General features: G+C 43.7%; 127 protein-coding genes, 1 tRNA gene, 1 pseudogene and 1 riboswitch (2 of these 130 running past the window's edge). Of the genes and pseudogenes, 50 read left to right on the top strand and 79 right to left on the bottom strand.

Annotated elements, in window-relative coordinates; translation table 11 throughout:
* From ICE88_RS05235 to ICE88_RS05180, 12 genes are all read right to left on the bottom strand, one after another.
* On the bottom strand, positions 1-11 hold the 5' end (the start) of the coding sequence (locus ICE88_RS05235; RefSeq protein WP_255535313.1) for an ABC transporter ATP-binding protein/permease. It extends 1804 nt beyond the left edge of the window; only the first 11 of its 1815 coding nucleotides appear in the window; it begins with the start codon at positions 9-11; its stop codon lies beyond the left edge, outside the window.
* Positions 12-42: 31 nt separating this feature from the next.
* Positions 43-1257 (bottom strand): phosphatidylserine/phosphatidylglycerophosphate/cardiolipin synthase family protein, encoded by a 1215-nt coding sequence (locus ICE88_RS05230; protein ID WP_216250183.1) that lies wholly within the window; start codon positions 1255-1257, stop codon positions 43-45.
* A 9-nt stretch (positions 1258-1266) separates the two neighbouring features.
* The gene (gene nudB / locus ICE88_RS05225) at positions 1267-1707 is read right to left on the bottom strand and encodes a dihydroneopterin triphosphate diphosphatase (protein ID WP_216250181.1); all 441 of its coding nucleotides are present in this window, start codon (positions 1705-1707) and stop codon (positions 1267-1269) included.
* Positions 1704-3503, bottom strand: coding sequence for an aspartate--tRNA ligase (gene aspS / locus ICE88_RS05220; protein WP_216250178.1), 1800 nt, complete (start codon positions 3501-3503; stop codon positions 1704-1706). Before aspS ends, nudB begins: the two co-directional genes overlap by 4 nt.
* An 8-nt stretch (positions 3504-3511) precedes the next feature.
* On the bottom strand, positions 3512-4147 hold the full coding sequence (locus tag ICE88_RS05215) for a DUF502 domain-containing protein (RefSeq protein ID WP_216250175.1): 636 nt from the start codon (positions 4145-4147) through the stop codon (positions 3512-3514).
* Positions 4148-4167: 20 nt separating this feature from the next.
* Positions 4168-5745 carry a ubiquinone biosynthesis regulatory protein kinase UbiB gene (ubiB, locus tag ICE88_RS05210; protein WP_216250172.1) on the bottom strand — a complete coding sequence of 526 codons (1578 nt, stop codon included), beginning with the start codon at positions 5743-5745 and terminating at the stop codon, positions 4168-4170.
* Positions 5742-6287, bottom strand: coding sequence for an SCP2 domain-containing protein (locus ICE88_RS05205; RefSeq protein WP_255535312.1), 546 nt, complete (start codon positions 6285-6287; stop codon positions 5742-5744). Before ICE88_RS05205 ends, ubiB begins: the two co-directional genes overlap by 4 nt.
* A gap of 34 nt (positions 6288-6321) precedes the next feature.
* Positions 6322-7233, bottom strand: a complete 912-nt coding sequence (locus ICE88_RS05200) for a Tim44 domain-containing protein (protein ID WP_216250170.1) — start codon at positions 7231-7233, stop codon at positions 6322-6324.
* Between the two features lie 28 nt (positions 7234-7261).
* Positions 7262-8005, bottom strand: coding sequence for a bifunctional demethylmenaquinone methyltransferase/2-methoxy-6-polyprenyl-1,4-benzoquinol methylase UbiE (gene ubiE, locus ICE88_RS05195; protein WP_216250167.1), 744 nt, complete (start codon positions 8003-8005; stop codon positions 7262-7264).
* Between the two features lie 6 nt (positions 8006-8011).
* Positions 8012-8416, bottom strand: coding sequence for a gamma-butyrobetaine hydroxylase-like domain-containing protein (locus tag ICE88_RS05190; protein WP_216250164.1), 405 nt, complete (start codon positions 8414-8416; stop codon positions 8012-8014).
* A gap of 2 nt (positions 8417-8418) precedes the next feature.
* On the bottom strand, positions 8419-12252 hold the full coding sequence (locus ICE88_RS05185; RefSeq protein WP_216250162.1) for an FAD/FMN-binding oxidoreductase: 3834 nt from the start codon (positions 12250-12252) through the stop codon (positions 8419-8421).
* A gap of 98 nt (positions 12253-12350) precedes the next feature.
* A complete protein-coding gene (locus ICE88_RS05180) occupies positions 12351-12854 on the bottom strand; it encodes a YqaA family protein (RefSeq protein ID WP_216250159.1) in 504 nt (167 codons plus the stop codon).
* Between the two features lie 40 nt (positions 12855-12894).
* On the opposite strand from ICE88_RS05180, the gene ilvA reads away from it, so the two are divergent.
* The 3 genes from ilvA to queF are packed head-to-tail and all read left to right on the top strand — an operon-like array spanning position 12895 to position 16167.
* On the top strand, positions 12895-14415 hold the full coding sequence (ilvA, locus tag ICE88_RS05175) for a threonine ammonia-lyase, biosynthetic (RefSeq protein WP_216250156.1): 1521 nt from the start codon (positions 12895-12897) through the stop codon (positions 14413-14415).
* Positions 14416-14417: 2 nt separating this feature from the next.
* On the top strand, positions 14418-15329 hold the full coding sequence (locus tag ICE88_RS05170; RefSeq protein ID WP_215290395.1) for a 5'-nucleotidase: 912 nt from the start codon (positions 14418-14420) through the stop codon (positions 15327-15329).
* Between the two features lie 4 nt (positions 15330-15333).
* On the top strand, positions 15334-16167 hold the full coding sequence (queF, locus tag ICE88_RS05165; RefSeq protein WP_216250154.1) for an NADPH-dependent 7-cyano-7-deazaguanine reductase QueF: 834 nt from the start codon (positions 15334-15336) through the stop codon (positions 16165-16167).
* Here the strand turns inward: queF and ssb are convergent, their stop codons facing one another.
* Complete coding sequence (gene ssb / locus ICE88_RS05160; protein WP_089514798.1) at positions 16168-16623, bottom strand: single-stranded DNA-binding protein; 456 nt, start codon at positions 16621-16623, stop codon at positions 16168-16170.
* 44 nt (positions 16624-16667) lie between these two features.
* Positions 16668-17834 carry an MFS transporter gene (locus ICE88_RS05155; RefSeq protein WP_216250150.1) on the bottom strand — a complete coding sequence of 389 codons (1167 nt, stop codon included), beginning with the start codon at positions 17832-17834 and terminating at the stop codon, positions 16668-16670.
* A gap of 39 nt (positions 17835-17873) precedes the next feature.
* Here ICE88_RS05155 and uvrA point away from each other — a divergent pair, with 39 nt between their 5' ends.
* From uvrA to rapZ, 11 genes are read left to right on the top strand one after another with little or no spacing between them, the layout of a single operon-like run.
* Positions 17874-20729 (top strand): excinuclease ABC subunit UvrA, encoded by a 2856-nt coding sequence (uvrA, locus tag ICE88_RS05150; RefSeq protein WP_216250146.1) that lies wholly within the window; start codon positions 17874-17876, stop codon positions 20727-20729.
* 23 nt (positions 20730-20752) lie between these two features.
* The gene (locus ICE88_RS05145; protein WP_216250142.1) at positions 20753-21754 is read left to right on the top strand and encodes an SIS domain-containing protein; all 1002 of its coding nucleotides are present in this window, start codon (positions 20753-20755) and stop codon (positions 21752-21754) included.
* Position 21755: 1 nt separating this feature from the next.
* A complete protein-coding gene (locus ICE88_RS05140; RefSeq protein WP_216250139.1) occupies positions 21756-22325 on the top strand; it encodes an HAD family hydrolase in 570 nt (189 codons plus the stop codon).
* A gap of 11 nt (positions 22326-22336) precedes the next feature.
* On the top strand, positions 22337-22939 hold the full coding sequence (gene lptC, locus ICE88_RS05135; protein ID WP_255535223.1) for an LPS export ABC transporter periplasmic protein LptC: 603 nt from the start codon (positions 22337-22339) through the stop codon (positions 22937-22939).
* 41 nt (positions 22940-22980) lie between these two features.
* A complete protein-coding gene (gene lptA / locus ICE88_RS05130; protein ID WP_216250131.1) occupies positions 22981-23484 on the top strand; it encodes a lipopolysaccharide transport periplasmic protein LptA in 504 nt (167 codons plus the stop codon).
* Positions 23484-24233, top strand: a complete 750-nt coding sequence (lptB, locus tag ICE88_RS05125) for an LPS export ABC transporter ATP-binding protein (RefSeq protein WP_216250129.1) — start codon at positions 23484-23486, stop codon at positions 24231-24233. The genes lptA and lptB overlap by 1 nt, the downstream gene beginning before the upstream one ends.
* A 55-nt stretch (positions 24234-24288) precedes the next feature.
* Entirely contained in the window at positions 24289-25665 is a 1377-nt protein-coding gene (gene rpoN, locus ICE88_RS05120; RefSeq protein ID WP_216250127.1) for an RNA polymerase factor sigma-54, read from the top strand.
* A gap of 10 nt (positions 25666-25675) precedes the next feature.
* Positions 25676-26002, top strand: coding sequence for a ribosome hibernation-promoting factor, HPF/YfiA family (hpf, locus tag ICE88_RS05115; protein WP_216250126.1), 327 nt, complete (start codon positions 25676-25678; stop codon positions 26000-26002).
* Positions 26003-26040: 38 nt separating this feature from the next.
* The gene (locus tag ICE88_RS05110; protein ID WP_216250125.1) at positions 26041-26493 is read left to right on the top strand and encodes a PTS sugar transporter subunit IIA; all 453 of its coding nucleotides are present in this window, start codon (positions 26041-26043) and stop codon (positions 26491-26493) included.
* Between the two features lie 4 nt (positions 26494-26497).
* Complete coding sequence (gene hprK / locus ICE88_RS05105; protein WP_216250124.1) at positions 26498-27481, top strand: HPr(Ser) kinase/phosphatase; 984 nt, start codon at positions 26498-26500, stop codon at positions 27479-27481.
* 1 nt (position 27482) lies between these two features.
* Positions 27483-28388, top strand: coding sequence for an RNase adapter RapZ (gene rapZ, locus ICE88_RS05100; RefSeq protein ID WP_216250123.1), 906 nt, complete (start codon positions 27483-27485; stop codon positions 28386-28388).
* On the opposite strand, the gene mutY is transcribed toward rapZ, so the two are convergent.
* The gene (gene mutY, locus ICE88_RS05095) at positions 28333-29376 is read right to left on the bottom strand and encodes an A/G-specific adenine glycosylase (RefSeq protein WP_216250121.1); all 1044 of its coding nucleotides are present in this window, start codon (positions 29374-29376) and stop codon (positions 28333-28335) included. The two genes, rapZ and mutY, sit on opposite strands and share 56 nt — an antisense overlap.
* Entirely contained in the window at positions 29376-30212 is an 837-nt protein-coding gene (gene mutM, locus ICE88_RS05090) for a bifunctional DNA-formamidopyrimidine glycosylase/DNA-(apurinic or apyrimidinic site) lyase (RefSeq protein WP_216250119.1), read from the bottom strand. Before mutM ends, mutY begins: the two co-directional genes overlap by 1 nt.
* A 131-nt stretch (positions 30213-30343) precedes the next feature.
* Here mutM and ICE88_RS05085 point away from each other — a divergent pair, with 131 nt between their 5' ends.
* The 6 genes from ICE88_RS05085 (at position 30344) to pth (ending at position 35072) form a co-directional block, all read left to right on the top strand.
* Positions 30344-31702 carry an outer membrane lipoprotein LolB gene (locus ICE88_RS05085; RefSeq protein ID WP_216250115.1) on the top strand — a complete coding sequence of 453 codons (1359 nt, stop codon included), beginning with the start codon at positions 30344-30346 and terminating at the stop codon, positions 31700-31702.
* On the top strand, positions 31683-32555 hold the full coding sequence (gene ispE / locus ICE88_RS05080; protein WP_370624431.1) for a 4-(cytidine 5'-diphospho)-2-C-methyl-D-erythritol kinase: 873 nt from the start codon (positions 31683-31685) through the stop codon (positions 32553-32555). Before ICE88_RS05085 ends, ispE begins: the two co-directional genes overlap by 20 nt.
* 13 nt (positions 32556-32568) lie before the next feature.
* Positions 32569-32645, top strand: a tRNA-Gln gene (locus ICE88_RS05075).
* Between the two features lie 59 nt (positions 32646-32704).
* On the top strand, positions 32705-33661 hold the full coding sequence (locus ICE88_RS05070) for a ribose-phosphate pyrophosphokinase (protein ID WP_216251878.1): 957 nt from the start codon (positions 32705-32707) through the stop codon (positions 33659-33661).
* A gap of 100 nt (positions 33662-33761) precedes the next feature.
* Positions 33762-34409, top strand: a complete 648-nt coding sequence (locus ICE88_RS05065; RefSeq protein ID WP_216250114.1) for a 50S ribosomal protein L25/general stress protein Ctc — start codon at positions 33762-33764, stop codon at positions 34407-34409.
* 72 nt (positions 34410-34481) lie between these two features.
* The gene (gene pth / locus ICE88_RS05060) at positions 34482-35072 is read left to right on the top strand and encodes an aminoacyl-tRNA hydrolase (RefSeq protein ID WP_216250113.1); all 591 of its coding nucleotides are present in this window, start codon (positions 34482-34484) and stop codon (positions 35070-35072) included.
* Here the strand turns inward: pth and ICE88_RS05055 are convergent, their stop codons facing one another.
* Genes ICE88_RS05055 through ICE88_RS05035 form a run of 5 tightly spaced genes read right to left on the bottom strand, consistent with a single transcriptional unit; the run spans position 35073 to position 39174 of the window.
* Positions 35073-35327, bottom strand: a complete 255-nt coding sequence (locus ICE88_RS05055; RefSeq protein WP_216250112.1) for a YfhL family 4Fe-4S dicluster ferredoxin — start codon at positions 35325-35327, stop codon at positions 35073-35075.
* A gap of 22 nt (positions 35328-35349) precedes the next feature.
* On the bottom strand, positions 35350-35823 hold the full coding sequence (gene coaD, locus ICE88_RS05050; protein ID WP_216250110.1) for a pantetheine-phosphate adenylyltransferase: 474 nt from the start codon (positions 35821-35823) through the stop codon (positions 35350-35352).
* A 24-nt stretch (positions 35824-35847) separates the two neighbouring features.
* On the bottom strand, positions 35848-36447 hold the full coding sequence (gene rsmD / locus ICE88_RS05045; protein ID WP_216250109.1) for a 16S rRNA (guanine(966)-N(2))-methyltransferase RsmD: 600 nt from the start codon (positions 36445-36447) through the stop codon (positions 35848-35850).
* Positions 36444-37763 carry a pitrilysin family protein gene (locus tag ICE88_RS05040; RefSeq protein ID WP_216250108.1) on the bottom strand — a complete coding sequence of 440 codons (1320 nt, stop codon included), beginning with the start codon at positions 37761-37763 and terminating at the stop codon, positions 36444-36446. Before ICE88_RS05040 ends, rsmD begins: the two co-directional genes overlap by 4 nt.
* Before the next feature lies 1 nt (position 37764).
* Positions 37765-39174, bottom strand: a complete 1410-nt coding sequence (locus ICE88_RS05035; RefSeq protein WP_216250106.1) for a pitrilysin family protein — start codon at positions 39172-39174, stop codon at positions 37765-37767.
* A 21-nt stretch (positions 39175-39195) separates the two neighbouring features.
* On the opposite strand from ICE88_RS05035, the gene ftsY reads away from it, so the two are divergent.
* Together ftsY and rpoH are read left to right on the top strand one after the other, a co-directional pair.
* A complete protein-coding gene (gene ftsY / locus ICE88_RS05030) occupies positions 39196-40089 on the top strand; it encodes a signal recognition particle-docking protein FtsY (RefSeq protein WP_216250104.1) in 894 nt (297 codons plus the stop codon).
* 71 nt (positions 40090-40160) lie between these two features.
* Positions 40161-41021, top strand: coding sequence for an RNA polymerase sigma factor RpoH (gene rpoH / locus ICE88_RS05025; RefSeq protein WP_255535220.1), 861 nt, complete (start codon positions 40161-40163; stop codon positions 41019-41021).
* 37 nt (positions 41022-41058) lie between these two features.
* On the opposite strand, the gene ICE88_RS05020 is transcribed toward rpoH, so the two are convergent.
* From ICE88_RS05020 to ICE88_RS05000, 5 genes are read right to left on the bottom strand one after another with little or no spacing between them, the layout of a single operon-like run.
* The gene (locus tag ICE88_RS05020) at positions 41059-41667 is read right to left on the bottom strand and encodes an SCO family protein (protein ID WP_216250102.1); all 609 of its coding nucleotides are present in this window, start codon (positions 41665-41667) and stop codon (positions 41059-41061) included.
* Positions 41664-42545 carry a heme o synthase gene (cyoE, locus tag ICE88_RS05015; RefSeq protein ID WP_216250100.1) on the bottom strand — a complete coding sequence of 294 codons (882 nt, stop codon included), beginning with the start codon at positions 42543-42545 and terminating at the stop codon, positions 41664-41666. The genes ICE88_RS05020 and cyoE overlap by 4 nt, the downstream gene beginning before the upstream one ends.
* Complete coding sequence (locus ICE88_RS05010) at positions 42542-43651, bottom strand: heme A synthase (RefSeq protein ID WP_216250098.1); 1110 nt, start codon at positions 43649-43651, stop codon at positions 42542-42544. The genes cyoE and ICE88_RS05010 overlap by 4 nt, the downstream gene beginning before the upstream one ends.
* Positions 43651-44313, bottom strand: a complete 663-nt coding sequence (locus ICE88_RS05005) for a hypothetical protein (RefSeq protein ID WP_216250095.1) — start codon at positions 44311-44313, stop codon at positions 43651-43653. Before ICE88_RS05005 ends, ICE88_RS05010 begins: the two co-directional genes overlap by 1 nt.
* Positions 44306-45058, bottom strand: a complete 753-nt coding sequence (locus tag ICE88_RS05000) for an SURF1 family protein (RefSeq protein WP_216250084.1) — start codon at positions 45056-45058, stop codon at positions 44306-44308. The genes ICE88_RS05005 and ICE88_RS05000 overlap by 8 nt, the downstream gene beginning before the upstream one ends.
* A gap of 24 nt (positions 45059-45082) precedes the next feature.
* Here ICE88_RS05000 and ICE88_RS04995 point away from each other — a divergent pair, with 24 nt between their 5' ends.
* On the top strand, positions 45083-45292 hold the full coding sequence (locus ICE88_RS04995) for a twin transmembrane helix small protein (protein WP_216250082.1): 210 nt from the start codon (positions 45083-45085) through the stop codon (positions 45290-45292).
* Positions 45293-45420: 128 nt separating this feature from the next.
* On the opposite strand, the gene ICE88_RS04990 is transcribed toward ICE88_RS04995, so the two are convergent.
* From ICE88_RS04990 to ICE88_RS04960, 7 genes are all read right to left on the bottom strand, one after another.
* A complete protein-coding gene (locus tag ICE88_RS04990) occupies positions 45421-46281 on the bottom strand; it encodes a cytochrome c oxidase subunit 3 (protein WP_216250079.1) in 861 nt (286 codons plus the stop codon).
* Positions 46282-46299: 18 nt separating this feature from the next.
* Positions 46300-46509, bottom strand: coding sequence for a DUF2970 domain-containing protein (locus ICE88_RS04985; RefSeq protein ID WP_215290429.1), 210 nt, complete (start codon positions 46507-46509; stop codon positions 46300-46302).
* A gap of 1 nt (position 46510) precedes the next feature.
* The gene (locus ICE88_RS04980) at positions 46511-47104 is read right to left on the bottom strand and encodes a cytochrome c oxidase assembly protein (protein WP_216250076.1); all 594 of its coding nucleotides are present in this window, start codon (positions 47102-47104) and stop codon (positions 46511-46513) included.
* Between the two features lie 2 nt (positions 47105-47106).
* Positions 47107-47232, bottom strand: coding sequence for a cytochrome oxidase small assembly protein (locus tag ICE88_RS04975; RefSeq protein ID WP_216250075.1), 126 nt, complete (start codon positions 47230-47232; stop codon positions 47107-47109).
* Positions 47233-47252: 20 nt separating this feature from the next.
* A complete protein-coding gene (gene ctaD / locus ICE88_RS04970) occupies positions 47253-48842 on the bottom strand; it encodes a cytochrome c oxidase subunit I (RefSeq protein WP_216250072.1) in 1590 nt (529 codons plus the stop codon).
* 28 nt (positions 48843-48870) lie between these two features.
* Positions 48871-50025: a cytochrome c oxidase subunit II gene (coxB, locus tag ICE88_RS04965; protein ID WP_370624430.1), complete on the bottom strand. Its 1155-nt coding sequence runs from the start codon at positions 50023-50025 to the stop codon at positions 48871-48873.
* 168 nt (positions 50026-50193) lie between these two features.
* Positions 50194-50994 carry a hypothetical protein gene (locus ICE88_RS04960; protein WP_216250070.1) on the bottom strand — a complete coding sequence of 267 codons (801 nt, stop codon included), beginning with the start codon at positions 50992-50994 and terminating at the stop codon, positions 50194-50196.
* Between ICE88_RS04960 and ICE88_RS08640 the strand changes: the two are divergent.
* Positions 50891-51127, top strand: a pseudogene (locus tag ICE88_RS08640) (hypothetical protein); the annotation flags it as partial. The gene ICE88_RS04960 and the pseudogene ICE88_RS08640 sit on opposite strands and share 104 nt — an antisense overlap.
* Here ICE88_RS08640 and ICE88_RS08545 read toward each other — a convergent pair.
* Complete coding sequence (locus ICE88_RS08545) at positions 51093-51329, bottom strand: hypothetical protein (RefSeq protein WP_216250068.1); 237 nt, start codon at positions 51327-51329, stop codon at positions 51093-51095. The pseudogene ICE88_RS08640 and the gene ICE88_RS08545 sit on opposite strands and share 35 nt — an antisense overlap.
* Before the next feature lie 47 nt (positions 51330-51376).
* Between ICE88_RS08545 and ICE88_RS08540 the strand changes: the two genes are divergently transcribed.
* Together ICE88_RS08540 and trmL are read left to right on the top strand one after the other, a co-directional pair.
* Positions 51377-51727 carry a ComF family protein gene (locus ICE88_RS08540; RefSeq protein ID WP_216250066.1) on the top strand — a complete coding sequence of 117 codons (351 nt, stop codon included), beginning with the start codon at positions 51377-51379 and terminating at the stop codon, positions 51725-51727.
* Positions 51721-52191 (top strand): tRNA (uridine(34)/cytosine(34)/5-carboxymethylaminomethyluridine(34)-2'-O)-methyltransferase TrmL, encoded by a 471-nt coding sequence (trmL, locus tag ICE88_RS04945; RefSeq protein ID WP_216250064.1) that lies wholly within the window; start codon positions 51721-51723, stop codon positions 52189-52191. Before ICE88_RS08540 ends, trmL begins: the two co-directional genes overlap by 7 nt.
* Positions 52192-52195: 4 nt before the next feature.
* Here the strand turns inward: trmL and ICE88_RS04940 are convergent, their stop codons facing one another.
* Genes ICE88_RS04940 through ICE88_RS04925 form a run of 4 tightly spaced genes read right to left on the bottom strand, consistent with a single transcriptional unit; the run spans position 52196 to position 54408 of the window.
* A complete protein-coding gene (locus ICE88_RS04940; RefSeq protein ID WP_216250062.1) occupies positions 52196-53224 on the bottom strand; it encodes an NAD(P)H-dependent glycerol-3-phosphate dehydrogenase in 1029 nt (342 codons plus the stop codon).
* A complete protein-coding gene (gene secB, locus ICE88_RS04935; RefSeq protein WP_216250059.1) occupies positions 53224-53715 on the bottom strand; it encodes a protein-export chaperone SecB in 492 nt (163 codons plus the stop codon). Before secB ends, ICE88_RS04940 begins: the two co-directional genes overlap by 1 nt.
* Positions 53716-53727: 12 nt before the next feature.
* Entirely contained in the window at positions 53728-53985 is a 258-nt protein-coding gene (gene grxC / locus ICE88_RS04930; RefSeq protein ID WP_216250056.1) for a glutaredoxin 3, read from the bottom strand.
* 3 nt (positions 53986-53988) lie between these two features.
* A complete protein-coding gene (locus ICE88_RS04925) occupies positions 53989-54408 on the bottom strand; it encodes a rhodanese-like domain-containing protein (protein ID WP_216250053.1) in 420 nt (139 codons plus the stop codon).
* 22 nt (positions 54409-54430) lie between these two features.
* On the opposite strand from ICE88_RS04925, the gene gpmA reads away from it, so the two are divergent.
* The 3 genes from gpmA to ICE88_RS04910 are packed head-to-tail and all read left to right on the top strand — an operon-like array spanning position 54431 to position 57325.
* On the top strand, positions 54431-55123 hold the full coding sequence (gpmA, locus tag ICE88_RS04920; protein ID WP_216250050.1) for a 2,3-diphosphoglycerate-dependent phosphoglycerate mutase: 693 nt from the start codon (positions 54431-54433) through the stop codon (positions 55121-55123).
* 3 nt (positions 55124-55126) lie between these two features.
* Complete coding sequence (locus ICE88_RS04915; protein ID WP_216250048.1) at positions 55127-56563, top strand: S41 family peptidase; 1437 nt, start codon at positions 55127-55129, stop codon at positions 56561-56563.
* Between the two features lie 12 nt (positions 56564-56575).
* On the top strand, positions 56576-57325 hold the full coding sequence (locus ICE88_RS04910; protein WP_216250045.1) for a HesA/MoeB/ThiF family protein: 750 nt from the start codon (positions 56576-56578) through the stop codon (positions 57323-57325).
* A 34-nt stretch (positions 57326-57359) separates the two neighbouring features.
* On the opposite strand, the gene ptsP is transcribed toward ICE88_RS04910, so the two are convergent.
* From ptsP to ICE88_RS04870, 8 genes are all read right to left on the bottom strand, one after another.
* Positions 57360-59117, bottom strand: coding sequence for a phosphoenolpyruvate--protein phosphotransferase (gene ptsP, locus ICE88_RS04905; RefSeq protein WP_216251872.1), 1758 nt, complete (start codon positions 59115-59117; stop codon positions 57360-57362).
* 1 nt (position 59118) lies between these two features.
* Positions 59119-59388 (bottom strand): HPr family phosphocarrier protein, encoded by a 270-nt coding sequence (locus tag ICE88_RS04900; RefSeq protein WP_216250043.1) that lies wholly within the window; start codon positions 59386-59388, stop codon positions 59119-59121.
* Positions 59389-59390: 2 nt separating this feature from the next.
* A complete protein-coding gene (locus ICE88_RS04895) occupies positions 59391-59831 on the bottom strand; it encodes a PTS sugar transporter subunit IIA (RefSeq protein WP_216250042.1) in 441 nt (146 codons plus the stop codon).
* Positions 59831-60775: a glutathione synthase gene (gene gshB, locus ICE88_RS04890; RefSeq protein WP_216250040.1), complete on the bottom strand. Its 945-nt coding sequence runs from the start codon at positions 60773-60775 to the stop codon at positions 59831-59833. The genes ICE88_RS04895 and gshB overlap by 1 nt, the downstream gene beginning before the upstream one ends.
* 4 nt (positions 60776-60779) lie before the next feature.
* Positions 60780-62072, bottom strand: a complete 1293-nt coding sequence (gshA, locus tag ICE88_RS04885) for a glutamate--cysteine ligase (protein ID WP_215290447.1) — start codon at positions 62070-62072, stop codon at positions 60780-60782.
* 129 nt (positions 62073-62201) lie between these two features.
* The gene (locus tag ICE88_RS04880) at positions 62202-63689 is read right to left on the bottom strand and encodes an ammonium transporter (protein WP_216250037.1); all 1488 of its coding nucleotides are present in this window, start codon (positions 63687-63689) and stop codon (positions 62202-62204) included.
* A 14-nt stretch (positions 63690-63703) separates the two neighbouring features.
* Entirely contained in the window at positions 63704-64042 is a 339-nt protein-coding gene (locus tag ICE88_RS04875; RefSeq protein WP_089514849.1) for a P-II family nitrogen regulator, read from the bottom strand.
* A 24-nt stretch (positions 64043-64066) separates the two neighbouring features.
* The gene (locus tag ICE88_RS04870; protein WP_216250035.1) at positions 64067-64846 is read right to left on the bottom strand and encodes a TorF family putative porin; all 780 of its coding nucleotides are present in this window, start codon (positions 64844-64846) and stop codon (positions 64067-64069) included.
* A gap of 251 nt (positions 64847-65097) precedes the next feature.
* Here ICE88_RS04870 and ICE88_RS04865 point away from each other — a divergent pair, with 251 nt between their 5' ends.
* A complete protein-coding gene (locus tag ICE88_RS04865) occupies positions 65098-65349 on the top strand; it encodes an accessory factor UbiK family protein (protein WP_245835558.1) in 252 nt (83 codons plus the stop codon).
* Positions 65350-65353: 4 nt separating this feature from the next.
* Here the strand turns inward: ICE88_RS04865 and ICE88_RS04860 are convergent, their stop codons facing one another.
* Positions 65354-66619, bottom strand: a complete 1266-nt coding sequence (locus ICE88_RS04860; protein WP_216250032.1) for an MFS transporter — start codon at positions 66617-66619, stop codon at positions 65354-65356.
* Positions 66620-66625: 6 nt separating this feature from the next.
* Positions 66626-67210, bottom strand: coding sequence for a hypothetical protein (locus tag ICE88_RS04855; RefSeq protein WP_216250030.1), 585 nt, complete (start codon positions 67208-67210; stop codon positions 66626-66628).
* 59 nt (positions 67211-67269) lie between these two features.
* On the opposite strand from ICE88_RS04855, the gene ICE88_RS04850 reads away from it, so the two are divergent.
* Positions 67270-67770 (top strand): TlpA disulfide reductase family protein, encoded by a 501-nt coding sequence (locus tag ICE88_RS04850; protein ID WP_255535218.1) that lies wholly within the window; start codon positions 67270-67272, stop codon positions 67768-67770.
* A gap of 61 nt (positions 67771-67831) precedes the next feature.
* Here the strand turns inward: ICE88_RS04850 and lipA are convergent, their stop codons facing one another.
* From lipA to ICE88_RS04820, 6 genes are read right to left on the bottom strand one after another with little or no spacing between them, the layout of a single operon-like run.
* Positions 67832-68785, bottom strand: coding sequence for a lipoyl synthase (gene lipA / locus ICE88_RS04845; protein WP_216250027.1), 954 nt, complete (start codon positions 68783-68785; stop codon positions 67832-67834).
* On the bottom strand, positions 68782-69429 hold the full coding sequence (gene lipB, locus ICE88_RS04840; RefSeq protein WP_216250026.1) for a lipoyl(octanoyl) transferase LipB: 648 nt from the start codon (positions 69427-69429) through the stop codon (positions 68782-68784). Before lipB ends, lipA begins: the two co-directional genes overlap by 4 nt.
* 3 nt (positions 69430-69432) lie before the next feature.
* Positions 69433-69705, bottom strand: coding sequence for a DUF493 family protein (locus ICE88_RS04835; RefSeq protein WP_216250025.1), 273 nt, complete (start codon positions 69703-69705; stop codon positions 69433-69435).
* Positions 69706-69707: 2 nt separating this feature from the next.
* Positions 69708-70427 (bottom strand): CocE/NonD family hydrolase, encoded by a 720-nt coding sequence (locus tag ICE88_RS04830; RefSeq protein WP_216250023.1) that lies wholly within the window; start codon positions 70425-70427, stop codon positions 69708-69710.
* On the bottom strand, positions 70428-70739 hold the full coding sequence (locus tag ICE88_RS04825) for a ferredoxin (RefSeq protein ID WP_216250021.1): 312 nt from the start codon (positions 70737-70739) through the stop codon (positions 70428-70430). It abuts the gene before it with no gap.
* Positions 70740-70747: 8 nt separating this feature from the next.
* A complete protein-coding gene (locus ICE88_RS04820; RefSeq protein WP_216250020.1) occupies positions 70748-71836 on the bottom strand; it encodes a VanZ family protein in 1089 nt (362 codons plus the stop codon).
* Positions 71837-71862: 26 nt separating this feature from the next.
* On the opposite strand from ICE88_RS04820, the gene ICE88_RS04815 reads away from it, so the two are divergent.
* Genes ICE88_RS04815 through ICE88_RS04805 form a run of 3 tightly spaced genes read left to right on the top strand, consistent with a single transcriptional unit; the run spans position 71863 to position 73681 of the window.
* Positions 71863-72645 (top strand): biotin--[acetyl-CoA-carboxylase] ligase, encoded by a 783-nt coding sequence (locus ICE88_RS04815; RefSeq protein WP_216250017.1) that lies wholly within the window; start codon positions 71863-71865, stop codon positions 72643-72645.
* Positions 72642-73430: a type III pantothenate kinase gene (locus tag ICE88_RS04810; RefSeq protein ID WP_216250015.1), complete on the top strand. Its 789-nt coding sequence runs from the start codon at positions 72642-72644 to the stop codon at positions 73428-73430. Before ICE88_RS04815 ends, ICE88_RS04810 begins: the two co-directional genes overlap by 4 nt.
* Positions 73430-73681 carry a hypothetical protein gene (locus ICE88_RS04805; RefSeq protein WP_216250013.1) on the top strand — a complete coding sequence of 84 codons (252 nt, stop codon included), beginning with the start codon at positions 73430-73432 and terminating at the stop codon, positions 73679-73681. Before ICE88_RS04810 ends, ICE88_RS04805 begins: the two co-directional genes overlap by 1 nt.
* On the opposite strand, the gene rfaE2 is transcribed toward ICE88_RS04805, so the two are convergent.
* From rfaE2 to ICE88_RS04790, 3 genes are read right to left on the bottom strand one after another with little or no spacing between them, the layout of a single operon-like run.
* The gene (gene rfaE2, locus ICE88_RS04800; RefSeq protein ID WP_216250010.1) at positions 73646-74149 is read right to left on the bottom strand and encodes a D-glycero-beta-D-manno-heptose 1-phosphate adenylyltransferase; all 504 of its coding nucleotides are present in this window, start codon (positions 74147-74149) and stop codon (positions 73646-73648) included. The two genes, ICE88_RS04805 and rfaE2, sit on opposite strands and share 36 nt — an antisense overlap.
* A 20-nt stretch (positions 74150-74169) precedes the next feature.
* A complete protein-coding gene (locus ICE88_RS04795; RefSeq protein ID WP_216250008.1) occupies positions 74170-75696 on the bottom strand; it encodes a cryptochrome/photolyase family protein in 1527 nt (508 codons plus the stop codon).
* Between the two features lies 1 nt (position 75697).
* Complete coding sequence (locus ICE88_RS04790; protein ID WP_216250006.1) at positions 75698-76663, bottom strand: MerR family transcriptional regulator; 966 nt, start codon at positions 76661-76663, stop codon at positions 75698-75700.
* Between the two features lie 305 nt (positions 76664-76968).
* Here ICE88_RS04790 and ICE88_RS04785 point away from each other — a divergent pair, with 305 nt between their 5' ends.
* The 7 genes from ICE88_RS04785 (at position 76969) to ICE88_RS04755 (ending at position 82935) form a co-directional block, all read left to right on the top strand.
* The gene (locus tag ICE88_RS04785; protein ID WP_255535310.1) at positions 76969-77493 is read left to right on the top strand and encodes a glutathione peroxidase; all 525 of its coding nucleotides are present in this window, start codon (positions 76969-76971) and stop codon (positions 77491-77493) included.
* On the top strand, positions 77493-78296 hold the full coding sequence (folE2, locus tag ICE88_RS04780) for a GTP cyclohydrolase FolE2 (RefSeq protein ID WP_216250002.1): 804 nt from the start codon (positions 77493-77495) through the stop codon (positions 78294-78296). The genes ICE88_RS04785 and folE2 overlap by 1 nt, the downstream gene beginning before the upstream one ends.
* Positions 78297-78406: 110 nt before the next feature.
* Positions 78407-79738, top strand: coding sequence for an NAD(P)/FAD-dependent oxidoreductase (locus ICE88_RS04775; RefSeq protein WP_216250001.1), 1332 nt, complete (start codon positions 78407-78409; stop codon positions 79736-79738).
* Positions 79735-80508, top strand: coding sequence for a DUF1365 domain-containing protein (locus ICE88_RS04770; RefSeq protein ID WP_216249999.1), 774 nt, complete (start codon positions 79735-79737; stop codon positions 80506-80508). Before ICE88_RS04775 ends, ICE88_RS04770 begins: the two co-directional genes overlap by 4 nt.
* Positions 80505-81737: a cyclopropane-fatty-acyl-phospholipid synthase family protein gene (locus ICE88_RS04765; protein ID WP_216249995.1), complete on the top strand. Its 1233-nt coding sequence runs from the start codon at positions 80505-80507 to the stop codon at positions 81735-81737. Before ICE88_RS04770 ends, ICE88_RS04765 begins: the two co-directional genes overlap by 4 nt.
* A complete protein-coding gene (locus ICE88_RS04760) occupies positions 81727-82506 on the top strand; it encodes an SDR family oxidoreductase (RefSeq protein ID WP_216249994.1) in 780 nt (259 codons plus the stop codon). Before ICE88_RS04765 ends, ICE88_RS04760 begins: the two co-directional genes overlap by 11 nt.
* Positions 82507-82935 (top strand): nuclear transport factor 2 family protein, encoded by a 429-nt coding sequence (locus ICE88_RS04755; protein WP_216249991.1) that lies wholly within the window; start codon positions 82507-82509, stop codon positions 82933-82935.
* 39 nt (positions 82936-82974) lie between these two features.
* Here ICE88_RS04755 and ICE88_RS04750 read toward each other — a convergent pair whose 3' ends face one another.
* From ICE88_RS04750 to argS, 3 genes are read right to left on the bottom strand one after another with little or no spacing between them, the layout of a single operon-like run.
* The gene (locus tag ICE88_RS04750) at positions 82975-83631 is read right to left on the bottom strand and encodes a thiol:disulfide interchange protein DsbA/DsbL (RefSeq protein WP_216249988.1); all 657 of its coding nucleotides are present in this window, start codon (positions 83629-83631) and stop codon (positions 82975-82977) included.
* A gap of 7 nt (positions 83632-83638) precedes the next feature.
* Entirely contained in the window at positions 83639-84202 is a 564-nt protein-coding gene (locus tag ICE88_RS04745; protein ID WP_216249986.1) for an SPOR domain-containing protein, read from the bottom strand.
* Positions 84203-84214: 12 nt separating this feature from the next.
* Positions 84215-85975 carry an arginine--tRNA ligase gene (argS, locus tag ICE88_RS04740; protein ID WP_216249983.1) on the bottom strand — a complete coding sequence of 587 codons (1761 nt, stop codon included), beginning with the start codon at positions 85973-85975 and terminating at the stop codon, positions 84215-84217.
* 44 nt (positions 85976-86019) lie between these two features.
* Between argS and ICE88_RS04735 the strand changes: the two genes are divergently transcribed.
* Positions 86020-86349 carry a DUF1840 domain-containing protein gene (locus tag ICE88_RS04735; protein ID WP_216249980.1) on the top strand — a complete coding sequence of 110 codons (330 nt, stop codon included), beginning with the start codon at positions 86020-86022 and terminating at the stop codon, positions 86347-86349.
* On the opposite strand, the gene metH is transcribed toward ICE88_RS04735, so the two are convergent.
* Positions 86318-89032 (bottom strand): methionine synthase, encoded by a 2715-nt coding sequence (gene metH, locus ICE88_RS04730; RefSeq protein WP_216249978.1) that lies wholly within the window; start codon positions 89030-89032, stop codon positions 86318-86320. The genes ICE88_RS04735 and metH overlap by 32 nt on opposite strands.
* Positions 89032-90069: a homocysteine S-methyltransferase family protein gene (locus ICE88_RS04725; RefSeq protein WP_216249974.1), complete on the bottom strand. Its 1038-nt coding sequence runs from the start codon at positions 90067-90069 to the stop codon at positions 89032-89034. Before ICE88_RS04725 ends, metH begins: the two co-directional genes overlap by 1 nt.
* A 113-nt stretch (positions 90070-90182) precedes the next feature.
* On the opposite strand from ICE88_RS04725, the gene ICE88_RS04720 reads away from it, so the two are divergent.
* The gene (locus ICE88_RS04720) at positions 90183-90644 is read left to right on the top strand and encodes a PhaM family polyhydroxyalkanoate granule multifunctional regulatory protein (protein WP_216249972.1); all 462 of its coding nucleotides are present in this window, start codon (positions 90183-90185) and stop codon (positions 90642-90644) included.
* Here the strand turns inward: ICE88_RS04720 and ICE88_RS04715 are convergent.
* The gene (locus ICE88_RS04715) at positions 90568-91626 is read right to left on the bottom strand and encodes an MBL fold metallo-hydrolase (RefSeq protein WP_216249969.1); all 1059 of its coding nucleotides are present in this window, start codon (positions 91624-91626) and stop codon (positions 90568-90570) included. The two genes, ICE88_RS04720 and ICE88_RS04715, sit on opposite strands and share 77 nt — an antisense overlap.
* Positions 91627-91732: 106 nt before the next feature.
* Between ICE88_RS04715 and can the strand changes: the two genes are divergently transcribed.
* A complete protein-coding gene (can, locus tag ICE88_RS04710) occupies positions 91733-92407 on the top strand; it encodes a carbonate dehydratase (protein ID WP_216249966.1) in 675 nt (224 codons plus the stop codon).
* On the top strand, positions 92400-92594 hold the full coding sequence (locus ICE88_RS04705; RefSeq protein ID WP_370624429.1) for a DUF1289 domain-containing protein: 195 nt from the start codon (positions 92400-92402) through the stop codon (positions 92592-92594). Before can ends, ICE88_RS04705 begins: the two co-directional genes overlap by 8 nt.
* A 100-nt stretch (positions 92595-92694) precedes the next feature.
* Here the strand turns inward: ICE88_RS04705 and ICE88_RS04700 are convergent, their stop codons facing one another.
* The 4 genes from ICE88_RS04700 to glmU all read right to left on the bottom strand — a co-directional run bounded on the left by ICE88_RS04700 (position 92695) and on the right by glmU (position 97526).
* Entirely contained in the window at positions 92695-93678 is a 984-nt protein-coding gene (locus ICE88_RS04700; protein ID WP_216249963.1) for a tripartite tricarboxylate transporter substrate-binding protein, read from the bottom strand.
* Between the two features lie 192 nt (positions 93679-93870).
* Positions 93871-94299 carry a PIN domain-containing protein gene (locus ICE88_RS04695; protein ID WP_216249960.1) on the bottom strand — a complete coding sequence of 143 codons (429 nt, stop codon included), beginning with the start codon at positions 94297-94299 and terminating at the stop codon, positions 93871-93873.
* The gene (gene glmS / locus ICE88_RS04690) at positions 94296-96116 is read right to left on the bottom strand and encodes a glutamine--fructose-6-phosphate transaminase (isomerizing) (protein ID WP_216249958.1); all 1821 of its coding nucleotides are present in this window, start codon (positions 96114-96116) and stop codon (positions 94296-94298) included. The genes ICE88_RS04695 and glmS overlap by 4 nt, the downstream gene beginning before the upstream one ends.
* A gap of 42 nt (positions 96117-96158) precedes the next feature.
* Positions 96159-97526 carry a bifunctional UDP-N-acetylglucosamine diphosphorylase/glucosamine-1-phosphate N-acetyltransferase GlmU gene (gene glmU / locus ICE88_RS04685; protein WP_216249955.1) on the bottom strand — a complete coding sequence of 456 codons (1368 nt, stop codon included), beginning with the start codon at positions 97524-97526 and terminating at the stop codon, positions 96159-96161.
* A gap of 13 nt (positions 97527-97539) precedes the next feature.
* Here glmU and ICE88_RS04680 point away from each other — a divergent pair, with 13 nt between their 5' ends.
* Entirely contained in the window at positions 97540-98457 is a 918-nt protein-coding gene (locus ICE88_RS04680) for a DUF6279 family lipoprotein (protein WP_216249952.1), read from the top strand.
* Here the strand turns inward: ICE88_RS04680 and ttcA are convergent.
* From ttcA to ICE88_RS04665, 3 genes are read right to left on the bottom strand one after another with little or no spacing between them, the layout of a single operon-like run.
* Positions 98405-99256, bottom strand: coding sequence for a tRNA 2-thiocytidine(32) synthetase TtcA (gene ttcA / locus ICE88_RS04675; RefSeq protein WP_216249949.1), 852 nt, complete (start codon positions 99254-99256; stop codon positions 98405-98407). The genes ICE88_RS04680 and ttcA overlap by 53 nt on opposite strands.
* Positions 99253-99645 carry a dihydroneopterin aldolase gene (locus ICE88_RS04670; RefSeq protein WP_215290483.1) on the bottom strand — a complete coding sequence of 131 codons (393 nt, stop codon included), beginning with the start codon at positions 99643-99645 and terminating at the stop codon, positions 99253-99255. Before ICE88_RS04670 ends, ttcA begins: the two co-directional genes overlap by 4 nt.
* Positions 99646-99648: 3 nt before the next feature.
* Complete coding sequence (locus ICE88_RS04665; protein WP_370624452.1) at positions 99649-100476, bottom strand: SDR family oxidoreductase; 828 nt, start codon at positions 100474-100476, stop codon at positions 99649-99651.
* On the opposite strand from ICE88_RS04665, the gene ICE88_RS04660 reads away from it, so the two are divergent.
* Positions 100475-101662 (top strand): class I SAM-dependent methyltransferase, encoded by a 1188-nt coding sequence (locus ICE88_RS04660; protein ID WP_216249941.1) that lies wholly within the window; start codon positions 100475-100477, stop codon positions 101660-101662. The two genes, ICE88_RS04665 and ICE88_RS04660, sit on opposite strands and share 2 nt — an antisense overlap.
* A 26-nt stretch (positions 101663-101688) precedes the next feature.
* Here the strand turns inward: ICE88_RS04660 and ICE88_RS08635 are convergent, their stop codons facing one another.
* Genes ICE88_RS08635 through ICE88_RS04645 form a run of 3 tightly spaced genes read right to left on the bottom strand, consistent with a single transcriptional unit; the run spans position 101689 to position 105652 of the window.
* A complete protein-coding gene (locus ICE88_RS08635; protein ID WP_216249939.1) occupies positions 101689-102789 on the bottom strand; it encodes a polynucleotide adenylyltransferase in 1101 nt (366 codons plus the stop codon).
* Positions 102786-103703 carry a complex I NDUFA9 subunit family protein gene (locus ICE88_RS04650; protein ID WP_255535216.1) on the bottom strand — a complete coding sequence of 306 codons (918 nt, stop codon included), beginning with the start codon at positions 103701-103703 and terminating at the stop codon, positions 102786-102788. The genes ICE88_RS08635 and ICE88_RS04650 overlap by 4 nt, the downstream gene beginning before the upstream one ends.
* On the bottom strand, positions 103700-105652 hold the full coding sequence (locus tag ICE88_RS04645; protein ID WP_216249936.1) for a lytic transglycosylase domain-containing protein: 1953 nt from the start codon (positions 105650-105652) through the stop codon (positions 103700-103702). Before ICE88_RS04645 ends, ICE88_RS04650 begins: the two co-directional genes overlap by 4 nt.
* Before the next feature lie 41 nt (positions 105653-105693).
* Between ICE88_RS04645 and ICE88_RS04640 the strand changes: the two genes are divergently transcribed.
* Positions 105694-106260 carry a 5-formyltetrahydrofolate cyclo-ligase gene (locus tag ICE88_RS04640; RefSeq protein ID WP_216249934.1) on the top strand — a complete coding sequence of 189 codons (567 nt, stop codon included), beginning with the start codon at positions 105694-105696 and terminating at the stop codon, positions 106258-106260.
* Positions 106261-106267: 7 nt separating this feature from the next.
* Here ICE88_RS04640 and metF read toward each other — a convergent pair whose 3' ends face one another.
* The 3 genes from metF to metK form a co-directional block, all read right to left on the bottom strand.
* Positions 106268-107110 carry a methylenetetrahydrofolate reductase [NAD(P)H] gene (metF, locus tag ICE88_RS04635; protein WP_216249931.1) on the bottom strand — a complete coding sequence of 281 codons (843 nt, stop codon included), beginning with the start codon at positions 107108-107110 and terminating at the stop codon, positions 106268-106270.
* Positions 107111-107124: 14 nt separating this feature from the next.
* A complete protein-coding gene (gene ahcY / locus ICE88_RS04630; RefSeq protein ID WP_216249929.1) occupies positions 107125-108564 on the bottom strand; it encodes an adenosylhomocysteinase in 1440 nt (479 codons plus the stop codon).
* Positions 108565-108634: 70 nt separating this feature from the next.
* Positions 108635-108733, bottom strand: a riboswitch (S-adenosyl-L-homocysteine riboswitch).
* Positions 108734-108742: 9 nt separating this feature from the next.
* Positions 108743-109909 carry a methionine adenosyltransferase gene (gene metK, locus ICE88_RS04625; protein ID WP_216249926.1) on the bottom strand — a complete coding sequence of 389 codons (1167 nt, stop codon included), beginning with the start codon at positions 109907-109909 and terminating at the stop codon, positions 108743-108745.
* A gap of 165 nt (positions 109910-110074) precedes the next feature.
* On the opposite strand from metK, the gene dapF reads away from it, so the two are divergent.
* Positions 110075-110950 carry a diaminopimelate epimerase gene (gene dapF / locus ICE88_RS04620; protein ID WP_255535215.1) on the top strand — a complete coding sequence of 292 codons (876 nt, stop codon included), beginning with the start codon at positions 110075-110077 and terminating at the stop codon, positions 110948-110950.
* A 27-nt stretch (positions 110951-110977) separates the two neighbouring features.
* Here dapF and pyrE read toward each other — a convergent pair whose 3' ends face one another.
* On the bottom strand, positions 110978-111649 hold the full coding sequence (gene pyrE / locus ICE88_RS04615) for an orotate phosphoribosyltransferase (protein ID WP_216249923.1): 672 nt from the start codon (positions 111647-111649) through the stop codon (positions 110978-110980).
* Positions 111650-111656: 7 nt separating this feature from the next.
* On the opposite strand from pyrE, the gene ICE88_RS04610 reads away from it, so the two are divergent.
* Positions 111657-112436: an exodeoxyribonuclease III gene (locus tag ICE88_RS04610; RefSeq protein ID WP_216249919.1), complete on the top strand. Its 780-nt coding sequence runs from the start codon at positions 111657-111659 to the stop codon at positions 112434-112436.
* Between the two features lie 3 nt (positions 112437-112439).
* On the opposite strand, the gene ICE88_RS04605 is transcribed toward ICE88_RS04610, so the two are convergent.
* Together ICE88_RS04605 and ICE88_RS04600 are read right to left on the bottom strand one after the other, a co-directional pair.
* Positions 112440-113318 (bottom strand): M48 family metallopeptidase, encoded by an 879-nt coding sequence (locus ICE88_RS04605; protein ID WP_370624451.1) that lies wholly within the window; start codon positions 113316-113318, stop codon positions 112440-112442.
* A protein-coding gene (locus ICE88_RS04600) for an AmpG family muropeptide MFS transporter (RefSeq protein ID WP_216249916.1) crosses the window boundary here: on the bottom strand, positions 113311-113914 show its end. The gene runs 656 nt beyond the window's last position; the window shows 604 of its 1260 coding nt (coding positions 657-1260); the start codon falls outside the window, past its right edge; it ends in the stop codon at positions 113311-113313. The genes ICE88_RS04605 and ICE88_RS04600 overlap by 8 nt, the downstream gene beginning before the upstream one ends.

Below are 113914 nucleotides of genomic sequence, written 5' to 3'. Positions count from 1 at the left end.
TGGGATTGCATATGTCTCATGGTTTATTTTTCATTGTCATCATTAATCGCCTAAATTAGGCACAGCCTGATCTCGAGTTCCCACCGACAAAAAAATCAATAAAAGTCTCACAAAAACATAAGAAACCCAATTAAACAATTTTGCCAGCAATGGTCTTTGTGCGTACAGGTCAGAATCAATCTTGACTCCTTGACCCAGAGCCTGATCTTCAATTTTCCATCTGATCTCTTTGACCACCGAATGATTTCTCACGATAAGGTTGGCTTCATGATTCAAAAAGAATGACAGGTGGTCACAATTTGATGATCCCAGGGTTGCCCAACGTCGATCAACGACCATGGCTTTAGCATGCAATAAACCAGAGGGATATTCATAAATAGCGATATTGGCAGCTAACAACTGTCCATAAAGACTCGGCACAGACCAATTCAAAACTTTGAACTCATCACGCCCTAGCAATAAGTTAACCGACACTCCGCGCTGCGCAGCTCTGATCAAAGCTTTTCTAAATCGCCTACCCGGCATGAAATAAGGGGTCGCTAACCAAATCTCTTCTCTTGACTGACCAATGGCTTTTAAATAAGCCCTCTCGATATCGCGGCGGTGATGGAGATTATCTCTGGCAATGAAAGCGAGACTGGGCTTTTGACCATGTCTTATTCCTAAAAAATGATTTGCACTCCAAGGCAACTCCTGATCCAAAATTCTTTTTAAGATATTTCGAGGGTGCAGTGCCTTAGGTTGCATTCTTTGCCATTGACGTAAAAAAGTAGCATGTACTTTTTCAACAATAGCTCCTGTTGCATGCAAGGCCAAATCCCATCTGATACCTTTTAAGATTTCTCCATCCGGGGAGAGATTGTCAGCGCAAATATTGATACCGCCAACAAAGGCTTGGGTTTCATCGATCACAACTAATTTTCTGTGCGTTCTTGAAAAACCAAAACGACCAAACCATGAAGGGTTGTAATGAACGAGTTGAACGCCCGACTTTAAAAAATCATTTTTGAAAGAAAAATTGCTTGAGCCCAGCCAATCAAGAATGACTTTGACGTCCAAACCTTTGCTGGCTGCTTGGCACAATAGATCAGCAATTCTTTTTGCCTGATCATCACTTGAGAAAATATAAGCCTCAAGATAAATTGATTTTTTAGCGCCCAAAAGTGAGGCTTCAAGTACTTTGAAATAATTATTACCCCCCTCAAGTAAATCAAGGTTTTCAATACTTTGCCAACGATCTTTTCTTAGAAGAGACATGACTTAATTCTAATCAGAATTAAGCTTGAGGATTGCTTGCTGATTGCTAGGAGAAAAACAAAGTGAGGCCGCCTCTTCAATTGGCTGCCATTGGTAGGCTAAATGCTCTCTGGAAGACAGAGTCACAGGTACACGATTGGGTAAAAGAACCTTGAACCAATGCTCAGTGTTCTCAGTAACACCCTCCCCATAACGATGACGCCACTGGGGATATATTTCATACTGAATCTGTTGATTCATGGATTGCAAAGAGTTGGGAGCAAGAGATGATACTTTGATGCCCGTTTCTTCAAACAACTCCCTGGCTGCGGCATCGATCAATGGCTCATCAAGAGCATCCAAACTACCTGTAACAGACTGCCAATAACCTGGATGGTCTTTTCTTTCTAGCAACAAAACCTCGTTGCTAGTCGTGTAAATAACGACTAGTACCGAGATTGGGATTTTCATGCAGGCATTTCTGTGTTGCGCAGGCGAATATGAAGTTCGCGCAATTGCTTTTCATCAACAGGGCTTGGTGCTTGAGTTAACAAACATTGAGCTCTTTGTGTTTTAGGGAAAGCGATCACATCACGAATCGACTCTGCACCAGTCATCATTGTGACAATTCGATCTAGGCCAAAAGCGATACCGCCATGAGGAGGTGCGCCGTACTGAAGGGCATCCAACAAGAAACCAAACTTTGCTTGAGCTTCTTCAGGGCCAATGTTCAATGCACGGAACACTTGGCTTTGAACAGATTCTTTGTGAATACGAACTGAACCACCACCGATTTCCCAACCGTTCAGAACCATGTCATAGGCTTTAGCCAAACACTTGCCAGGATCTGTTTCTAGATAGTTGAGATGTTCGTCTTTTGGACTTGTGAATGGATGGTGACAAGCAACCCAGCGAGCAGCATCATCATCATAGTCAAACATTGGGAAATCAACAACCCACATTGGTTGCCAAGTTTGTTCCATTAAACCGTTTTCTTTGGCCCAAGCAGAATGGCCAATCTTCAGGCGCAACGCACCGATTGCATCATTGACCACTTTGGCTTTATCAGCACCGAAGAAAATGATGTCGCCATCTTTTGCTTCAGTTCTCTTAAGGATTTCAGCAATCGCTGCATCGTGAAGATTTTTAACAATCGGAGATTGCAATCCATCACGGCCTTTAGCGATCTCGTTAACTTTGATCCAAGCCAAGCCTTTAGCGCCATAGATTGATACAAACTGAGTGTAATCATCAATATCACTGCGGCTAATGACTGAGCCACCAGGAACTCTCAAACCAACCACGCGACCATTCTCTTGATTAGCAGGACCGGAGAAAACCTTGAAATCAACATCCTTCATCACATCTGTCAATTCTGTGAACTCAAGCTTCACTCGCAAATCAGGCTTGTCTGATCCGAAGCGCGCCATGGTCTCTGAGTAAGGCATGACTGGGAATGGATTAGCCAATTCAACGTTCATCACTGTTTTGAAGATATGACGAATCATGTTTTCAAAAAGATCACGTATTTCATACTCATCTAAGAATGCTGTCTCACAGTCGATCTGAGTAAATTCAGGTTGACGATCAGCTCTCAAGTCTTCATCTCTGAAACACTTGGTGATTTGATAGTAGCGGTCAAAGCCTGCCACCATCAATAACTGCTTAAACAATTGTGGTGATTGCGGCAAGGCAAAGAACTGGCCATCATGAACCCTTGAAGGCACCAAGTAGTCTCTAGCTCCCTCAGGAGTGCTCTTGGTCAACATCGGTGTTTCAATATCAATGAAGCCCGCTTGATCTAAATACTTTCTTGTTTCAATCGCAACGTTGTAACGAAGGCGTAAATTCTTTTGCATTTGCGGACGACGCAAATCCAAGACACGATGAGTCAAACGTGTGGTTTCAGATAAGTTGTCATCTTCCAATTGGAACGGTGGAGTGACAGAGGCATTCAAGATATTTAGTTCATGGCACAGCAATTCAACTTTACCGCTGACCAAATCATTATTTTCAGTACCAGCTGGACGTGCACGTACCAAGCCTTTAATTTGCACGCAATACTCATTACGCACTTGCTCAGCAATTGAGAACATCTCTTGGCGATCAGGATCACAAACAACTTGAACGAAGCCATCTCTATCTCTTAAGTCGATAAAAATAACGCCGCCATGATCGCGTCGACGATTCACCCAACCCGCTAAGGTGACTTCTTGTCCGATTAATGATTCTGTGACTTGGCCACATTGATGACTGCGCATTGACATAAAACTTCCTACTTTACTGATGTGACTGAATGATTGAGAGGGGCTACTGAGCCCATTGAAACAATATGCTTCAAGGCTTCTTCAACGCCCATATCCAACTCGATGATGTCCGCACGAGGAACAATCATAAAAAACCCAGAGGTTGGGTTAGGGGTTGTTGGCAAAAACACATTAACGTGCTCGCCACTTAACTTACCGGCAACTTCTTCTGCAGGATTACCTGTGACAAATGCAATTGTCCATGATCCATTCCGTGGATAAGGAATCAACACTGCTTTTCTAAAGGCATTACCCTTGCTTGAAAAAAGTGTGCCTGAAACTTGTTTTACGCTTGAATAGATTGACTTAACAATTGGAATGCGGGCGATGATTTGATCCCATAAACGAATCCACCATTGACCTGCAAAATTTGCCGCAACAATGCCGGTTGCCAGAATCACGGCAATCACAATCAAAATACCTACACCCGGTAAGTTCCTGAATGATTGCAATGCTGGTGTTAAGTCGACTGGCAAAACTGCCATCAATGCCGAAATAACCGAACCGAAGACCCCGTCCAAAACGGATAAGCCCCAAGTCATCACCCAAATGGTGACGGCCAATGGAGTCCAAACTAAGATGCCGGCAATAAAATATTTTTTCATGGAGCCTTAAATTATAGGGCTTAGCTTAGCCAACTGAGCGTAAATAAGGTTCCACCCAAAAGACCGCCCATGAAAAGAATACTTCCCCAAATCAGCTTTTTTGTCTTTTGCTGTTCCAGGACTAACTTCAACATCAGCTCGTGATCAGAAGTATTTCCTTGTTTTTGATTAGCCTCTAACCATTGGGCAAGCAATCTTGGGATAGTGGGCACTAACTTAGCCCATAGTGGAGCTTCTGATTTGATCCGATCAATGAAACCCCTGATGCCGATTTGTTGATCAACCCATCGCTCCAACACTGGTTTTGCGGTTTTCCATAAATCCATATCAGGATCCAATTGACGGCCCAAGCCTTCCACATTCAGTAGTGTTTTTTGCAACAAGGTCAATTGCGGTTGAATTTCAACATTAAAGCGTCGCGAGGCTTGGAACAGTCTCATCAGCACGATGCCCAATGAAATTTCTTTTAAAGGACGATTGAAGTAAGGCTCACAAACAGCTCGCACTGCACCTTCTAACTCTTCTACTCGGGTATCCGCAGGAACCCAACCAGACTCGATGTGTAATTCAGCAACACGTCTGTAGTTGCGATTAAAGAATGCTAAAAAATTGTGCGCTAAGTAATTTTTATCTGTTTCTGACAAAGCGCCAACAATGCCAAAGTCTAGGGCAATATAACGTCCAAAAGTTTCAGGTGCAACGCTCACAAAAATATTGCCAGGATGCATGTCTGCGTGGAAAAAACCATCATGAAACACTTGGGTAAAAAATATCTCGACACCATCAGAGGCTAATTTTTTAAAATCAATTCCAGCAGCACGAAGATCATCTAGGCGAGAAATTGGAATGCCATGCATTCTCTCCATCACCATGACGTTGATGCCACACAGATCCCAGTACATTTCAGGGATGATCAGCTTTTTAGATCCTTCAAAATTTCTGCGCAGTTGACTAGCGTTTGATGCTTCGCGCGTTAGATCTAACTCATCGTGCAAATAAGTATCAAATTCATCAACGTTCTCTCGTGGCTTTAAACGCTTACCGTCTCGCCATAATTTCTCGACCAAAGAAGCCAAGACCCGCAAAAGTGCCAAGTCACTTTCAATGATTGGCAAAATGCCGGGGCGCAAGACTTTGATGGCCACCTCTTTACCCTGCCACTCAGGATACTTTTCTGTTCCCTTCAGCACGGCAAAGTGAACTTGGGCAACAGAAGCACTCGCGACAGGTTTTTCATCAAAGGACAGAAAGACTTCTGATAATTTTTTACCTAAAGATAGTTCAATCAGCTCAATTGATTTAGATTGGGAGAATGGCGGAACTTGATCTTGCAACTTGGCCAACTCATCAGCCACATCTAAAGGCAAGAGGTCTCTGCGAGTTGATAAGACTTGGCCAAACTTAACAAAGATAGGGCCCAAAGCTTCTAAAGCTAAACGAAGACTTTCTCCACGCGTATAGCCCGTTGGCGTTGTCCAAGAAATACCCGTCAAGATCACCTTGACCAAGCCAGGTCTCAGACTGTCTCTGACTATTCTTAAAAGACCAAAACGCCAAATCGTGTAAAGGATCTTGAACAATCTAAAAAATTGTTTCACAAGGTCCTCTCGAGCAAACGTTCAACACGCTTTTCAATGCGTTCAACATCGTCGCGCAAACGTCTTATTTCATCTTTATGGCGCACTAATTCTTCTCTTTTAACAAGCGTTGGTTTTTCATGAATAAAGTATTCTAAAACGCTAGTGCCAACATCATGAAGTACATTTTGACCATATTGCTTACTTTGCTGGGCTGCTTGCATGATTCTATGGGCCATAGGATCGCCAACCAGCTTTGATAAGTCTTCCTCAGCCTCCCAGCGCAGCTGCCCTGCCAAGGTTGATACAGCTTGAGCCAAGTCCACATCACCGGATACCTTGACATGCTTTACAGCAGCATCTTTACCACCGGCAATATAAGCATTAAAAACATCTGGGCCAATCGTTAATGTGACATTTGGCTCACTAAGTGATTTATCCGCCAAAGCGAAAAGTCCCTGATCAGTTACGACCAAGGACATCTCAACCACCGGTAAAACTAATTTGATTGTTTTATCTTTTTGCTTTTGCAAAAGATCACTGGCCCAAGTTTCTTGGGCCAGTAAATAATTTAGAGCATGTACGATCGTTTTCAGATTAGACCAACTGTTGAATACCAGCTAACACCCAACCACCTTGACCATTAACAGGCTTGGTCAAATTCCAAACCTCAACGAAGGACTCAGCTGGACCATCCGCTTGCTCACGAATCATTCCTGAGAAACGAACGCTCGCCAAATAAACATCCTGCAATGATTCAACACCCAATAAATCTGCTTCAATCGTTAACACTTCGGTACGATTCTGCTCAGTTGCGCGAGCTTGAAGATCTTGATTAAGTTCTGCAAACATTTCTGGAGTTGCAAATTCTCTCAACTTCTCTAAGTCGCCACGATCCCAAGCTTCTTGCAAGTGAACAAAATGTTTTTTTGCATTTAACAAGAAAGACTCTTGATCAAAGTCCTTGATCGCAACATCTGCAGCAGCAGCTTCAACAACAGGTGCAGCTGATGATGAGCCAACATTGACTGGCTCTTGGCGATCAAAGCGCTGTTGGTTCTCCCATGGCGCTCCACCAGCAGGGCTTGCCTTATATGTGGCTTGACCGTTATTGGCAAAACGTCTGAACAACCAAAGACCGATCATTGCAACAGCAGCTACCATTAAAAAGCCCATCAAAAATGATGCTGCTGCTTCACCCAAACCAAAATGTGACAACAACCAACCAAGACCCAAACCAGCAGCTAGACCACCTAGAATGCCGCCCATACCAAAACCTTTTTTCGGTTGAGCTGCAGCTGGTGCAGCAGCTGGCTTAGCCGCAGTGGCAGGAGCTGCTGCAGGGGCTTGAGCCGGCTGAGCAGGTGCTGCCTGTTGCTTTTGAGTAACACTTTGAGACTGTTTACCCATGCTTTTGGAACCGCCCATGCGCTTGGCTTCGGCATCAAATGATGCGCCCATCAACACAAAGGAAGAAAGAACTAAATAAACAAAACTTTTCTTCAACATCTTTAACCTCTCAAAAATTCGGTAAGTATCAGTATTTGTAACCAATATGCAACGCAACAATACCACCAGTGAGCGAGTGGTATTCAACCTTGTCAAATCCCACACTTTCCATCATGGTTTTTAAAGTTTCTTGATCTGGGTGCATGCGAATTGATTCTGCAAGATAACGGTAACTCTCTGAATCGCCAGCAACCTTCTCGCCAAGCCATGGAAGTATCTTGAATGAATAAGCATCATAAATTGGCTTAAGGGCATCAACTGGTTTAGAAAATTCCAAAACCATTGCTTTGCCACCTGGCTTGATCACTCTTAACATTTCTTTTAGAGCAACTTCTTTGTGAGTCATATTTCGCAAACCAAACGCAACAGTGGTCAAATCAAAATAATTATTTGGAAATGGTATTTGCTCTGCATCCACTTGAACACACGGCAAATAGTAGCCTTTATCAATTAAACGATTACGACCAAAACCCAGCATTGAGGCATTGATATCAGTCAACCAAACTTGACCACCAGTTTCACGCTCAAGACCAACAGATTTTGCAAAACTCAAAGATAAGTCACCTGTGCCGCCAGCAATATCCAAAACCTTTTGACCGGGCTTCACAGCAGCCTTACTAATTGTGAAATGCTTCCATAAGCGATGCAAACCACCAGACATCAAATCGTTCATGATGTCGTACTTATTTGCTACAGAATGAAAAACCTCAGCAACCTTGCTTGCCTTTTCAGTTTCATCAACTGTTTTATAACCAAAATGTGTTTGTGCCATGATTAATTAATGCCCGCAAGAGCGCGGCTCATCCTTCACCATTGGAATATCTCTGCTGGCACCCGCTTGTTCCATTCGGTCTAAATAGTCTTGCCACATTTCTTCCTGATTGGTGCACATCTCATAAAGATAGTCCCAACTGAAAATACCTGAATCATGTCCATCAGAAAACACTGGCTTGATGGCGTAATGACCAACTTGCTCAATGTTATTGATCAAAACATCACGCTTACCGGTTTGCAAAGTTTCTTGGCCAACGCCATGACCTCTGACTTCAGCAGACGGTGACCACACTCTTAAAAATTCAAACGGCAACTGATACGTTTTATTCTCATAAGCCAGCTCCAAAACTTTGGACTGCTGATGAACGATGATGTTCTGAGGCAATGGTGCTTTTTCAGTTGAGCTCATGATTAAACCAATACTCTTTCAATACCGCCTGTATTGGCGCTCTTCACATAATCAGCCATCCAATTAGCACCTAGCAAATGATTGGCCATCTCAACCACAATGTAATCTGCTTTAGTGCCAGAGTCTTCGTCATAGCGTGACAAACCCTGTAAACATGAAGGGCAGCTCGTCAAGATTTTGACTTGACCATCAAAATCACTTCTTAACTCATCCGCGCCTTTTTTCATTTCGATTTCTTTACGGAAACGAACCTGAGAAGAGATGTCCGGACGAGTGACAGCCAATGTGCCAGATTCGCCACAGCAACGCTCATTCTTTGCAATACTTGTACCATCTTCAGTTGTGACCAAGCTATTCACCGTCTTCAATGGGTCCTGAAGTTTCATTGGGCTGTGACATGGGTCGTGATACATGTATCTCACGCCCTTAGCGCCTTCAAGCTTGATACCCTTCTCTAACAAGAACTCATGGATATCAATGATTCTGCAACCAGGGAAAATCTTTTCAAACTCATAGCCCGCTAATTGGTCGTAACAGGTGCCGCAAGAAACCACCACTGTCTTGATGTCCAAGTAATTTAGCGTATTAGCCATGCGATGGAAAAGCACGCGGTTGTCCGTGATGATCTTATCTGCTTTATCAAAATCACCAGAACCTCTTTGCGGATAACCACAGCACAAATAACCCGGAGGCAAGACAGTTTGAACACCGGCGTGCCACAACATGGCTTGCGTTGCCAAACCTACTTGGGAGAACAATCTTTCTGAGCCACAACCAGGGAAATAGAACACTGCTTCTGTATCAACAGAAGTTGTTTGTGGATTTCTGATGATAGGCACCACATCAGAATCTTCAATATCCAATAAAGCCCTGGCAGTCTTCTTCGGCAAATTGCCTGGCATCTTTTTATTGATGAAGTGAATCACCTGCTCTTGGATTGGCGGCTTCGTTACAGTTGAACGAGGCTTAGCAGTTTGCGCCTTGGCAAACTTCTTCAATAAATCATGCGCCAAACGCTGAGCTTTATAACCCCAATCGATCATTAACTTTCTGGTCAATTGAATCGTTTCAGGATTGGTGGCATTCAAGAAGAACATGGCAGCCGTTGCACCTGGATTGAATTTCTTCTGCCCCATCTTGCGCAACAAGTTACGCATATTCATGGTGACATCACCAAAGTCAATCTTCACAGGACATGGAGTCAAACACTTATGACAAACCGTGCAGTGCGCAGCGACATCATCAAAGGCTTCCCAATGTTTTACGGAAACACCACGTCTTGTTTGCTCTTCATACAAGAAGGCTTCAACCAATAATGATGTAGCCAAAATTTTGTTACGTGGGCTGTATAACAAGTTGGCGCGTGGCACGTGCGTCGCGCAAACAGGCTTACATTTTCCACAGCGCAAGCAATCCTTGATGCTTGTTGCAATCGCACCAATATCACTTTGCTGCATGATGAGAGATTCATGGCCCATCAATCCAAAACTTGGCGTGTAGGCATTTCTCAAATCGGCGCCCTGCATTAACTTGCCTTTATTGAAACGGCCCTCTGGGTCAATTCTCAACTTATAAGATCTGAAGTCTTTGATCTCAGCTTCTGTTAGATATTCAAGCTTGGTAATACCAATACCGTGCTCACCTGAAATCACACCATTCAAGGATCTAGCCAACTTCATGATGCGATCAACGGATTGATGAGCATCTTGAAGCATGTCGTAATTATCAGAATTCACAGGAATGTTCGTGTGCACGTTACCGTCACCAGCATGCATGTGCAAAGCCACGAATACACGACTGCGAAGAACCTTCTTATGGATTGCTTCGCACTCTTTCAAGATAGGCTCGAACGGAACACCACTGAATATATTTCTTAACTCAGCTCTGACTTGAAGCTTCCATGAGGCGCGCAAACTTCTATCTTGCAAGGCTGAAAAGTGCTGATCCATATTCTGAGACCAACCCAACCACTCTTTTCTAACTGAAGCAATTAATTGCAAAGCTTGTGAAACGCGACCCTCAAGCAAATCGGCCTCAGGCACATCACCATCTTCTGACTTACCTAATGGCAAATTACCTTGCTGAAGGAAACACTCAAGCTCGCTCAAAAGCTGAAGTTTATTTTTCAAAGACAGTTCAATGTTGATGCGCTCAATACCATCGGTGTACTCACCCATGCGATCAAGTGGGATCACAACGTCTTCATTCACTTTGAATGCGTTTGTGTGTCTTGCAATAGCAGCAGTTCTTGAGCGGTCTAACCAAAATTTCTTGCGAGCCTCTGCACTCACAGCAACGAAACCTTCACCAACCCTGGTGTTGGCCATGCGAATCACTTCACTGGCGGCCATTGCCACAGCATTCTCATCATCACCAACGATGTCGCCAATCAAAACCATTTTTGGCAAAACATTGCGCTTTGATTTGGTAGCGTAGCCAACAGCCTTCAAGTAGCGCTCATCTAAATGCTCAAGGCCGGCCAAGATGGCACCGCCTTGTTTAGTTTGTTGATCCAAGTAGGCTTTGATTTCAACGATGCTTGGAATAGCATCACGTGCTTGACCAAAGAACTCCAAACAAACTGTACGAATTTGCTTCGGCATGCGATGCAAGACCCATCTTGCACTGGTGATTAAGCCATCACAACCTTCTTTTTGAATACCTGGCAAACCTGATAAAAATTTATCAGTCACATCTTTACCTAGGCCTTCTTTACGGAAGGTCTTACCTACAATCTTCAACTCTTCAGTCTTGATGATTTTTTGACCAGGAGCATATGAGCCATCTGACCAAACCAATTTGAAAGTGGCAAAGTCGACATCATGAATCTTGCTCATGTTGTGACCAATGCGCTCAATGTCTAACCAGTTGCCGTCAGGATCAACCATTCTCCATGACGCCAAGTTATCAAGGGCAGTGCCCCACAAAACAGCTTTTTTACCACCAGCATTCATGGCGATATTTCCACCAATACAGCTGGCTTCAGCAGACGTAGGATCTACAGCAAAAACATTGCCAGATTTATCTGCTGCATCAGAAACACGCTTGGTAACCACTCCGGCGCCAGAATAAATGGTGGCAACCTCTTCACTCAAGCCAGGCAAACGCATCATCTCTACAGGGCCCAGAGTTTCTAGCTTTTCTGTATTGATTACAGCTGACATTGGAGATAAAGGAATTGCTCCGCCTGTATATCCAGTACCACCTCCACGAGGAATGATGGTCAAACCAAGTTCTATACAACCTTTGACCAGGTTAGGAATTTCTTCTTCAGTGTCAGGTGTTAAAACAACGAATGGGTATTCAACACGCCAGTCAGTTGCATCAGTCACGTGAGAAACGCGAGCCAAACCATCGTAAGCAATATTGTCAGCTGCAGTGAACTTACCTAAAACTTTACGAACACGTTTGCGCAAAACTGAAACACGATCAAACTCAGCGTTGAATTGTTCAACAGCAAGTTTGGCGCTATCAACTAATTTACCAACCTTGTCGGCCAAATCAGTGGTCATTCTCTTTTGAACTTCTCTCAAGCGATGATGCAATGCCTCGATCAATTGCTTGCGACGGCCAGGATTGTCTAAAAGATCGTCTTGCAGGTAAGGATTGCGCTGAACAACCCAGATATCGCCCAATACTTCGTAAAGCATTCTGGCTGAACGCCCAGTTTTTCTTCCAGACCTTAGTTCGTCCAGAATTTGCCAAGCTTCTTCACCCAATAAACGGATAACGATCTCTCTATCTGAGAAAGATGTGTAGTTATAGGGTATCTCACGCAAACGAGGAGCATTTTGAGGATGCTCTGTCATGCTGTGGAGTGGCAAAGGTGCGTTCATATCATCACTTTTAACTAAAAAGCCATTTTAAAGGACTATCGAGATCTTCGCCTTATTCTTACTTAAGGCCATTTGTGACCTTAAATAGAGCAAGGTCATCAAAGGAAACCAAGCCAACGGCCAATGGTCGTCCAAAACTCCCCGGGGATCAGCAATAGAACGTAAGTCATGGTGACATAACGCAAAAACTTGCCAATCGCCATGTAAATCATGCATGAAAGCCATGGCAGCCTGAGCCAACCGGCGACCGCACACAGAGGGTCCCCAACGATGGGTAACCAAGACAGTAGGAGGGCCGGGGGACCTAGTTTCTCGAACCAGCCCAATAATTTATGGTCTCTAGGCCCTAAAAGCTTCTCATGAGCCTTATTGGCACCAAAACCCATCAACCAATTCAGCATGCCCCCGAGGGTATTACCAATCGTTGCCACAAAAACTGCAGGCCAGAACATATCAGGATTTAATTTGATGTACCCAAATAAGACCGGCTCTGAGCCCAGCGGCAAAAGGGTTGCCGATACAAATGAAATTGAAAAAACAGCCGGCAAACCCACCGTGGGCAGAGAAAGCCAAACCAAAAAATTATGTAAATTGGTATCCATGTTTGATCATTTTAGGCTTTTGCCGTGATACGCTCACAGGATGCCTAAAGATTATTTACGAAAAATATTGACCGCCAAGGTCTATGACGTTGCCCGAGAAACCGAGCTTGAACTAGCTTCACACCTTTCTGAGCGCATTAAAAACAAGGTTTTACTTAAAAGAGAAGATAACCAACCGGTTTTTTCATTTAAGTTAAGAGGTGCCTATAACAAAATGGCTCACTTGAGCCCTGCCGACCTAAAACGTGGGGTCATTGCAGCATCAGCAGGCAACCATGCCCAGGGTGTGGCTTTAGCTGCAGCAAAATTGAACTGCAAAGCCATCATCGTGATGCCCACCACCACGCCACAAGTAAAAATTGATGCAGTGAGTGCTCGCGGCGGCAGCTCAGTCAAAATTGTTTTGCATGGCGATTCATACAGCGATGCCTATCAACACGCCCTGTCTCTTGAAAAGAAACATCAACTAACTTTTGTTCACCCCTTTGATGACCCAGATGTCATTGCAGGCCAGGGAACAATCGCCATGGAGATTCTGCAACAACACCAAGAGCCTATCGATGCAATTTTCTTAGCCATCGGCGGCGGTGGATTAATTGCAGGAGTTGGCGCCTATATCAAAGCCATTCGTCCAGAAATCAAGGTCATCGGTGTTCAAACCGTTGACTCTGATGCCATGAAAAAATCTTTAGAGGCTGGTCGCAGAGTTGAGCTAAAAGAAGTTGGTCTTTTTTCTGACGGTACCGCTGTCAAATTGGTTGGCAAAGAAACTTTTAGACTTTGCCAACAAGTGGTTGATGAGATCATCACTGTTGATACAGACGCAATATGTGCGGCCATCAATGATGTCTTCACAGATACACGCAGCATTCTAGAACCTGCTGGAGCGCTTGCTCTGGCTGGTCTGAAGGCATACGTGGAGCGCGAGAAATGCAAGAACCAAACTTTGGTTGCAGTTGCCTGCGGTGCGAACATCAACTTCAATCGACTCCGCTTCGTTGCTGAACGAGCCGAGGTTGGTGAATCCAAAGAAGCTGTTTTTGCTGTCACCATTCCAGAGCAGCGCGGTTCATTCAAGCGCTTCTGCGAACTTTTGGGTGAGCGCAATGTCACAGAATTTAACTATCGTATTGCCGATGCTGATCAAGCTCATATTTTCGTTGGCATCGCCACACAAAAAGCTTCCGATAGCACGGTCATCGCCAAATCCTTCACTAAGTCAGGTTTCAACACCATTGATTTGACTCAAGACGAATTGGCCAAGTCACACTTGCGCCACATGGTTGGTGGACGTTCACAGCTAGCAAAAAACGAATTGCTTTATCGCTTTGAGTTCCCAGAGAAGCCTGGTGCTTTGATGAAATTCTTAACCAGTATGGCGCCCAACTGGAACATCAGCTTGTTCCACTACCGAAATCATGGCGCAGATTACGGGCGCATTTTGATTGGTATGCAAGTGCCCGCAAGTGATAAAAAAGAATTGAAGAAATTTTTAGCAGGACTTGGCTACCCACACTGGGATGAAAGCGATAACCCTGCTTATAAACTTTTCTTGGCATAAGCATGGCGTTCTCACTTGAAGGCAAATTAGTTGTCGCCATTTCCTCACGAGCTTTATTTGATTTTGAAGAAGAAAATCAAATTTTTGAAGCGAGTGATGACAGCGCCTATATGCAACTTCAATTGAACAGAATTGATCAGCCAGCGAAGCCAGGTGTTGCCTACCCATTGGTCAAGAAGTTACTGACTTTTAATGAGGGCGGCCAACAAAATGTGGAAGTCGTGATTCTTTCTAGAAATGATCCAGTGAGCGGTTTGAGAGTTTTTCGCTCTGCGAAAAATGCCGGTCTAGCCATTGAGCGCGGTGTCTTCACGCGAGGTCGCGCACCGTATCACTACTTAAAATCTTTGCAGGCCAATCTTTTCTTATCAGCCAACGCTGATGATGTGCGCGCCACATTGGATGCTGGGTTTCCTGCAGCCATGGTGTTTCCTCAAAGTAAGCAACTGGCAGAATCCAATCCTGATGAAATACGCATCGCTTTTGACGGAGATGCTGTTTTATTTTCAGATGAAGCTGAAAGAGTTTTTCAAGCCAAGGGGCTTGATGCATTTGTTGCACATGAAAGTCACAAAGTTGAAACACCCTTACCACCGGGTCCATTTAAACCTTTATTAGAAGCCCTGCATCGTCTTCAAGTCTCTGCCAAAAAGTCTGGTCAATCAATGAAGATCAGAACTGCCTTGGTCACCGCTCGCTCAGCCCCCGCACACGAGAGAGCCATCAGAACTTTGATGGCTTGGGGCGTCACCGTTGATGAAGCCATGTTTCTTGGTGGTTTAGCCAAAAAAGATTTTTTAAAAGAATTTCAACCTGACTTTTTCTTTGACGATCAACTGGGGCACTGCGAACTAGCCTCTGACGTTGCGCCAACAGGTCAGGTTCTTTCTGGCATTGCCAATCAAATCAAATAAACACATGAGCACCTTAGATCAAGCGCCGCTGGGCAAAAACTCTGATAACCCAAATCAATACAGTCCTGAGCTTCTGTTTCCAATCTCACGCACCGAAAACAGACTAAAGATTGGAATTAAAAATACTGAACCACCATTCTTTGGTATTGATATTTGGAACGCCTACGAGCTCAGCTGGTTGAACGCCAAAGGAAAGCCTCAGCTTGCGATTGCGACCTTCTTGGTTCCAGCCAATTCACCAAACATCATTGAATCAAAATCGTGGAAGCTATATCTCAACAGCTTGAATAATCATTGCTTTCAATCCACAGAAGAGTTAATTCAAACGCTCAAAAATGATTTATCCAAAGCTGCTGGCGCAAGTGTTTCGGTGCAATTAAATGCGCCAGAACAGCAATGCGCCAAGGGCATGAAAGAGATGACTGGAAAATTGTTAGATCGACTCGATTTAGAAATTGATCCCAAGCAGTTACCAGATGCTGCATTACTCACATCAGACACAAGCCTGGGCATCGTTGAAGAATCATTGGTCAGCCATCTATTGCGCTCTAACTGCCCCGTGACTGCTCAACCTGATTGGGCAAGCATTCAAATCAACTATGTTGGCCCAACCATTGATGAAGAAGGTTTACTGCGCTACTTGATTTCTTTTAGAGAGCATCATGAGTTTCATGAGCACTGCGTTGAAAAAATCTTCATGGATATCAAAGAAAAATGCCGCCCTAGCAAGCTATCGGTTTACGCCCGATATACACGCAGAGGCGGCATTGATATCAATCCATTCAGAGCTGATTACAACGCTGAGTGGCCAGACAATGTCCGCCACTCACGTCAATAATTAAAACGGAATATCGTCGTCGATATCGCTGATACTTGGGCTGCTCATCGGAGCAGATGATCTTGGCGCTGATGAAGCAGATGAACCTTGGCTTGGCATACCGCCATCAGAAGATCCAGGCGCTTTGCCACCCAACATTTGCATGGTTTCAGCAACGATTTCTGTAGAGTATTTTTCCTGACCGCTTTGGTCAGTCCATTTGCGCGTTCTTAAACGGCCTTCTACATAAACCTGTGAACCTTTTTTGAGGTATTTTTCTGCTACCTCAGCCACCTTGCCAAAAAACGCAACGCGATGCCATTCAGTGTTCTCACGCATCTCGCCAGATTGCTTGTCGCGGTAACGATCAGTGGTAGCAATTGAAATATTTGTCACTGCGTCACCACTTGGTAGGCGACGAGTTTCTGGATCACGGCCAACATTACCCACAATGATTACTTTATTAACTGATGCCATTTTTGTCTCCCGAAGAAAAGTTTGTTGTACCGAAATTGATCGAATTAAGTTGGTGAGTTAACTTTTGAAGGCAACTCTCTCATCGATAAAGCGATTATAAGCCAGGCAAAAATCAGTGCTGCACAAGCATAAAAAACACTTGATTCACCACCCCATTGCAATAACCAGCCACCGCCCAATCCGCCAATGAATAAGCCAATTGATTGAGTGGTGTTGTAGATGCCCAAAGCAGTTCCTTTGGCTTGACTAGCCCAACGAGAAACCAAAGACGGTTGCATCGCTTCCAAAATATTGAAACCGATGAAATAAATCAGCACTGCGGTTGCAATTGCTGGCAGGGTGTCAAAGCTAGCAATGATTAGCTGAGCAACCATCATAGAAAGAATGCCGAAGATAAAGGCTGGCTTGATGCGTTTTCTTCTCTCGCTCATCATGATGATGGGTGCCATACAAGCGAAAGAAATCAATACAGCAGGCAAATAGAGATGCCAATGCGAAACCAAAGGCAAATCGGCTTTGACTAACAATCTAGGCAAGGTCAAAAACAATGCGATTTGGGCTGCATGCAAAGCAAACACCCCAAAGTTCAATCTTAATAAATCAGCATTAAAGAAAACATCAGAAAACTTCGCTGTGAATGGCGTGTTCGACTTTTCTTGCTGTGGCACCACGAACAAGGCCAACAAAATAGCCCCAATCCCCAAAATAGCCATCAGATAGAACATGCCATCCAAACCGATCGATTCATGAAGAGGAGAAGCCAACACCAAAGATATGGCAAATGTCAGGGCGATGCTTCCGCCAACCATGGCCATGGCTCTTGTGCGAGTTTCTTCCTTAGTTAAATCTGCTAACCATGCGGTCACTGCTGCTGAAACAGCTCCAGCACCTTGAATCGCTCGTCCCACGATGATCCACATCAAATCATCATGACTACCCGCTATTACCGCCCCCAAAACAAACAGTAAAAGTCCAGCAACAACGACTGGTCTTCGACCGTATTTATCAGAGAGCATTCCTAGTGGTATGTGCAGGCAGGCCTGAACAAGACCGTAGACCCCTAAAGCTAAACCCACTAATAGGGCTTGATCACCGCCTGGCAAGCCTTTGGCGTGCATGCTAAAGACTGGCAGGATTAAAAACAGCCCCAACATGCGTAGGGCAAAAATGCCGGCCAAAGCCAAAGATGCGCGAAGTTCTGTTTTTTCCATAAAGAAGAGCTATATTAACTGGTTACGCAGAGAAAAATCATGGATACGATAAAAATCAGAGGTGCTCGCACCCATAACCTTAAAAATATCAATCTTGATATTCCAAGAAACCAATTGGTTGTCTTAACTGGCTTATCTGGATCGGGTAAAAGTTCTTTGGCCTTTGATACGCTTTATGCCGAAGGACAACGACGCTACGTAGAGTCTTTATCTGCCTATGCCCGTCAATTTTTGCAATTGATGGAAAAGCCAGACGTTGACTCTATCGAAGGTTTATCTCCTGCTATATCAATAGAGCAAAAAGCCACCAGTCACAATCCCCGCTCCACCGTTGGTACCGTGACTGAAATACATGATTATTTGCGTTTACTTTTTGCGCGCGCCGGAACCCCTCACTGCCCAGAACATCAGCTACCACTAGAAGCTCAAAGTGTTTCACAAATGGTGGATGCAGTCATGTCAATGCCTGAAGACACCAAGCTAATGATCTTGGCGCCCGTTGTGAGCGAAAGAAAGGGCGAGCACGTCGATCTATTTGAAGACTTGCAAGCACAAGGTTTTGTGCGTTTTCGAATTCGCTCAGGTGGCGGCACTGCTTTACACAACAAAGCAAAAATTTACGAAGTAGATGAGTTACCTAAGTTAGTTAAAAACGAAAAGCACACGATTGATGTGGTGGTAGACCGTATCAAAATAAAAGCAGACATTCAGCAGCGCTTAGCTGAGTCTTTTGAAACAGCATTGCGCTTGGCTGATGGCCGTGCAATCGCACTTGAAATGGACACAGAAAAAGAGCAACTTTTTTCAAGTAAGTTTGCCTGTCCTATTTGCTCTTACTCTTTACAAGAATTAGAGCCAAGATTATTTTCATTCAACAACCCCATGGGCGCTTGCCCCAGTTGCGATGGTTTGGGCCACATCAGCTTTTTTGATCCAAAGCGCGTGGTAGCGCACCCTGAACTATCTCTTGCCTCAGGGGCTATTAAGGGATGGGATCGTCGTAATCAGTTTTACTTCAGGTTGCTACAGAACCTTGCCAAGCATGCCAAGTTTGACTTGGAAGCTCCATTTGAGGAGTTACCAAAAAAAGCCCAAGAACTCTTGCTGTTTGGATCAAACAATCAAGATATTCCTTTTGAGTATTTAAATGAAAAAGGCAAGGTCGTTATTCGAGAGCACGCCTTCGAAGGCATTGTGGCTAACTTTGAGCGACGCTACAGAGAAACTGACTCGCCAACCGTGAGAGAAGAACTTGCAAAATATCAAAACAACAAGCCATGCCCAAGTTGTGAAGGGACGCGCCTAAGAACTGAAGCCAGAAACGTCAAAGTGGGTGATGGCAAACAAGCTCGCGCGATTTATGAAGTCAGCAACTTACCTTTGGGTCAAGCACGCGACTACTTCCTCTCTTTGGAATTAAAAGGTGCCAAAAAAGAAATTGCAGGAAAAATTATTTCCGAAATCGGTGCACGTCTCAGCTTTCTCAATGATGTTGGTTTGAATTATTTATCTCTAGATAGAAGCGCCGACACCCTGTCAGGAGGAGAAGCTCAACGCATACGCTTGGCCTCACAAATTGGCTCGGGTTTAACTGGCGTCATGTACGTTTTGGATGAACCATCCATCGGTCTTCATCAACGCGACAACGACCGACTCATTGGCACGCTCAAGCACCTGCGAGATTTAGGTAATTCAGTTTTGGTGGTTGAGCACGATGAAGACATGATCAGAGCTTCTGACCATGTGATTGATATTGGCCCTGGTGCTGGAGAACATGGCGGCAAAATCATTGCAGAAGGCACGCCAAAAGAAATTGAATCGAATCCAGATTCATTAACAGGCGCTTACCTTTCAGGTAAAGAAGCCATTCAGGTTCCTAAAAACAGAACTCCTGTGGGAGAGCATTCTCTAAAAATATTAGGTGCGACAGGAAACAACCTTAAAAATGTGGATGTTGAAATCCCCTTGGGATTATTGACCTGCGTCACAGGTGTATCTGGATCAGGCAAATCAACTTTGATCAACGACACCCTTCACCACGCCGTTGCACAGCATCTCTATGGCTCTAATGCAGAGCCAGCACAACACAAAGAAATCATCGGTCTAGAGCATTTTGACAAAGTGATCAACGTTGATCAATCTCCGATTGGCAGAACACCGAGATCAAACCCTGCAACCTACACTGGTTTATTCACACCAATCAGAGAATTATTCGCTGGAGTTCCAGCCGCTCGTGAGCGTGGTTATGAAGCCGGGAGATTTTCATTCAACGTCAAAGGTGGTCGCTGCGAAACATGTGAAGGCGATGGCGTCTTAAAAGTTGAAATGCACTTCTTACCTGATGTTTATGTTCCTTGTGATGTGTGTCACGGAAAACGCTACAACCGCGAAACTTTGGATATTCGTTACAAAGGTAAAAATATTCACGAAGTTTTATCGATGACCATTGAGCAAGCTCATGAATTCTTTGAAGCAGTGCCAACAGTCAAACGAAAACTAAAAACATTGCTCGATGTTGGTTTGGGTTACGTCAAACTGGGACAAAGTGCCACCACCCTATCAGGGGGTGAAGCGCAGCGTGTGAAGCTCTCCTTAGAACTTTCAAAACGAGATACTGGTAGAACTTTGTATATTTTGGATGAGCCCACCACCGGTCTTCATTTCCACGATATTCAACTCTTGCTCAAGGTGATTCACACCCTGAAAAAGCATGGCAACACCATTGTTATCATTGAACATAATTTAGATGTCATCAAGACAGCCGACTGGATCATTGATTTGGGCCCAGAAGGTGGCGGCGGTGGCGGTGAAATTATTGCGGTCGGTACCCCTGAAAAAGTTGCTAAAGTAGCAAAAAGCTACACTGGCAAATACCTGGCCCCCTTATTGAAATAGGTCTAAAGACATATACTCTAGCCATGACTCATCAAACTTCTGCACAAAACCAGCGAGCCATTGATTTGGCTAGAGAAACTTTGGCCATTGAAGCTGAAGCAATTTTGACGCTCCAAAAAAATCTCACGCAAAAAAATGCTGAGAAATTTGCCTACGCGATTGAATTGCTTTTGGCTTGTAAAGGTCGCATCGTGGTTTCTGGAATTGGTAAATCTGGTCATATCGGTAGAAAAATTGCAGCGACTTTTGCGTCCACTGGTTCGCCTGCCTTTTTTGTTCACCCAGCGGAAGCAAGTCATGGTGATTTAGGCATGGTCACCCAACATGATGTCTTTGTGGCTTTTTCAAACTCTGGTGAAACCAGTGAACTGACTGCCATTGTTCCCATCATCAAAAGAACGGGTGCAAAACTCATTGCACTGACAGGCAATCCAGAATCATCATTGGCCTCATTGGCAGATTCGCACATCAATGTGTCAGTCGAAAAAGAAGCGTGCCCTCTCAATTTAGCGCCAACTGCCAGCACGACTGCCGCATTGGCCATGGGAGATGCTTTAGCTGTTGCTTTGCTTGATGCCAGAGGATTTAAACCTGAAGATTTTGCACGCTCACATCCTGGCGGTAACTTGGGAAGAAAATTACTCACCCATGTTCGTGATGTGATGAGAGGTGGGGCAGAGGCTCCTCGCACAAATATCAAAGCAAGCATCACCGATGCTTTACTAGAAATCACTTCCAAGCGCATGGGCATGACCGTGGTGGTGGATGACTCTCAAAAAGTTGTTGGCATTTTCACCGATGGTGACTTGCGTCGATTGATTGAAAAAAATATTCAGTTTCAAGGCACATCCTTAAAAGATGCCATGACCCCAAATCCAAGAACCATCTCCCCTGATCTTTTGGCAGCTGAAGCAGTTGAAATGATGGAGCGTCATCGCATCAATCAGCTCGTGGTTGTAGATGCAAATGGAGCTCTCATGGGAGCACTCAACCTTCATGATCTTTTTGCAGCACAGGTTATTTAATATGTCTAACGCATTCAGCCCGATGGTCACCAACCCATACACAGAACACCCGCAGGCACTTGATCGTGCTGCGAACGTCAAACTACTTGTTTTAGATGTGGACGGTGTTTTAACTGATGGCAGCTTATTGGTTGGTCAAGATGGCAAAGAAGCCCTCAAGATTTTTGATAGCCTGGATGGTCACGGTATCAAATTACTTCAGTCAACCGGCGTGATTGTTGCCATCATCACAGGGCGTACTTCGCCGATGGTCGAAGGTCGGGCCAAAGAATTAGGCATCAAGCATGTGCAAATGGGCGTCTCTGAAAAATTCAAAGCTCTGCAAATATTGTTGGAGCAAACCAAGCTAACACTCTCAGATTGCGCAGCAATGGGTGACGATTGGCCAGATTTGTCAGTACTGCCAAAAGTTCATTTTGCTGCATGTCCTGCTCAAGCACATGAAGAAGTGAAAAAACGTGTGCACTTTATTACCAAGCGCTCAGGTGGGGCCGGAGCAGTTCGTGAAGTTTGTGACTTGATCTTAGTGGCTCAAGACAACTATCAGCGCTTACTTCAAGAGTCTTTATAAGCATGGGAATCATGGCCCAAGTTTTAAAGTTCTTGCCAATGCTGTTGATGGCATTCTTGACTCTGGGCACTTATTGGATGGTTCAAATGAATGAGCCAAATCTAGATACCGAAAAACAAAAACGTCACGTTCCTGACTACATCATGGATGGCATTGTTGTTACCACCTTGGGCCCTGAAGGCAATACAAAATTTCGTGTGGTTGGTCAAAAGTTGACTCATTATGAAGATGACGCCAGCTCAGAAATAGATTGGCCTATCGCCAGAAGGTTCCATGAAACAAAGCCTGCTATCACTGTTAAATCAGACAAGGGCTTCCTTGATGGCGACATGACAATCTTAGACTTGGTCGGCAATGCAAGTCTTACTCGCCCGGCTCAAGCAGCCACGGCAACGCAAGCTGGTAGCGCAAGATTATTCATGAGCTCAAGCAAATTCACAGTTCTCATGAATGATGACATTGTTAAAACAAATCGCCCCGTTAATTTAGAGCAAGGTCAATCAATCATGACTTCGCAAGAAGGTGCTGTTTTTGACAATGTTCACCAAAAACTCACCATGATTGGCCAGGTCAAAGGACGCATTGAATCAGAATCCAAAGGTAATGCGCCGTGAGGTTTCGCTTAAGCACTTACTCCTTCTGCTTGTGCATCTATATGGCACTTGGGCTACTCGCCACCCCCGCACTCGCAGAAAAAGCTGACAAAGACAAACCAATTGCCTTAAGCTCGAATAAAGCTCAATTTGATGACGTCAAACAGATTTACTATCTTGAACGCAATGTTCTTTTAATCAAAGGCTCGCTGATCATCAAAGGTGAAAAAGCTGAAGTCAAAATTGACCCTGAGGGATATCAATTTGTCACCATTTTTGCCAAACCAGGCGAACTGGCCAGTCTTCGTCAAAAAAGAGACACGGGATTTAACGATTTCATTGAGGGCTTTGCCGAATTAATTGAATATGATGGAAAAACAGATATTGCCATTCTTCAGAAACAGGCCAGAATGAACCAAATATCTGGCACAAGGGTCACCGACCAATTGAATGGTGACAAAATTCATTATGATGGAAACACAGAAAAATATAATGTTGTTTCTAAAGCATCTGTGAAATCAACCTTGTCACCGAGAAGAAAAGAATTAACAGGACCTTCAAAATAATGAGTACTCACCAATCCACCCTCACCGCTGTTGGTCTTCAAAAAAAATATGGTTCAAGAACTGTTGTTACTGAAGTGGGCGTTGAAGTAAAAAGTGGTGAAGTGGTGGGCTTATTGGGTCCCAATGGTGCTGGTAAAACAACTTCCTTTTACATGATTGTTGGTTTAGTTCCACTAGATGGCGGTGAAATCAGTCTCAATGGGCAAGACATTACTCACTTACCAATCCATGAGCGAGCCAAGCTTGGTCTATCTTATTTACCTCAAGAAGCCTCTGTATTTAGAAAGCTGACTGTTGAAGAAAATATTCAGGCTGTTCTAGAGCTTCAAGAAGAAAATGGCAAACCACTGTCCAAAAAAGAAATACAAAGCAGATTAGATTCACTGTTGCAAGAATTACAGATTTCACATTTGCGCAGCAATCCAGCGATGTCATTGTCCGGTGGCGAACGTCGAAGAGTTGAAATTGCAAGAGCACTGGCATCACAGCCAAAATTTATTCTGCTTGATGAACCGTTTGCTGGCGTCGATCCGATTGCGGTTGGTGAAATTCAAAGAATTGTGAGATTTTTAAAAGATCGTCAAATTGGCGTATTGATCACCGACCACAATGTTCGAGAGACTTTGGGTATTTGTGATCATGCTTACATCATCAGTGAAGGCAAAGTCTTGGCCTCAGGCAAACCATCTGCCATCATCGATAACGAAGCCGTTCGAAAAGTGTATCTTGGTGAAAACTTCCGGATGTAATTTTTAAAGCAAAAAACGTACCAATACAGCAATGACGGTCTAAAATGACCGTAACATGAAAGCATCTCTTCAGCTCAGATTCTCACAAAATCTGGCCTTAACGCCTCAACTGCAACAATCAATCAAGCTATTGCAGCTTTCAGCCATGGAGCTTGAGCAAGAGCTGATTCAGGCGGCTGAACAGAATCCACTGATTAACTACGAATCTGAAACCAGCTTTTCAGATAAAGAGCCCTTAGAACATTTTTCACATCGCAGCCTTGGAGCATCAAGGGGTAATCAATTCAGCGATGAAGACGATGATCGCCTATCAAGAGTTAGCTTGCCAGAATCCCTGCTTGATTCATTGATAGCTCAAATCAAGCTTCTACGCATCAGCCCCGAAGAAAAATCCCTCATGGGTTTTATTGCCGGAAACCTTGATGAACACGGCTACTTGGATATTGAACTGGAAGATTTAGCAGAAGAGCTCGCAACACATATGGACCCAGAAGATGGCAGCGCTCTTGAGCAAGCCAAAAGAGCCTTGATCAGATTGCAACAATTGGAGCCAGCAGGTGTTGGCGCCAGAGATTTGGCTGAGTGCCTGCGCCTGCAATTAGAAAACTTTACCGCTGACAATAAATTAACTGTGGCATGGAAAATTGCTCACAAGATATGCAGTGACTATCTTGATATTTTGGCCAACAAAGACTTGGCCAGAATTAAGAAACTTTTAAAAGTAGACGATGAAGATCTTCAGGACAGTATTCAATTAATCAAAACTTTAAAACATAACCCTGCATCAGAATTTGATATCCACGTTGATTCAACGCTGATTCCTGATGTCATCGTTAAAAACCATAAAGGACAGTGGACAGTCGCCCTGAACCCTGCCGCAGCCCCAAAAATAAGCCTGCACGAAGAATATGCAAAGGTCATCAAAGATAATCGTGGCAAAGAAGGCATGGATGGTTTACAGCAAAAACTACAAGAAGCTAGATGGCTGGTTAAAAATGTGCTACAAAGAAGTGACACCATCTTAAAAGTTGCAAAAGCAATCGTGGATAGACAGCAAAACTTCTTCAATCATGGGCCGATCGCTATGCGACCATTGGTTTTGAGGGAAATTGCAGACACGATTGGCATGCATGAATCCACAGTCTCTCGCGTAACCACTCAAAAATACATGGCCACTCCTGCTGGCTGTTTTGAGTTCAAGTACTTTTTTGGCAGCCAAATATCCACCGATACAGGCGGCTCCGTATCTTCAACAGCCATCAGAACTTTGATCAAACAAGCTGTTGCCGAGGAAAATAAAGAAAAACCCCTCTCAGACACTCAAATCGTTGATCTGCTGGCTTCAAAAGGATTTGTGGTGGCTAGACGAACAATTGCTAAATACAGGGAATCTCTGCGCATCCCTGCCGTTCATTTGCGTAGAAAACAATAGGGAGCAATAGATGAATATAAAAATCTTGGGTCATCACGTCGAAATTACCCCTGCGATGCGCTCGCACTTAGAAGATAAATTAAAAAAAATCAGCGGCCATTTCGACCAAGTACAGAACATCACGGTCACTTTGTCTATTAATAATGAAAAAGAGAAGGATTTAAGAAATCACGCAGAAATCACGCTGCACTTGAAAGGTAAAGACCTCTTTGCCGAGGCCCACAATGGCGATATGTATCACGCCATGGACTTAGTCGTAGACAAACTCGACAGACAAGTACTCAAGCACAAGGAAAAAGTTCAAGATCATCACCATCAAACCTTGAAAAACACTTGATTAAATAGGCCAAGGCAATCTTATAATGCACTGCACACATGAACGCCTTGGCCCAACTCATCACCCCCAACAATATCTCCTTAGATATTGAGGTTTCTTCTCGTGAAGAGTTATTTATTTTCGTTGCACAACTCTTTGAAAAAAACCACGGCATTCCAGCAGATTCAGTCATAGCTTGTTTAGAAGAACGTGAAGCCCTTGGTTCAACCGCCTTAGGTAATGGCATTGCAATTCCTCATGGCAGAGTGAAGTTGCTTGAACAAGCTCATATTGGTTTTGTACGATTAAAAGAAAGCATCCACTTTCATGCAAGCGATAAGCAACCAGTGAAAGCCCTGGTCATCATGCTTGTTCCTGAGGCTGCAACTCAAGCTCACCTAGATATTCTTGCAAAAGTAGCTCAAACAATCTCAGACAACAATAATAAAAACATTCTCCTCACAGAGCCCAGTGCTGATAATATTTATCAATTACTGACCGCCTGGAATTAATCAAATGACCCAGCCACTCAATTTAGCCAGCGTCACCGCACAAACGCTCTTTGATGACAATATTTCTGAGTTGAAGTTAAGCTGGATTGCAGGCCTTGAAGGCGCAGACAACAGCTTCAGCTCTGAGGCAGTCAAACTTGCTTCTTCATCATCAGATCTTGTTGGTCACTTGAATCTTATTCACCCAGACCGAATGCAAGTTTTTGGTGTTCCAGAAATTAACTATTACGAAAAATTAGATCCTGAAAATCGCAAACGTGAACTTGCCGGGTTGATATCTTTAAAACCACCGTGCTTAATCGTTGCCGATGGATGCGAGCCACATGATGACTTGGTACTTTATTGCCAAAGATCATCAACGCCTTTATTTAAATCTACCACCTCAGCCGCAGAAGTTATTGACCGCTTGCGTTTATACCTGACCAAAGTTGGCGCACCGCGCGTCACAATGCATGGCGTTTTCATGGACATCTTGGGTATGGGTGTTTTAATCACAGGTGACTCAGGCTTAGGTAAAAGTGAATTAGGTTTAGAACTTATTTCAAGAGGTCACGGCTTGGTTGCTGATGATGCCGTTGACTTTGCCCGACTAGGTCCGGATTACATCGAGGGCCGATGCCCGCCAATCTTAAGAGACCTTCTAGAAGTGCGCGGTCTTGGTCTTTTAGACATTCGCACTATTTTCGGTGAAACAGCTGTTCGACGCAGAATGAAGTTAAGACTCATTGTTCAATTGGTTCGAAGAAATGATGGTGAATTTGAAAGATTACCAATTGATGGTCAGTCAATCGATGTTCTTGGCTTTCCGATTCGCAGTGTAAAAATTCAAGTGGCAGCCGGTCGAAACTTAGCGGTGCTAGTCGAAGCTGCTGTGCGCAACACCATCTTGCAATTGCGTGGCATTGACACATTAAAAGAATTCATGGAACGCCAGCGTCAGTTAATGGCATCTGAAGACTCAAATAAAAATCAAAGTCGTCTCATTTAATATGCGTGTCTTCATCATCACCGGAATCTCTGGCTCAGGCAAATCAGTTGCCTTGAATGCCCTAGAAGATGCCGGATATGATTGTGTAGACAACTTACCCGTCGATTTCATCCATGATTTAGTTCAGTCACTCAGCAAACAAGGCAGAGAAAAGATCGCCGTTGCTGTGGATGCACGTCGCGGACAGTCCATCAAAGAACTTCCAGCCATCATTGAACAACTCCAGCAAAACCATGATGTGCGAGTTTTGTTTTTAAATTCAAACACAGAAACCCTGGTACAACGCTTCTCAGAAACACGCAGAAGACATCCCCTATCAAAACCTGATGACAACAGAACCCCTCAGGTTGCATTGATTGATGCCATCGAAAAAGAGCGTTTACTTTTGGCCGATCTTGCAGAGACTGCACACAACATTGATACCAGCCATATCAAAGCCCACACCCTCAGATCTTGGATACAAGATCTCTTAAAAGATGAACGTCCAGGTTTAACCATTTTATTTGAGTCATTTGGATTCAAACATGGTGTTCCAAGAGATGCAGATTTGGTATTTGATGTTCGCTGCCTACCAAACCCACACTACGATCCACAATTAAGACCATTGACCGGCAATGATCCTGAAGTGGCTAACTTCTTGAGAGAGCATCCTGAAGTTCAAGCGATGGGTGACGATATACGTCGCTTTATTGAAACCTGGCTACCAAAGTATCAAGCCGATAGAAGAAGTTATTTAACCATTGCTATCGGCTGCACAGGCGGACAACATCGCTCGGTTTATTTGGTGAATTGCTTATTTGATTATTTCAAAAAGAAATCTCAAGCGCTTGCTGAAGATGATCTTCACTTACTCATTCGCCATCGCGAACTAGATCTAAATTCTTTAAAAAAAGAGACATCGGCTTAGGTAAACCCAAGCCAGCAACATCATTCAGTGCGAACCACTGTTGATTCTCCTGTAAACGAATACGCTTCTTTAGATGTACTTTGATGGGCTTGATGGTCATCTGTCGGTGTGTGAGCACGTGCTTAAAAGCAGGCATTACTTGAGATGGTTCTTTTGCTAGCTCTTGGCTCTCTGGAAAACACCACAAGCCTGCCCAAATTCCTTTTTCAGGCCTTTTTTCCAATAAGACTTTATTTTGATGAATCATCACCCACCAAGTCATATCAATTTTTTCAACTTTGACTTTTTTAACTTTCAAAGGAATTTGATTGATTCGTTCATTTAAATACGCAACACATGACTTCTTGAATGGACATAAGCCATTTTGCGGGTCGATACATGCTGGCTGATATTGGGTGCAGTGCGTAGCACCGAAATCCATCAGCCCTTGCGTATAAGCAATCAGATCAGACTTTTTGTGAGGCAATAAACTTTCCGCGTGAGCCCACAATTGATTCGCGTGCAGAGCCTTGCTTAAGTCTTGGTCATACCCCCAAATTCTGGCCAACACCCTTTTGACATTTCCATCCAATATGGCAGCTCTTTTGCCATACGCAAAGACCGCAATGGCAGCAGCTGTTGATCTGCCAATGCCTGGCAAAGACTCTAATATTTTCGGATCACTTGGAAAGACCCCATCATGATCAGTCATCACGGATTGCGCACACCGATGTAAATTTCTGGCACGCGTGTAATACCCCATACCACTCCATTGCGCCAAAACTTCATCGACTGTTGCAGCACCCAAACGCTCAACGCTTGGGAATATTTTTAAAAACTCATCATAACGATTCAACACCGTTGAAACTTGAGTTTGTTGCAACATGATTTCTGACAACCAAACACGGTAAGCAGTTCTATTTTTTTGCCAAGGCAAATCATGACGACCTGATTTTTTTTGCCAATCAATCAAATCTTGCGTGAAGTTTTTTACTTCTGAAAATTTCATTACTTTTTCTGACATTTCGAACAGAAGTAAGTCGACCGCTGTCCTTGAACTATTTGTTTGATGGGTGTTTTGCACTTAAGGCACGGCAACCCAAATCGATCATAAACTTTGGTTTGCAACATGAAGTGCCCAGGATTACCGTCGCTGTTCACAAAATCTTTCAAGGTGCTTCCACCTGCCTTGATCGCCCGACTCAATGTATCTTTAATCGCTGATGCCAACATCGATGCTCTCGGCTTAGATAGCTTTCCCGCTGGCATTTCAGGATGAATGCCTGCTAAAAATAGACTCTCTGAACAATAAATATTGCCGACGCCAACCACTGCCTGGCCAGCCAGCAACCATTGCTTGATAGAAATTTGTCGGCCTTTTGCATGTGCGAATAAATGCGGGCCTGCCTTCTCATCAGAAAAATCATCTGAGAATGGCTCAACACCTAATTTAGCAATCAGTGGGTGGCGTTCGATTTCACCATCCTCATCAGCCGCCCACAAGACAGCGCCAAATTTTCTGGGGTCATGTAAGCGCAGTAATTTTTTGCCAAAGCCAATTTCAACGCGATCGTGTTTTTTTAATTCATCTTTTGGATTTGCCACCCTGAGAACACCGGTCATGCCCAGATGAATCAACAAATACCCATCTTCCATTCTGAATAACAAGTATTTGCCACGTCGTTTAATTTGCGTAAGTTTTTTACCTAACAGCAATTTGTTTAAATTCTCAGGCACAGGCCAACGCAAGCGACCATCGTAAATGGCAACACTTGTCACAGTTTTACCGACAACATGGGGCTCTACCCCCTGTTTGGTAACTTCAACTTCTGGCAATTCAGGCATATGCCAATTGTAGGCGGTGAGATTAGAATGTGCTTATGACAATAAAACTTAAATTTTTGCTCAGCATTATCTTTGCCACAACCAGCCTCCAGGCATGGTCCGCTCCGGCCAAAGGCCTTTCGGCAGAGCAAATGTTTCAAATCTTGGCATCAGAAATCAGCTTGCAACGCGGTGAAGCATCCACTGCCTACCAAACCTATATGAGCATGGCCCGCTCTCTTCGAGACGGCCCGCTGGCTCAAAGAGCGATGGAAATAGCGATTGCCGGTAATTCTCCAGAATTGGCTTTAGACGCCGCAAAGCTTTGGGATGAAATCAACCCTAAAGATGCCAAAGAAATCTTAACAACTCTTTTTATGTTGAATCAACGATGGGCTGAAAGTGTCAAACCAGCTCAATTGCAATTGAGCCAATTAAAAATCATCGCTGCCAAAGAAAAGTTAATTAACTCTTGGCGCCCGCTTTTAGCCAGGGCTCAAGATGAAGAAGCCAGTCTCATAGCATTCTTCAACATACTTCAAGCACCCATTGCTCAAATCAACGACATAGATATTCTTTATACATACTCACTGGGTGCTGAGAAGGCAAAAAATTATGATGCGATGGAAAAAACATTGCGCAGAATTATTCAAAAAAAGCCTGATGAAAAAAATGCACTCAATGCCTTGGGTTACTCCTTCGCCGATCGGGGCATTAAGCTTGGTGAAGCTGTCACCCTTTTGAAAAAAGCCCATCAGTTGGCACCCAATGATATGTATATCTTGGATAGCCTTGCATGGGCTAACTTTCGCTTGGGCAACAAGAATCTTGCGATTGAGCAGTTAAACAAAGCCTTTGAAACCAAGCCTGAAGCAGAAATCGGCGCTCACTTGGGCGAAGTTCTTTGGTCCAATCAAGACCGTCAAGGTGCAGATACCGTCTGGAGAAAAGCCGAAACATTGGATGCCAACAATAAAACCTTAAAAGACACCATGGCCAGACTTTGGCCAGACAGAGTCCCAAGCTCGTCAAAAAAATCTCCTCAATTATGGGATGGTCGCTTTGCGGTTAAAGTCAGCGGCAAAGATTCTAAAAATGGTGGCAGTGGCGCATTCACCCTGAGTCATGAAGCTCAAACGGATATCTTAGATATCAGAAACCCGATGGGTGGCGCCATGGCAAAAATCACCATCAATGCTTCAGGTGCAAAGTTAGAGGATGGTGACAAGATTTTTGAAGCGCATGATGCTGATGCATTGTTACAAAGCTATACAGGACTGCCTTTGCCAGCAAGAGGTTTATCAAAATGGTTAAACGGTGAGGCAAGAGTTGGTGCGCCGGCCAGCATTGAAAGAGACGAACGACTAAGGGCTCAAAAAATCATTCAAGATGGCTGGACCATGACATTTCTGTGGACTGAAAAAAATCAAATAAAAAAACTAGACCTTGCGAGAAAATCAACGGCCGGTCTGATTGAGATAAAAATAATTTTTGAAGAGCTTGATGACTAACGCATTTCATATCAAGGCTCCAGCAAAAATAAACCGCTTTCTTCACATTGTTGGACAAAGAAAAGACGGATATCACTTATTGCAATCTGTTTTTCAGTTGATTGATCTTCATGATGATATTTATCTGACTGCTTCGGCTGATGGACTCGTGCATCGTCCAACAGGCGCCCCAAACGTACCTCCCGAAGAAGATCTGGTTGTTCGAGCCGCCAAACTACTTCAGGAATATACCCATACAAACCAAGGCTGCACCATTCAAGTTGAAAAGCGGATTCCGATGGGTGCAGGTCTTGGTGGCGGATCATCTGATGCGGCAGCAACACTCTGGGGTCTGAATGAATTATGGAATCTGAAATTAAGCCGCCAGGAATTGATGCAATTAGGGGTCAAACTGGGAGCTGATGTGCCCTTTTTCTTATTTGGTGAAAATGCTTTTGTTGAAGGTATAGGCGAGCTTCTTCAAGCCGTAAGCCTTCCAAAGTCCTGTTTTTTATTGATTTATCCGAAGGTTCACATACCAACTGTAGATGTCTTCAAAGACCCAAATTTGACGAGAAATCACCCAACCGTTACAATCTCAGACTTTATTGATTCACCCAATCTTGAACAATTTGGCAATAACGATTGTGAAGAGGTTGTGATTCAAAAGTATCAGGAAGTTGCAGCAGTATTAAACTGGCTTCGCCAACAGGCTCCTCAATCGAGCCCAAGGATGTCAGGATCAGGTAGCAGCGTGTTTGTTGCTCTTGAAACTGATTTAGCCAATCATTTACTGAGTCAGCTACCTAATCAATGGATCGGTTTTGTGGTTCGGGGTCTAACAAGGCATCCGTCATACAATCCAAGTTCATAGGAGTAGATGCGAGAGGGGAGTCGCCAAGTTGGTTAAGGCACCGGATTTTGATTCCGGCATGCGAAGGTTCGAATCCTTCTTCCCCTGCCAAAACTTGTCGCATAATCTAACTACTCATTCATAAAACACCAAATATGACAAAAGAACCTATGCAACATGAAACCATGATGGTTTTCACTGGCAACGCCAATCCTGCTTTGGCCAAGGCCGTGACTGATCACTTAAAGATTCCTCTTGGAAAAGCTGAAGTTGGTCGCTTTTCAGACGGTGAAATTCAAGTAGAAATTCAAGAAAACGTTCGTGGCAAACATGTGGTGGTTCTTCAATCAACCTGCGCCCCTGCCAATGACAACCTGATGGAGTTGATGATCATGGTTGATGCATTGAAGCGTGCATCTGCAGGCAGAATTACCGCAGTGATTCCTTACTTCGGCTATGCACGTCAAGATAGAAGACCTAGATCTGCCCGCGTAGCGATCTCTGCTCGCTTAGTAGCAAACATGCTCCAACAAGTTGCCGGTGTTGACCGTGTTTTGACCATGGATTTGCATGCTGACCAAATTCAGGGATTTTTTGATATCCCGGTTGATAACATTTACGCCTCACCAATCCTTTTGACCGATCTTCAAACGAAAAAGAGCCCAGATTTATTGGTGGTGTCTCCAGACGTTGGCGGCGTTGTTCGAGCAAGAGCCCTGGCCAAACAATTGGGTTGCGACTTAGCCATCATCGATAAACGCCGTCCAAAAGCCAACGTTTCTGAAGTGATGCACGTGATCGGTGAAGTTGAAGGCCGTCACTGCGTCATCATGGATGACATGATCGATACAGGCGGTACGCTTTGCAAGGCAGCCCAAGTTCTCAAAGAGCGTGGCGCTAAGAGCGTGGTGGCCTACTGTACCCACCCAGTTCTATCAGGTGGTGCTGTTGGTCGTATCGCTGAATCCGCTTTGGATGAGGTGGTTGTCACTGATACCATTCCACTCAATGATGAAGCTAAAAAACTCAATAAAATCAGAGTTTTATCTACAGCGCCATTGCTGGCTGAGACACTCTCTCGCATCAGCACCGGTGATTCTGTGATGTCACTATTTGCTGATTCTTAATATATTCCCCTAAGAATCAAGCTTTTTACGATAGAATAGAGGGCTTTCCTGTTTGGTCGCGAACAGAAAAGCCTTTATTTTTTAATTATTTGGAGTTCATATGAAAGTTGTCGCTTACGAACGTAGCGTACAGGGAACGGGTGCGAGCCGCCGCCTGCGCAATGCTGGAAAAACACCCGGCATTATTTATGGTGGTACTGAAGCCCCTCAAGCTGTAGAGCTAGATCACAATGCACTTTTTCACGCTTTGCGTAAAGAAGCATTTCACTCATCAATTTTAGACATTGAAGTTGCAGGAAAGACTCAAAAAGCTCTTTTGCGTAACTATCAAATGCACCCTTTCAAACCATTGGTTTTGCACATTGACTTCCAACGTGTAGACATCAACAAGAAGATTCACGTGAAAGTGCCTTTGCACTTCGTGAATGCTGAAATTGCCCCTGCTGTTAAATTAGGCGGCGCGTTGATCAGCCACATTGCAACTGAAATCGAAGTAGTTTGCTTACCTGCAGACTTACCAGAATTCATTCAAGTTGATTTGAGCAAGATTGAAGTTGGTCACTCAGTTCACGTTAAAGACATTGCATTACCAAAAGGTCTTTCACTAGTGTCTCACTTAGAAGTTGAAAACCCAGTGGTTGCGAATGCTCGCATTCCAACCGTTAAGGCAGAAACTACAGAAGCTCCAGTTGCTCCAGCAGCACCTGTTGCAACAACTGCTAAAGAACCAAAGGAAGAAAAGAAGTAATCTTTTCAACCTGATGAAAAACCCGCGCTGCGCGGGTTTTTTTTCGCCCCAAAAATAGACTAAAGTAGCGTTATGTTCAAATTAATTGTTGGCCTTGGCAATCCTGGCACCAAACACGAAAAAGATCGGCACAATGCTGGCTTTTGGTTGCTGGATGAAATCGCACGCCTGCACCAAGGAAACTGGCAAGATGACCCTAAATTTTTTGGGCAAATCGCTAAAATTAAATTAGGCGCTGAAGACGCTTACCTATTAAAGCCTTCAACCTTTATGAATCGCAGCGGTCAAGCTGTGGCTGCCTTGTGTCGCTTTCACAAAATCAATCCAGACTCCATGTTGATCGTTCACGATGAGCTTGACTTAAAGCCTGGCGTTGCGCGCCTAAAGTGGGCTGGGGGCTTGGGTGGACACAATGGTTTAAAAGACATCAGCGCACACCTCAATACCAATGACTACTGGCGCCTAAGACTTGGCATTGGTCATCCACGTGACTCTGAAGAAGGTAAAAGAAATTTAGATGTGGCCGATTACGTTCTTAAAAAACCACGGCTTGAAGAGCAAATTGATATTGATCGAGCGATGTCTTGTTTTCTAAAAGTCATGCCGCTGATTGCAAAGAAGGACATGAGTACAGCCACCATGGAGCTGCACAGCAATACTTAACTAGCTGGTTTTGCCAGTGAGATTTTTGTATTTTTGCATCAACTGATCTTTGCTCTCCACATGCTCAGGATGAAGCGGGATGCAGTCCACTGGACACACTTGGCGACACTGAGGCACATCGTAGTGACCAACGCACTCAGTGCACTTATTGTGATCAATCTCATAGATTTCCAAACCCATGGTGATTGCATCATTCGGGCACTCAGGCTCACACACATCACAATTGATGCATTCGTCCGTAATCATCAGTGCCATTGATATACCCTAAATAATGTCATTAAATCTTTTTGGCCAACCATTTTTCTACTGAAGGAAATACAAACTTGCTCACGTCACCACCCAGAAGAGCAATTTCTCGAACAAATGTTCCAGAAATAAATTGGTACTGATCTGAAGGCGTCAAGAACAAGGTCTCAACATCAGGCAATAAATAACGATTCATACCAGCCATTTGAAATTCATATTCAAAATCCGAAACAGCTCTCAAACCACGAACAATCACACGAGCATTGTTCTTTCTGACAAAATCTTTTAACAAACCACTGAAGCCCTCAACACGCACATTGGTGTAGTGGCCTAAAACTTCACGAGAAATCTCAATTCTTTCTTCAAGAGAAAAAATTGGTTTTTTATTCTTGCTATCAGCAACACCCACAACCACTTCATCAAAAATAGACGATGCGCGACGAACCAAATCTTCGTGCCCCCTGGTAAAGGGATCAAATGTTCCTGGATATACAGCGACTGTCATGGTGCTCTCCCAACCTTAAGCAACTTATATTGTTTTAGGGGCCATCAAAGTACCAATTGCCACCCCGGAACGTATGGTACGACGAATTTCCCAAAAATCACCATATTCTGCAATTTCTTTCAATAATTTTTCAGGATTGATTTCTTTGGGGTGTTCAATATAAATGGCAGAACCACTATTTTTCTTGGTAATCCTGACCGCTTGCTTAAGGGCATCAATAAACAAGCCTGCCTCTGAAAATGGAGGGTCAATGAAGCAAATATCAATTGAATTATCTGGCTGCTTAGAAGCGCTTGTGATGGCGCTACCCTTGATGAAATCTGCAATACCCAAAGACCCATCCTTGGCTAAATTTTGATAGTTTTCTTTTAATGCATCGTATGCTTGTTTAGAGGCATCAATCATGGTGACTTTTTGAGCGCCACGAGACAAAGCTTCAAAACCTAATGCACCAGTTCCTGCAAACATATCAAAACATATCAAATCATCAACGCGCTGACCCAAACAATTGAACAAAGTTTCTCTGGTCCTATCTGCTGTTGGCCTCAAGCCTGGTGAATCAATCACCTTGATTGATCTTCCACGCCATGCGCCCCCAATGATTCTGACCTTGCCAGGTGTCATGGAGCCCCAACCACCACAGTCACCATCTGATTCACATCCAAATTCTTTTTAAATGCTGCAATGACCTGCTCCTTGGTAACTTTGCGCAGTTCATTGGTCCATTGATCCAGAGTATCCAAAGGCAAATCGTTCCAAGCAATACTTGAGACGTTATCCAATAATTTGCGATTGCTATCAATCCTCAAAGGAAATCCATTCACAAGATTATTTTTCGCAGCTTGAAGTTCTTCATCAGTTGGTCCGTTTGCAATGAAATCACCAATGGTTTTTTTCATCACATCAACTGCTAAATCAGCTTGGGCTTTTTGAGTTTGCATGCCAGCCACGTATGGGCCAATCTGTCTTCCTGGCGCGACATAGCTATAGACACTATAAGCCAAGCCTCTTTTTTCGCGAACCTCTTTCACAAGACGAGAAACAAAACCGCCGCCACCCAAAATGTAATTACCTACCAACATAGGGAAGTAGTCTGGATCTTTTCTTGCGATTGCAGGCATTCCCATTGAGATATGAGCTTGCTGAGCCTCATGAGGAATTTTGATCACTAAATTTGCTTGCTTATTTTTATCAAATTTCAAAACATCAGGAACTTGCTGCTGCTCTTTCATCTCTCTAGGTATCGATGACATCAGTCGATCAAGCAGTTGATCTAATTCAGCCCGTCCAATATCACCAACAACGGTGATTTTGCTTCCTTTTGCAGCATACCTCGAGGCATAAAAACGCTTGAGGTCCTCAGATTTGATGGCTTGAATTGTTTTGATGGTTGGCGAATCAGCAAAAGGATGTTGACCATACATTTGACGATCAAATTCTTTTGATAACTTTGTTTCAGGTTTCAAGTCAGCTTCTTTGATTGCTGAGACAGTCCGCTCCTGCTCTCTTTTAAGAATTCTAGAATCGAACACTGGTGCCTTCAGCACAGAACTTGCCAAATCAATAGCGGCTGCTTTTTTCTTTTCATCGCTCAAGGTGCGTAAACGCATACTGGCGCGCTCAGCACTAGCGCTGAAACTTAAACCTGCACCAAGATCAGCCAAACGATCAGATACAGATGTCTCAGACATCAGGCGCCCATTAACCATGGAACCCTTATCAATCAGGCTTGCTGTCATAGCAGCCAACCCCAACTTCTCTTTAGGATCATTGACTGAACCAGCATACCAATCAATTTGTAAATCAATCATCGGTATGGTTCTGGCTTCAACCAAATAAACCAAGGCGCCACTGCTATGCACCCAATGATTGATGACTGCATTTGCTTGAGTCAGCGTTGTGGCAAAACTTAAAACAATGGTTGCTAGTATTTTTTTCATCTTAGTGCCTCATTCCTGAAGGCATGGCTTGCGCATCAGCGGGTTTCTTTTGAATTGCTTGAGGATCTAAAGTTGCGACCGTTAATGAATCATCAATGAGGTATTTTTCAACTACTCTCTGAATATCTTCTGATTTAACTTTCTGGACATTGAGCAACATATCGTCCAAATATTTCCATGAAATACCGTTCATTTCTGCAATCGCAATTTCCATGGCCTGCGCAAAAATTGAATCACGTTTATAGATCTGAGATGAAACTAGCTGTGATTTAACCCGATCTAACTCAGCATTGCTCACACCATTGGCCTTGATGTCTGCCAATATCTTTCTGATTTTTTCTTCAATGAGAACAAGGCTTTTACCTTTAGCAGGGCTTGCTGAAATTGAAAATAGCTGCGGGCCTCTACCTGACATTCCGTAAGAAGCATCGACACTATCAGCCAAACGTTGATCTATCACCATTTGTCGATTTAATCTTGAGTTTGCATGCCCATCCAAAATGGCAGATAAAACACTTAGAGCATAAGGATCAATCACGTTCAAATCACTCGGCTCAATTTTTGGAGCTTTCCAAGCAAAAGTAATTGCTGGATTTTCTGCAGGTGCCTTCACCACAATTCTTCTCGTGCCAATTTGAGGAACTTCGATCTGAGGCTTTCTCTCCTTGATTTTTTTTGCAGGAACAGCTCCGTAGTATTTTTCTGCCAAAGCTTTGACATCACCTGGAAGCACATCACCACTTACCACCAATACAGCATTATTAGGGGCATACCAGTCTTGATACCACTCAAGCGCATCGAGGTAAGTCATATTTTTTAAATCATCCATCCAACCAATGATCGGGTGACGGTATGGGCTGTTGGTAAATGCAGTAGCCATCAATTGCTCATAAACAATGGCTTGCGATTGATCGTCCGTTCTCAAGCGGCGCTCTTCCATCACCACTTGAATTTCTTTTGCAAATTCTTCTTTATCGATTTGCAGGTTTTGCATGCGATCAGCTTCTAAGGCCATCATCGCAGGTAAATGACTTTTTTCAATTTGCTGAAAATAAGCCGTATAGTCTTTGCTGGTAAATGCATTGTCTCGACCACCAACAGCGGCTACTTTTTTAGAAAACTCACCTGGCTTTAAATTTTTGGTGCCCTTGAACATCATGTGCTCTAGCACATGAGCCACACCTGTTTTGCCATTGACCTCATCCATGGATCCCGCACGATACCAAATCATGTGTGCCACGGTTGGGGCACGATGATCCTCGCGCACAATCACTTTCATCCCATTTGATAGCTGAAACTCGTGAGTGTTCAGAGTTTTCTGGGGGGCATTTTGTGCATACGCGCTAAATGAAATAATTGCGGCACCACAAAAAGTTAGCGCACGACCTGCCAGGGTTGTTAATATGCTCATAATTAATCAATTGTATCGGTCATGTTCGGATTACGTAAAACCTTATCAAACCTATTTAATCTTCAAAAAGTTGATGAACAATGGTACGAATCCCTAGAAGAAGCACTTCTATTGGGAGATGTTGGCATGAGCGCCACTCAAACCCTGATCAGTCAACTTCGCCGTGAAGCAAAAAATCAAAAAGCTGAATCTGCTGATGATCTCAAGATGATTCTAGCCACATTGGTAGAAAAACTCTTAAGCAAACTTGAAAGACCCCAAAATCCACTGGAATTTTTACCTGTTAATCCAGGGCAGCCCACTGTATGGCTCATCGTGGGAGTTAATGGGGCTGGCAAAACAACCAGCATTGGCAAAATTTGTCATCATTTTCAGCAAACTGGGCGCAAGGTTTTATTAGGAGCAGGAGACACCTTTAGAGCCGCCGCTAGAGAGCAGCTGATCGCCTGGGGAGAACGCAACCAAGTGGCTGTCATCGCTCAAGAGAGTGGTGATTCAGCTGCGGTTGCCCATGATGCAGTCAAAGCCGGTCAATCACGTCAACAAGATATTGTCATCATTGATACCGCTGGCAGACTATCGACCCAAGCCCACCTCATGGATGAGCTAAAAAAAGTCAAACGAGTCATCGGTAAGGCACAAGAATCGGCTCCACACGAGACCATTTTGGTGATTGATGGCAACACTGGTCAAAATGGAATGGCTCAGGTCAAAGCCTTCCATGAGGCTCTTAATCTAACTGGCATCATCGTCACTAAGCTTGATGGAACAGCCAAAGGCGGTATCTTGTGTGCGATTGCCTCAGAACTATCGGATAACCCCCCCAGCGTTCTTGCGATTGGCCTAGGCGAACAACTGTCTGATTTGAAGCCATTCAATGCCTCAGAATTCGCTAAATCCTTGATTCCAAAATAATTTATTTCTATATAAATCATATGGTTATACATAAATTAGCACTCTAATGTCAGGAGTGCTAATATAGAGGTATGACTAATATGAATGCCATGATTCCAATGCAATTAAATGTGGGCAGTGTTGATGCTTACATTTCTAGCGTTAATCGTCTGCCCATGCTCAGCGCATCAGACGAGATTCGCCTTGCCCGCGAATTCAGGGATCATGAAAATTTAGACGCTGCCAAAACATTGGTGATGTCACACCTTCGTTTGGTGGTGTCAATTGCTCGCCAATACCTTGGCTATGGCATCCCTCATGCGGACTTGATCCAAGAGGGCAATATTGGCCTCATGAAAGCAGTAAAACGATATGACCCTGAACAAGGCACTCGTTTAGTGACTTATTCAATTCATTGGATCAAAGCAGAAATTCACGAATACATTCTTCGCAATTGGAGAATGGTGAAAATTGCCACAACCAAAGCTCATCGCAAATTATTCTTTAACTTGCGCAGCAACAAACCAACTTTGAATGCTCTTTCTCCATCTGAAATTGATCATCTTGCCAAAGCGCTGGATGTTCGTCAGGAAGATGTGCGAGAAATGGAGAAACGATTGAGTGGTGGTGATGTGGCCATTGAAGCAGACTCATCAGATGATGAATCTTATGCTCCAATCAACTGGTTATCAGACAATCGCTATGAGCCTTCTGAAGTATTGGCACGCGAAGAAGCACGTCAATTACAAGGGCCAGGCATTGAAAAGGCCTTGGCAAGCTTAGACGATCGCAGTCGCAAGATTGTGGCTTCGCGCTGGCTAGATGTAACGGATGACGGAACCGGCGGAAGCACTTTGCATGATCTTGCTGCAGAATTCAACATTTCCGCCGAGCGCGTGCGTCAAATAGAAGCTGCTGCGTTGAAAAAAATGAAGTTAGCATTAACTGCCTAAATCATTTTTTAACTCAACTGCTTCACTCAACAGAACTTCAAAGTAACTTTTTTAAATCTTCTGCAATAGGCTTAGGGCCCTGCTGATGCTTTAAAAATAATCTTAGCTGACCCTTTGTATCAAAAACGTAACTGCCTGCTGTGTGATCAATGGTGTAGCTTGTAGGGCTCTTGCCCGGCACTTTGCTATAAAAAACTTTGAAGTCTTTGGTGATTTTTTCTAACTCTTCAGCTGATTGCGGTCTTAAGCCCAAAAAGCGTTTATCAAAAGCCGGAACATACTGAGACAACAACTCTTGGGTATCGCGCTCAGGATCAACCGTGACAAACATCACCTGCACACGACTAGCATCCTTACCTAGTAACTCCATCACACCTTGCATTTCAGTCATGGTGGTTGGGCAAACATCTGGACACTGTGTGTAACCATAGAACATCACCACCAACTGTCCTTTGAACTCTGATAACTGTCTTCTTTTACCGTTATGGTCAATCAAAGAAAAATCTTTACCAAATGCCTTGCTACCTGTGATGTCCACATTGTTAAATTTGATATTTTGATTAGAGCAGGCCATGACACCAAAGACAGTCAAGACAGCCAGTAAAGCGCGCGCAAAAAAGCGCTGGTTAAGTATTTGAAATGTCATAGGTAGTGATCGATTAAAAGGGCTGCAAATAATAATGAAAGATAAATGATCGAAAATCTAAACGTTCGTTTAGCAAGATCGTCCGAATAATTTCTAAATAGTGCAATGGCGTAAGCCAAGAACATCCCGCCCAATACCAAAGCTGATACCAAATAAAAATAACCGCTCATCTTGTAAATAAATGGCAGGATTGTGGCTGCAATCAAAACCAAGGTGTAGAGCAAAATGTGCAAGAGCGTGAATCTTTCACCATGCGTGACAGGCAACATTGGCAAGCCAGATTGTTTGTAATCTTCACGACGATATAAAGCCAATGCCCAGAAATGCGGTGGCGTCCAAGTAAAGATGATTAAGACCAATAACCAAGCCTCAGCAGGTAAATCATTGGCCACAGCCGCCCATCCCAAAGCTGGCGGCATAGCTCCAGACAAGCCACCAATCACAATATTCTGTGGCGTTGCTGGCTTGAGTAACAAAGTGTAAATAATTGCATAGCCAACAAAAGTGATGAGCGTTGCCCACATGGTCAATGGATTGGCAAAATTCCATAGCAGTACCATGCCAGCCAAACCTATCACCAATGCAAATACTATGATTTGTTTTTGACCAAGCTCGCCAGTGGCTGAAGGTCGCCAAGCAGTTCTTCTCATCTTGGCATCAAGCTTTTGCTCGACCAAACAATTCACGGCAAAGGCCGCGCCAGCCAATAACCAAATACCAATAGAACCGCCAATCAATACAGACCAAGGAACCATTCCAGGTGTTGCCAAAAACATACCGATGATCGCGCAAAAAACAGCGAGCTGTGTCACCCTGGGCTTGGTCAAAGCCCAGTACTGTTGCCATTTTTTCATTGGCGCTAAATTAGCTTGAGTCATGAAGAAAGCCTTTCATGATCAATGTTAACAACTCTGATCATCACAAATACCATCGCAGCAGCACCGCCGGTGTGCAAGACAGCTGCTAGCAATGGCCAATCCAAAATAATATTGCTCATGCCAGTAATCACTTGCAAAAGACCTAGGCCAAATAATGCTGTTGCCCAAAACTTGATTGTAGATGTTGAATTAGTTTTTGAAACAAGCCATAACTTAGAGGCCAAGTAAAAAACCGCCAGCACTGCAAAAATTGCACCCACCCGATGAGTCCAATGAATCGCTTTCAAGGCTTCAATACTTAAGTGATCTCCGTCGGCGGCCTTACCAAGCTCACGCCACAAAGAGAACCCTTCGGAGAAATTCATCTCTGGATACCATGCGCCATGACACAAGGGAAAATCATCGCAAGCTAAAACGGCGTAATTGGTACTGACCCAACCACCCAAGAAAATCTGCAGAATCAAAATGGCTAAAACAATCCAGGCAATTTTCTTAAATGGCACATCAGTTCTAACTGGCCTCAAATCTGCATTTGCGTGCAAACGAGAACTCAAACTTGATAAGTAGGTCAATGCGGCCAACAAAGTTAAGCCCAGCATCAAATGAATCGTCACAATCACTGGTTGCAACTTGAGCGTCACAGTCCATGCACCAAATGCACCTTGAACACATACCAAGATCAAAATGCCGATGGATGTTCTGCTGATCTTTGCTCCAATGGCCTGCTTCTTCATCCAAGACCAAACAACCAAGATGATGATTAAAAAGCCAACACCCATAGCAAAGTAACGATGCAACATTTCTATCCATGCTTTACTTAGTGTTACTGGACCAGTTGGCATCAAACTTTCAGCTTCTCGTATCTGGGCTAAGGCTGCAATTGGATTTGATACACCATAACATCCAGGCCAATCTGGACAGCCCAAGCCTGAGTCTGTTAAACGAGTAAAGGCGCCAAACAAAATTAAATCAAAGGTGAAAAATACCGTTAATAAAACCAAGCGATGAAAGCTAAATTGCTTGAATTTCCACCACATGATCAGTAACAAGACTGCGCCAATAGCGGCACCAATCAATAACAACTGTATCCAGGCAATCAAGCTCATTATTGTGTAGCCTTACCCGTGGCATTCCACTTCAATAATTTTTCTAAATCCTTGGATGTCTTTTTAAAGTCAGGAACTTCTTTATCAGTTGCAAACCGCATCATTCTGTCAGCACGTGGATCCAATAAATGAATCGCTGATTTTTTTCCATCCAATTCAAGCCATTTTTCAACTTCATTCTTTTTAGCTGGATCTTTTGGCATCCTCACAAAAGTAAATCCTGCTACCTCTTGGTCATAGGCCTTAGCAATCTCAGGATCAATATCACCTTGATCGGTCACCAACCAAACCAATTGCACCCTCTGACTCTCTCGACCCATGGCAATGCGTACCTGTCGCATTAAATACAGTAAGTTAACGCACTGATCATTGCCAACCTTGCACTCCGCGCTTGGGCGCGCAATCAACATGGTCCACTTTCCTTGCAGTGGTGCATCAATTGAATCTACTGGCGCACTTTGGACTGGATAAACTAGCTCTCCAATTTTTGTATTACCGCCCGCTGGCTTGATCACATAAAAAGTGAAATAAGAAACAATGACTGGAGCAGCGCATACCAAAAACAACAAGATCATCTGAATACGTCCACGCTTGGTGGCCGCATCAATGCTCTGGCCCTCCGAAGCTGGAATCAGTGGATTTAAATCACTGTCTTTATTCATCAATTTTCTTCCTTAAGATACCTGTAATTAACCAAAATAAAAGTGCAAAAACGGTCAGTGCAAACCACTGAAATGCGTATCCCTGATGTTTTTCAACACCAGTTGTCATCGACGGCCAATCTCTTTGTAAACCATCATCATTGGCTGCTGCAACTTCCCTCAAAACAAAAGGTAAATAATCGAAACCCAAATACTTTGATTGTTTTTGAATATCAAGATTTTGCTGAATTTTTTGACTTTCTGCTGACGAACCTTGAGTACCCATGCTCATGACGCGTGAAGGATACTCAAACGCCAAACCTTCTACTTGAACTGGTCCTGATGGCGTACTGATCTTTGGTAATGCCTCTCGATTCATGCCGTCACGTGGAGCCCAGCCGCGGTTAATCCACAACACTCTCTGACTACCATCTAGTTTCAAAGGAGTCATCACTAAAAAGCCTGTGGAAATACCTGTCTTAGGATCTCTTCCTTGAGGGTGCGGTCTATTCTCTAGCCACACAGATTGATCTTCCAAATAAACGCCTCTAGCTATCATTCTGTGGTGCTTAACTTCACTCAATTGCCAATCTTTATCATTCGCCAACAAAGGGCGAGACTCTTCTTTTTTAGCTATATCTGCTGCAAGCATTAATTTTTGCTGCATCCGATCCAATTGCCAAAAACCCAAAGACAATCCCACTGAACAAACAATCATGGTTGCAGCTGTTGCAATCGGACGCGATAAAACTAATCTTCTCAACATAAAGCAATGATACGATGTACCCCTATGAATTGGATTATCCCTATAGCTTTCTTGTTAATTTTGGGCAGCCTAGGCTCCGCCTTGTTTTTTATGATGCGCGATAAAGGCAAAAGCTCAAAAACTGTTTACTCCCTGATGCTTCGCATTGGTCTATCGATTGTTCTCTTTGCTGGCATTTGGGTTGCTCACACCTTGGGCTACATCCAAAGTACTGGCATCCGTGTTTCAGCCTAATTAATCAACCGCACTGAACTAAAACGACTGAACCAACAGACTGACCCAACATTCACCACTGTATTAAAAAACGCCGCATTTGCGGCGTTTTTTAATGATTCAATCGGTACTAGCCGATTGATCAGTGTTTACATCCAATAAATCACAACGTAAAGACCTAGCCACACTACGTCCACAAAGTGCCAATACCATGCAGCACCTTCAAAGGCAAAGTGGTTTTCTGGTGTGAAGTGACCCTTCGTGACACGGATCAAAACAACTGCCAACATGATGGCGCCCATTGTTACGTGGAAGCCGTGGAAACCAGTCAACATGAAGAATGTTGAGCCATAGATGCCTGAGCTCAACTTCAAGTTCAAGTCGCTGTATGCATGGATGTACTCATAAATCTGGAAGCACATGAAAATCGCGCCAAGGGCAACAGTCGCCGCCAAACCTTGGATTACTTGCTTGCGGTGACCTTCACGCATTGCGTGGTGAGCCCACGTAACAGTTACACCAGAGGCCAATAACAAAATAGTATTGATCGTTGGGATTGGCCATGGACCCATGGTCTTAAAGCTCTCAACCAAACCGGCTGGACCAGCATTTGGCCAAGTGGCTGCAAAATCTGGCCACAATAGTTTGTTATCAATATCACCTAACCATGGCATTGCAATGCTTCTTGCGTAGAAAAGAGCTGAGAAGAAAGCGCCGAAGAACATGATTTCTGAGAAGATGAACCATGCCATAGACCATCTATAAGATACGTCTACGTTCACACTGTTCATGCCACTTTCAGCTTCGCCGATCGCTTCACCGAACCATACATACAAAGATGCAATGGTCCAAACGATACCTGCCAAACAAAGGAACATACCAAGTGTGCTGCCATTAACCCACATCGATGCACCTGAACCAAAGCCAAGCAAACCAATGCTTGTAACAATTGGATGGCGTGTTGGAGCCGGCACATAGTAATACGGGGCTTTAGTAACACTGGAAGACATACTCTCTCTCCTAAAAAATCAATTCGATACAACTGCTTTGACAATGAACAACAATATTGTCATAAAAATAATTGCGCCTAAAACACCAGCAAGCACAATGTGAACAAAAGTCACAGACGCCATATCAGCATCCTGACCAGACCTCTTTCTTACTCCTAAAAACCCCCATAAAACTGCTCTCATGGAGATTAAAAACATCATGATGGAACTTCTTTTTTGATTTTCCATCTTAAATCTTTGAAGGCTTACTGTTGTGCTCACCAGTAATCACTTTTTGACCAGCACCAACCTCAAAGAATGTGTACGACAAAGTAATATTTTTAATACCTTTTGGCAAAGCCGGATCAATGATAAACACCACGGGCATTTCTCTTGACTCATTAGGCTTCAACGTTTGTTCGTCAAAACAAAAGCATTCCAACTTAGTGAAGTGCTCAGTTGCCTGCATTGGTGCATAACTCGGAATCGCTTGAGCTGAAATATTTCTATTTTGAGTATTCACAACCTCGTAAACAACCTGAATCATTTCTCCAGGATGTACTTGCATAGAGTTTTTTACTGAGCGGAATCTGAACGGCCCTTGAGTGTTTGAATCAAACTCAACCGTGATCAATCGTGACTCATCCACTTGGGTATTTTTGCTGGTTGCATGAACCGCGCGCGTACCGTAGTTATTTTTGCTGGTGACAACGTTGATACCAGTCACCTCACACAGAACTCTGTACATTGGAATCAATGCATAACCAAAACCAAACATGGCCGCACTGATCACAGCGAGCTTGATCAGCATTTGACGATTGTATTGGGCTAAGTTAAAAGCCATGATCAGCCGAATATCATTTTCTTAGCAACAATTCCCACAAAGAAGGCGATTGCAACCGTTAACAACACAAGACCCAAGCGACGATTATTCGCGCTTGGATTTTGTGTTTTTTGTTCTGATATTGTCATTTAAATTCCGTTAACACTAATTACTTAACTGTTGGCGGAGTTTCAAATGTGTGAAACGGTGCTGGAGAAGGAACTGTCCACTCCAAACCATTTGCACCATCCCATGGCTTGTCAGCTGCTTTTTGACCACCACGGTATGTTGGCAAAACCACAAACAACAAGAAATAAATCTGCATCAAGCCAAAGCCTAGTGAGCCAATTGAAGCAATCGCATTGAAGTCAGCAAACTGAACTGGGTAGTCTGCGTAACGACGTGGCATACCAGCAAGGCCCAAGAAGTGCATTGGGAAGAATGTGATGTTGAAGAAAATCATTGAGCCCCAGAAGTGAACTTTTCCGCGGAACTCATTCACCATGTGACCAGTCCACTTTGGCGCCCAGTAGTAGAAGCCTGCAAATAGAGCAAACAAAGAACCTGCTACTAGAACATAGTGGAAGTGAGCCACAACATAATATGTGTCTTGAACCATGATATCAATCGGTGCTACAGCCAAAATCAAGCCTGTAAAACCACCCATTGTGAACACGAAGATGAAACCAATTGACCACAACATTGGAGTTTCAAAGGTCATTGAGCCTTTCCACATTGTTGCGATCCAGTTAAAGATCTTCACGCCAGTTGGAACAGCGATCAACATCGTTGCGTACATGAAGAACAACTGACCTGTTACAGGCATACCAGTTGCAAACATGTGGTGCGCCCAAACGATGAAAGACAAAATCGCGATAGAAGCTGTTGCATAAACCATTGAGCTGTAACCGAACAATGTTTTACGAGCAAATGTTGGGATTACTTCACTGATGATGCCGAACGCTGGCAAGATCATGATGTAAACCTCTGGGTGTCCGAAGAACCAGAAAATATGTTGATACATCACAGGGTCACCACCACCTGCTGCTGAGAAGAAGCTAGTACCAAAGTGACGGTCTGTTAGAACCATGGTGATCGCACCAGCCAAAACAGGCATAACAGCGATCAATAGGTAAGCAGTGATCAACCATGTCCAGCAGAACATTGGCATCTTCATCAATGTCATGCCAGGAGCGCGCATGTTCAAAATGGTTACGATGATGTTAATTGAACCCATGATGGATGAAGCACCCATCAAGTGAATTGCAAAAATCGCCATGTCCATACCAGGGCCCATTTGCACTGATAGGGGTGCATACAAGGTCCAACCGGCAGCAGTTGCGCCACCAGGAACTAAGAATGAAGTTAAAAGCAATAAAGCTGCAACAGGCATGATCCAGAAGCTGAAGTTATTCATACGAGCAAATGCCATATCTGAGGCACCTACTTGTAAAGGAATCATGTAGTTTGCGAAGCCTACGAAGGCTGGCATGATCGCGCCGAAAACCATCACTAGACCGTGCATCGTTGTGAGCTGGTTGAATAGCTCAGGACGAATGAATTGCAAGCCGGGCTGGAATAGCTCTAAGCGAATGCCCAAAGCCATGATGCCGCCAGCGATCAAGCTGAAGAAAGAAAATAATAGGTACAGCGTACCGATGTCTTTATGGTTGGTGGCGTATAACCAACGTCTCCAGCCATGCGGATGATCGTGTGCGTGATCGTCGTGGTGATCGTGTGCGTGACTTACTGTGCTCATAGTAGCTCCAATTACCTATCTAATTTAATTATTTCGCTGCACGTGCTGTTGAGAAGTCTTTAGGCTGGATCAATTCACCAGTCTTATTACCCCAAGCATTACGTGTGTATGTCATAACTGCGGCCAACTCAACGTCATTCAATTGAGTCCACTTTGGCATTGCGCCTTTACCTTGCAACAAGATCTTGTACTGAGCATCCTTTGGACCTAAAACAACTTTAGATCCATCTAAACCTGGGAATGCGCCAGCGCCTTTACCGTTGGGCATGTGACATGCGGCACAGTTAGATGCATAAACTTTTTCACCACGTTGCTTTAACTCATCCATTGTGAAAGTTTTTGTTGGATCATCCGCCAAAGCAGCTAATTGCTTTTTCTTATCAGCAACCCATGTTGTGTACTCTGCATCTGTCACAACTTTCACTGCGATTGGCATGAATGCGTGCTCTTTACCGCAAAGTTCTGAACACTGACCGTAGAACGTTCCTACCTTTTCTGCTCTGAACCAAGTATCACGAACGAAACCTGGAATCGCATCTTGCTTAACGCCAAATGCTGGGATGGTCCATGAGTGAATGACGTCATTCGCTGTTGTGACCATACGAATTTTTTTGCCAACAGGCACAACCATCTCGTTATCAACATCAACCAAGTATGTGTTTGATTTCTCAGCTTGGTTATTGATTTGCTCACGAGGAGTTGTCAAAGTTTGCAAGAATGAAATGCCTTCGCCTTCACCCTTGATGTAATCGTAGCCCCACTTCCACTGATAACCCGTCACTTTGATAGTGATGTCAGCGTTAGTTGTGTCTTTCATCGCAACCACTGTTTTAGTTGCTGGCAATGCCATCGCAATAACAATGATCAAAGGCACCACTGTCCAAATGATTTCAACCGTTGTGCTCTCATGGAAGCTTGCAGCTTTGTGACCCAAAGATTTGCGGTGCTTGAAAATTGAATAAAACATCACGCCAAAAACAGCCACAAAAATAACCGCACAGATGATCAACATCATCCAGTGAAGCACAGCCACTTCTTCAGCAACTTTGGTCGCCGCAGGTTGCAGATTTAACTGAAATCTTGAAGGGCCGCCAGGCATGTCATTGATAGCCAAAGCAAAATTAGCGTATAGCGAGCTCACCAAACCAAATAGCAAACCGACCAGTGATGTGCGATGTTTCATCTTCGTTCCTATTTAATAAATTCTTGAATCTGTTGCACCGCATGAACGGCAATGCATTTGATATACATCAATTATATTTGTAATTTGATCTAGTGCAATAAATTACTAAGCAATTTAGATGTTTACACTATAACAATTAGGTATTAAGGTATGTGTGCGCTTGCTTACTTATTTTTTAGGCCTAACAATTTGATCGGGGCTGATGGTTGCTATTCCTGTCTTATTTTGAGAACGCGATGCAACGGGAGACCAAGCATGCCCGTAGACAACTTCGAGGGTGATTGTCCAATTGGATTGATCTCCAATCAGATGCTGCGCTGAATCAGGCGAAGTTAATAATCCCAAATTAAAGGCTTCTTTGCACAATAAATGAGGATCTTCGTAGGACAAGGTCAGGTACTCCATGTCCATCACCGGCTCAGAAAAACCAGCCTGCATCAATCCATCCCCCACATCGTGCATGTCCAAGCTACCTGCATTCCTCAGCAAACAATCATTGGGAAAGAGCTTCGTGAGTTCTTTACCAGTATCCGGGCCAAGATAACTGAACATCAATAGACCTTCAGGCTTGAGTTTATTTTTCCACTGTTTCATTAATGAATTGGGGTCACCTTGAAGATGAAGCTCCAAGTTGGACCAAATCAAATCAAAATCTGCGCCCCCATTATTTAAAGGCGCTTCGTATTTGTAAAACTGTTGGCGGGTGATTCTTTTAAACAGCTGCGAAAGCGCGTTTGCAGCAAATCTTTTATCAAAACAGTGGTGCTCAGCCTCAGGGTAAAAGGCTGATAATACAGATAGATTTAACTCACCAATATGACCTACTTTTTGAGGTTGCAAACGAACAATCTCTAATTTTTCAGCCATGCGCTGCGCAATTTCTAAAGATAGAAATTCAGGAACGAATCTTGCACCTGGGCTTGAACCTGAGGTTGACGCTGCACTTGGCACTGATGATGGTGTGGGCATAGGTGCTCAGTATACTGAGCGTTACATGAATTTACTCCTGCCTACTTCCTGTATTGGGTGCAAGGAGTTTCAAACGGCAACGATATGTCAAAAATGTCTTAAACGACTAAAAGACTCTCAGATTCAAAGATGCGCTCAATGCGCTCTGCCAATAGCACTTCATGAAATAAATCATCTGTGCATTGATTGCCTGAAAAAACAACCACCTTTTGATGTAACACTTTGCCTTGATAGTTATGGCGGATTTCTAACAGAAGCGATTCACTCCTATAAATACCAACATCAAATCGCGATTGCTCATGGCCTTCTCGATGCTTGGCTAGGCATTCACCCAAGGGGATTGCAGGGAAGTCAGTCAGGTGATGTGATATTGCCTATTCCCATGAGCCAGACAAAACTTCATCAAAGAGGCTTTAATCAATCATGGGAACTGTGCAAACTATTTTCAAGAAAACTGAAGATAAAAACAAATTGGAAAGTGCTGAATAGAATTCACATTGAAGGCGATCAAGTATCAGCCAACAAACAAGAGCGGGCTCAACGCTTGATCAATATTTTCTCCATCAGTCCCGACAGTATTGAACTGATTCAAAATAAAAATATTGTTTTAATTGATGACGTCATGACCACCGGCGCCACTTTGAGCGTGATTGCACAATTACTTAAAGATTTTGGGGCGCAAAGTGTTCATAATTGGGTCATTCTTAGAACACCCAATAAATCACCATGCTAAACATTGTTCTTGTTGAACCAGAAATTCCACCCAATACGGGCAACATCATTCGCTTGTGCGCCAATACTGGTGCGCAACTTCACTTAATCAAACCATTGGGCTTTCCGCTCGAGGATAAAAGCTTGAAGCGAGCGGGCCTGGATTATCACGAATACGCGAACATGAAAGTTCATGAAAGTTGGCAAGATTTTCTTCAGCAGGAAAAGCCGCCTCAAGATAGGATGTTCGCCATCACAACCAAAGGCACTGCAACTTTGGCGCAAGCTAAATTTCTAGAAAATGATTTTTTAATTTTTGGTTCTGAAACAAAAGGTCTGGCTCAAGATGTGAGAGACCATTTTTTGCCTGAAAGATGTTTGAGATTACCTATGAGGGCAAATAGTCGGAGTCTGAATTTGTCAAACTCTGTGGCAGTGATGATTTATGAAGCTTGGCGCCAAATGGATTTCAAGGGTGGCGAATAATTTATTAAGCTTCAGACTTGGCGTCTCTACCCATCAATAACTTAACAGCTGCTGCCGCATCTAATTCTTTGAACAATACTTCACACACCATGTGTGTGATTGGCATTTCAATGCCTTTGGATTTTGCAAGATCACTCACAGCCTGAGCACACAACACCCCCTCTGCAACGTGTCCTAGATCCTTCAGTATTTCTGGTAATTTTTTTCCTGTGGCTAGCTGAAGACCAACACGACGATTTCTTGATAGGTCGCCAGTAGCGGTCAAAATCAAATCACCTACGCCAGTCAAACCCATGGCTGTTTCGGATTTGCCACCCATGGCCGTCATCAAACGCATCATCTCGGCCAACCCGCGAGTCAATAAGGCAGCTCTGGCATTCAAACCCAAGCCCAAGCCATCGCCAATGCCTGTCGCAATGGCTAAAACGTTTTTGATAGCACCACCCAATTCAACACCAACAATGTCGTTGCTGCCGTAAATGCGCATATTGCCATGGTGCAAAGCTTCTTGAACCAAGTTAATTAATTCATTTGAATCACTTGCAACTGTCAGTGCGCAGGGCATTCCCTTTGCAACCTCTGAAGCAAAACTAGGACCTGATAAAACGGCTGTTTTAATTCCACGATCATTTGCAGACGCAAGACTTAACTCACGTGCAATCACTTGATGTGGCATCAATGAAGTCTTTGGCTCTAAACCCTTGCACAACCAAACCCAATTTTTTGGAATCTGCTGAAGCTTCAAGAGATGACCAACCGTTTCTTTTAAACCAGAAACGGGAGTTGCGATGAACAATAAATCTTCTTCAGTACAGGCTTCAAATAATTGACTCCAATCACTGCTGATCAAAAGTTCAGCGGGCAATTGAATGTCTTGAAGGTACTGTTGATTAAAGCCTGTTGCTCGAATACTTTTGGCAAGCTCTGCAGAGCGACTCCACAAAGTAACCGGGAGTCCTTTTTTATTTTTTGAGGCATGCATGGCCATAGCGGTTCCCCATGCACCTGCCCCAAGAAAATAAATGTGCTTCATCAGTTAGGCAGAATAATTCCGCTGTCGTTTGAAGCTTGAGCTTGGCCGCCCTGTGCCATGCGTTGCTCGTACAACGCATGGAAATTAATCTCAGCCAAATGAACTGGCTGGAATCCTGCGCGACTGATCATGTCCGCAATATTTGCACGCAAATATGGGAACAAAATAGTTGGGCAAGCAATTGCTAATAAAGGACTGATTTGCTCTTCAGGCATGTTGCGAATTTCAAAAATACCTGCTTGCTGAGCCTCTACCAAAAAGAGCACCTTGTCTTCGATCTTGGTTGTAACGCTGCCAATCAAAGTAACGTGAAAATTAACATCGTCCAATTGATTGGCTTGAATATCCACTTGAACTTCTAATTTTGGTTCGCCTTGATTTAACAAAATCTCTGGAGCATTCGGCTGCTCTAGAGAAATATCTTTTAGATAAACGCGCTGAATTTGAAAACTTGGGTCTTGGCCCATTTCGCCACTGACTGCTTCTGTCATATTTTTTCCTATTTACTTGCCCAATAATGGGTCTAATTTACCTGCTTTATCCAATGCTGATAGGTCATCAAAACCACCAACATGTGTTTCACCAATAAAAATTTGCGGTACCGTGCGGCGCCCAGTTCTGGTCATCATTTCTTCACGACGCACCGGATCCACATCAACCAAGATTTTTTCTGTGATTTCCACACCTTTAGAAATCAACAACCTCTCAGCCATGATGCAATATGGGCACACTCTGGTGCTGTACATGGTAATTTTTGTCATGATTTACTTTTGCTTAATGAGCGGCATACCTGCTTGATTCCAAGCAGAAATTCCACCTTCCATGCAAACAACGTCCTTACAGCCAGCTTTTTTAAGCTTTGCAAGGGCTGTATTTGCTCTATTTCCACTCAAACAAACTAAAATGATGGGCTTATTGCTATCAATTTTTGCTTGTTTCAAGCCTGAATCAAGCTCAGAAAGTGGCAAATGCTTAGAATTTGCAATGTGTCCTGCTTTGTATTCTTCAGCGGTGCGGATATCCAAAATCTGCGCTTGGCGCTGATTAATGAGCTGCACAGACTCATGCACGCTGAGCAACTGTTTGTTAAGGCGACCCATGATCTGGGGCAATGCCAAGGCCAATCCTGATGTAATCAGGGTGGCAAGAAGTAATAAATTATTTGTATTTGTTAAGAAGTCCATTAGTAAATTATAGAATGTGAATATGAAACAACTCGTACTTATCCGCCATGGCGAATCCCAGTGGAACCTAGAAAACCGTTTTACCGGCTGGGTAGATGTTGATTTAACCCCTACCGGCGTCCAGCAAGCTATCAAAGCTGGAGAGAGTTTAAAGGCTGCCGGGTATGATTTTGACATTGCTTACACATCTGTGCTGAAAAGGGCCATCAGAACGCTTTGGCATGCCCAAGAAGCCATGGATAGGCTTTGGTTGCCAGTGGTGCACAGCTGGCGCTTAAATGAGCGTCATTACGGCGCCCTTGCAGGCCTAAATAAGGCTGAGACAGCCGCCAAGTATGGCGATGAGCAGGTTCATATTTGGAGAAGGTCTTACGACGTCAGACCTCCTTTGCTCGATCCAAATGATCCAAGAACATCATTTAACGACCCTCGTTACTCAAAACTCAAAAAAGAAGAGATTCCTTTGGGCGAATGCTTGAAAGACAACGTTGCTCGCGTTTTACCCCTTTGGGAAGAGTCGATTGCCCCAGCATTGCGCTCCGGCAAGAGAGTTTTGATCGCTGCTCATGGCAATAGTATTCGTTCCCTAGTAAAGTACCTAGACGACGTATCTGACTCAGACATCATGGAAATCAATATTCCTAACGGAGTACCTCTTGTTTATGAGTTAGACGACAACTTAAAACCAATTAAACATTTTTACTTAGAAAAATAATCTATGCGCCGCTCGATCAAGAGTATTGCCCTCGTTTGCTCAGGTTTAATTGCTGGAGTTGCATTAACTTTGCAACTTTCAGCAACTGCTCAACAAGGAAGCTCCTCATTACCGCTAGATGAACTTCGCAATCTATCAAATGTATTTGGTCAAATCAAACGTGATTATGTTGAATCAGTTGATGACAAACGTTTATTGACTGATGCCATCAAAGGCATGGTCAGCGGCCTTGATCCACACTCATCTTATTTAGATAAAAAAGATTTTGCAGAAATGCAAGAACATACCCAAGGTAAGTTTGCTGGCTTAGGTATTGAAATCACTTCTGAAGATGGCGTTGTCAAAATTCTTAATCCGATTGAAGATACGCCAGCTGCAAAGGCTGGTCTTTTATCTGGTGACTTGATCACTCGTTTAGATGACAAACCTGTGCGCGGCATGACACTTGATCAAGCAGTGCGTCGCATGCGCGGTGAACCAGGCACAAAAATCACTTTAACTATTTTCAGAAAAAGTGAAGATAGAACTTTTCCAATCACCATCACCCGCGCTGAAATCAAAGTTCAGTCTGTTAAAGCTAAATTCGTTGAGCCAGGCATTGCCTATGTGCGCATCACCAGCTTCCAAGAAAGAACCATTCCGGACCTAGCTAAAAAATTAAATGAATTAGCTGGAGAAAATCCACAGTTAAAAGGCTTGGTGCTTGATCTTAGAAACAATGGCGGCGGTCTATTACAAGGCGCTGTTGGAGTTTCTGCTGCTTTCTTGCCAACAGATACTCTGATTGTTTCGACCAAAGGTCAAACAGAAGAAGCCAAACAAGTATTTAAATCAACTTTTGATAACTATCGTTTATCAGAAAACAATGATGCCTTGGCTCAGCTATCCCCAGCCTTCAAGAAAGTACCTTTGGTTGTTCTTGTGAATGCCTTCTCTGCATCAGCCTCAGAAATTGTTGCTGGCGCATTACAAGATCACAAACGCGCAACCATCATTGGTAAAACAACTTTTGGTAAAGGTTCAGTGCAAACTGTTCGCCCATTGAGTGCAGATTCAGCTCTAAAGCTAACCACCGCTTACTACTACACGCCAACCGGCAAATCAATCCAAGCATTTGGTATCAAACCTGATATTGCTGTTGATCAAAATGCGGAAGGTGATCCTGATGATGTGTTGATCACTCGTGAAATTGACAGTGAAAAACATCTCAAGAATAAGCAGTCCTCTGAAGAGAAGTTAATCAAAGATCGCGAACAGCGTCGTCTTGAAGAGTTGCAACGCATTGAAGAGTTGAATGCCAAGAAAACACCTGAGCAAAAAGAGAAAGACCGCAAAAAGCGTCCGGCTGAGTTTGGTTCAGCGGAAGACTTCATGCTCACTCAGGCTGCTGCTTACTTAAAAGGTCAACCAATTAAAAAATCCAAGTCTCGCTTGGAATAAAAGAATCTGGCGATGAACGATCAGGAACTTCTACGATACTCACGCCACATTCTTCTGGATGATATTGGCATTGAGGGCCAAGAAAAGATCCTGTCATCCCATGTTGTTGTGATTGGCGCAGGCGGTCTTGGTTCAGCAGCCGCCCCCTACTTAGCAGCAGCTGGCGTAGGCAAAATCACATTGATTGATCATGATGTGGTGGATTTGACCAATCTTCAACGTCAAATCATGCACAAACAAAATTCTATTGGCATGCCCAAGGTAAGTTCTGCAAAAAACATGTTGCAAGAGCTCAACCCCAATCTCAACGTGGTCGCTTTAGAACAAAAAGTCACCGCTGAGTTATTGGATGAGCTTTTACCGAGCACTACCGTTGTTTTAGATTGCACTGATAACTTTACAAGTCGTCATTTGATCAATGCTGCCTGCGTGAAACACAAGGTACCTTTGGTGAGTGGCGCAGCTATTCGCTTTGATGGTCAGTTAACGGTGATCGATCCAAGACAAAAAGGCACCCCCTGTTACGCGTGCTTATTTCCAAAAGATCAAAAGTTCGATGAGGTGCAATGTTCAACCATGGGAGTTTTTTCACCCCTTGTTGGCATCATTGGAGCAATGCAATCAGCTCAAGCGCTACAAGTGATCACTGGTGTTGGCAAATCTCTTTGTGGAAAATTACTGTTGTGGGATGCAAGGTCAACTCAGATTGACACGATCGAGTTGCATCAACGTGACAACTGCGAAGTTTGCTCAGGCAGTTAACCATTTAAACAATGATTGATTGAATCAATATTGATCAAGCATTGATTTTTTGAAATGCCGCCTGAATATCGTCAGGCTCAATCGCCGCCAATAAACCATCAACCGCTGACTTTAATTGCTTGGTGTCAGATCTCAAAATTTCTTGTTTAACTGATAACAGCTGCTTGAAATGAAGTGAAAAATCAGTCAAGCCCATACCTAACAAGACTCTGGTCATTGAAGCATCGCCAGCCATCTCACCACAAACTGATACCGGCATCTGAGCATTTTTTGCATCTCTGATGATGCCCGCAATCAATCTTAGAACTGCTGGATGCAGTGGATCATACAAATGAGCAACCGCATTGTCTGCTCGATCGATCGCTAAGGTGTATTGAATCAAGTCATTGGTACCAATGGATAGAAAATCTAAACGGCGAATGAATAAAGGTAATGCCAATGCAGCCGCTGGGATTTCAATCATCGCACCTACTTGAATCCCCGGATCAAAACTAATACTTTCTGCTTCCAACTGATTTTTAGCTGTTTGAATCAAATCCAAAGTTTGATCAATTTCTTGAGCATGGGCCAACATCGGAATCAAGATCTTGATCTTGCCAAATACAGAGGCTCTTAAGATGGCTCGTATCTGAATCAAAAACATTTCAGGCTCAGACAACGACCATCTGATGGCGCGTAAACCTAAAGGTGATAAATAGTTAGGTCCGCCATTGTCTTTCACATCCAAGGGCTTATCCGCACCGATATCGATGGTTCTGATACTGACTGGTAAACCCTTCATGGCCTCAGCTGTTTTACGGTAAGCCCAGAATTGCTCTTCCTCGTCAGGCATTTGACCTTGGCGATTCATGAATAAGAATTCTGATCTGAACAAACCAATACCAACAGCTCCTGAATCCAATGCCATCGGTGCATCATCAGGCATTTCAACGTTGGCCATCAAATCAATGTGCTGACCATCCACAGTCACCGTTGGTGTGTGCTTGAGTCTTAAAAGTTTTTTCTTTTCAAGCTTTCTTGCTGACTGTAAATGACGGTATTCCTCGAGAATGAAAGGACTTGGGTCAACAATCACAATGCCACGATCGCCATCGATGATCAGCCAATCATCTTGTCGGATCAACTCGCTAGCACTTCTGACACCGACTGCGGCAGGGATATCCAAGCTTCTCGCAACAATCGCGGTATGAGAAGTTTTACCGCCCAAATCAGTGACAAATCCACCAAAAGCTAATTCCTTGAAGCGCAACATGTCTGGTGGAGAAATATCATGAGCGACAACAATCACTTCGCTCAGCTCTCTATTTTCAGAAACTGTTTTATAGAAGGCCCCAATGGTTTGATGATCTTCACCTAAATGAAGCACCTTCATCACTCGCTCAACGACCTGACGAATATCTGCCGCTCTTTCGCGCAAATAAGCATCTTCAATTTCTGCAAATTGTTCTAGTACATTTTCTAACTGAGTAGCCAAAGCCCATTCAGCGTTGTATCTCTTTTGTTGAATGAGCTCTAAAGGTCTTTCTGTCAGTGTTGGATCGGCCAAAATCATGCCGTGCACATCCAAAAATGCCGCCATCTCTTCAGGCGCTGCCTCAGGCAGACCCGCTCTTAATGTTTTTAATTCTTGTCTAACAACTTGAAATGCATCGAGAAGTCTTTTTTGTTCTGCTTGTTCACTGCCTTCAGCAATCAAGTAATGCTTCACATCCATGGCGGATGGGGCAATCCTCAGGGCACGACCTATCGCAATACCATTCGTAACCGGAATACCATGAAGCGTAAAAGACAAATTACTGACCTTCCCCAAATCGATCATTGATGAGCGCCTGAATAGCATCAAAAGCCTCTTGCGCTTTATCGCCTTCAGTCTCAAGTGTTACAACACTGCCCATCCCAGCAGCAAGCATCATGACACCCATAATACTTTTAGCGTTTACCCTTCTACCGCCCTTCGACAAAAATATTTCGCAAGGGTACTGACCTGCTAGTTGAGTCAATTTAGCTGAGGCGCGCGCATGCAATCCAAGTTTATTGATGATGTTAATTTCTGCGCTTGGCATTCTTAATCCTTCACTTCCATCTGTTTATTGTCATCAATATGACCCATGTGGCCAATTGGAATAATCCCTTGTTGACCGCCATGCATGGCTTTTTGAGTTGCAGAATCTAAGGGCTCTGATCTGTAGGCAATTGCTCTCATCAACATCGGTAAATTGACGCCCGCAATAACTCTGACATGCCCATCAAACTCTGCCATATGAGCTAAACGACTGGCCACGTTGGCCGGTGTAGCACCCATGATGTCTGTGAGGACCAGAAGGCCCTTATCTGAATTGATTGACTGAGCTGCCTCTACTGCACGCTCCAAAGTCACCTTTGCATCTTCGTGAGCCATGACATCCAAGGCTTTTAAACGATCTGGTACCTCACCATACACATGGCGAGTGAATTCTTGTAATGCAGATGCCAAAGGCGCATGGGCGATGATTAAAATTCCGGCCATTACTGAATATGTTTCTCTAAATTAGTTAACCATTGCAATGCCACATCATGACCTGTTTGCTCGGTAATTTCAACAAAGCAGGTTGGACTTGTGACATTTATTTCCGTTAAATATCCGCCAATAAAATCCAAGCCCACCAAATGAAGTCCTCTTGCAGCTAATAGAGGGGCGAGCTCTTGGGAAATCTTTAGTTCTTGTTGAGTTAATGGTTGAGCAACACCCTTACCGCCAGAGGCAAGATTACCTCTCACCTCACCAGCTTGAGGAATGCGCGCCAAGCTAAAAGGGACCACTTCGCCACCAATCAATAACACCCGTTTATCACCCGCAGATATCTCAGGCAAAAACTTTTGCACCATCAGCGCTCGCTGACCATTACCACCCAAGGTTTCAACAATACTAGCCAAATTCAGCGCATTGGCTTGAACCCTAAAAATACCTTGACCACCCATACCGTCCAAAGGCTTGATGATCACATCCTGATGATGCTGATGAAAAGCTTTGATATCAGCTAAGTCGTGACTAACAACGGTCGGTGGCGCAAACTTCATGAACTCTAAAAGTGCTAATTTTTCAGAGTGGTTTCTTAAAGCATCGGGGGCGTTGAATACTTTTGCACCTTCAAGAGATGCTTGTGACAAAAACCAAGTGGCTGTCACATAGCTCAAATCAAAAGGGGGATCCTTCCTCATGATGATGGCGTCAAATTCGCAAAGTTTTTGTACTTGGGTTTTTACTTCTTTAAACCAAGAACCATCATGAGAAGTTATCTCGATCTGTTTGCAATCTGCCTGCACCAACGAGTCGATACTTTTCAGATGATCGATATGACAGTGCCAAACTTCATGACCTCGCTTTTGCGAGGCTTTCATCATGGCCAAGGTGCTGTCTTTTTTGACGACGAAACTGCTCAGAGGGTCTGCAATAAAGAGAAGCTTCTTCATCTGATTATTCTGCCTCTGGATCAGTGCGCTCTAACTCTAAAGATGCTGCCAATAAAGCAAGTCTTGCAACCACGCCATACAGATAAAAACGATTCGGTACTGCAATGCCTGGTTTTGCCGCCACATCAGGAATCGCATTGTGCTCAAATGCCAATGGCACAAAATGCATGCCCGGCGCATTAAGATTCTCATCGACACCGCGGCCAGTATGAACTCTGTAGAAGCCACCAACCACATAGCGATCCATCATGTACACAACAGGCTCAGCAACCGCCTCATTGATTTTCTCAAAAGTGTAAACACCTTCTTGAACCAACACATCTGCAACTTCTAAGCCTTCTTTAACAACGCTCATCTTGTTGCGTTCTTTGCGGTTCAAATCTTTGACTTCGCTGGCATCCTTGACTGTCATGATGCCCATGCCATAGGTACCAGCATCTGCTTTAACAATCACATATGGTTTTTCTTTGATACCGTACTCTTTGTACTTTCGTGCGATCTTTTTCAAGATAGCATCGACGCTTTCTTGCAAGCACTCTTCACCTATGCGTTCATGGAAGTTAATTCCAGAACACTTGGTGAAAAATGGATTAATCATCCACGGATCAATATCAATCACTTTAGAAAACTTTTTCGCCACATCATCATAAGCATCAAAGTGATTTGATTTGCGACGCACAGCCCAACCTGCATGTAGTGGTGGGAGCAAATATTGTTCATAAAGATTTTCTAAAATCTTTGGGATGCCACCTGATAAATCATTATTCAAAAGAATCGTGCAAGGATCAAAATCCTTGAGACCCAATCGACGACCTTTATTGCCAATTCTGGCCAATGGCTCCAAAACCAATCTTTGGCCATCTGGCAAATCGATCGGTGTTGGTTTTGTTATTTCTTCTGACAAACTGCCTAGTCGAACATTCAAACCAGTTTGTCTCAAGATCGAAGCTAAGCGTGCCACGTTTTGCAAATAAAACACATTGCGTGTGTGCCGCTCAGGAATCAACAATAGATTTTTTGCATCTGGGCAAATTTTCTCAATAGATGCCATCGAGGCCTGCACGGCCAAAGGCATCATTTCTGGAGATAAGTTATTGAAGCCTCCAGGGAATAAATTTGTATCCACAGGAGCAAGCTTGAACCCAGCATTGCGCAGATCAACTGAACAATAAAACGGAGGCGTGTGCTCTTGCCACTCCAGCCGGAACCATCGCTCGATGGCAGGTGTGGCTTCTAAAACTTTGCTCTCTAATTCAAGCAAAGGACCATTCAGGGCAGTAATAAGATGAGGAACCATAGTGTCATTCTAAGACAGATAAAAAAAGAGCGGGTTCTAATTAAAGAAACCGCTCTTTAAAAGTCCCCCAGCAGGAAATCTACCAGGGGATATTTACTTCACATTTCACACAGATTTACTACTAAATCATTAACCTTCGTAGGCTGTTTCGCCGTGAGAAGTGATGTCCAAACCTTCACGCTCAGCATCTTCAGGTACGCGCAAACCAATCACCATATCAACTAGTTTGTAGGCAATGAATGAAACCACGCCTGACCAAACAATCGTTGTTAATACAGCTTTGGCTTGGATCCATACTTGACCTGCGATTGAGTAGTCAGCTGCAACAGCATTGGCTACGTAATCATAGATACCAGTACCGCCCAATGCTGGGGCTGCAAATACGCCTGTTAAAAGTGCACCCACAATACCGCCCACACCGTGAACACCGAACACGTCCAAGCTGTCATCTGCACCAAGCATGCGCTTCAAACCAGTCACACCCCATAGGCATAGGAAGCCTGAGATCAAACCGATGATGATAGCGCCCATTGGGCCAACAAAACCTGCTGCTGGAGTTACCGCAACTAAGCCGGCAACCGCACCAGATGCTGCACCTAACATTGATGGCTTGCCTTTACCAATCCACTCACCCAAAGACCAAGTCAATACAGCGGCTGAAGTTGCTAAGAATGTATTAGCAAATGCCATTGCTGAACCACCTGAAGCTTCTAGTGCTGAACCAGCATTAAAGCCGAACCAACCAAACCATAAAAGTGATGCGCCAACCATGGTCAAAGTTAAGCTATGTGGCTTCATGGCTTCTTTACCGAAACCAAGTCTCTTACCAATCACATAAGCACCAACCAAACCAGCCACAGCAGCATTGATATGCACCACTGTACCGCCAGCGAAGTCTAATGCGCCCATTTGGAATAACCAACCTGAAGCTGCTGTAGCTGCTTCAGCCGCGGCTGCATCAGTGTAAGCATCAGGACCTGGCCAGAACCAAACCATGTGAGCGATTGGTAGATAGCTGAATGTGAACCAAAGAACAATGAACAACAACACTGCAGAGAACTTTGCACGCTCAGCGAACGCACCGATGATCAAACAGCAAGTGATTGTTGCAAATGCACCTTGGAATGAGAAGAATGCAAACTCTGGAATCACAACACCTTTACTGAATGTGGCGCCCATTGATTCTGGTGTCAAACCAGCCAAGAAGAGTCGATCAAATCCACCAAAAAATGCGTTACCTGGAGTGAAGGCAATACTGTAGCCATACACCGCCCAAAGAACAGAGATCAATGAGAAGATGACCATACATTGCATCAACACAGACAACATGTTTTTGCTACGCACTAAGCCACCGTAGAAAAGACCTAAACCTGGCAACGTCATCAATATCACTAACGCTGTACAAATCATGATCCAAGCTGTGTCACCTTTGTTTGCAACAGGTGCTGGAGCTGCAGGAGCAGCTGGGGCAGCACTTGCAGCAGCAGTAGCAGGAGCGGTTACAGCTGGCTTAGCATCATCTTTAGCAAAAGCTGGAGAAGAAACTGCCATCGTGACCGAGCCTAGTGCTAAAGCTGTTGCGCCAGCTGCGAGTAGACGTTTAATCCAATGTGTCATTTTGATACCTCGCTTTAAAGAGCAGACTGACCGGTTTCACCGGTACGAATGCGGATAACTTGTTCAATAGATGACACGAAAATCTTGCCATCACCGATCTTGCCGGTTTTTGCTGATTTTTCGATCGCTTCGATGGCGCGCTCAACAATGCCATCATCCACTGCTGCCTCGATTTTTACTTTAGGTAAAAAATCAACAACGTACTCAGCACCGCGATACAACTCAGTGTGACCCTTTTGTCGTCCAAAGCCTTTAACTTCAGTAACGGTAATGCCTGAAACGCCAACTTCTGATAGCGCCTCACGCACTTCGTCAAGCTTGAAGGGCTTGATAATTGCTGTGATTAATTTCATAGGTTTCTCCGTGAGATCGCTAAATTAGAATGCTTTGGTTAGAGAGACTGCGAAGCCGTCTTTGTAAAGTTTTTTACTGCTAGTGTATGAAGCCATGCCACTGTCTGTATCGTTCCAATAATATTTGGCGCCCAAAATAAATCCATTTAAGTCATAAGCAAGACCAACGTTATAGTCAGAATAAGAAAGCTTGTTTGTTCTATATGCTGCAGTTTTGTTATCTTTATATGCTGTATAACCAGCATGAACAGATGCAGTTAATTTTGGAGCAACCTCTTGGCTAAGGGTCAGATCGTAATAAATTGTGCCGCTAACGTCCTCGCCTGAAGCGGTACTTGCAAAATAATTTTTACTTAAGACGTATGATGTTTTAAATACTGCGGGACCATAAGAAAATCCTACATAAGCCTCTTCAGTATCGCTTGTATATGCACCGTTGCCAGGATATTTATAAGCTATCAAACCAACGTCTAAACCAAGATCACCTACTGTAGTTTTATAGCCACCATACAAATCAACCTCTAAACCTTGTGAATTTGTACCGGATGCCCAGTCGTCAACATTTGATGCCCATGTACCCAAATAAAGCCCAGATTTATGAGCAACATCAAAACCGCCTTGTATGGCACCACTTCCATCATTTTGTGACAGACCACGGAAACGGTAATCGCTGGTGATACCAAAGTTACCTGTAACGGCAAACTCTGGTGTGGCTGGTGCAGCGGCTTGTGCCAACACTGTGCCAGAAGTTAAAGTAGCAGCTGCTGCCAAAGCGATCGCTGAGAGAGTTAAGTAAGTTTTCATATGTTGCACTCCTAATAAACAATCCAAGGGAAATTCCTTGCAAAGATATTAAGCAAAAGCTGTGCCAGTTATATTTATATCAATATAAACAATGGCTTAGTTGCTTGATTAACTTATGAACTAGCTCTTAATGCTTCAATGCACCATTTAAGAATGAATGCCATGCACCAAAATGAAGCACCGTATTGGTGCATGAGATTCTCATATCTTTGGTAAAAAGATACTATTGAAGAAATACCTTTGGAGATCGAATGAATCCGCAAGACATCATGGAAAAAATGCAAAGCATTGCTAACGACATGCAAACCAAAGTGGGCGATGCGATTCGCCAATCACCAGCTAAGGACTTAGAAAAAAATGTTCGCGGTTTGATGACCCAAGGGTTTCAGAAACTAGATTTGGTCACTCGCGAAGAATTTGATTTGCAGACACAGGTGCTAGCTAAAACCCGTGCCAAATTAGAAGAGCTTGAAGCGAAGGTCAGCGCTTTAGAAAAGAAGTAATTGTTTATTTAGCTGCCAAGTGATGCTTCAGTGGCTTTGGGTAATATAAAAACCAAATAAACGAGATCACTTGTAGCACTAAAAATACCAAAAAGACTTGTCGAAAAGCATCTGGCTTTGCAAGTCCTTGAGCAGTCATCAAGTCGATTCCCCAACCAATGCTCCATTGGAAAATAAAAGCTCCAACGAATATCAGTAAGTTGTAACTGGTACTTGCTAGGCCAGCATTGCGCGATGGGAATGCTGTGATCACAGTACTTTGACCCAAAATATGACCAGTGGCTGTGATTGCCAACACAATCCATAAAATCCAACTCAATTGAATTTGCCAAGTGATGGCAATCAATTGCGCCACCAAACCAAAACCCAATAAATATTTGATGTAATTCAGGGTTTGATATCCCTGACGATTAGCGCGTGGAATGAACCAAGCGTTGAAGGCATAACCCAACAACATCACACCATTGAATAAAAATAAAATTTGCGCACTTTCAACCGAGCTATAACCCAACACGTCCATCATCCATGGGCCAATCCAAAGTGTTTGTAAAGCTAAAAAGCCACCATGGTTAACAATACCAACAGGCAACATTCTTAAGAAGAATGGATTTAAAAAAATATCTTTTAAACCAATTGACTGATGATCACTACTCAAAGGCTCATTATTTACATGCGGATGATCATCAAATGTTGGTAGCCCAAAGCGGATGGCAATAAAACCAATGAAAACCAATAGCGCCATGACTATAAAAATGCCGCGCCAACCAATGTAGGGTAAAGATAACTGAACAGGCACCGTGGTCATCAAAGCACCCACCGTGCCAAAGACCAACATCCCCGATGCAAGCTGGCCTTGCTGCTCTAGCGCAAACCACCTGCGATAGGCTGTGAAGGCCGCCATCAAACAAGCTGAAACACCAACACCAATCAATAAGCGGCCAATTGTTAAACCAAGCAATGAATCTGAAAAAGCAAAAACAAGTGTGCCAGCCAAAGCCATCAACAACAAAATACTTTCTACTCTTCTCACGCCAAATTTATCAAGCGCAATCCCCAAAGGTATCTGCATCGCTGAGAAACCAATGAAGTAAGCAGCTGATAAAAGGCCTAACTGAGCATTGCTGATTTTTAAATCAGCCATCAACTCCGGAGCAATCACTGCATTCACAGAACGGAATGCGTAAGACAGTACATAAGCATAAGCAAAAAAGATAAATACCTTTAGTGCTAACGCACCCTTCATCGGCAATGCTGGAGCGGGATGATTCATGGCCACTTAGTAAGGCTTGAACCCAGAAAAGAACATCTCGTGAGCATCTGTCTGAATCATCTTTTCAAGAGATGCTTCACCGCTGATTGTTTGCAAAAGACTTTGTTGATAAATTTGGATTTGCCCATCAGGGAACTGACGCTGCACGAGTCTAAATCTCAACAATCTTTTTTTTGCATCCGGACCATCGCCTTGGACCAAGAATTCTTTAGCGCTTAAATCAATGCTGGACTGTCCAGCAGTTTTAATCGTCACAGTCTTTTCAACAGGTGTTGAGGAATTTTTCAAATTACTCAACATGCCCGTTTGCAAATACTTAACCAAAGTATTGGTATCAAATTTTTGACTGATGTCCTTCGGGATATTAATAACCCCAACTGCATAAAGTGAATTCTCAACCTTTGAAGCTTCAATCGTCATGGTCAATTTTTGACCATCAAACATGATTGATTTTTCAGCACGGCTTGGCTTACCTGGATATAAAGCCTCATAGAGCAAATCATCTGCACGCACGGTTCTCCAATCCAAAGTTGGAGAACAAGCAGACACACCCAGCAACAAGCCAAGAATGATGAATAAATTTCGCAACATGATTTGTTTAATTTGCATAAAATAAGATTATGCCCATTCAACATCACTTCAGCAGATTTATGACAATCAAACATTTTTTAGCGGCTAGTTTCATCTCTGTGTTCAGCCTTCTATCAGGCTGTGCATCAGATACACAGCAATCAGTGCCAAATTTCAAAATTTCTGAAATATCAGGCAAAACTTTGACCCAAGCAGACATTGCTGGAAAAGTGACAGTGATTAATTTTTGGGCTACCAGTTGCGTGACATGCGTCAAAGAAATGCCTGACTTGGTTAATACCTATGAAAAGTACAAATCACAAGGCTTAGAGTTCATCGCATTGGCAATGTCTTATGACCCACCGATGTATGTGGTGAACTTTGCTGAAACTCGCAAACTACCATTCATTGTTGCAATGGATTCAGATGGAAGTGCAGCAAAAGCATTTGGGAAAATTCAGCTAACCCCAACAACGCTTGTTATTAACAAGCAGGGGAAAATCATCAAGCGCTATGTTGGTGAACCTGATTGGAAGGACTTCCACAAGTTATTAGAAAAATCATTGGCAGATAAAACCTAGCTATAAGCTAGTTCAGATTTATTTCTGAGTTAGCTAGTAACTTACCTGCCAATTGATTTTATTAAACAACACCTGCTTTGTGGGCTTGTTCGTCAGCGTGATAACTTGATCTGACCATTGCACCAACGGCCGCATGAGTGAAGCCCATCGCATAAGCTTCTTTTTCAAACATGGCGAATGTGTCTGGGTGCACATAACGACGCACCGGTAAATGATGGCCTGATGGCGCCAAGTACTGGCCAATGGTCAACATGTCGATGTCATGCTCACGCATATCCTTCATTACTTCTAAAATCTCTTCGTCTGTTTCACCAAGACCAACCATCAAACCACTTTTGGTTGAAACATGAGGATAGCGAGCCTTAAAGTCTTTTAATAACTTCAAAGAGTGCATGTAGTCTGAACCAGGGCGCGCTTCTTTGTATAAGCGAGGCACGGTCTCCAAGTTGTGATTCATCACATCTGGCAAGCCATCAGCGAAGATATCCAAAGCCTTCTCAAGTCTGCCCCTAAAGTCCGGAACCAAAACTTCAATTTTTGTTTGAGGAGACAATTCTTTTGTCTTGGTGATGCAGTTAACAAAATGCTGCGCACCGCCATCACGAAGATCATCACGATCCACGCTGGTGATCACAACATAAGATAATTTGAGTGCCGCAATTGTTTTAGCTAGATTGTTAGGCTCTTCCAAATCAAGAGGATCTGGTCTTCCGTGACCAACATCGCAAAATGGGCAACGGCGGGTGCATTTATCACCCATGATCATGAATGTTGCAGTGCCTTTACCAAAACACTCACCAATATTTGGGCAACTGGCTTCTTCACAAACAGTCACCAATTGATTCTCGCGAAGAATCTTTTTGATTTCATTAAAGCGAGAATTACCAGAAGCAGCCTTCACCCTGATCCAATCAGGTTTTTTTAATACTTCTTCAATCGGCACAATCTTGATTGGAATGCGCGATGTCTTATCAGCAGATTTTTGTTTTTGATTTGGATCGTAGGTCTTGGTCATGACCGCACCTCTAATTGTTGAGATAAATGGCTCACTATATTTTTTGCCACAATGTCGATATTGTCGCTCACCCCAAGACTCTTCATATCAATTGTCTTTAAACCCTCATAACCACAGGGGTTGATTGCCAAAAACGGCTTCAAATCCATATCCACATTGAGTGCCAGCCCATGATAACAACATTGCTTGGTCACTTTCAGACCCAAGGCAGCAATTTTTGCTCCCTGGAGCTCCACAGGGATTGTTTGCTCATTGGCCAGGTAGATCCCTGGAGCCCCTGATTTTCTTTGACTCACAATGTCAAAATCTGCCAAAGTATCAATGATTGATTGCTCTATGCGATGCACCAAGTCTCGAACAAACAAACGTCTACGGCGCAAATCCAATAATAGATAAATGACCAATTGCCCAGGACCGTGATAAGTGATCTGGCCACCTCGATCAATCGGGATCAACGGTATTTGTGCATTAGGCTGAAGTAAATGTGCTGCATCCCCAGCTTGGCCCAATGTATAAGTCGGCGGATGCTGTAAAACCCAAAGCTCATCCGGAGTTTCAGTTGAACGTTGCGCCGTGAAGTTTTTCATCGCCTCAAATGTTGGCAAATACTCCTGCAAACCTAATTGGCGAATGATGATCGTCATTGTTTATAAAACAACACTCACCATCGGGTGAGTAGAGAGAGTTCTATAGAGCTCATCTAATTGCTCGCGACTTGTGACATGAACTGTCACTGTCAAACCCAAATAATTACCGTTTTTTGATGGTCTACATTCAGTGGTATTGATATCAAAATTTTTATCAAACTGCAAAACAACATTTTGAACTGCTTCTCGGTACCCAGGAACAGATTTACCCATGACCTTGATAGGGAAGTCACAAGGGTATTTGATCAATGATTCTTCTGCTGGAATATCCATGCTCAATCAACGCCTCGTGGATCAGGTTGACCATGGAAAGCACTCACGATCAAATCTCGGATGCAATGTAATTTACGATGGAAAAAATGATCGGCGCCCGGTATCACTTGTACTGTTAACTCTTGTGGTCTGGCCCAATCTAAAACACTGGTCAAAGGAATCACATCGTCCACTTCACCATGTATCACAATCGTGTTCTTAGGCACTGGCGCAACATCCCATTTACCTGTTGCAGAACCAACCATGATGAGTCGCTCAGGTGGCATATTTATTTCTTCTAAATGCTTCACAACATAACTGCTGACGTAACTGCCAAAAGAAAAGCCCGCGATCACCAAAGGTAACTCGCCAACCAACAATGGCCAGCCTTGCCCTTCAAGTCCTGGAATCTCTTGCCATCCAAAAGAATCTTTCATCCAAGCAATGACGGCCAATAAATCTTGGGTTTCACCTTTGCCGTCATCGTGCACGCCTTCAGATGCGCCAACACCTCTGAAGTTTGGTCTGACAGTCACATAATTTAATTGCGCAAAAGTGCGAGCCAAAGTTTGCGCTACTTTGTTATCCATCGTGCCACCCAAAAGTGGATGAGGATGGGCCACCAAGGCAATACCTCTTGGGCGAAAATTTGCTGGGTCATGCTTCAAACCCTCAGGCAAATCTAAAGATGCCTCAATGATTCCAGCGGGGCCCTTTAAATGAATTTTGATGGTTCGATTCACTTAATCAATCCTCAAACGATCAACCACTTGGCCTTTAACAAAATGTGTATCAATGATTTCATCAATATCACTTTGATCGATGGCGGTGTACCAGATACCCTCTGGATAAACGACCATCACGGGACCATGTTCACAGCGATCCAAACATCCGGCTTTATTCACCCTGACTTTGCCTTCACCTGATAGCCCCAACTCCTTACAACGGAGTTTGGCATGTTCAAAAAGGCCTTGAGCGTTGTGCTGGGCGCAACAGTCCTTACCGTTTTCACGCTGGTTCAAACAAAAAAATAAGTGGTATTTAAAGTGGCTCATATTGAAAATTATATAGAGGACTTGAGTTTCAAGCCTTTTATTAAAGATAGGCATGCTGCCACCGGCCAAATCCAAGCCAGCCATGACATCAAATGATTAAAGTGGAGCAAACGACCTTGGCGCCACTCTTGAATGGTCACCAAATAATATGGGTTTTGTGGAAGGAAATTCACCAAGAACAACATTCCAAGCAAAGCGCAAATACCAATCAAATACAAATACGCTCTGTTCAGTTGCAAAGCTCCAAATAACAAGATTGTTGAAAAAATCATTCCCCACAATGCAGGTGGTGTTAACCAAGCAAAACTCTTATCAGCCCCAAACTGCATGCCTGAAAATAAAGCCTTCAAAATAATTGTGGTGATCAGCAAAAGAAATAACAATGCTAATCTTGGCGCACCTTTGCGCATGGTCAACGCAATGGTGATGCCAGCAAAAATCCAAGCCAACATGGTTGTGGCGATTTCAATCGTGGCAAAGTTAAAAGTACTAGTCCAAAGAATCGAATTCGGCCACGTGGTCGCAAGACCGCCCATGGCAAGCCATGCTGTTTGTGGATAAATTTGCGCCCATGGAAATGCCATTAACAACAAAATACCGCTGGATCGAACCCCAAACCATTCAATCCTCTTTCTTTGAAAAACACTTCCAGAGAGCCAAGTGGGGTCAAATGTGATGGCAATGAGTGCGCCTATTGCCACACCAGCAATATTTGCCCACCAATCAACATTGCTAGGTATTCGAGTAACTAGCCAAGTCTGTAAAGATTCCAAACTTGCAGAAAGGAGCGCGCCAATGATGATTGATAACAACAGGGCGCGATAAGATTTCAGGCGAGGATAAACAGCAAAAACAATTAAAAACCCCAAGGGCAAGTAACCCAAAATATTGGTGAAAACATCAAAAGATGTGATGTACTGAGGGATTGGCGCAAGAATCCAATCTAAGTAGGTGGCGCCCACGCTGACATTGAAATTAAACGGATAAATGCTGGCATAAATGATCAACAAAATATATGAAAAGCATGCCATCCTTGCGGTTGGCATTGGCAAATCTGGCCAATTAAGGCGTTGAGGTCTTTGAAAATTCCCTGACATAACCACATAGTACCTACAATATTGATATGGCGATAAATTGGATCCTAGAAAGTGTTGATCAAAGTGCTTCAACCAATGAAGACTTGATGGCTCGGTGGCGAGCTGGTCAGCTATGGGAACCCATCGCCCGCAAAGCAATCACTCAAACATCTGGTAAAGGTCGTCTTGGAAGAGCCTGGGTCAGTCATGCCAAGCAAGCTCTGACATTTTCAGTTGCCCACCCATTCAAAAAAAATATTTCTGAACTATCTGGATTAAGCCTCGCCTGCGGACTTGCCGTGATCAAAGGCATTAGTCAAGCCAGTGGAATCTCTCAAGCAGACCTAAGAAAACAAGGTTTAGGTCTTAAATGGCCCAACGATATTTTCCTCAATGATAAAAAATTAGCTGGCCTGCTGCTCGAGGGCGGTCAATTAGATGCAAATCAATCAACTTGGATTGTGATTGGGATTGGGATTAATTTGACGACAGATGAAGCTTTAGCAAATAGCATTCAACGCCCCATTGCCAGCTTAGATCAGATCAGCCAAATTGAATCGATGGATGCTGATGTTTTGTGGCTTGCTATCCTCAAAGAACTGGCTGAAATCATCGAGCTCTTTGAGCAACATTCATTCGCCAAGCTTCAAGAAGAATGGAACTCATGGGATATTTATAAAAATCAATCCTGTGCCATCATTCAAAATGAGAAAATACAGCTTGAGGGTTTGGAGCGAGGTGTAGATGATCAAGGTCATTTACTCATTGAATCTGAAAACAAGATACAAAAAGTCATCAGCGGTGATGTTTCTTTAAAGGCAAAACCATGAGCATCCTATTGATTGATATTGGCAACACCAGACTCAAATGGGCAACAGCCTCCACCAATGGTGATCTGCATTCTGATTTCATTGATCAAGGTGCGAGCATGAATGATTCACCCAATCAACTTGCTCAATTTGATCAAATATCAAAAAATCAAACCATTAAAAAAATTATTTGCTCAAGTGTCATCACTGAAGATAAAACGTTGGGCCTTAAGAAACATTGTCAAACAATCATGCCCCAAGCATCATGGTTTCAAATCAATGGAGCATCAGCAATAGAACATTTGAGCAGCCAATATGATCAAGCACAACAACTGGGATCTGATAGAAGAGCGATGGTAATGGGCGCTCACCAGATGTTTCCCGGCAAACATATTCTGGTGATTGGCGCTGGAACTGCGACCACCATTGATTTCATCACGCCCACTCACCACATGGGTGGATGGATTATTCCTGGCATGACATTGATGACCAATGCTCTGAATTTAAATACCGCTCAATTACCCAATGTATCAACCGACGATCAAGGCTCATCATTGAAGATAGGCATGAACACCAATGATGGTATTTATCAAGGGGTTTTGGCGAGCCATGTTGGCGCCGTCATGATGGCTCAAGAGTATGTGAAGAATCAAAAAATGACTCTGGGCCTCATGATTGTCACAGGCGGTAATGCTAAAAACTTAATTGGCTATTTGAAAGGCTCTTTCTCACCATTGACGATTCATCATGAGGAACAATTGGTGCTTAAAGGACTTTTGGCTTGGAATACGATGGGATTAGCTTGATGAGCAAAAAACTAAAAACTCTTTTGATTATTGCAATAAGCATTGTCATTTTGTTGGCATTACAAATCTCTGCCAACTCTTTCAGAGCTCAAAGCACTATTAATTCTTGGGTTGAAACTACGTTTCAAGGATCAACACAACAATCAACAACAGCGATTCAAGAAAACGATCAAATCAAAATTCTCAGCCCAGCTAAATCAGGCCAATCTAGCTCATCAAGCTCTGATCTTGTTGACAAGGGCCGTCGTTGATCGATCGTGAATGAATGGAATCGCATACGCTTTTCCACCCCAAGTTTTGACCAAGGCTGTTTCAGCTAAATCATCAATCTGATAATCGCCACCCTTGACGTAAATATCCGGTTTTACCTTAGCAATCAATTCAACTGGTGTTTTTTCATCAAACATCACAACCAAGTCAACAGACTCTAAAGCGGCCAGTAAAGCCATCCGGTCATCTTGAGCATTGAGTGGTCTTGCGTCCCCCTTACCCAACATGCGCACAGAACTGTCTGCATTAACCCCGAGAACCAAACTAGCGCCAAGACTTTTAGCTTGAGCCAGATAGCTCACATGACCTCTGTGCAAAATATCAAACACACCATTTGTGAATACGATTGGTTTTGGCAAACGAGCCAAAGCCTCCTGCAGATTCTCTACAGAACAAATCTTCTTCTCAAATGCTGGCAGTGGTAATTTATTCAGGTTTGGCGTTGTCATAATCGACATCTTACAACCGACTAGATATTTTCTAAATTATTTAGCAATGTTTGTGCATGCTGGCTGATCAGAAGTTGCTCTTCTGCATCAATTTTCTGCAGATTGGCTGTCATCAAACGAGTTCTTGGATTTTTCTCAAATTCAGCTCGATGATTGATTAAAAAATTCCAATACAAAGTAGTCATTGGGCAAGCATCTGGTCCATATCGTTTGCTCGACTGATATGAACAAGACTCACAATAGTTACTCATTCTTTTGATGTATGCCCCACTGGCAACATAGGGCTTGCTCGTGAATCTTCCACCATTGGCAAACAAAGCCATGCCAGCGGTATTCGGTAACTCCACCCACTCAATCGCATCCACATAAATGGCGAGATACCACTCGCAAACTTGCTGGGGCAGCAATTCAGCCAATAAAGCAAAATTGCCTGTCACCATCAATCTTTGAATGTGGTGAGCGTAGCCATATTTCAAAGTTTGCCCAATAGCATCTTTCATGCAGGCCATTTTGGTATCTGCCGTCCAGTACCACTTAGGTAGCTGTCGTTGATGCTGATAAAAATTATCTTCTGCCATTTTTGGCATATCCAAGTAATACATGCCTCGAATAAATTCACGCCAACCTAAAATTTGACGTACAAAGCCTTCGACGGCACTCAAAGATACTTGCTTCTTTTCATAAGCCTGGATGGCAGCATCAACCACTTCTTTGGGATCAATGAGTTTTAAATTGAGTGACGTAGACAATATCGAATGCCAACCAAATGGTGTGTTCGTCCACATGGCATCTTGATGATTTCCAAATAAGGGCAAGCGATATTCAATGAAGTGACTCAAGGCCAACAATGCCTGCTCTCTGGTCACGGCCCAGGCAAAACTCTCTAACTCTCCGGGATGCTTGGGGTATGTTGACTCAACATAAGCCATCACTTCTTTGCTGATGGCATCAGGAGTAAACCATTTAGGCTCGGTTATTTGTCCAGGGCCCTTTTTGGGATAAGGCTTTCTATTTTGCTCATCAAAGTTCCACTGATCACCCTCAGGCTCACCATTCGCTTGAATCAGGACCTTGTGTTTTTTGCGCAGGTAGCGATAAAAGTATTCAAGTCTGATTTCTTTTTTATCGCCGACCCATTCTTTGAATTCATCAAAGTCACAATAAAAATGATCGTCAGGTGCAAGGGTCAAATAGATCTCAAGCTCGCTGGCTAAATCTTGCAACTCTTTTCTTAAGCGCCACTCACCAGGCTCAACACAAACCAAATGAGTGAAATGATGTTTCTGAATATGCTCTTTAAGCACAGAGACTATTGATAGCTTGCTTTGCTTCACATACGTCAGCGTGTATTTTTTCTTTTTTAATACTTCTGCAAAGTGGCGCATCGCCGATAAGAAAAGAGCAATCTTGGCCTTATGTGTCCAAACATAATTGGCCTCGTACTCAGACTCAATCATGATTACTTCATCTTTTGCGGGATCGAAATGATTAAAGGCCGAACTATCGGCCTTTAATTGATCACCTAGAACTAAGACAAGTTTTTTCAAATCAACTGTCTGAGCGTTTTGTACGCCAACCTTTGACGTTTGCAGAAATATCTTGAAGCGCAGCCATGACTTTTACACCTTCAGGGGTTCGCTTGCGCAGGGCTTGATTCTCACCACCCACCCACAACTCAATGCCTGGCGCCAATTTTGACTTGAGCTCATTCAAACCATCTACCACTTGGTTTTGATTCATTTGCGAAGAAAACGATAAGGCAATCACATCTGCTTTTTGAGCTCTCGCTGCTTGAGCAATTTCAAGAATTGGGGTTTGCGTTCCCAAAGAAACGCAAGAACATCCTTCCAAAGCCATCAGCGCTTCAGCCATCAAAAGACCTAAGCTGTGATGCTCCTGTGGGAATGTTGTTAATAAAATTCTTGGTCTGGCCAATTCTTCATTTTGACCAATGTGGCCACGTGGCACTGAATTGATCGCCGTTCTCAATAGATGCTTGATTTGTTCTGTGAACAAATGCTCTTCATGAATCTCCAACTTTCCATTGGCCCAGTACTCGCCGATATTTCTGATCAGCGGCGCAACCACTTCAATCACAAAACGGTCTAAACCAATCTTCATCAAAGTTGTGGAAAGCGCCAATCTCAAGGCCTCGGTTTGATGAGATCTCAATAAATCCAAATACCGATCCATTTCTTCTTGAGAAATCATCGATAAAGAATGAGTGCTGACCTCTGCCGCTTGATTGCTTCTTGCGCTTAACTCTTTGAGTGCCTCAATTGGCAAGGGCACAATCCGCCCAGGACGGTGTCCTGAATCTAATAATCTTTTTAAAATTCGTAGTTTTTCGATCTGATCGGCTGGATAAACGCGATCATCATTCTTATCCCGAAGGGGAATTGGGAAGTTATAACGTCTTTCCCACACTCGGAGTGTGTCCTTAGCAATACCAGTGTCTCGCTCAACTGCAGCGATGCTCAGCATGTCTGGCAAATTGGTAAATCTAACATTCATAAGGAAAAACTCAAGTTTGTCGCCAAGTGAATACGAGGTATCGACGAGTAAATTCTACACTGTCTTAGACATAATTTGCATTTATTTTGATTTGTGCTTAATATTGCACCAGATTGTTGGTTTGACCTAGACAAAATGAAATATTGTCCATGGTCAACAACAAATACTCATAAAAATGGGTCGAGGAGACAAACCCAATGATGGTCGGAGCTGAGAACAGATCCAGAGCCCCACAACAGGTAGCTAAAAGCCTGGGGGCTCATTTTTACAGAATGGCCTTTACAGCCCTTCTGCTGGTAGTTCTTATGTGGAGTTTTTGGCCAAAGGAAGCTGTTGCGATGAATTGCTCTAAAACACTGTCCCACACCTTTCTAAGGCTTCAAGACGAAGCCCCTCAGAATCTTTGCCAGTACCAAGGCAAAGTGGTTCTCATCGTCAATACAGCGAGTTACTGTGGTTTTACAAGCCAATATGATGGTTTAGAGAAGCTATATAGCCAGTACAAAGATAAAGGTTTAGTAATTCTTGGCTTTCCTTCCAATGATTTTGGCAAACAAGAGCCTGGATCAAATAAAGAGATCGCTGATTTTTGCCACAACACCTATGGCGTGAAATTTCCCATGTTTGCAAAATCATCAGTTAGTGGGCCAAATGCAAACCCACTTTTCAAACATTTGATTGAACAAACAGGTACCAAACCTCGCTGGAACTTCTACAAATATTTAGTCGATCGTCAAGGCAATGTGATTGACGCATACAGCAGCATGACATCACCTACCAGCTCAAAGCTGGTTGCTCAACTTGAAAAGTTACTTCAGGAGAAACCGTAATGAATGCACCAGAAAAGATTTTTCTTCCTGATGTTCAAGCAAGTCATGATGAACGCAATATTGTGATTCAAAAAGTTGGTATTAAATCTGTGCGTCATCCTGTTCAGATTAAAACCAAAGCAGGCTCACAGGCGAGCGTTGCGATGATTGATATGACTGTGAAGCTTCCATCAGATGTCAAAGGCACTCACATGTCTAGATTTTTAGAAGTTTTACAAAATCAACATGCGCCACTTGAGTTTGATTCTGTCAAAACATTGATGAGCACCATGCTTGAGCGCCTTGAAGCAACAGAAGGTCACATTGATATGAAGATGCCACTTTTCTTAAATAAAGTGGCGCCAGTGTCTGGTGTTGAGAGCTTGCTTGATTACGACTTGCACATCAAAGCAGCTTTTGAAAAAGATGCTTTACGTTACACACTTCAAGTACAAGTTCCAGTGACGAGCTTGTGCCCTTGCTCAAAGAAAATTTCTGAGTACGGTGCTCACAATCAGCGCTCACACATCGTGATTGCTGCAGAGATCACTGAAAACATGGACGCAGAAGATTTGATCAAAATTGCTGAGCAAGCGGCTTCTTGTGAACTATGGGGTCTATTAAAGCGCCCGGATGAAAAATACGTCACTGAAAAAGCTTATGACAATCCTAAGTTCGTAGAAGATTTGGTCCGCGACATTGCTGTGGCACTTGATCACTCAGACAAAGTTATTGCTTACGAAGTGTCATCAGAAAATTTTGAATCTATTCACAATCACTCTGCTTATGCATGGTTAGCCAAAGATAAACGTCACACCCATTAACCCTTTTAACCACAAGACATGAAGCCCGCTGAGCGCAGTTTCTCTCCCTCCCTTATTTATGCTCAGGGGTGTCTTGTGGTTTTCTTATTCAAAGCCAATGAAAGAGTCTCATGAAAATAGCCATCGTTGGCGCTGGCATATCAGGCCTTGGCTGTGCATATGCTCTTAGTAAATTAGATAACTGCGAAGTCACCATCTATGAAGGTGGCAATCACATTGGCGGACACAGTAATACAGTTGATCTGACCCTTGACACACCATCAGGCAAAGTTAGTCACGGTGTCGATACCGGATTTTTGGTATTCAATCAAAGAACTTATCCAAGATTGATTCGCTTGTTCCATGAAATAGACGTGGAGATTGCCAAATCTGACATGTCTTTCTCTGTGTCCATCCCCAAACAAAATGGTGATGTACTTGAGTGGTCCGGCACCAGCATTGATTCATTGTTTGCGCAAAGAAAAAATATCTTGAGCCCTTCGTTTTTACGCATGGTCAAAGACATCATTCGATTCAATCGAATCTGTACAAAATTGGCTGCAGATAAACAGTTGGATGATATTGATTTAACTGTTGGCGAATTTATTAAAAAACATCGCTTCAGTCAGCAATTTCAAGATTGGTATTTTTTACCGATGGTTGGTGCGATTTGGTCTTGCCCAGTTTCTCAAATGCTGGCATTCCCAATTGCAACCATGATCAGATTTTGCTTTAACCATGGTTTAATTCAAATCGCTGATAGACCTCAATGGTTAACAGTCAAAGGCGGCTCAAGAGAGTACGTCAAAAAATTATGTTCTCATATTGAAAAGAACGGTGGTTCATTCATTCGTGAACATGTCACGTCTGTTTCAAGAAATGCAAATCAAGTCAACATCAGCACGGCTCATGGCAACGTCAGTTATGACCACGTGGTCATGGCCTGTCACAGTGATCAAGCGCTTGAGGCTTTAACAGATCCTAGCACTCAAGAAAACAATATTCTTGGCTCTGTTAAATATCAAGAGAATCGTGCGGTTTTACACACGGATAGTTCTTTATTGCCGAAAGAAAAGAAATGTTGGGCTGCTTGGAATTATGCAAGCACCAGAACTGAAAATCTTCAAGATCAAGCAGTGTGCGTTAACTACTTGATCAATCAACTGCAACCATTACCTGAAAGCTGGGGCAATCAGCCAGTGATCGTCAGCTTGAACCCTGTAGCTGAACCTAAAGCAGAAACAGTTCATGCAGACATTCAGTATGCGCACCCTGTTTTTGATCAGGCGGCCATTCTTGCTCAGCAAAACCTATCTTTAATACAAGGTTCGAACAATACATGGTACTGTGGGGCTTGGACTGGTTATGGCTTCCATGAAGATGGCCTGCGTTCGGGCGAACTTGTTGCTGAAGCAATCCAGGAAATTTTAAGATCTCCGAGAAAAACACCACTATCAGCATGAGCATTGCAAAAATTTGTTTTGGCCAAGTTCGACATGCTCGACTAAAACCTGCTATTAATAAGTTTGCTTATTCTGTCTTTACCTTGCGCATACCCATGCGTCAAAGAAAAGCCAATCCCAAAGGAATTTCTCAAATTGGCTTGGGCGACAACAAGTTTTCTTGGCTAACTTTCTATGACAAGGATCACGGCAGGAGTGAGAATGATTCTCTTAAGTGGGCGCTTGATCTAGTCAAAAGCGAAGGCATCAAGGACATTGACGGGGAAGTATGGCTGCAAACATTCCCCAGAGTTTTGGGCTATGTATTTAATCCTGTCAGCTTCTGGTTTTTTGAAAATCGCTCAGGAGAGTTAAAGGCAATCTTGGCTGAGGTCAATAACACCTTTGGCGAGAGACATTGCTACCTTTTGAGCAACCCAGACGGTCAAGCCATTCAATGGGGCCAAAGCTTTTTATCCAACAAGGTCTTCCATGTATCACCTTTTTGCGAAGTAAAAGGTGAATACCATTTCAGATTCTTCTCAAAATCTAGCTCTGGGCAACACGTTGCGCGGATTGAATACCATGACCAGGGCCCCCTTCTGATCACCAGTATCAATGGGGTCGAACAAGAAATTAATTTAAAAAGTATCATTTGGTCTGCGATTAGATATCCGGCCATGAGCATTGGAGTGATTGTCAGAATTCATTGGCAAGCTTTACGTTTGTGGTTAAAAGGTGTCCAATTTCATAGCAAACCAACACCGCCTTCTACGGAAGTGAGTAAATGAGTTCAAACACCAATACCATCGATGGTTTCTTGCCAAGCTTGCCTTGGCACGCCAAGGCCGTTCTTTCACTTTTAAAGAATATCCAGGTTGGTCAATTACAAGTTATCAGCCCTGAAGGTGAGCATCTAACCTTCAAAGGTCCACACGCCGGTATCGAAGCAACTATTCAGATTCATGACTGGGAAGTTTGCAGAGCTTGTTTGAAATCTGGTGACATTGGCTTCGCAGAAAGTTATATCAAGGGCCTTTGTGACTCACCCGATCTTTTAGCTCTACTTAGATTGCTTTTGGCTAACAGACAAGAAATTGAGACCATCATCTACGGCAATTGGTGGGGTCGTCTCGGCTACAGAATCAAACATTGGTTCAATAAAAATACCAAAGCTGGCAGCAAAAAAAATATCCATGCGCACTATGACATTGGCAATGCTTTTTACTCTCTTTGGCTAGACCCGAGCATGACCTATTCAAGTGCTTGCTTTGATAGCAATGACACACCTTTGGTAGAAGCACAGATTGCCAAATACCAAAAAATCATTCAATCACTCGCCATTGCTCCTGGAGAAAAAATTCTTGAGGTGGGTTGTGGGTGGGGCGGCCTCATGGAGCAAGCCTGCTTGAGTGGCATCAATATTGACTGCTTGACCATCTCTGAAGAGCAAGCCAAATATGCACGTGAGCGAGGCGGAAGAATTCAGGCAAAAGATTTGGCTCAGCATCAAATTTTGTTACAAGACTACCGAGATCATCAAGAACAGTACGATGGTATTGCTTCAATCGAAATGTTTGAGGCCGTTGGCGAAAGTTATTGGCCAAGTTATTTTGAGATGATCAAGCGCTGCTTAAAGCCTGGCAAAAAAGCCTGCATCCAAACCATTGTGATTGCTGATGACTTATTTGAGAAATATCGCAACAGCTCTGACTTTATTCAACAGTATGTGTTTCCTGGTGGCATGCTGCCTTCAGAAGAAAAGTTCAAGGAAGCTGCTGCTAAGCAGGGTCTTGTGACTGAAAGCGTTTATCGATTTGGTCAGGACTATCAAAAAACTTTGGTCTTGTGGCATGAAAAGTTCAATCAGCAACTAGACGCCATCAAAGCGCAAGGGTTTGACCAAAAGTTCATCCGCCTATGGAATCTTTACTTGATGTACTGTGCCGCAGGTTTTGCTGAGAAGAGTACGGATGTTATTCAATTCACACTGAGAAAGCCTGACGAAAATGGCGCTTAATCAGCGAGTCATCAGTTTTTATAACAAGCGGGTCTGGATCATTGGCGCATCCAGTGGCATCGGCGAAGCTTGTGCTCAGGCTTTTCTGAGTCATGGCGCCAAAGTTGCTCTCAGTGCGCGCCGCATGGACAAGCTCAAAGCCATTCAAGATAAATGGCCTGCCGATCAAACACTTTGCTTGCCTGCCAACGCACAAAGTAATGATGAGCTGACTTCTGCCTACCAATCAATCAAACAAGCATGGGGTGGCATTGATTTGCTCCTTTATGTTTCGGGCATCTATGAACCCATGCGTGCTGACAATTTTGATTTGGCCAAAGCCACTGACATCATCAACACCAACATCATTGGCGCGATGAGCGCCTGCTCAATCACTTTGCCTGATTTCATCCAACAACAATCTGGTGGCATTGCGATTGTGAGCAGTGTTGCTGGTTACAGTGGCTTGCCACAATCACTTGCCTATGGCCCAAGTAAGGCAGCGATGATCAATTTTTGCGAAACCCTTTATTACGATCTAAAGCCAAAGAACGTGGCTGTTTATATGATCAATCCAGGCTTTGTAGCAACAGAAGCAACTGCTAAAAATGATTTTGAGATGCCAGCTTTGATCACCTCTAAAGAAGCTGCTGAAGAAATTTTAGATGGCATACAAGACGGCGAGTTTGACATTCATTTTCCTAAGAGATTTTCATATTTCTTGAAATTTTTACGATTACTGCCTTACCCAGCCTACTTCTTTCTTATCAAAAAATTTATCAAGATTTAAATGACAAGTCAGCATATTCAACGGGTGATTGATCAGTTTGAAAATTTATCGCCCAATTCTATTGATGCATTGGTGGCTCTTTATTCAGAAGATGCTTTCTTCAAAGACCCTTTCAATGAAGTGAAAGGCCATGCTGAGATCAAACATATTTTCAGCCACATGTTCACGCAAGTGAACAATCCTCGCTTTGCGATCAAAAATACCCTAGAGAATGGCTCTCACGCTTGCTTGATCTGGGAATTTATTTTTCAACTCAAACAATCCCCTGAAATTAATCAAGTCATCAGGGGCTGCACCTGGATGACCTTCGATGAAGAATCCCTCATCACAGAGCATCGCGACTACTGGGATGCAGCTGAAGAGCTTTATGAAAAAATTCCCGTCTTAGGTGCACTGATGCGCTGGCTAAAAAAAAGGGCCCGTCAATAGGCCCTAGATTCATGCGTAATTTTAAAAAAGTTTTAAGTTTTACTTCTTTTCTTTCCTGGCCTTATTCACTAAAAAATCCATCGCTTGGATAGCTCTGGCTTTTGAGCCACCGGCAATTGATGGTGAAGTCAAATATTTACCTTGAACCGCAACGCTTGGCACACCGTCAATTCTGTAAGCCTGAGCAATCTGATTAGCAGCTCTTGCTTTTGAAATCACGGTGAATGATTTAAAAGCCTTCAAAAAGGTTTGACGATCAATACCTTGGCTCACAACCCAATCAGCTATCTCAGCCTCGGCTAAAAGCTTTTTCTTATTCACATGCATTGCCACCATGACTTTGGCATGCAAATCGTTACGGCCTAAGCTATCCAAGGCATAAAACAATTGACTGTGTGGCAACAACTCATCTCTGAAGGCAACCGGTACTTTCTTGACGACAACATCTTTACCCTGCTTAGCAATCCAAGCACTTAGCTCTGGCTCAAAATCATGGCAATGAGGGCAGCCGTACCAAAAAAATTCTAGGACTTCAATCTTGTCCTTTGATTCAGTTGCCTGCGCAACTGGCATCACACGATAGTCAAAGCCTTCCTCAATAGGTCTTGCTTGAGAAAGTGCCAAATTAGAAAATCCGAGGCAAAGAATGCCAAAGAAAATATTTCTAATGAATGTGAATAGATTGATGTTTTTCATATCAGCATTAATTTGATTTGTTGATACGAATGATTGTAGAAGGAATGCCAGCGCTTTGCAGTCTGGCCCTTGTTTGAGTCACTTCACTTTGACCAACAAATGGCCCAACACGCACACGCCAAAGAGGGGCACCCTCTAATTCCCTTTCGGAAATGAGGGCTTCTAAGCCTTGCATCGCTAGCATGGCTTTTTGGCGTTGTGCCTCATCTTGATTTCTGTATGCCCCAGTTTGCAGCCAATACTCTGGTCCTTGAGTTGCAGCAGCGATTGAGGCAATTGGATCTTTAGGGGCCATCTCACTTGGTAGTGGCACTTTGCTTTGCAATGGTTTATTCAAATTAGGCTTGTCTTCAACTTGAACTTCGCCTTCTTCAATTGATTCCATAGGCTTTGCTTTGCTAACTGCGTCTGGCGCTCTGAGGTTTAACTTTGGCTCTGGCGCTCCCTTGGTTAACATGATGGCAACGCCAACTGCAATTGCCAAACCCAGCAATAAGCCGAGCACAAAACCCATCAATGTGCCACCTGATGCGCCCGCCTCTAAAGATACCTGCTGCTGATTTTTTTTCATCAAATTAACTCCTTACATTTTTTCAGGTGCTGATACACCTAAAATACCCAATCCATTAGCGATCACTTGCTTGGTTGCCAACAATAAAGCCAATCGCGCTAAGCGAATGTTTTCCTCATCGACCAATACTCTGTCTGCATTGTAAAAAGTGTGGAAGTCGCTGGCCAAATCTCTTAAATAAAATGCCAAGGAATGAGGCGTCATGTCTTTTGCCGCTTCAGCCAGCACATCAGAATACTCAGATAAACGGGTCAAAAGCATATTAGATGCATGACTATCTAATGGAAGAAGGGCTGCTGACTTCAGACTATTCTCATCTCCTGCCCATTGCCTCAAAATTGAACAAATTCTGGCATGTGCATATTGCACATAAAAAACAGGATTTTCATCATTCTGTTTTAAAGCCAAATCAACATCAAAAACAAATTCGGTATCTGCTTTACGAGAAATTAAAAAGAATCGAACAGCATCTCTGCCGCGGCGAATCGCATCTTGTCGCTCAACATCTTTCATTTCAGCTGTCACACCACCCGACCACTCGATCAGGTCTCTGACAGTCACGTAAGAACCAGCTCGCTTAGATATCTTGACCTCTTCGCCACCCTTCATCACGGTGACCATTTTGTGCAGCACGTACTGAGGATAATCTTTCGGGATATTCCAAGAGCGCTTCTGTGCAACACCTTGAATGCCTGAGCGCACGCGCGCTATGGTGCCGTGGTGATCGCTGCCCTGAATGTTGATCACATGAGTAAAGCCTCGAGACCATTTGCTTGCATGATAGGCAACGTCTGGAACAAAGTATGTATAGCTGCCATCTGACTTTTTCATAACGCGATCTTTGTCATCGCCATCTTCAGTGGTTCTCAACCAGAGAGCGCCCTCAGCTTCATAGCTCTTACCAACTGATGCTAAATCGGCAACCACCGATGCCACACTGCCATCGCTGTACAAAGATGACTCTAGGTAATAGCAATCAAATTGAACCCCGAAGGAATTCAAATCAATGTCTTGCTCTTTACGCAAATACGCTACAGCAAATTGACGAATTGATTCGATATTATTGATATCACCATCGGCATGTACGGGCTGACCGTCTGAAGCAGCCACAGTGGCTTTGGCTAAATAGTCTTTTGCAATATCTACAATGTACTCACCGTTATATGCAGACTCTGGCCAATTCTGATCACCGGGATTAAGACCCTTCGCCCTTGCTTGAACAGAAATAGCTAAATTTTGTATCTGCACACCAGCATCGTTGTAATAAAACTCTTTATGAACTGACCAACCTTGAGTTTTCAAAATATTCGATAGAGCATCACCCAGCGCCGCTTGGCGACCATGGCCCACGTGCAGGGGACCTGTTGGGTTTGCAGAAACAAACTCGACCAATACTTTCTTACCAAGCTCCGCTTGCTGACCATAACAATTGCCATCAGCAAAGATCTTTGGAATCACCTGCAAGCGAGCTTTTTGCGTTAAGCGCAAATTAATGAATCCTGGACCCGCAATTTCAGCACTCGCGATTAATTCTTTAGCGCCTGCTTGTGCCATTAACTTTTCAACAAATACTTGAGCCAACTCTCTTGGATTGGCTTTCCACGCCTTAGACAACTGCATGGCAATATTGGTGGCCAAATCTCCGTGCTCGACCACTTTTGGTCGCTCTATATGGGGCTCTGGTAATGGATCCACAATACTTCGCTCTTTAGCAATCTCAGCTAAAGCGGCTTGCATCAAGGAAATAATTTGTTTTTTAATGGCTGGTAGCATAGAAGCTTAGTTTATCAGTTAACTTTTGGTGTTAATCTTTGCTAATGTTATATAAATTTCAATGTAAAAAATCTGCAGATGTTCTGATGTTAGAAGACCTAACCTCAAAAATCTTTGCCATCATCGGTAGACCTTTGGAGCCAAGAGGCATCTTTCTGCTTGAACAGTTGCCAATCGCTATTGCCAAGTTAGAAGCTGCCATTGCGGAAGACATTGAACGCAAAAAGAATCCCCCTGAAAACACCCCCTCAGAATCTTCTGAAGAATCCGGCCACAGCATCAACCATGATCGCTTAGGGCAAAGAGCATATCCATTCATCAGCTTACTCAAAGAGGCTTTGCTTAACGAAGAGATGGTGTCTTGGGGCGCTTAACAAAATCCTCGAGCTGATCTTCACCAATGCGACCCACATCAAAGTACTGAGCCTGTGGGTTTGCCAAATAGAAACCACTGACGCTTGACGATGGCGTCATGGCCATGGATTCAGTCAAAGCCATATCAATTTCATCAGCCTTTAAGCATTCAAACATATCTTTTTTAACCAAGTGATCTGGGCATGCTGGATAACCAGGAGCTGGACGAATACCTTGGTATTTTTCTTGAATCAAGTCTTCATTACTTAAAACCTCATCAGAAACGTAACCCCAAAGTTCAGTTCTGACTCTTTGGTGCATCTTTTCAGCAAAGGCTTCAGCAAAACGATCAGCCAAAGCTTTCAGCATGATAGAGCTGTAGTCATCATGCTTGTCTTCAAACTCTTTGAGTTTCTTTTCAATCGCATGACCTGCCGTTACAGCAAACATACCAACATAATCGGAAACGCCAGATTCCTTAGAAGCCACAAAATCAGCCAGACAACGATTTGGTTTCTTAACTCCGTCTACAACAGGACGATCACTTTGCTGACGATAGTTCTTCCAAGTCAACAAGACATCTTGGCGTGATTCATCAGCGTAGATTTCAATATCATCGCCAACACTGTTGGCTGGATATAGGCCAATCACTGCATGGGCCTGCAACCAACGGCCCTGAATGATTTTCTGCAACATCGCTTGAGCATCAGCAAACACCTTCTGCGCTGAATCTCCAACCACTTCATCTTTTAATATCTGCGGGTATTTTCCAGCCAAATCCCAGGTCTGGAAGAACGGCGTCCAATCAATGCATTGAGCAATATCTGCTAAATCGTAATTCTTAAAAACACGGCGCCCGATAAATTTAGGCTTGGTAATTTTTTGCTTGCCCCAATCAATAATTTCTTTATTGGCTCTTGCATCTTCAATGCTGATGATGGGGGTTTGCTTTTTATTGGCATGCTGCACCCTAATTCTTTCGTAATCCGCCTGCAACTCATCAATGTATTTATCAGCACCTTCTTCTGACAACAAGCTAGATGCCACTGAAACTGCTCTAGAAGCATCGGGCACATAAACAACTGGGCCTTCATAGTGAGGGGCAATTTTGACTGCGGTGTGAACCCGTGATGTGGTGGCGCCACCAATCATCAATGGCATTTTTTTAGATCTGAAGTAATCATCACGTTGCATCTCTTCGGCAACGTAAGCCATTTCTTCCAATGACGGTGTGATCAAACCTGACAATCCGATCAAGTCAGCTTTTTCTTCTTTGGCCTTTTTGAGAATTTCATTACAAGGCACCATCACACCCATATTCACAACATCAAAGTTGTTGCACTGGAGTACCACCGTCACAATATTTTTACCAATATCGTGAACGTCACCTTTGACGGTTGCCATGATGATTTTTCCGCGAGAACGTACATCTCCACCGCTCTCAAGAATCTGTCGTTTTTCTTCTTCAATGTATGGGATCAAATGAGCAACAGCTTGCTTCATCACTCGGGCGCTTTTCACCACCTGAGGTAAGAACATCTTGCCTGCGCCAAACAAATCACCCACCACATTCATGCCATCCATCAAAGGTCCTTCGATGACCTCAATCGGACGACCACCTGCGTTTGATATCTCAAGACGCATCTCTTCAGTGTCTTCAACAATGTGTGATGTCACGCCATGCACCAATGCATGGGTCAAGCGCTCTCTGACAGAGCCTTCACGCCAAGCCAAAGTCTCTTCTGCGCGTGCACCACCGCCCTTGTATTCGTCGGCGATTTCTAGCAAACGCTCTGTAGGAGTTTTGCCATCTTTTTCAGTAAAGCGGTTTAAAACAACATCTTCAACACGCTCTTTTAACTTCTCATCCAAATCAGCATAAACACCCAACTGACCGGCATTCACAATGCCCATGTCTAAGCCAGCGCGAATCGCGTGATATAAAAATACTGTATGAATTGCTTCACGAACAACATCGTTGCCCCTGAATGAGAAGCTCACGTTAGAAACGCCACCACTCACTTTTGCACCAGGCAAGTTGGCTTTTATCCAAGCCGTTGCCTGAATAAAATCATTGGCGTAGTTGTCGTGCTCATCAATACCAGTGGCAATCGCAAAAATATTTGGATCGAAAATAATATCTTCTGGAGGAAAGTCCAGTTCATCGACCAATATCTTGTAGCTTCTTTCACAAATCTCAATTTTTCTCTGGTAGGTATCCGCCTGACCTTTTTCATCAAAGGCCATGACCACAGTTGCTGCACCATAGCGTCGAATCAATTTGGCTTGCTGCCTGAATAAGTCTTCACCCTCTTTCATAGAAATAGAGTTAACGATGGCCTTACCTTGAACACACTGCAAACCTGCCTCAATGACTGACCATTTTGATGAGTCAATCATGATAGGTACTCTAGAAATGTCTGGCTCTGAAGCAATCAAATTCAAAAAGCGCACCATCGCTGCTTTTGAATCGAGCATTGCCTCGTCCATGTTGATGTCGATGATCTGTGCACCGTTTTCAACCTGCTGCCTTGCGACCGATAAAGCTTCATCGTATTGCTCATTCAAAATCATTCGTGCAAATGCTTTTGAACCTGTGACGTTGGTTCTCTCACCAACGTTCACAAAGCCCACGTGTGGGCTGATGTTGCATGGCTCTAAACCAGACAACTTCATTGGAGGGATCTGTTTTGTTGCTGACATCACACAGACTCCTTATAAGCATTCCAGCGACGACTTGGTCTCTTTGCAACAGCATCTGCGATTGCCTTGATGTGCGCCGGCGTTGTTCCGCAGCAGCCACCCACCAAATTCACCAAACCATCTTTTGAGAATTCATCCAACAATCTAGATGTCATTTCTGGTGTTTCATCAAAGCCAGTATCACTCATTGGATTAGGCAGACCTGCATTTGGATAACAAGAAACAGCGACATCACATACCTTTGCCAACTCAGCAATGTATGGGCGCATCAGTGTTGCACCCAAAGCGCAATTAAGGCCAAACGTCAAAGGCTTGGCATGACGCAAACTATTCCAAAACGCCTCAACTGTTTGACCAGACAAAATGCGTCCTGATGCATCTGTCACCGTTCCAGAAATCATGATTGGCAATCGAACTTGCTGCTCCTCAAAAAACTCATCAATCGCAAATAAAGCAGCTTTTGCATTGAGCGTATCAAAAATTGTTTCAACTAAAAACACATCCGCGCCACCCTCATACAAAGCTTCAACCTGCTCTTTGTATGCTTGACGTAATTGTTCAAATGTCACGTTTCTAACAGCCGGGTCATTCACGTCCGGAGAAATGCTGGCCGTCTTTGGTGTTGGTCCTACTGCACCAGCAACAAATCTTGGTTTGTCTGGTGTTGAAAATTCATTGCAAGCCTGTTTGGCTAATTTTGCTGCAGCCAAATTCATTTCTCTGGCCAACTCTGGCATTTTGTAATCGTCTTGCGCAATCGTTGTTGCGCCAAACGTATTTGTTTCAATCAAATCTGCACCGGCCGCCAAATATTGACGGTGGATATCCAAAATGATTTCAGGATGGGTGATATTGAGTAACTCGTTATTGCCCTTTAAATCAATCGCATGATTTTCAAAACGAGTTAACTCTGGCAAACCACGGTATTGCTGCTCATTTAATTTACGTTGCTGAATCATGGTGCCCATTGCACCATCCAAGACCAAAATACGGTCTTTTAATAATTGAGGCAAGTCTGCGCCGCGGGTATAAAGCATAAGTAAAACTCTTATTTGGTCGCAAATGATTGCGACAAATTGATTAAACCTATATTTTATCGGTATTACGTATATTTATCTGATTACATTAACTTTTTTATTTGGGGGTCACAATGTTTGCAGCGATGCCAGATTTCAATCAAAGTCTAGAAATGTTCAAAACCATGTGGGGCAATTCGCCCACCCCCGGCGATATGTCAGGCTTTGGCGCTGGGATTGGGGGCGGCGCCGGTATGCCTACCTTGGATATTGAGGAACTTGATAAGCGGATTCAAGACCTCAAAAGCGTTGAAAACTGGCTCCAACTCAATATGAACGTCTTGCGCAGCACTATTCAGGGCCTGGAAGTACAAAGAGCCACCTTGGCGGCCTTAAAGAGCTTTAGTGCTGCAATGACCCCAGAAGCATTGGCTGAAGCCACCAAAGCAGCCCAAAAGGCTGCCAGCCAAGCCACTCAGGCAGCTTCTGATATGGCCACCGAAATGGCTTCAGGCAGCTTTACCGGCAAGAAAACCTCAAAACCCCGTCAGAGCAAACCTCGCGCAACAAGTACCCGCCGCGCCAAAGGTGATTAAGGTGGGCGATGGCCTCGCCCATCGCAAAGGTTAATTGGTGCAGATCTAACTCCCGCTTGAATAAAACCGGGACTAAATCCCTGGCACTTTGAGGGCTACTCTTGCAGGCCTCCAGAGTGTCAGCCAATCGATCTCGATGATGGTCATGAAGCTGTTCAATGCGCACATGCAGCCCCTTAAAAGGCTTTCCGTGAGAGGGCAAAACCAAAGCATCCTCTGGTAATTGCTTTAAAGAAGTCAGTGAATCCAAATAAAGACCCAATGGATCTGCATCAGGCTCTGTATCAAAAACGCTGACGTTAGTTGAAATGCGCGGCAAAACCATGTCCCCAGAAATCAAAGTTTGCGTTTCATCGCACCATAAACATGCATGCTCTGGCGCATGTCCATAACCAACCAATACTTGCCAATTCTGCCCCCCAATTTGAATCAACTCTTGATCCATGATTCTTCTGAATCTTGGTGGCACTGAAGGAACCATGTTGCTGAAATAATTTGCTCTGGCCCGAATCTTTATCAAATCTTCTTCATTAGCCAGTCCATGACGCGCAAAATGATCAGCGGCCCCACCGCCACCGGCAACCGATCCAACTTCTGAACCCCTTGGATCAGACAACCATTTTGCCAAAACATAATCCGTCATCGTCATCCATAAGGGAGCAGGCCACTTTTCAGATAACCAAGAAGCCAAACCAATGTGGTCAGGGTGCATGTGAGTCACAATGATTCTCACGATGGGTAAATTTTCTAGCTCGGCCTCAAAAATATTTAGCCAAGCTTCTTTGGTGGCCTGATTAGATACACCGCAATCTACCAAAGTCCAACCATCTCTCCCCTCGAAGCAATCTCTGATCAACCATAAATTAATATGATCCAAAGCAAAAGGCAGGGGCATGCGCACCCACTTCAAACCAGCATGAATATCCTGGGTTGCCCCGGTCTTAGGCATCTGATCATCAAATGGATAAATAATTTTTTTCATACCAATTTATAAGTTTTTTAAAACACTCTTATCAACTACCTGTAATATTCATCTATCAACATCCGCGACACATCATGATGTTCAATTAACACCGAAAATTAAGCCCATGATTACATCCAACAATCCTTATATTCTTAGCAAGCTTCTTGAGAACAATAAAGAGTGGGTTGACTCAGTTACCAAAAGCGATCCTGATTACTTTAGCAGACTTGTGCATCAACAAGCGCCTGAATATTTATGGATTGGCTGTTCCGACTCTCGCGTTCCTGCCAACCAAATCACAGGCCTTGCTCCGGGTGAAGTGTTCGTTCATCGCAACATTGCCAACGTGGTGGTTCATACGGATCTCAACGCACTTTCAGTCATTCAATTTGCTGTTGATCAAATCAAGGTGAAACACATCATTGTGGTTGGACACTATGGTTGCTCAGGTGTGAAAGCTGCACAGACAAAAACCAGGATTGGCTTAGCTGATAATTGGATCAGACACGTTCAGGATGTTCAAGATAAGCACGGAAAATATTTGGGGCAAGTTTTAAGAGAATCAGATCAATTTGACAAGTTATGTGAATTGAATGTGATTGAGCAAGTAATGAACGTTTGCCAAACCACGAGTGTTCAAGATGCCTGGGCCAGAAATCAGGAAGTCACTGTGCACGGCTGGATCTATGATTTAAAAGATGGACAGGTACGAGATCTTGGCATCAGCATCAAAAATGCCAATGAGTTGAACGCCCGCTACCAAACCATCTTAGAAAAAAATTATCCCAAAAGTGAATAAGTCGGAATCCATTAAGCGCCCTGAGTCGCCTTGTATCAACTTGTGCACCATGGATGATGAGGATCGCTATTGCTTAGGATGCCATCGAACCCTTGATGAAATTGCTCTGTGGTCAAGTCTTGATCAAGAAGAAAAAGAATCCGTTTGGCAACTTCTTGAAGAGCGCTCAAGCTTAAAGACTAAATAAATATCAATCTATAAATAATGATGCAGAAACAATTTGGCCCCACCTACCAAAAGGTAGATGGGGCCAATCTTTTACTGCAGTTATTTAATTAAATAACTAATTAATCTGCGTAAACCCCAGCCTTCTTGATGATTGGTGTCCACAAATCAATTTGAGATTTCAAATGAGCTTTGTGACCTGCAGGGCTTGCATTCTTTTCATTAGGAATGTTTGCACCTAAATCAGCCATCTTAGCTTTGTAACCAGCATCGTTGATGCCAGCCTTTAGAGCTGCAGAAATCTTGTCAGTTGCATCCTTAGGAGTTCCCTTTGGCGCATAAACACCGTGCCAAACGTTCACTTCAAAGTTCTTCAAGCCTTGCTCATGCAATGTTGGAATATCTTTGAATGCAGCAATACGTTGCATTGTTGTTGCGCCGTAAGACTTCACTGAACCAGCTTTCAATTGGCCTGCCAAGTTTGTTGTTTGATCACACATCAACTGAACTTGACCACCCATCAAATCTGTCAAAGCAGGGGCTGTTCCTTTGTATGGCACTGTAGTCATGTCTTGCTGAATAGCGCTCATGAATAACAATCCACATAAGTGTGAAGCAGAACCAATGCCAGCATTTGCATAGTTAACTTTAGTTCCGTTTGCTTTGATGTAAGCAAGCAACTCAGTTAAGTTTTTAGCTGGCAAATCTTTGTTTGCAACCATGATCATTGGCACGTCAGCCACTTGACCTAGATGCTCGAAATCTGTCATTGGATCGTAGCCCAAGTTTTTGTACAAACCTGGAGCTGTTGACATACCGATGTGATGAATCAATACGGTATAACCATCTTTAGGGGCATTCATTACTTTCTTGGCAGCAATTGTGCCGCCAGCGCCTGGTGAGTTATCAACAATCACCTGCTGCTTTAATGTCTTGCTCATTGCTAGAGCGATTTCACGAGCAACTTTATCAGTTGGACCACCAGCAGCGAAAGGAACCACCATAGTTACTGGCTTATCAGCTGGGAATGCTGCGTGTGCGCCAGCAGAAAGGCTGCCAGCAATAATACCTACTGCCAACATGGCATGACGAATACTTTTCTTCATAAATATCTCCTATATGGTTGTTGCCGTAAAAGAAGCAAATCAACACTACGATTGTAAGGAATTATTAAGAAAAATCACCAAAAGTAATACTTAAACAGACTGGTGTTTACCCTAGGGTCAAGAGATTGCTTGATAAATCAGCCGTTCAAGCCGATTCAAATCCCTGGCTTATCCATTCTTTAGTTAAGGGATTTATTCAGAGAGGCTCATGCAAATTAGATGATCAGATGTAATCGTGACTTTTTCTTTAATGGCACGTTTAGCAATCTTTAAGACTTGCTTGTCTTTGCTGATCAAAGCGGATGGTCTAAGACTGTAGGCTAAATTAATGAATACTTGATCGTCTCGATCTTTACATTTCCATGGTGCCGGGCAAAGCTCATCATCAGAAACAATTCTTGCCCAATTTTTCCATTGCTCACTGATGAGCTTTTGCTGATCTTTATTCAAAGAAAATTGATCACGTCCGATAACATCCAGGAACTCTGCAAAAGTTTTTTCAGTGGCAACGGCGTCTAATTGTTTGGCATCAAGAGCTGCTCTTAAAGGATGGGCTCGCTCATCATCAAATACCAAAACATCCAAAAGAATATTGGTATCTAAAACAACGGTTGGCTTCACTCCACCGTCACCGATTTTGCAAGATTACGAGGCTTGTCAACATCAGTGCCTCTGGCGCATGCCGTGTGGTACGCCAGCAATTGAAGTGGGATGACATGCAAGATAGGTGATAAATCACCATAATGCTCAGGCATACGAATCACATGTATGCCATCTTCAGCACGGATTTGTGTATCGCTATCGGCAAAAACAAATAACTTTCCGCCACGCGCTTTCACCTCTTGCATATTCGACTTGAGCTTTTCTAACAATGCATCATTGGGTGCGACTGTGACCACAGGCATCTGCTCTGTGACCAAGGCCAATGGCCCATGCTTTAACTCTCCAGCAGGATAAGCTTCTGCATGGATATAAGAAATTTCTTTTAACTTGAGCGCACCCTCAAGTGCGATTGGATAGTGAAGACCACGCCCTAAAAATAAAGCGTTTTCACATTGAGCAAAAATTTCACTCCAAGCAATGATTTGCGGCTCAAGGGCCAGCACCGCATGAATCGCTGAAGGCAAATGACGCAAGTGATTGAAGGCATTGCGCTCTTGCTCAACACTTAAACAGTTTTTGTTTTTCGCTAACGTTAAAGCCAACAAATACAAACCAACTAATTGGGTTGTGAAAGCTTTGGTTGAAGCCACACCGATCTCTGTTCCAGCATGCGTTAAGAACTGATACTTTGTTTCTCTAACCATGGCGCTGGTTGCCACATTGCAAACCGCTAGAGTCTCTTGATGACCCAAGGATTGAGCATGTCTTAATGCTGCCAACGTGTCAGCCGTTTCTCCTGATTGAGACACCACCACAACCAATGAACGAGGGTTTGGCACTGTTTTGCGATACCTGTATTCACTGGCAATTTCAACTTGAGTTGAAATGCCTGCGACATCTTCAATCCAATATTTAGCAGTGCTCGCTGCGTAATAACTGGTGCCACACGCCAAAATCAAAACACTGTCGATATTTTTCCAATCAACCTGTTTAGCGGCGAACAAACTCAAATCGGCAGACTCTGCGTGACCTAAAGTGTCTGCAACAGCTCTTGGCTGCTCAAAAATTTCTTTTTGCATGTAGTGTTGATAAGGTCCCAAATCAACCTCAGCACTTTGGGTTGGCACAGGCTTTTTAATTCGCTCCTGAACTTTGCCAGATACATCAGTGATGATGACTTGATCTGTCGTTAAAACAGCAATGTCACCTTCTTCTAAATACGCCATCATGCTCGCATGATCAGATACGGCCAATGCGTCTGAAGCTAAGAAATTTTCTTGATCACCATAAGCCACCACCAATGGTGAGCCTACTCTTGCACCCACCAATAAGCCAGGTGCGTCTTTAGCAATCACAGCGATGGCATAAGCCCCGTGTAACTTTGGCACAACTGCACGCACAGCTTTTGCTAAATCTCGCGCAGGCATTTTGATGTATGTTTGATGAATCAAATGCGCAATTACTTCGGTGTCTGTTTGAGAAACAAACACATAACCCGCGGCCTTTAATTCTTCGCGCAAGCTTTCATAATTTTCAATGATGCCGTTGTGCACCAAGCCAATTAAATCGCCGGAAAAATGTGGGTGAGCATTAACAGTGTCTGGTTTACCGTGCGTTGCCCATCGTGTGTGTGCAATACCAACATTGCCCGACATCGACTGACCTTGATCAGCCAAATCAGCAACCCTTGCAGTGGTGCGAGCGCGCACCAACTCTTGACCGCTTAATAAAGCAAAGCCACAGGAATCGTAGCCACGATACTCAAGTCGACGCAGGCCTTCAACCAAAATATTGACGACATTTTTTTTAGAAACTGCACCAACAATCCCGCACATGATTTTTCCTGTTCCCTTACTTGCCAATACTTTAAAAAGTATTTACTTTGATTTTTTTGTTGGCCTTTGCCAATTCAATGAAACTTGCTTCACCCTTGTGACTGTCAATTGATTGGCAGGCGCATCTTTAGTCAATGTTGTTCCAGCACCTAAGGTGGCACCTTTACCAACGGTAACCGGGGCCACAAGCTGAGTATCTGAGCCAATGAATGCTTCGTCTTCAATAATCGTGCGGTGCTTGTTCACACCATCGTAGTTACAAGTGATGGTGCCAGCGCCAATGTTTACTTTTTTACCAATAGTGGCATCGCCCACATAGGCCAAATGATTGGCTTTACTCCCTGCACCTACCTCGCTGTTTTTGATTTCAACAAAGTTGCCCACATGAACTTCTTCGGCAAGTGCCGTGCCCGGGCGCAATCTGGCATAAGGTCCGATCACACTGCCAGCGCCAACTGTTGCTTGGTCAATATGAGTGAACGCTTGAATCTTAACGTTGGCATCAATCACTGCATCTTTGATCACGCAATGCGGACCAACAGAAACACCTGAACCAAGGACGACCTTTCCTTCAAAGACGCAACCGATATCAATTTGGACATCAGTACCGCATTGAAGTTCTCCACGAATATCTATTCGAGAGGGATCTAACAGTGTGACACCTGACTCTAATAAACGATTGGCTAATTCTCTCTGCCAAACGCGCTCCAAGTCAGCAAGCTGAGCACGACTATTAACGCCTACGGTTTCCCATTCATTGCTGGCTTGAGTTGTATAAACCGGAACACCTTCAGCAACCGCTAAAGCAATCACGTCCGTCAAGTAATACTCGCCCTGCGCATTGTTTGGCTTGAGTTGCTTTAGCCAACCTTTTAATTTTTCTGTTGGCAACGCCATGAAGCCAGTATTAATTTCAGTGATTTGGCGAATCTCCGCGCTGGCATCTTTTTCTTCAACAATGCCAGATACATCGCCGTCTTGATTGCGCAAAATGCGGCCATAGCCGGTTGGGTTTGGCATGTTTTGAGTCAACAAACCAAGACCACCAGACTCAGCCAACTGAGCTAACTGTTGAAGGGTCTGAGTTTGTATCAAGGGTACATCGCCATAGAGTATCAAGGTTACTGGATCATCAGATAATTGATCGCAGGCCTGCAAAACAGCATGGCCTGTGCCTTTTTGCTCCGACTGAAGCGCTGTTTTGGCTTGAAAAGCTGTTTTTGAGAGGAATTCATGAACAAATTCGCCGCCATGACCAAGAACCAAGACAGTCATATGATCACCCGCCAAGGCTTTGGCGCTGGTGAGCACGTGCTCAAGCATGGGCCGACCGGCGATTGGATGGAGGACCTTGGGCAGCGTTGACCGCATGCGCTTTCCCTGTCCTGCAGCTAATATGACGATATTCATTAATAATAATTATATGAGCTTATCCAAACCTCTCCAAACAATCAAAATAACGGCCATTTGCTGCCTTTTTTTGCTGATCACCGCATGCAGTGCCGTGAGGTTTGTTTACAACCAGGGCGACACCCTGATCCGTTGGTGGATTGATGATTACATTGGCTTAACAGCCGACCAAGAATTTCTGACTCGCGAACTCTTAGAGCAACAGTTTTGGTGGCATCGCACAGAACAGCTCACGGATGTTTCTAAAACCCTAGAGCAACTGCGCCGTCAACTCAATCGCCCACTCTCCACAGATGAAGTCAGCCAATTTTCTGATGACCTTAAGAAGTTCATTTACAAAATTGCCAAGAAAACCACTCCGGATGCTGCAAAACTTTTTGTGACGCTTCAAAGCAATCAAATCGAAACAATGCAAAAAAGAATGCAGAAGAGTAATGAGAAATTCGCCAAGGAATGGTTGCCACCCAGCTTAGAAAAACAAAATAAAGTTCGCGCAGACAAAGTCATCGATCGAGTCGAATGGCTTTTTGGAAGCCTCAACAAGGAACAGGAAGAAAAAATTAGGCAACACATCAAAAGCAATCCTCTTGATATGAACATGGTGTATCAAGAGCGCCTGCGTCGTCAAAATGATTTAATTAAGATTGTTAAATCAATCAATCAAAATAAATTGAATCAGCAACAAGCTGAAGAGTTACTTGCGACTTACATTAAAAACTTTGAATACGGCACAAGCAAAGAACAGCAAGAATTTGGCAAAAGAAGAAATGTCCTGGGAATTCAGTTGAGTGCGTTCATCACGCAGATCATGAATGATGAACAAAGAAAATATGCCAGCGGACGAGTTGAAACTTGGGCTCTAGATGTTCAAGAGCTGATCAAAGAGTCATCTGTATTGGCTGCCAAGCGTTCGGCTCTTCCGAATCGCTAGAACTTGCATCCTGACTTAAATCTTTAAAATCAAACTGGGTAGCATCCATTAAATGTGAAGGCACCACATTTTGAATAGAACTGAATAAGCTTTCTACACGACCTGGGTATTTCTTTTCCCATTCCTTGATCAACGCCTTCATCGCATTTCTTTGAAGATTTTCTTGGCTGCCGCACAAGTTACAAGGAATGATTGGAAAGTCCATCTGCGCAGCATATCTTTCAAGATAACTCTCTGGCACATATGCCAAAGGTCTGATCACAATGTGCTTGCCATCATCAGACTTTAATTTTGGTGGCATGCCTTTTAACTTGCCGCCATGAAACATATTCATCAGCAAAGTTTCAATAATGTCATCGCGGTGATGCCCCAGCGCAATCTTGGTTGCGCCAAGCTCACCAGCCACTCTGTACAAAATACCTCGTCTCAAACGAGAGCAAAGACCACAAGTTGTTTTCCCCTCAGGAATCACGCGCTTCACAATGCCATAGGTATCTTGGTCTTCAATATGAAACTCCACGCCCAATTTTTTAAAATAATTCGGCAGCGTTTCTTTTGGAAAGCCTGGTTGGTTTTGATCAAGGTTAACTGCCACCAAATCAAAATGAATCGGAGCGCGCTCTTTTAATTTCATCAAAATATCGAGCATGGCATAGCTGTCTTTACCACCCGACATGCAAACCATGACCTTGTCACCATCTTCAATCATGTTGTAATCAACGATGGCTTGCCCAGCTAGACGACAAAGCTTCTTGTCTAGCTTATTTTCTTCGTAGGCTACTTTGCGTGGATCTTTCATTCTTTGATCAGGAAAATTTCAACACCAACCGCTTCGCAATCAGGGTAAACATCTGGCTTTGCAGTTGAAACTTTAACGGCTCTCACATTTGGATGAGCCAACATGATTTTTGCAACATCATCACACAAGGTTTCTTGAAGATGGATGTGCCCTTTAGAAACTCTTTCCAAAATACTTTGGCGCATGAAGTCATAATCAACCACTTCATCAAGACTATCTTTTGATGGTGTGTTTTCTACCAAAGGTACAAATAAATCAACATTGATTAAAACGCGCTGCTCTCCGCGCTTTTCAAAATCATGAACTCCAATATTGATATAAACCTCGTAATTGCTCAGAAACAATCTTCGGCAATCCATCAGGCGAGGGTGAGATAACAATGCTTGCATAATTTACTCCGTCAAAAACATCACGTCACGATTAGTCGAAAGTAAATGCTGCCCACCATCAACATACAAAGTTGTACCAGTTATGGCTTTTGCTTTGGCCAAATAAATCACTGCATCAGCAATATCATCAGGCGTTGACGATTGCTCCAAAGGAGTCATGCTGTGGGCTTTAGCAAAGCCATCTTCAGATTGATCACCTGACACCATCGTGATTCCAGGAGCCAACCCCACAACCCGCAAATTAGGTGCAAAGGATTGCGCCAACAAATTGGTTGCTGAATTAAGCGCTGCCTTTGACAAGGTGTAAGACAAAAAGTCTGGATTCAAATTTTCTAACTTCTGATCAAGCAAATTGATCACCACTCCGCTTGGACCACGAGCATCAGCAGCTCGAATCTTTGCATGCTGACGGTACAGATCCCGTGACAATATCAATGGTGCAGCCACATTGGTGAGCATGTGGCGATCTAGAGAGGCATAGCTAAAGCTTGATGCCACATCGTATTGGAATAAAGAGGCATTGTTCACCAAACAGGATGGCAAACCCAAAGCATCGCAGCATCTGCTGATCAACTGACTAGCCTGAGCTTCATCTGATAAATCTGCCTGCAAAGCCACTCCGCGTTGCCCAGTTGCCAAGATATCTTTGACCGTCTGCTCAGCAGCATCTTTGGAGTTGCCATAATGAATGGCAACATCCCAGCCGTCCTTGGCTAGGCCAATTGCAATAGCGCGTCCAACGCGCTTGGCGGCTCCAGTTACTAAGGCAATTTTTGGGTTTTTCATATTTTTTGCTGCATCACTTATAAGAGTTGTAGACTCGCGAGGTATGGATATTAACCCTAGTATCGAAGAAGCGTCTCATAGTCAAACGCTGGCTCGTTTAATTCAGAAAGAAATTCAGGCTCAAAACGGGCAAATTTCTTTTGCCAAGTATATGGAAATGGCTCTGTATGCGCCAGGATTGGGCTATTACGCCGCAGGTAAACGCAAGCTTGGCAGCCAGGGGGACTTCACCACAGCCCCTGAAATCAGCCCTTTATTTGGGGCAACGATTGTGCAAACCTTGCTGCCCATCATTGAACATCTTCAAAACTTGATTCTACCGGTCCAAATCTTAGAATTTGGAGCCGGAACAGGCGCCCTGGCTGAATCGATTTTGACAGAATTACAGCGCCAAGGTATTGCAGTTGATAGTTACAGCATTCTTGATTTATCGGCCGACTTAATTGAGCGTCAACAATCAAAACTGTCCCCTCAATTTGATCAAGTCACCTGGATCAATCAATTACCAAAAAACTTCACAGGAATCATCCTTGCCAACGAAGTCTTGGATGCCATGCCTATTGAATTGATCACCTATCAAAATCAACAGTGGGTGTTTAAAGATGTTGCTTTGGCCGAAGAATCATCTGAAGAAGCATCAAAAGATACCATCGGCTTCAGACATTGTTTGGGTAAAGAGGTTCCTCAAGCAATGCTTCCAGAATGCTTGCAACAACAATCATTCGAAAATGGTTACACCACTGAAATCAATATAAATGCCAAAGCTTGGATAAACAGCATCTCCGAGATCTTAGACATGGGAATCATATTAACGATTGATTATGGATTTCCTGAGCATGAGTACTATCACTCTCAGCGCAACCAAGGAACTGTCATGGGTCACTATGCACATCATGCGGTTCAAGACCCATTCTTTTACCCAGGACTTTGCGATTTAACGGCGCACGTTGATTGGACGAGCATGGCAAAGACCGGTATCAGCTCAGGTCTATCACTCCTCGGATATACAAGCCAAGCCGCCTACTTATTAGATGCAGGCATCGCTTCATTGCTGATGGAAAAAGTGGATCCATCGAATGTCACGGAATTCATGCCACACTCAAATGCCATTCAAAAATTATTATCAGAAGCAGAGATGGGTGAGCTATTCAAAGTGATGTGTTTTGGTAAAAGCGTGCCTTTTGAAGAGGGCGATTTGCCTGGGTTTAGATTAAGGCCCCGACCTTTGTAATTCTTTATAACTCTCTACAACCCTATTTAATTGCCTTTGATTGCCAAGAGCCTTCGCTCTTCAATCAATTGCTTGATCTTCACTCCAGTCGACGAGCCTTGCTCACCAACCTCTTGAACAATCTGTGCAATATCTACTTTTTTTGCGCAGTCGTATGAATTGATCAACTGCTTTGTAGGAAGTCCTAATAAATCAGCCGCTGCAACAAGCTCATCAAATCGTTCCGGCTTTCTCCAAACATCTACACGATTTAATAAATCTAATAGCCTGCGAGGCTCAAGAGTTGCTGACTGCAAACCCATCTGTAATTCACGAACAAGCACAGCGTGATCGCGACACTCCACTGGAATGCCCCACAATGCTGCCCAAGCATTGATGTCTTCAATACTTAAACTTGATAACAAAACCGCGCAACGCTGGGATAAATTCAATTGGTGTTTCGCTGCCAAATCAATATCGTTCAATAAAGATGAATTTGTTGGATTTAGTTTTGGGAAAAATAATTCAAAAACACCCATCTCAAGCAATACTTGCAACATCCTAGATGGCTTCTCAGACATCAATCCTCTAGAAATTTCTTGCCAAACTCTTTCTTTGACCAATGCGTTTAACTCGCCACTCAAATGAATCTCTTTGAGTAATTTGAGCGTAGATGACTCTATTGAAAAATCAGAAAAACGAGCAGCAAATCTTGCGATGCGCAATAAACGTACCGGGTCTTCACTAAAAGCTGGGCCGATATGTCTAAATAATTTATCTTTGATATCTTTTTGGCCTCCATAGGGATCAATCAGATTGCCAACCGGTTGGCCATTCTCATCAGCCTCTTTGGCCATTGCATTGATGGTTAAATCACGTCTTGCCAAATCTTGCTCTAAGGTCACCTCTGGGTCTGCATGAAACACAAAGCCCTTGTAGCCTGACGAAACTTTTCTCTCGGTTCTGGCCAAGGCATATTCTGCATGTGTGATGGGATGTAAAAATACTGGGAAGTCTTGCCCAACAGGTGTGTACCCCAGTGCGAGCATTTGCTCTGGCGTTGCGCCGACAACAACGTAATCAAGATCCTTTACCGGCAATCCCAGCAACTGATCTCTGATGGCGCCCCCAACAACATAAATCTTCACTTGATCAACACATCCAATGCTTGAGGGTTGATGCTAAACACTTTTTCCAAAGCATTTTCAGCCCCCGCTGGCAACACATTGTCTTCGCTCATAGAAGCCAAATTATCTCGAGACATCAAGGTTGGTCCTGGCATCATTTCTAATAAACCAGCCTGCAAATAGGCCAATGGTTTTGGCAAAGGAATGACAATACTTTTTCTACCGCCCACCATGCCAGCAAAATTAACCAACTCAGCCAAGGTATACACACGAGGTCCGGCCAAATCAAATACTCGGCCAATCGTTTCTGACATTGAAATTGATTTCACAAACGCTTGCGCAACATCAGACACATACACTGGCTGAAATTTAACGCCTGCACCGCCCAAAGGTAAAACTGGGGCGAACTTTTGCAAAGAGGCAAAAAGGTTGATGAATTTATCTTTTTCACCAAACACCACAGACGGCCTAAAAATTGTCCAATCCAAATCACTGGCTTTCACCAAGTTTTCTGCATCACCTTTGCTGCGCTGATACATCGATGAGCCTGAGCTACTTGCGCCCAAAGCACTCATGTGAATGTAACGCTTTAAATTTGCCGCTGTCATTGCAGCAATAATTTTTTTAGTTAACTCAACGTGATTTTTTAGAAATCCTGGGCCGTAAGGTATTCCGGTTTTGTCATGCAACACGCCGACCAAATTAATCACCACTCCATCGGGCCCTAAACGTTGGCACAAATCAGCCAACACAACTGGGTCATGAATGTTTGCTTCAAGCACTTGAAGCTTGGGCAAAACCCACAACTCTTTGGCATATGCAGCTTTGCGGGTTGGCAATAAAACTGTGTGGCCAAGCGCACTCAATCCACTGGCTATTTTCTGGCCAATGAAACCACTGCCACCTATTAATAATATTTTTGCTTCGTTCATCATGGCAATTCCGACAATACAGATGCTTTAGGGGAAACCATCCCAAGATTTTGTTTAAGCGATGGCGTTTTATTGCCAGACATGGCTGTGTAATAGCTGGCGTTGGCTAAAACATTTTTGACATATCCCCTGGTTTCATTGAAAGGAATTGTTTCTGCAAAAATGGCGCCCTCAACCGCTCTAGGTAATTTTTCACGCCACATTTTTGGTCTTCCAGGGCCAGCGTTATAGGCGGCAGATGCCAAGGCCCATGAACCATCCAAATCCTGCAAAACCATATTCAAATAATTACTGCCCAAGGTCAAGTTAACTTTCATGTCATCTAATTGAGATGGCTTAAAGCTATTCATGCCAATTTTTTTTGCCACGTACTTAGCAGTGGCTGGCATCACTTGCATCAAGCCAGAGGCTCCGACATGTGAGCGTGCGTTCATGATGAAACGTGACTCCTGACGAATCAAACCATAAGCCCAGTTGGTATCCAATCCAATTGATCCAGCTATTGGAGCAAGAGACTCTTTGAATGGGGTTGGGTAGCGCAAACTAAAATCATGCTCCAACTTTGTTCGATCGGCCGTGTTAACTGCCCGATCATATAAACCAATGCGCTTAGCGTGCTCAGCCACTGCAATCAATTGTTTATCGCTGAGACCACGCAATTCCCAATTCCACTCTCTATTACCCTCAAAGCGAAGACCCATGTCATAAAAGCGCACGGCTCTTGCAAAAGCTTTATTCGATGACATCTGTTTGACCAAACCTTCTTCAGCTGCCACACGCTTTGGAACATAAATTTTCATGCCCAAGTCTTCTCTGGCCAACTGTCCATAAAAATGGTATTGATCAGCCAAGGCTTGCAAACTTTCTTTTGCCAAAGATTCATCACCCAATTCTTTTTGTGCTCTGGCATGCCAATAGGTCCAAGCTGGATCGCGCTTCCTGACGGATGGCGTCATATGATCAATCGTTTCTTTGACCATTCGCCAATCACCTTCACGCAATGCAGCCCTGACCTTCCACTCTTGGGTTTCCGGTGTCATCAAATGATGATGCCCAAGTTCATGCTGTAGCTTGAATGCTTTCATTGCATTGGGATCTAACTTTTTGGCCAAATACTGTCCAATACTGGCCCAGGCAGCCACAGTGTTTTCTTTGCTTGTGCGCCACGCCTTTTTATCAAACTCTCGGAAAGCTGTTTCAGGCGATTTTCTAGCATTTCTGACAATATCTGCCATCGGATCAGCTACATCGAATCGATTGGCCAAAGTTTCAAGATTGTTCTCTATAGCCATTCTTGAAAATGTGGCCACTTCGTATTTTGAAAATCCATTGGCCTTGTATATCGAGTTCACGAGGTCTGGACAAGCATCACCAAAATACCGAGAGTCCAACAAGATATTTTTAACTTCGGCGGCAAGCACATTCACTGGCTCACCCTTGGCAAATCTTGACTGAAGCGCGTAACACTTCACCTGAGTGTCATCGTCCAAAACAAACTGCGCATATTCACGATCAAAATTAGACCAGTCTTTGCGTTTACCTAATACCAAGAGCCAATCATTTCTCAACCTGTCAGAAAGTGCAGTGCCTGCGTATTTTTTTAAGAACTGGTCGACTGCATCATCAGCATTTGTTTCAGCTCTGGGAGCGCCGCCTTTATCAAATAGACGGGGTTTAATTTGAAAATATGAAACGTAATCAGTGACCTCATAATTTGACAACTTTTGACCCAAATCTCTGGCCTTGGTCGCTTCATTATTTTTAGAGGCTTCTCTTAATTCAAGAAAAATTTTGTCATCAGAAGTTAAACTGATGTCAGACGATTTCTTCTTGGTCGATGCTTGATTTTTTTGAGCATAGCCAAGCTCTGCAGAAGTTGATGCAAAAGCGATGAGCACCAAACTCAGTAGCACGTGTTTATTTATCAATTTTGTGGTTTTTCGTTGTAGCATAGCCCTAATCATGCCTTATTTTTTCTACTTTTGAATAGCTTGTGAAAACTTTAAATCATTTAAGACAAGAATTACTCGCCAAGAGACTCGATCTTCATCAAGATTCGAGTCTGCGCGACGAACTTGAAAGCAAAATAACTCAGTTCTTAAATGAAACCGATGCCAACTGTGTGGGTATTTATTGGCCGATCAAGAGCGAATTTGACCTGCGTCCTCTGGCACTCGATTGGTGCTCCAAAAATCCCAAGAAAAAATTAGCGCTTCCGATTGTGAAACTCAACGAGCCATTGATCTTTGGTGAGTGGAATCAAGACACCACTCTGGTCAAAGGCCCTCAAAACATCAATGAACCTTTACTTGATTCATTCAGCTCCAAGATCGAACCAGACCTGCTCATCATTCCTTGCCTTGGATGGTCAGCACAAAATGATCAGTTTTGGCGAATTGGTTATGGCGGTGGGTATTACGATCGAACCATTGCTGAATTCAAAAGAAATAAACATCCTGTTAAAACGGTTGGTGTGGGATATAAAGCTTTGGAAGTAAAAGAGGGCGCATGGCGCCCTCAAAGTCATGATCAAGCACTCGACTTGATGATTGTTGTTTAAAGTTCGATCAAGCCTTCAACAAATCCAAATTCTTGGCGATTGCCAAAGTCGTTTCGGCCTGATTCAGGCTGTAGAAATGCAAGCCTGGAACACCCGCAACACGCAATTGATCACACAAGTCCGTCACCACATCCAAACCAAATGACTTGATGGATGCAGAGTCGTCACCAAATGACTGTAGACGCAAACGAATCCAGCGGGGGATCTCTGCGCCACAAGCATCAGAGAAACGCAATAGCTGAGTGCTGTTGGTGATTGGCATGATGCCTGGAACTATCGGTTGATCAACGCCCAACTTGTAGGCCTCGTCCACAAATCTGAAATAAGCATCACTGTTGAAAAAGTATTGGGTGATGGCTGAGTCTGCACCCGCCTTCATCTTATTAGCAAACATCAAGATGTCATCACTCATTGATTTGGCCTGAGGATGCATCTCTGGATAAGCTGCTACTTCGATATGGAAATGGCTATCAGTCTCTGAGCGAATAAATCTGACCAGCTCTTCAGCATGGTGAAACTCTCCGTATTGACCCATGCCAGAAGGCAAATCTCCACGCAAAGCAACGATGCGACGAATACCGATGTCTTTGTATTGTTTTAGAAGTTCACGAATCTTTTCTTTTGAACTTCCGACACAAGAAAGATGAGGCGCGGCCTCTTGGCCTGCCTCATGGATTTCTTTGACGGTCGACAAAGTGCCGTCTTGTGTTGAACCACCTGCACCAAACGTTACAGAAATAAATGTTGGTTTAAGCGCTGCGGATAACTGCTCTCTAACAGAGCGAAGCTTGGCAGCTCCCTCTTCTGTTTTTGGTGGGAAAAACTCAAGGCTTAATTCCATGTCATTCATTCCTGATCACGTTTTTAATAACGGTATGTTTCAGGCTTGTAAGGGCCTTCTTTTTTCACGTTGATGTAGTTAGCTTGTTGTTCTGACAATTCAGTTAACTGAGCGTTCAGTTTCTTCAATTGCAAACGAGCCACTTTCTCATCAAGGTGCTTAGGCAATGTGTACACGCCCACTGGATACTTAGTGGTGCCAGCAGATTGCCATAACTCGATTTGAGCAATCGTTTGGTTGGCAAACGATGAGCTCATTACATAAGACGGGTGACCTGTACCGCAGCCCAAGTTAACCAAGCGACCTTTTGCCAAAATGATGATGCGCTTTTCTGGTTGGCCATTGCTTGCCGGGAAAATCACGTGGTCCACTTGTGGCTTGATCTCTTCCCACTTGTACTTCTCAACACCAGCGATATCAATTTCATTGTCAAAGTGACCAATGTTACAAACGATGGCTTGGTCTTTCATTTTTGCCATATGGTCATGAGTGATGACATGGTAGTTACCTGTTGCAGTAACAAAGATGTCTGCCTTATCTGCAGCGTAGTCCATGGTCACAACACGGTAGCCTTCCATGGCTGCCTGAAGTGCGCAAATTGGATCAACTTCTGTCACCCAAACCTGAGCTGACAAGGCACGCAAAGCTTGTGCTGAACCCTTACCCACGTCGCCATAACCAGCAACCACAGCCACCTTACCCGCAATCATCACGTCTGTGGCGCGCTTGATACCGTCTACCAATGACTCGCGGCAACCATACAAGTTATCAAACTTGCTCTTAGTCACTGAGTCATTCACGTTGATCGCTGGGAACTTTAATTCACCCTTGGCGTGCATTTGATACAAACGATGCACACCTGTTGTGGTTTCCTCTGTCACGCCCTTTACTTTCTCAAGACGAACTGAATACCAAGTTGGGTCAATTTTTAATTTGGCTTTGATTGAAGCAAACAACACTGTTTCTTCTTCGCTCGTTGGGTTGTTCAATACTGACAAATCTTTTTCAGCTTTTGTACCCAAATGCAACAACATGGTGGCATCGCCGCCGTCATCCAAAATCATGTTTGAATAGCCGCCATCTTGCCATTCAAAAATACGGTGTGTGAATTCCCAATATTGCTCAAGCGTTTCGCCTTTGATCGCAAACACTGGTGTGCCGTTTGCAGCAATCGCAGCGGCTGCGTGATCTTGTGTTGAAAAAATATTGCAAGACGCCCAGCGCACTTCAGCACCAAGAGCTTCCAATGTTTCAATCAAAACAGCTGTTTGGATTGTCATGTGTAAAGAGCCAGTGATGCGAGCACCGCGCAAAGGCTGGCTAGCAGAAAACTCTTCACGAATCGCCATCAAGCCAGGCATTTCAGTTTCGGCAATGATGATTTCTTTGCGACCCCAATCAGCCAATGAAATATCGGCGATGGCGCAATCTTTAAGCACGTTTAAATCAGTAGGTTTGTTCATATCCACTCCAAGCTAGTAAGGAAGATCATGGAGGGCAAATAAAAAAAGCCCGCCAACCAATCACTTCACAGGTTAGCGAGCGTCGTTGCTAAAGGCCTGGGGCCTTCCTCTAAGCCTAGGGTGTTTAAGACTTTAGAGACTTAAGCACCTCGCAACGCTCCTTAGAGATTTTGCAAAATTATAAACCAGCAGCGGCCCTTAAGGCTGCAGCCTTGTCTGTGGCTTCCCAAGTGAACTCAGGCTCTTCACGGCCAAAGTGACCGTAAGCAGCTGTTTTGCGGTAGATTGGGCGCAATAAATTCAACATCTTTACGATGCCCTTTGGTCTTAAATCAAAGTGAGTACGCACTAACTCAGCAATCTTCTCATCTGAAATCTTGCCTGTGCCATAGGTGCTGACCATCACAGACGTTGGCTGAGCCACACCAATCGCATATGAGATCTGCACCAAACACTTGCTGGCCAAACCAGCGGCCACGATGTTTTTAGCCACATAACGACCCGCATAGGCAGCTGAACGATCCACTTTCGATGGGTCTTTGCCTGAGAAAGCGCCGCCGCCGTGAGGGGCTGCACCACCGTATGTATCAACAATGATTTTGCGTCCTGTCAAACCGCAATCGCCTTGCGGGCCACCGATCACAAAACGACCTGTTGGGTTCACCAAGTACTTGATTTCACCCTTGATCAATTCTTTTGGAAGCACCGGCTTGATGATTTCTTCAATCACGGCTTCTCGAAGCTTCTCTAAAGAAATGTCTGGAGAGTGCTGAGTAGACAAAACAATCGTGTCAATTGAATCTGGCTTGCCATCAACATAACGCAAAGTCACTTGTGACTTTGCATCTGGGCGCAACCAATTCAAACGACCATCACGACGCAAATCAGCTTGACGCTCCACTAAGCGGTGTGACAAATGAATTGGTAAAGGCATTAATTCTGGGGTTTCATCAACCGCATAACCAAACATCAAACCTTGGTCACCAGCACCTTGATCAAGACCGTCATCATGAGCTTTATCAACGCCCTGAGCGATGTCTGGGCTTTGCTTGTCATAAGCTACCAACACTGCGCAGCCTTTGTAATCAATACCGTACTCAGTATTGTCGTAACCAATTTGACGAATGGTGTCTCGTGCGACGTGGATGTAATCAACGTTGGCGGTTGTGGTGATTTCACCTGCAAGAACAACCAAGCCGGTATTGCAAAGAGTCTCTGCAGCTACACGTGCAGTTGGGTCTTGGGCCAAAATGGCATCAAGAATTGCATCAGAAATTTGGTCAGATACTTTATCTGGGTGGCCTTCAGAAACTGACTCTGAGGTAAAGAAATAATTGTTCGCCATGAATGCTCCTTAGTTAAATAAGCGACAACACGTGCCGAGTATTACTAAGTGCGGCGACGCTTTAGCGGATATTTTGAATTCGCCCCGCAAGTTGTCTTAACTCGGCGAATAGCCTTAATTCTATAACATTCTCACTTTTGATGGCAAACCTGTATATTTACCCCTATGACGAGCACAAGATTACGCTTCACCAAAATGCATGGCGCAGGCAATGATTTCATTGTCTTAAATGGCATATCTCAGGACCTTTCTGGCATCACCAAAGAGCAGTGGGCAAGACTTGCCCATCGTCAATTTGGCATTGGTGCCGATCAAATCCTTTTGGTAGAAAAGCCCACCGTGGCTGAAGCAGAATTTCGCTACAGAATATTTAACTCTGATGGCGGTGAAGTCGAGCAATGCGGTAATGGGTCTCGTTGCTTTGTCCGCTTTGTGAGAGAAAAAGGTTTGACCAAGAACAAAACAGTCAAAGTGCAAGTGGCTCACACCATCCTGTCTCTGACTGAAAATGACGACGGTCAAGTAACGGTCAATATGGGCGCCCCCATATTGATGAATGAAGCGATTCCTTTTAACTCTTCAAACCTTCAAGAAAAAGTTGAAGGCAAGACGAACTTATACCAACTTGAACTTTCTGATCATGCAGTGTGGATCAATGCCATCTCGATGGGCAATCCACACGCTGTGCAAATTGTGCAAGATCTTGATACTGCACCCGTTGCAAAAGATGGCCCGCAGATAGAAACACATTTGGCATTTCCGAAAAAGGTGAATGCTGGCTTCATGCAAATTCAAAATCGCCACGAAATCAAACTACGAGTGTTCGAGAGAGGTTCAGGAGAAACCTTGGCCTGCGGAACTGGTGCTTGCGCAGCGGTTGTGTCTGGCATTTTGAGAGGTCACCTAGACTCTCCAGTGACTGTTCATACACGCGGCGGAGATCTGAGCATTGCGTGGGACAGCGCTTTATCGATGCAACATCCGGTCATGATGACCGGGCCCGCTCAAACTGTTTTTGAAGGCGAGATCACTCTCGACTGAGCGTCAGACTAAAGGTCATCCTTGACTTTAAACGCCGTAGCGATCTCGGTAGGCCTTCACGGCTGGCAAATACTGTTGCAACTCTTTGCTTTGGCTTGACTCTAAAAAACTCATCAAGCTTGCTAGATTTGCAATAGATACCACTGGCATACCAAATTCTTTTTCTACGTTTTGAACGGCTGAGCTATCAGCGATCTCAGTAGCCGTGCCAGCTCTTTCCATGCGATCTAAAGCAATCAGAACAGCTGCAGGGTTTGCACCTGCGTGGCGAATGATATCGACTGATTCACGCACCGAAGTGCCTGCAGAAATCACGTCATCAATGATCACCACTCGACCTTTTAAAGGTGCACCCACCAAAGTGCCACCTTCGCCATGATCTTTGGCTTCTTTGCGATTAAAACAAAACGGTACTGGGCGTCCCATGCCAGCCAAGGCAACAGCAGTGGTGGCCGCCAAAGTAATACCTTTATAGGCAGGGCCAAACAACATATCAAACTGAACGCCTGAGTCAATCAATGCTTTGGCATAAAACTCACCCAAAGCTTTGAGGAGTGCGCCATCATTGAAACCACCGGCATTAAAAAAGTAAGGAGATAATCGACCCGCTTTTGTTTTAAATTCGCCAAAAGCTAACACTTTGGCATCTAAGGCAAAATGGATAAATTCGTTTTTAAAGTTTTCTTGATTGGAAGTCATAACCGAGATGTTACGCATCATTACCGCCAACCTCAATGGTATTCGTTCAGCAGCTAAAAAAGGTTTCTTTGAGTGGGTCAATACTCAAAGCCCTGACATCCTTTGTATTCAAGAGCTTAAGGCTCAGGAAGCCGATTTAGACAGCGCTTTGATGAGCCCCAATGGCTATCATGGCTTTTTTCAATATGCCAACAAAAAAGGCTATAGCGGCGTTGGGCTTTATTCAAAAAAAGCGCCTGACAGTATCAAAATTGGGTTTGATGACGGAGAGTTTGATGCCGAAGGTCGCTATGTTGAAGCAAGATTTGGCAATCTAATTGTTATTTCCGCTTATTTTCCTTCGGGTTCGAGCGCCCCCGAGCGCCAAGAAGCCAAATTCAGATTTCTTGATTTGTTCATGCCTCACATTAAAAAACTGAAATCAGAAGGTCTAGAAATTGTTCTTTGTGGTGACATCAATATCGCTCACAAAGAAATTGATTTAAAGAATTGGAAAGGTAATCTAAAAAACTCTGGCTTCACTCCAGAAGAGCGCGAATGGATGACCCATCTTTTCGGTGAGGCAGGCTTCATGGATGTGTACCGATTCCTACACCCCAACACCGAAGACGAATGCTACACATGGTGGAGTCAAAGAGGTCAAGCTTACGCAAAAAATGTGGGATGGAGAATTGATTACCAAATCGCAACGCCTGGGATTGCCAAGAAAGCGCAGCGCGTCGAAATTTATAAAGCCGAAAGATTCTCTGACCACGCCCCACTGATCATTGACTATGAAGGTGTATAGGTTTTAAGGCTTGTAATTGGGCAATTTATCAATGGTCGTATTTTTGGCCCGCGCATACAAAAATAAAGCCTCGTTGATATTTTTTTGTATTTCATAAATTCGACTGTCACCCGATGGATGAGTCGAGAGCCACTCTGGTTGTTTGTCTTTTGAAAGCTGCCCCATCTTTTGCCACAAAGAAATTCCTGCGCGCGGATCGTAGCCAGCCCTAGCAGCAATGTCCATACCAACCAAGTCAGCATCTCTTTCATCAGCTCTTGAAAAACTCAAGCCCAAGATTTGTAGACCCTGCCCCAAGGCTTGACCACCAAGATTGCCCAAGCCCAATGCTGAAGACAAAACACTCGCACCCAAATTACTCAACTGCGCTTTAGCGATTCTGTCTCTGGCATGCTCACGCAAAGCATGGGCAATTTCATGGCCCATCACAGTAGCCACTTCGTCATCATTTAACTTCAACTTTTCTATGATGCCGGTATAAAAAGCAATCTTTCCGCCGGGCATACAAAATGCATTCACCTCATCAGAAATGAACAAATTAACTTCCCACTTCCAAGCCTGAGATTCTGGATTCCATGCATAGGCATGCGGCAATATCTTTTTTGAAATCGCACGCAAACGAATGACCTGTGGATGATTGTCAGGTGCCAAGGCATTTTTTTGAGAGGCCTTTTGCTTCATGGAGTTGTATTGTCTAGTCGCTGAAGCTTCTAATTGACTGGCAGGAACCATTTCTTTGAGACTCGAGCTATCGCCTACTCTCACGCCATCCGTCGGGCCGACCCTTGAGGAACTACTGCATGCCCCCAATAAAGTAATCAGAGAAAATAAAAGGTATCTTTTGAAATTAGAAGAAAGCAACACAGTCATCTGATCACGCACTTTTTTCAAATGGAGATTTTTTTTCTTCGCCCCATGGTGCAATCTTAGGCAACAACATCAAACCAGGCAATGCCAACACAACGCAAATGATAAAGAAATTAGTCCATCCAGTAAATTCAACAATGTAACCAGTCAATGCATTGATAAAAGTTCGCGGCACCGCTGATAAGCTCGTGAACAAAGCAAACTGAGTGGCCGTGAAACGTGGATTGGTTTCTAAGGCAAGATAGGCGGTGAATGCCGCTGTTCCAAGGCCTGCCGTGATTGCCTCAAAACCAATCACCCATGACAAGACCCACAAATCAGGACCTGATTGAGCAAGCACAACAAAACCAAAAGTAGCCACCGCTTGCAACACACCAAAAATCCACAAGCCTTTATTGACGCCTGTTTTTAACATCCAATAAGCGCCAAGGATTCCTCCTAGGATGCTGGCCCAAAGACCTGCATTCTTGGCAACGATGCCAATCTCGGTTCGGGTAAAACCAAGTTCAATATAAAACGGCGTAGCCAAGGCGCTTGCCATGGAGTCACCAAGCTTATAAAGAAAAATAAATAACAAAATTAAAGCTGCGTGCTTCCAGCCAGAGCGATGA

The organism is Polynucleobacter sp. AM-26B4 (assembly GCF_018882285.1).
GTDB lineage: Bacteria > Pseudomonadota > Gammaproteobacteria > Burkholderiales > Burkholderiaceae > Polynucleobacter.
The sequence above is the reverse complement of the archived record's forward strand: the minus strand, read 5'-3'. Positions and strand labels throughout refer to the sequence as shown.

Coding starts and splice junctions, on each gene's coding strand:
- ICE88_RS04985 (WP_215290429.1), bottom strand. CDS start 46,509: ATGGAAAATCAAAAAAGAAGTTCCATCATGATGTTTTTAATCTCCATG.
- ICE88_RS04910 (WP_216250045.1), top strand. CDS start 56,576: ATGAACGATCAGGAACTTCTACGATACTCACGCCACATTCTTCTGGAT.
- ICE88_RS04790 (WP_216250006.1), bottom strand. CDS start 76,663: ATGAATGTTAGATTTACCAATTTGCCAGACATGCTGAGCATCGCTGCA.
- ICE88_RS04810 (WP_216250015.1), top strand. CDS start 72,642: ATGAGCATCCTATTGATTGATATTGGCAACACCAGACTCAAATGGGCA.
- ICE88_RS04765 (WP_216249995.1), top strand. CDS start 80,505: ATGAGTTCAAACACCAATACCATCGATGGTTTCTTGCCAAGCTTGCCT.
- mutM (WP_216250119.1), bottom strand. CDS start 30,212: ATGCCTGAATTGCCAGAAGTTGAAGTTACCAAACAGGGGGTAGAGCCC.
- grxC (WP_216250056.1), bottom strand. CDS start 53,985: ATGACAAAAATTACCATGTACAGCACCAGAGTGTGCCCATATTGCATC.
- coaD (WP_216250110.1), bottom strand. CDS start 35,823: ATGACAGTCGCTGTATATCCAGGAACATTTGATCCCTTTACCAGGGGG.
- gshA (WP_215290447.1), bottom strand. CDS start 62,072: ATGGTTCCTCATCTTATTACTGCCCTGAATGGTCCTTTGCTTGAATTA.
- ssb (WP_089514798.1), bottom strand. CDS start 16,623: ATGGCATCAGTTAATAAAGTAATCATTGTGGGTAATGTTGGCCGTGAT.
- ftsY (WP_216250104.1), top strand. CDS start 39,196: ATGTTCGGATTACGTAAAACCTTATCAAACCTATTTAATCTTCAAAAA.
- ICE88_RS04860 (WP_216250032.1), bottom strand. CDS start 66,619: ATGAATCATCCCGCTCCAGCATTGCCGATGAAGGGTGCGTTAGCACTA.
- metK (WP_216249926.1), bottom strand. CDS start 109,909: ATGGCGAACAATTATTTCTTTACCTCAGAGTCAGTTTCTGAAGGCCAC.
- hpf (WP_216250126.1), top strand. CDS start 25,676: ATGAATATAAAAATCTTGGGTCATCACGTCGAAATTACCCCTGCGATG.
- ICE88_RS04925 (WP_216250053.1), bottom strand. CDS start 54,408: ATGGACTTCTTAACAAATACAAATAATTTATTACTTCTTGCCACCCTG.
- rpoH (WP_255535220.1), top strand. CDS start 40,161: ATGACTAATATGAATGCCATGATTCCAATGCAATTAAATGTGGGCAGT.
- ICE88_RS04825 (WP_216250021.1), bottom strand. CDS start 70,739: ATGAGCCACTTTAAATACCACTTATTTTTTTGTTTGAACCAGCGTGAA.
- gshB (WP_216250040.1), bottom strand. CDS start 60,775: ATGAAGAAGCTTCTCTTTATTGCAGACCCTCTGAGCAGTTTCGTCGTC.
- queF (WP_216250154.1), top strand. CDS start 15,334: ATGAGCACCTTAGATCAAGCGCCGCTGGGCAAAAACTCTGATAACCCA.
- ICE88_RS05005 (WP_216250095.1), bottom strand. CDS start 44,313: ATGAATAAAGACAGTGATTTAAATCCACTGATTCCAGCTTCGGAGGGC.
- ICE88_RS04835 (WP_216250025.1), bottom strand. CDS start 69,705: ATGGATATTCCAGCAGAAGAATCATTGATCAAATACCCTTGTGACTTC.
- ICE88_RS05010 (WP_216250098.1), bottom strand. CDS start 43,651: ATGAGCTTGATTGCCTGGATACAGTTGTTATTGATTGGTGCCGCTATT.
- dapF (WP_255535215.1), top strand. CDS start 110,075: ATGACGAGCACAAGATTACGCTTCACCAAAATGCATGGCGCAGGCAAT.
- ICE88_RS04865 (WP_245835558.1), top strand. CDS start 65,098: ATGAATCCGCAAGACATCATGGAAAAAATGCAAAGCATTGCTAACGAC.
- ahcY (WP_216249929.1), bottom strand. CDS start 108,564: ATGAACAAACCTACTGATTTAAACGTGCTTAAAGATTGCGCCATCGCC.
- mutY (WP_216250121.1), bottom strand. CDS start 29,376: ATGAAATTTTCAGAAGTAAAAAACTTCACGCAAGATTTGATTGATTGG.
- rpoN (WP_216250127.1), top strand. CDS start 24,289: ATGAAAGCATCTCTTCAGCTCAGATTCTCACAAAATCTGGCCTTAACG.
- ttcA (WP_216249949.1), bottom strand. CDS start 99,256: ATGAAAGATCCACGCAAAGTAGCCTACGAAGAAAATAAGCTAGACAAG.
- pth (WP_216250113.1), top strand. CDS start 34,482: ATGTTCAAATTAATTGTTGGCCTTGGCAATCCTGGCACCAAACACGAA.
- ICE88_RS04670 (WP_215290483.1), bottom strand. CDS start 99,645: ATGCAAGCATTGTTATCTCACCCTCGCCTGATGGATTGCCGAAGATTG.
- ICE88_RS04850 (WP_255535218.1), top strand. CDS start 67,270: ATGACAATCAAACATTTTTTAGCGGCTAGTTTCATCTCTGTGTTCAGC.
- ICE88_RS05065 (WP_216250114.1), top strand. CDS start 33,762: ATGAAAGTTGTCGCTTACGAACGTAGCGTACAGGGAACGGGTGCGAGC.
- ICE88_RS05180 (WP_216250159.1), bottom strand. CDS start 12,854: ATGGATACCAATTTACATAATTTTTTGGTTTGGCTTTCTCTGCCCACG.
- ICE88_RS05145 (WP_216250142.1), top strand. CDS start 20,753: ATGACTCATCAAACTTCTGCACAAAACCAGCGAGCCATTGATTTGGCT.
- ICE88_RS04870 (WP_216250035.1), bottom strand. CDS start 64,846: ATGAAAACTTACTTAACTCTCTCAGCGATCGCTTTGGCAGCAGCTGCT.
- ICE88_RS04895 (WP_216250042.1), bottom strand. CDS start 59,831: ATGGCCGGAATTTTAATCATCGCCCATGCGCCTTTGGCATCTGCATTA.
- ubiE (WP_216250167.1), bottom strand. CDS start 8,005: ATGGCACAAACACATTTTGGTTATAAAACAGTTGATGAAACTGAAAAG.
- secB (WP_216250059.1), bottom strand. CDS start 53,715: ATGACAGAAGCAGTCAGTGGCGAAATGGGCCAAGACCCAAGTTTTCAA.
- ICE88_RS04750 (WP_216249988.1), bottom strand. CDS start 83,631: ATGAAAAACATCAATCTATTCACATTCATTAGAAATATTTTCTTTGGC.
- argS (WP_216249983.1), bottom strand. CDS start 85,975: ATGCTACCAGCCATTAAAAAACAAATTATTTCCTTGATGCAAGCCGCT.
- ICE88_RS05000 (WP_216250084.1), bottom strand. CDS start 45,058: ATGTTGAGAAGATTAGTTTTATCGCGTCCGATTGCAACAGCTGCAACC.
- coxB (WP_370624430.1), bottom strand. CDS start 50,025: ATGAAACATCGCACATCACTGGTCGGTTTGCTATTTGGTTTGGTGAGC.
- ICE88_RS04990 (WP_216250079.1), bottom strand. CDS start 46,281: ATGTCTTCCAGTGTTACTAAAGCCCCGTATTACTATGTGCCGGCTCCA.
- ICE88_RS05215 (WP_216250175.1), bottom strand. CDS start 4,147: ATGAAAAAATATTTTATTGCCGGCATCTTAGTTTGGACTCCATTGGCC.
- glmU (WP_216249955.1), bottom strand. CDS start 97,526: ATGAATATCGTCATATTAGCTGCAGGACAGGGAAAGCGCATGCGGTCA.
- ICE88_RS05140 (WP_216250139.1), top strand. CDS start 21,756: ATGTCTAACGCATTCAGCCCGATGGTCACCAACCCATACACAGAACAC.
- ICE88_RS04720 (WP_216249972.1), top strand. CDS start 90,183: ATGTTTGCAGCGATGCCAGATTTCAATCAAAGTCTAGAAATGTTCAAA.
- ICE88_RS04940 (WP_216250062.1), bottom strand. CDS start 53,224: ATGAAGCACATTTATTTTCTTGGGGCAGGTGCATGGGGAACCGCTATG.
- rsmD (WP_216250109.1), bottom strand. CDS start 36,447: ATGACACCTGGCAAGGTCAGAATCATTGGGGGCGCATGGCGTGGAAGA.
- trmL (WP_216250064.1), top strand. CDS start 51,721: ATGCTAAACATTGTTCTTGTTGAACCAGAAATTCCACCCAATACGGGC.
- ICE88_RS05230 (WP_216250183.1), bottom strand. CDS start 1,257: ATGTCTCTTCTAAGAAAAGATCGTTGGCAAAGTATTGAAAACCTTGAT.
- glmS (WP_216249958.1), bottom strand. CDS start 96,116: ATGTGCGGGATTGTTGGTGCAGTTTCTAAAAAAAATGTCGTCAATATT.
- ICE88_RS04715 (WP_216249969.1), bottom strand. CDS start 91,626: ATGAAAAAAATTATTTATCCATTTGATGATCAGATGCCTAAGACCGGG.
- ICE88_RS04735 (WP_216249980.1), top strand. CDS start 86,020: ATGTTATATAAATTTCAATGTAAAAAATCTGCAGATGTTCTGATGTTA.
- ICE88_RS05185 (WP_216250162.1), bottom strand. CDS start 12,252: ATGAACGCACCTTTGCCACTCCACAGCATGACAGAGCATCCTCAAAAT.
- can (WP_216249966.1), top strand. CDS start 91,733: ATGATTACATCCAACAATCCTTATATTCTTAGCAAGCTTCTTGAGAAC.
- ICE88_RS04760 (WP_216249994.1), top strand. CDS start 81,727: ATGGCGCTTAATCAGCGAGTCATCAGTTTTTATAACAAGCGGGTCTGG.
- ICE88_RS04610 (WP_216249919.1), top strand. CDS start 111,657: ATGTTACGCATCATTACCGCCAACCTCAATGGTATTCGTTCAGCAGCT.
- rapZ (WP_216250123.1), top strand. CDS start 27,483: ATGCGTGTCTTCATCATCACCGGAATCTCTGGCTCAGGCAAATCAGTT.
- ICE88_RS04755 (WP_216249991.1), top strand. CDS start 82,507: ATGACAAGTCAGCATATTCAACGGGTGATTGATCAGTTTGAAAATTTA.
- ICE88_RS04855 (WP_216250030.1), bottom strand. CDS start 67,210: ATGTTGCGAAATTTATTCATCATTCTTGGCTTGTTGCTGGGTGTGTCT.
- gpmA (WP_216250050.1), top strand. CDS start 54,431: ATGAAACAACTCGTACTTATCCGCCATGGCGAATCCCAGTGGAACCTA.
- ICE88_RS04820 (WP_216250020.1), bottom strand. CDS start 71,836: ATGTCAGGGAATTTTCAAAGACCTCAACGCCTTAATTGGCCAGATTTG.
- ICE88_RS05110 (WP_216250125.1), top strand. CDS start 26,041: ATGAACGCCTTGGCCCAACTCATCACCCCCAACAATATCTCCTTAGAT.
- lptB (WP_216250129.1), top strand. CDS start 23,484: ATGAGTACTCACCAATCCACCCTCACCGCTGTTGGTCTTCAAAAAAAA.
- lptA (WP_216250131.1), top strand. CDS start 22,981: ATGGCACTTGGGCTACTCGCCACCCCCGCACTCGCAGAAAAAGCTGAC.
- ICE88_RS04645 (WP_216249936.1), bottom strand. CDS start 105,652: ATGCTACAACGAAAAACCACAAAATTGATAAATAAACACGTGCTACTG.
- lipA (WP_216250027.1), bottom strand. CDS start 68,785: ATGACCAAGACCTACGATCCAAATCAAAAACAAAAATCTGCTGATAAG.
- ICE88_RS04775 (WP_216250001.1), top strand. CDS start 78,407: ATGAAAATAGCCATCGTTGGCGCTGGCATATCAGGCCTTGGCTGTGCA.
- ICE88_RS04770 (WP_216249999.1), top strand. CDS start 79,735: ATGAGCATTGCAAAAATTTGTTTTGGCCAAGTTCGACATGCTCGACTA.
- rfaE2 (WP_216250010.1), bottom strand. CDS start 74,149: ATGACAACGCCAAACCTGAATAAATTACCACTGCCAGCATTTGAGAAG.
- ICE88_RS05020 (WP_216250102.1), bottom strand. CDS start 41,667: ATGACATTTCAAATACTTAACCAGCGCTTTTTTGCGCGCGCTTTACTG.
- ICE88_RS04725 (WP_216249974.1), bottom strand. CDS start 90,069: ATGCTTTATACCCGCGGCGCAGACTTGCCTCAATTATTAAAAGACCGT.
- ICE88_RS04700 (WP_216249963.1), bottom strand. CDS start 93,678: ATGAAGAAAAGTATTCGTCATGCCATGTTGGCAGTAGGTATTATTGCT.
- ICE88_RS04815 (WP_216250017.1), top strand. CDS start 71,863: ATGGCGATAAATTGGATCCTAGAAAGTGTTGATCAAAGTGCTTCAACC.
- ICE88_RS05170 (WP_215290395.1), top strand. CDS start 14,418: ATGGCGTTCTCACTTGAAGGCAAATTAGTTGTCGCCATTTCCTCACGA.
- ICE88_RS04915 (WP_216250048.1), top strand. CDS start 55,127: ATGCGCCGCTCGATCAAGAGTATTGCCCTCGTTTGCTCAGGTTTAATT.
- ilvA (WP_216250156.1), top strand. CDS start 12,895: ATGCCTAAAGATTATTTACGAAAAATATTGACCGCCAAGGTCTATGAC.
- ICE88_RS04980 (WP_216250076.1), bottom strand. CDS start 47,104: ATGGCTTTTAACTTAGCCCAATACAATCGTCAAATGCTGATCAAGCTC.
- ICE88_RS04880 (WP_216250037.1), bottom strand. CDS start 63,689: ATGACACATTGGATTAAACGTCTACTCGCAGCTGGCGCAACAGCTTTA.
- ICE88_RS05070 (WP_216251878.1), top strand. CDS start 32,705: ATGCAACATGAAACCATGATGGTTTTCACTGGCAACGCCAATCCTGCT.
- ICE88_RS04805 (WP_216250013.1), top strand. CDS start 73,430: ATGAGCAAAAAACTAAAAACTCTTTTGATTATTGCAATAAGCATTGTC.
- uvrA (WP_216250146.1), top strand. CDS start 17,874: ATGGATACGATAAAAATCAGAGGTGCTCGCACCCATAACCTTAAAAAT.
- ICE88_RS04785 (WP_255535310.1), top strand. CDS start 76,969: ATGTGGAGTTTTTGGCCAAAGGAAGCTGTTGCGATGAATTGCTCTAAA.
- ICE88_RS05035 (WP_216250106.1), bottom strand. CDS start 39,174: ATGAGCATATTAACAACCCTGGCAGGTCGTGCGCTAACTTTTTGTGGT.
- folE2 (WP_216250002.1), top strand. CDS start 77,493: ATGAATGCACCAGAAAAGATTTTTCTTCCTGATGTTCAAGCAAGTCAT.
- ICE88_RS04745 (WP_216249986.1), bottom strand. CDS start 84,202: ATGAAAAAAAATCAGCAGCAGGTATCTTTAGAGGCGGGCGCATCAGGT.
- ICE88_RS04875 (WP_089514849.1), bottom strand. CDS start 64,042: ATGAAATTAATCACAGCAATTATCAAGCCCTTCAAGCTTGACGAAGTG.
- lipB (WP_216250026.1), bottom strand. CDS start 69,429: ATGACGATCATCATTCGCCAATTAGGTTTGCAGGAGTATTTGCCAACA.
- lptC (WP_255535223.1), top strand. CDS start 22,337: ATGGCCCAAGTTTTAAAGTTCTTGCCAATGCTGTTGATGGCATTCTTG.
- ICE88_RS04650 (WP_255535216.1), bottom strand. CDS start 103,703: ATGATGAACGAAGCAAAAATATTATTAATAGGTGGCAGTGGTTTCATT.
- ctaD (WP_216250072.1), bottom strand. CDS start 48,842: ATGAGCACAGTAAGTCACGCACACGATCACCACGACGATCACGCACAC.
- ICE88_RS05155 (WP_216250150.1), bottom strand. CDS start 17,834: ATGGAAAAAACAGAACTTCGCGCATCTTTGGCTTTGGCCGGCATTTTT.
- ICE88_RS04995 (WP_216250082.1), top strand. CDS start 45,083: ATGAATTGGATTATCCCTATAGCTTTCTTGTTAATTTTGGGCAGCCTA.
- ICE88_RS05055 (WP_216250112.1), bottom strand. CDS start 35,327: ATGGCACTGATGATTACGGACGAATGCATCAATTGTGATGTGTGTGAG.
- ICE88_RS05040 (WP_216250108.1), bottom strand. CDS start 37,763: ATGAAAAAAATACTAGCAACCATTGTTTTAAGTTTTGCCACAACGCTG.
- metF (WP_216249931.1), bottom strand. CDS start 107,110: ATGAATGACATGGAATTAAGCCTTGAGTTTTTCCCACCAAAAACAGAA.
- aspS (WP_216250178.1), bottom strand. CDS start 3,503: ATGTCAATGCGCAGTCATCAATGTGGCCAAGTCACAGAATCATTAATC.
- ICE88_RS04660 (WP_216249941.1), top strand. CDS start 100,475: ATGGATATTAACCCTAGTATCGAAGAAGCGTCTCATAGTCAAACGCTG.
- hprK (WP_216250124.1), top strand. CDS start 26,498: ATGACCCAGCCACTCAATTTAGCCAGCGTCACCGCACAAACGCTCTTT.
- ICE88_RS04680 (WP_216249952.1), top strand. CDS start 97,540: ATGAGCTTATCCAAACCTCTCCAAACAATCAAAATAACGGCCATTTGC.
- ICE88_RS04960 (WP_216250070.1), bottom strand. CDS start 50,994: ATGCCCACACCATCATCAGTGCCAAGTGCAGCGTCAACCTCAGGTTCA.
- ICE88_RS04900 (WP_216250043.1), bottom strand. CDS start 59,388: ATGCCAAGCGCAGAAATTAACATCATCAATAAACTTGGATTGCATGCG.
- ICE88_RS05190 (WP_216250164.1), bottom strand. CDS start 8,416: ATGAGCTCAACTGAAAAAGCACCATTGCCTCAGAACATCATCGTTCAT.
- cyoE (WP_216250100.1), bottom strand. CDS start 42,545: ATGACTCAAGCTAATTTAGCGCCAATGAAAAAATGGCAACAGTACTGG.
- metH (WP_216249978.1), bottom strand. CDS start 89,032: ATGTCAGCAACAAAACAGATCCCTCCAATGAAGTTGTCTGGTTTAGAG.
- nudB (WP_216250181.1), bottom strand. CDS start 1,707: ATGAAAATCCCAATCTCGGTACTAGTCGTTATTTACACGACTAGCAAC.
- pyrE (WP_216249923.1), bottom strand. CDS start 111,649: ATGACTTCCAATCAAGAAAACTTTAAAAACGAATTTATCCATTTTGCC.
- ICE88_RS08540 (WP_216250066.1), top strand. CDS start 51,377: ATGAGCCAGACAAAACTTCATCAAAGAGGCTTTAATCAATCATGGGAA.
- ICE88_RS04975 (WP_216250075.1), bottom strand. CDS start 47,232: ATGACAATATCAGAACAAAAAACACAAAATCCAAGCGCGAATAATCGT.
- ICE88_RS05200 (WP_216250170.1), bottom strand. CDS start 7,233: ATGTTGAAGAAAAGTTTTGTTTATTTAGTTCTTTCTTCCTTTGTGTTG.
- ICE88_RS05085 (WP_216250115.1), top strand. CDS start 30,344: ATGTTTCAAATCTTGGCATCAGAAATCAGCTTGCAACGCGGTGAAGCA.